Source organism: Parapedobacter sp. (assembly GCF_053550995.1).
The window spans coordinates 1-115,343 of sequence record NZ_JBMQOC010000012.1 but is presented as its reverse complement, the minus strand read 5'-3'; the positions used below and the strand labels follow the sequence as shown (position 1 = coordinate 115,343).

General features: G+C 50.3%; 97 protein-coding genes, 6 tRNA genes, 1 other RNA gene and 2 pseudogenes (1 of these 106 running past the window's edge). 46 read left to right on the top strand and 60 right to left on the bottom strand.

Going from position 1 to position 115,343, the window contains the following annotated elements; translation table 11 throughout:
- From ACO1NT_RS01795 to ACO1NT_RS01730, 14 genes are all read right to left on the bottom strand, one after another.
- On the bottom strand, positions 1–1,593 hold the 5' portion of the coding sequence (locus ACO1NT_RS01795; RefSeq protein ID WP_449046652.1) for a DUF1963 domain-containing protein. It extends 333 nt beyond the left edge of the window; 1,593 of the gene's 1,926 nt are visible here — the first part of the coding sequence; the start codon lies at positions 1,591–1,593; its stop codon lies off the left edge, out of view.
- A 10-nt stretch (positions 1,594–1,603) separates the two neighbouring features.
- Positions 1,604–2,830 carry a zinc-dependent peptidase gene (locus tag ACO1NT_RS01790; RefSeq protein ID WP_449046651.1) on the bottom strand — a complete coding sequence of 409 codons (1,227 nt, stop codon included), beginning with the start codon at positions 2,828–2,830 and terminating at the stop codon, positions 1,604–1,606.
- Between the two features lie 129 nt (positions 2,831–2,959).
- Positions 2,960–3,286: a hypothetical protein gene (locus tag ACO1NT_RS01785; RefSeq protein WP_449046649.1), complete on the bottom strand. Its 327-nt coding sequence runs from the start codon at positions 3,284–3,286 to the stop codon at positions 2,960–2,962.
- Between the two features lie 147 nt (positions 3,287–3,433).
- Positions 3,434–3,994 carry a hypothetical protein gene (locus ACO1NT_RS01780; protein ID WP_449046648.1) on the bottom strand — a complete coding sequence of 187 codons (561 nt, stop codon included), beginning with the start codon at positions 3,992–3,994 and terminating at the stop codon, positions 3,434–3,436.
- 31 nt (positions 3,995–4,025) lie between these two features.
- Positions 4,026–4,745: a hypothetical protein gene (locus tag ACO1NT_RS01775; RefSeq protein WP_449046646.1), complete on the bottom strand. Its 720-nt coding sequence runs from the start codon at positions 4,743–4,745 to the stop codon at positions 4,026–4,028.
- Between the two features lie 343 nt (positions 4,746–5,088).
- Positions 5,089–6,189 carry a Fic family protein gene (locus tag ACO1NT_RS01770; RefSeq protein ID WP_449046645.1) on the bottom strand — a complete coding sequence of 367 codons (1,101 nt, stop codon included), beginning with the start codon at positions 6,187–6,189 and terminating at the stop codon, positions 5,089–5,091.
- A gap of 168 nt (positions 6,190–6,357) precedes the next feature.
- Positions 6,358–6,702: a DUF3024 domain-containing protein gene (locus ACO1NT_RS01765; RefSeq protein WP_449046643.1), complete on the bottom strand. Its 345-nt coding sequence runs from the start codon at positions 6,700–6,702 to the stop codon at positions 6,358–6,360.
- A 12-nt stretch (positions 6,703–6,714) separates the two neighbouring features.
- Positions 6,715–7,014 carry a Fic family protein gene (locus ACO1NT_RS01760; RefSeq protein ID WP_449046642.1) on the bottom strand — a complete coding sequence of 100 codons (300 nt, stop codon included), beginning with the start codon at positions 7,012–7,014 and terminating at the stop codon, positions 6,715–6,717.
- Entirely contained in the window at positions 7,011–7,226 is a 216-nt protein-coding gene (locus ACO1NT_RS01755; protein ID WP_449046641.1) for a hypothetical protein, read from the bottom strand. The genes ACO1NT_RS01760 and ACO1NT_RS01755 overlap by 4 nt, the downstream gene beginning before the upstream one ends.
- 162 nt (positions 7,227–7,388) lie before the next feature.
- Complete coding sequence (gene mnmE, locus ACO1NT_RS01750; RefSeq protein WP_449046640.1) at positions 7,389–8,750, bottom strand: tRNA uridine-5-carboxymethylaminomethyl(34) synthesis GTPase MnmE; 1,362 nt, start codon at positions 8,748–8,750, stop codon at positions 7,389–7,391.
- A 21-nt stretch (positions 8,751–8,771) separates the two neighbouring features.
- A complete protein-coding gene (locus tag ACO1NT_RS01745; protein ID WP_449046657.1) occupies positions 8,772–10,040 on the bottom strand; it encodes a glucose-1-phosphate adenylyltransferase in 1,269 nt (422 codons plus the stop codon).
- A 6-nt stretch (positions 10,041–10,046) separates the two neighbouring features.
- The gene (locus ACO1NT_RS01740) at positions 10,047–11,495 is read right to left on the bottom strand and encodes a glycogen synthase (RefSeq protein WP_449046639.1); all 1,449 of its coding nucleotides are present in this window, start codon (positions 11,493–11,495) and stop codon (positions 10,047–10,049) included.
- 8 nt (positions 11,496–11,503) lie between these two features.
- Positions 11,504–13,534: a 1,4-alpha-glucan branching protein GlgB gene (gene glgB / locus ACO1NT_RS01735; protein WP_449046638.1), complete on the bottom strand. Its 2,031-nt coding sequence runs from the start codon at positions 13,532–13,534 to the stop codon at positions 11,504–11,506.
- Between the two features lie 17 nt (positions 13,535–13,551).
- Positions 13,552–16,008 carry a glycoside hydrolase family 31 protein gene (locus ACO1NT_RS01730; protein WP_449046636.1) on the bottom strand — a complete coding sequence of 819 codons (2,457 nt, stop codon included), beginning with the start codon at positions 16,006–16,008 and terminating at the stop codon, positions 13,552–13,554.
- A gap of 666 nt (positions 16,009–16,674) precedes the next feature.
- Between ACO1NT_RS01730 and hisG the strand changes: the two genes are divergently transcribed.
- The 9 genes from hisG (at position 16,675) to rpsJ (ending at position 24,793) form a co-directional block, all read left to right on the top strand.
- Positions 16,675–17,526: an ATP phosphoribosyltransferase gene (gene hisG / locus ACO1NT_RS01725; protein WP_449046634.1), complete on the top strand. Its 852-nt coding sequence runs from the start codon at positions 16,675–16,677 to the stop codon at positions 17,524–17,526.
- Positions 17,527–17,533: 7 nt separating this feature from the next.
- Positions 17,534–18,820 (top strand): histidinol dehydrogenase, encoded by a 1,287-nt coding sequence (gene hisD / locus ACO1NT_RS01720; protein ID WP_449046633.1) that lies wholly within the window; start codon positions 17,534–17,536, stop codon positions 18,818–18,820.
- Between the two features lie 212 nt (positions 18,821–19,032).
- On the top strand, positions 19,033–19,935 hold the full coding sequence (locus tag ACO1NT_RS01715) for a hypothetical protein (protein WP_449046632.1): 903 nt from the start codon (positions 19,033–19,035) through the stop codon (positions 19,933–19,935).
- A gap of 47 nt (positions 19,936–19,982) precedes the next feature.
- Positions 19,983–20,350: a transfer-messenger RNA gene (ssrA, locus tag ACO1NT_RS01710) on the top strand.
- Between the two features lie 133 nt (positions 20,351–20,483).
- Positions 20,484–21,182, top strand: coding sequence for a hypothetical protein (locus ACO1NT_RS01705; protein ID WP_449046631.1), 699 nt, complete (start codon positions 20,484–20,486; stop codon positions 21,180–21,182).
- A gap of 119 nt (positions 21,183–21,301) precedes the next feature.
- Positions 21,302–21,688, top strand: coding sequence for a 30S ribosomal protein S12 (rpsL, locus tag ACO1NT_RS01700; protein ID WP_257657656.1), 387 nt, complete (start codon positions 21,302–21,304; stop codon positions 21,686–21,688).
- A gap of 19 nt (positions 21,689–21,707) precedes the next feature.
- Positions 21,708–22,175 (top strand): 30S ribosomal protein S7, encoded by a 468-nt coding sequence (gene rpsG, locus ACO1NT_RS01695; RefSeq protein WP_449046630.1) that lies wholly within the window; start codon positions 21,708–21,710, stop codon positions 22,173–22,175.
- A gap of 131 nt (positions 22,176–22,306) precedes the next feature.
- Positions 22,307–24,421, top strand: a complete 2,115-nt coding sequence (gene fusA / locus ACO1NT_RS01690) for an elongation factor G (RefSeq protein ID WP_449046628.1) — start codon at positions 22,307–22,309, stop codon at positions 24,419–24,421.
- 66 nt (positions 24,422–24,487) lie between these two features.
- The gene (gene rpsJ / locus ACO1NT_RS01685) at positions 24,488–24,793 is read left to right on the top strand and encodes a 30S ribosomal protein S10 (protein ID WP_090632042.1); all 306 of its coding nucleotides are present in this window, start codon (positions 24,488–24,490) and stop codon (positions 24,791–24,793) included.
- 74 nt (positions 24,794–24,867) lie between these two features.
- On the opposite strand, the gene ACO1NT_RS01680 is transcribed toward rpsJ, so the two are convergent.
- Positions 24,868–25,515: a porin family protein gene (locus ACO1NT_RS01680; RefSeq protein ID WP_449046627.1), complete on the bottom strand. Its 648-nt coding sequence runs from the start codon at positions 25,513–25,515 to the stop codon at positions 24,868–24,870.
- Positions 25,516–25,777: 262 nt separating this feature from the next.
- Between ACO1NT_RS01680 and ACO1NT_RS01675 the strand changes: the two genes are divergently transcribed.
- Both ACO1NT_RS01675 and ACO1NT_RS01670 read left to right on the top strand, forming a co-directional pair.
- Positions 25,778–25,848 (top strand) — tRNA-Cys (locus tag ACO1NT_RS01675).
- A 26-nt stretch (positions 25,849–25,874) separates the two neighbouring features.
- Entirely contained in the window at positions 25,875–26,057 is a 183-nt protein-coding gene (locus ACO1NT_RS01670; RefSeq protein WP_449046626.1) for a spore protein, read from the top strand.
- A gap of 23 nt (positions 26,058–26,080) precedes the next feature.
- Here the strand turns inward: ACO1NT_RS01670 and ACO1NT_RS01665 are convergent, their stop codons facing one another.
- Positions 26,081–26,818: a copper homeostasis protein CutC gene (locus tag ACO1NT_RS01665; RefSeq protein ID WP_449046624.1), complete on the bottom strand. Its 738-nt coding sequence runs from the start codon at positions 26,816–26,818 to the stop codon at positions 26,081–26,083.
- A gap of 105 nt (positions 26,819–26,923) precedes the next feature.
- Between ACO1NT_RS01665 and ACO1NT_RS01660 the strand changes: the two genes are divergently transcribed.
- Both ACO1NT_RS01660 and ACO1NT_RS01655 read left to right on the top strand, forming a co-directional pair.
- Positions 26,924–28,447, top strand: coding sequence for a phytoene desaturase family protein (locus ACO1NT_RS01660; protein ID WP_449046623.1), 1,524 nt, complete (start codon positions 26,924–26,926; stop codon positions 28,445–28,447).
- Positions 28,431–29,330: a cupin-like domain-containing protein gene (locus tag ACO1NT_RS01655; RefSeq protein WP_449046622.1), complete on the top strand. Its 900-nt coding sequence runs from the start codon at positions 28,431–28,433 to the stop codon at positions 29,328–29,330. The genes ACO1NT_RS01660 and ACO1NT_RS01655 overlap by 17 nt, the downstream gene beginning before the upstream one ends.
- Before the next feature lie 25 nt (positions 29,331–29,355).
- Here ACO1NT_RS01655 and ACO1NT_RS01650 read toward each other — a convergent pair whose 3' ends face one another.
- Positions 29,356–30,384, bottom strand: coding sequence for a N(4)-(beta-N-acetylglucosaminyl)-L-asparaginase (locus ACO1NT_RS01650; RefSeq protein WP_449046620.1), 1,029 nt, complete (start codon positions 30,382–30,384; stop codon positions 29,356–29,358).
- A 203-nt stretch (positions 30,385–30,587) separates the two neighbouring features.
- Here ACO1NT_RS01650 and ACO1NT_RS01645 point away from each other — a divergent pair, with 203 nt between their 5' ends.
- On the top strand, positions 30,588–31,844 hold the full coding sequence (locus ACO1NT_RS01645) for an NlpC/P60 family protein (protein ID WP_449046619.1): 1,257 nt from the start codon (positions 30,588–30,590) through the stop codon (positions 31,842–31,844).
- Positions 31,845–31,846: 2 nt separating this feature from the next.
- On the top strand, positions 31,847–32,905 hold the full coding sequence (locus ACO1NT_RS01640; RefSeq protein ID WP_449046618.1) for a dipeptide epimerase: 1,059 nt from the start codon (positions 31,847–31,849) through the stop codon (positions 32,903–32,905).
- An 18-nt stretch (positions 32,906–32,923) separates the two neighbouring features.
- Here ACO1NT_RS01640 and ACO1NT_RS01635 read toward each other — a convergent pair whose 3' ends face one another.
- The 4 genes from ACO1NT_RS01635 to ACO1NT_RS01620 all read right to left on the bottom strand — a co-directional run bounded on the left by ACO1NT_RS01635 (position 32,924) and on the right by ACO1NT_RS01620 (position 37,788).
- Positions 32,924–34,315: a putative oxidoreductase C-terminal domain-containing protein gene (locus ACO1NT_RS01635; RefSeq protein WP_449046617.1), complete on the bottom strand. Its 1,392-nt coding sequence runs from the start codon at positions 34,313–34,315 to the stop codon at positions 32,924–32,926.
- A 158-nt stretch (positions 34,316–34,473) separates the two neighbouring features.
- Positions 34,474–35,895, bottom strand: coding sequence for a Gfo/Idh/MocA family protein (locus tag ACO1NT_RS01630; protein ID WP_449046616.1), 1,422 nt, complete (start codon positions 35,893–35,895; stop codon positions 34,474–34,476).
- 33 nt (positions 35,896–35,928) lie between these two features.
- Positions 35,929–36,684 carry a ThuA domain-containing protein gene (locus ACO1NT_RS01625; protein ID WP_449046615.1) on the bottom strand — a complete coding sequence of 252 codons (756 nt, stop codon included), beginning with the start codon at positions 36,682–36,684 and terminating at the stop codon, positions 35,929–35,931.
- Positions 36,685–36,816: 132 nt separating this feature from the next.
- The gene (locus ACO1NT_RS01620) at positions 36,817–37,788 is read right to left on the bottom strand and encodes a DUF6807 domain-containing protein (RefSeq protein WP_449046614.1); all 972 of its coding nucleotides are present in this window, start codon (positions 37,786–37,788) and stop codon (positions 36,817–36,819) included.
- Positions 37,789–38,002: 214 nt separating this feature from the next.
- Here ACO1NT_RS01620 and ACO1NT_RS01615 point away from each other — a divergent pair, with 214 nt between their 5' ends.
- Entirely contained in the window at positions 38,003–39,472 is a 1,470-nt protein-coding gene (locus ACO1NT_RS01615; protein WP_449046612.1) for a serine hydrolase domain-containing protein, read from the top strand.
- 14 nt (positions 39,473–39,486) lie between these two features.
- Here ACO1NT_RS01615 and ACO1NT_RS01610 read toward each other — a convergent pair whose 3' ends face one another.
- The 5 genes from ACO1NT_RS01610 to ACO1NT_RS01590 all read right to left on the bottom strand — a co-directional run bounded on the left by ACO1NT_RS01610 (position 39,487) and on the right by ACO1NT_RS01590 (position 45,591).
- Positions 39,487–40,962: a M14 family zinc carboxypeptidase gene (locus ACO1NT_RS01610; RefSeq protein ID WP_449046610.1), complete on the bottom strand. Its 1,476-nt coding sequence runs from the start codon at positions 40,960–40,962 to the stop codon at positions 39,487–39,489.
- Positions 40,963–40,973: 11 nt separating this feature from the next.
- Positions 40,974–41,990 carry a S66 peptidase family protein gene (locus ACO1NT_RS01605; protein WP_449046608.1) on the bottom strand — a complete coding sequence of 339 codons (1,017 nt, stop codon included), beginning with the start codon at positions 41,988–41,990 and terminating at the stop codon, positions 40,974–40,976.
- 19 nt (positions 41,991–42,009) lie between these two features.
- Positions 42,010–43,344: a dihydroorotase gene (locus ACO1NT_RS01600; protein ID WP_449046606.1), complete on the bottom strand. Its 1,335-nt coding sequence runs from the start codon at positions 43,342–43,344 to the stop codon at positions 42,010–42,012.
- Between the two features lie 70 nt (positions 43,345–43,414).
- On the bottom strand, positions 43,415–44,947 hold the full coding sequence (locus ACO1NT_RS01595) for a glutamate racemase (RefSeq protein ID WP_449046605.1): 1,533 nt from the start codon (positions 44,945–44,947) through the stop codon (positions 43,415–43,417).
- Positions 44,948–45,108: 161 nt separating this feature from the next.
- Positions 45,109–45,591 (bottom strand): hypothetical protein, encoded by a 483-nt coding sequence (locus tag ACO1NT_RS01590; RefSeq protein WP_449046604.1) that lies wholly within the window; start codon positions 45,589–45,591, stop codon positions 45,109–45,111.
- 295 nt (positions 45,592–45,886) lie between these two features.
- Between ACO1NT_RS01590 and ACO1NT_RS01585 the strand changes: the two genes are divergently transcribed.
- On the top strand, positions 45,887–51,958 hold the full coding sequence (locus ACO1NT_RS01585) for an alpha-2-macroglobulin family protein (RefSeq protein ID WP_449046603.1): 6,072 nt from the start codon (positions 45,887–45,889) through the stop codon (positions 51,956–51,958).
- Positions 51,959–51,969: 11 nt separating this feature from the next.
- Complete coding sequence (locus ACO1NT_RS01580) at positions 51,970–52,947, top strand: helix-turn-helix transcriptional regulator (protein WP_449046601.1); 978 nt, start codon at positions 51,970–51,972, stop codon at positions 52,945–52,947.
- On the opposite strand, the gene ACO1NT_RS01575 is transcribed toward ACO1NT_RS01580, so the two are convergent.
- Entirely contained in the window at positions 52,944–53,411 is a 468-nt protein-coding gene (locus ACO1NT_RS01575) for a DinB family protein (protein WP_449046600.1), read from the bottom strand. The two genes, ACO1NT_RS01580 and ACO1NT_RS01575, sit on opposite strands and share 4 nt — an antisense overlap.
- Before the next feature lie 189 nt (positions 53,412–53,600).
- Between ACO1NT_RS01575 and ACO1NT_RS01570 the strand changes: the two genes are divergently transcribed.
- Entirely contained in the window at positions 53,601–55,460 is a 1,860-nt protein-coding gene (locus tag ACO1NT_RS01570; RefSeq protein ID WP_449046599.1) for a DNA topoisomerase IV subunit B, read from the top strand.
- Positions 55,461–55,466: 6 nt separating this feature from the next.
- On the top strand, positions 55,467–56,309 hold the full coding sequence (gene purU, locus ACO1NT_RS01565; protein WP_449046598.1) for a formyltetrahydrofolate deformylase: 843 nt from the start codon (positions 55,467–55,469) through the stop codon (positions 56,307–56,309).
- Here purU and ACO1NT_RS01560 read toward each other — a convergent pair.
- Genes ACO1NT_RS01560 through ACO1NT_RS01545 form a run of 4 tightly spaced genes read right to left on the bottom strand, consistent with a single transcriptional unit; the run spans position 56,278 to position 59,103 of the window.
- On the bottom strand, positions 56,278–56,631 hold the full coding sequence (locus ACO1NT_RS01560; protein ID WP_449046597.1) for a cupin domain-containing protein: 354 nt from the start codon (positions 56,629–56,631) through the stop codon (positions 56,278–56,280). The two genes, purU and ACO1NT_RS01560, sit on opposite strands and share 32 nt — an antisense overlap.
- Before the next feature lie 12 nt (positions 56,632–56,643).
- Entirely contained in the window at positions 56,644–57,543 is a 900-nt protein-coding gene (locus tag ACO1NT_RS01555; protein ID WP_449046596.1) for a class I SAM-dependent methyltransferase, read from the bottom strand.
- 50 nt (positions 57,544–57,593) lie between these two features.
- Entirely contained in the window at positions 57,594–58,346 is a 753-nt protein-coding gene (locus ACO1NT_RS01550) for an ABC transporter ATP-binding protein (RefSeq protein WP_449046594.1), read from the bottom strand.
- Positions 58,347–58,368: 22 nt separating this feature from the next.
- Complete coding sequence (locus tag ACO1NT_RS01545; RefSeq protein WP_449046593.1) at positions 58,369–59,103, bottom strand: MlaE family ABC transporter permease; 735 nt, start codon at positions 59,101–59,103, stop codon at positions 58,369–58,371.
- A 529-nt stretch (positions 59,104–59,632) separates the two neighbouring features.
- Here ACO1NT_RS01545 and ACO1NT_RS01540 point away from each other — a divergent pair.
- The 8 genes from ACO1NT_RS01540 (at position 59,633) to ispG (ending at position 66,561) form a co-directional block, all read left to right on the top strand.
- Positions 59,633–60,274 (top strand): hypothetical protein, encoded by a 642-nt coding sequence (locus ACO1NT_RS01540; protein WP_449046591.1) that lies wholly within the window; start codon positions 59,633–59,635, stop codon positions 60,272–60,274.
- 252 nt (positions 60,275–60,526) lie between these two features.
- Positions 60,527–60,886, top strand: coding sequence for a type I restriction-modification system subunit M N-terminal domain-containing protein (locus ACO1NT_RS01535; protein ID WP_449046656.1), 360 nt, complete (start codon positions 60,527–60,529; stop codon positions 60,884–60,886).
- A complete protein-coding gene (locus ACO1NT_RS01530) occupies positions 60,829–61,158 on the top strand; it encodes an N-6 DNA methylase (RefSeq protein ID WP_449046655.1) in 330 nt (109 codons plus the stop codon). Before ACO1NT_RS01535 ends, ACO1NT_RS01530 begins: the two co-directional genes overlap by 58 nt.
- A gap of 466 nt (positions 61,159–61,624) precedes the next feature.
- Positions 61,625–62,344, top strand: coding sequence for an SDR family NAD(P)-dependent oxidoreductase (locus ACO1NT_RS01525; protein ID WP_449046590.1), 720 nt, complete (start codon positions 61,625–61,627; stop codon positions 62,342–62,344).
- Positions 62,345–62,358: 14 nt separating this feature from the next.
- Positions 62,359–62,973, top strand: a complete 615-nt coding sequence (locus tag ACO1NT_RS01520) for a PspC domain-containing protein (protein WP_449046588.1) — start codon at positions 62,359–62,361, stop codon at positions 62,971–62,973.
- An 11-nt stretch (positions 62,974–62,984) separates the two neighbouring features.
- Positions 62,985–63,938: a LiaI-LiaF-like domain-containing protein gene (locus ACO1NT_RS01515; protein WP_449046587.1), complete on the top strand. Its 954-nt coding sequence runs from the start codon at positions 62,985–62,987 to the stop codon at positions 63,936–63,938.
- Positions 63,931–64,554 carry an RDD family protein gene (locus ACO1NT_RS01510; RefSeq protein WP_449046586.1) on the top strand — a complete coding sequence of 208 codons (624 nt, stop codon included), beginning with the start codon at positions 63,931–63,933 and terminating at the stop codon, positions 64,552–64,554. The genes ACO1NT_RS01515 and ACO1NT_RS01510 overlap by 8 nt, the downstream gene beginning before the upstream one ends.
- Before the next feature lie 30 nt (positions 64,555–64,584).
- Positions 64,585–66,561, top strand: a complete 1,977-nt coding sequence (gene ispG, locus ACO1NT_RS01505; protein ID WP_449046584.1) for a (E)-4-hydroxy-3-methylbut-2-enyl-diphosphate synthase — start codon at positions 64,585–64,587, stop codon at positions 66,559–66,561.
- 21 nt (positions 66,562–66,582) lie between these two features.
- On the opposite strand, the gene ACO1NT_RS01500 is transcribed toward ispG, so the two are convergent.
- The 3 genes from ACO1NT_RS01500 to ACO1NT_RS01490 all read right to left on the bottom strand — a co-directional run bounded on the left by ACO1NT_RS01500 (position 66,583) and on the right by ACO1NT_RS01490 (position 69,728).
- Positions 66,583–67,086 (bottom strand): T9SS type A sorting domain-containing protein, encoded by a 504-nt coding sequence (locus tag ACO1NT_RS01500; protein ID WP_449046583.1) that lies wholly within the window; start codon positions 67,084–67,086, stop codon positions 66,583–66,585.
- 166 nt (positions 67,087–67,252) lie between these two features.
- Positions 67,253–68,947 (bottom strand): amino acid permease, encoded by a 1,695-nt coding sequence (locus tag ACO1NT_RS01495; protein ID WP_449046582.1) that lies wholly within the window; start codon positions 68,945–68,947, stop codon positions 67,253–67,255.
- 106 nt (positions 68,948–69,053) lie between these two features.
- The gene (locus ACO1NT_RS01490) at positions 69,054–69,728 is read right to left on the bottom strand and encodes an ACP phosphodiesterase (protein ID WP_449046581.1); all 675 of its coding nucleotides are present in this window, start codon (positions 69,726–69,728) and stop codon (positions 69,054–69,056) included.
- Between the two features lie 125 nt (positions 69,729–69,853).
- On the opposite strand from ACO1NT_RS01490, the gene tyrS reads away from it, so the two are divergent.
- The gene (gene tyrS / locus ACO1NT_RS01485; protein WP_449046580.1) at positions 69,854–71,137 is read left to right on the top strand and encodes a tyrosine--tRNA ligase; all 1,284 of its coding nucleotides are present in this window, start codon (positions 69,854–69,856) and stop codon (positions 71,135–71,137) included.
- A 33-nt stretch (positions 71,138–71,170) separates the two neighbouring features.
- Here tyrS and ACO1NT_RS01480 read toward each other — a convergent pair whose 3' ends face one another.
- The gene (locus ACO1NT_RS01480; RefSeq protein ID WP_449046579.1) at positions 71,171–71,911 is read right to left on the bottom strand and encodes a DUF4397 domain-containing protein; all 741 of its coding nucleotides are present in this window, start codon (positions 71,909–71,911) and stop codon (positions 71,171–71,173) included.
- 210 nt (positions 71,912–72,121) lie between these two features.
- On the opposite strand from ACO1NT_RS01480, the gene ACO1NT_RS01475 reads away from it, so the two are divergent.
- Both ACO1NT_RS01475 and ACO1NT_RS01470 read left to right on the top strand, forming a co-directional pair.
- A complete protein-coding gene (locus tag ACO1NT_RS01475; protein WP_449046577.1) occupies positions 72,122–74,659 on the top strand; it encodes a DNA translocase FtsK 4TM domain-containing protein in 2,538 nt (845 codons plus the stop codon).
- A 16-nt stretch (positions 74,660–74,675) separates the two neighbouring features.
- Positions 74,676–75,335, top strand: coding sequence for a LolA family protein (locus ACO1NT_RS01470; RefSeq protein WP_449046576.1), 660 nt, complete (start codon positions 74,676–74,678; stop codon positions 75,333–75,335).
- Positions 75,336–75,352: 17 nt separating this feature from the next.
- Here the strand turns inward: ACO1NT_RS01470 and ACO1NT_RS01465 are convergent, their stop codons facing one another.
- Positions 75,353–76,159, bottom strand: coding sequence for a lytic transglycosylase domain-containing protein (locus ACO1NT_RS01465; protein ID WP_449046575.1), 807 nt, complete (start codon positions 76,157–76,159; stop codon positions 75,353–75,355).
- Positions 76,160–76,739: 580 nt separating this feature from the next.
- Here ACO1NT_RS01465 and ACO1NT_RS01460 point away from each other — a divergent pair.
- Positions 76,740–77,462, top strand: a pseudogene (locus ACO1NT_RS01460) (pseudouridine synthase); the annotation flags it as partial.
- 59 nt (positions 77,463–77,521) lie between these two features.
- Positions 77,522–77,989 (top strand): pyrophosphohydrolase domain-containing protein, encoded by a 468-nt coding sequence (locus tag ACO1NT_RS01455; RefSeq protein ID WP_449046574.1) that lies wholly within the window; start codon positions 77,522–77,524, stop codon positions 77,987–77,989.
- Here ACO1NT_RS01455 and ACO1NT_RS01450 read toward each other — a convergent pair.
- From ACO1NT_RS01450 to ACO1NT_RS01380, 15 genes are all read right to left on the bottom strand, one after another.
- Positions 77,950–78,924: a TIGR01212 family radical SAM protein gene (locus ACO1NT_RS01450; protein WP_449046572.1), complete on the bottom strand. Its 975-nt coding sequence runs from the start codon at positions 78,922–78,924 to the stop codon at positions 77,950–77,952. The genes ACO1NT_RS01455 and ACO1NT_RS01450 overlap by 40 nt on opposite strands.
- A 152-nt stretch (positions 78,925–79,076) precedes the next feature.
- Positions 79,077–83,357: a DNA-directed RNA polymerase subunit beta' gene (gene rpoC / locus ACO1NT_RS01445; protein ID WP_449046571.1), complete on the bottom strand. Its 4,281-nt coding sequence runs from the start codon at positions 83,355–83,357 to the stop codon at positions 79,077–79,079.
- 34 nt (positions 83,358–83,391) lie between these two features.
- Positions 83,392–87,201, bottom strand: a complete 3,810-nt coding sequence (gene rpoB / locus ACO1NT_RS01440) for a DNA-directed RNA polymerase subunit beta (RefSeq protein ID WP_449046570.1) — start codon at positions 87,199–87,201, stop codon at positions 83,392–83,394.
- Between the two features lie 180 nt (positions 87,202–87,381).
- On the bottom strand, positions 87,382–87,762 hold the full coding sequence (rplL, locus tag ACO1NT_RS01435; RefSeq protein WP_449046569.1) for a 50S ribosomal protein L7/L12: 381 nt from the start codon (positions 87,760–87,762) through the stop codon (positions 87,382–87,384).
- Between the two features lie 76 nt (positions 87,763–87,838).
- A complete protein-coding gene (gene rplJ / locus ACO1NT_RS01430) occupies positions 87,839–88,357 on the bottom strand; it encodes a 50S ribosomal protein L10 (RefSeq protein ID WP_449046567.1) in 519 nt (172 codons plus the stop codon).
- Between the two features lie 2 nt (positions 88,358–88,359).
- The gene (gene rplA / locus ACO1NT_RS01425; protein ID WP_449046566.1) at positions 88,360–89,058 is read right to left on the bottom strand and encodes a 50S ribosomal protein L1; all 699 of its coding nucleotides are present in this window, start codon (positions 89,056–89,058) and stop codon (positions 88,360–88,362) included.
- Between the two features lie 22 nt (positions 89,059–89,080).
- Positions 89,081–89,524 carry a 50S ribosomal protein L11 gene (rplK, locus tag ACO1NT_RS01420; RefSeq protein ID WP_449046565.1) on the bottom strand — a complete coding sequence of 148 codons (444 nt, stop codon included), beginning with the start codon at positions 89,522–89,524 and terminating at the stop codon, positions 89,081–89,083.
- A 155-nt stretch (positions 89,525–89,679) separates the two neighbouring features.
- Positions 89,680–90,225 carry a transcription termination/antitermination protein NusG gene (gene nusG / locus ACO1NT_RS01415; protein WP_449046564.1) on the bottom strand — a complete coding sequence of 182 codons (546 nt, stop codon included), beginning with the start codon at positions 90,223–90,225 and terminating at the stop codon, positions 89,680–89,682.
- A gap of 17 nt (positions 90,226–90,242) precedes the next feature.
- Entirely contained in the window at positions 90,243–90,437 is a 195-nt protein-coding gene (secE, locus tag ACO1NT_RS01410) for a preprotein translocase subunit SecE (RefSeq protein WP_325636315.1), read from the bottom strand.
- Positions 90,438–90,454: 17 nt separating this feature from the next.
- A tRNA-Trp gene (locus tag ACO1NT_RS01405) sits at positions 90,455–90,525 on the bottom strand.
- Positions 90,526–90,603: 78 nt separating this feature from the next.
- The gene (tuf, locus tag ACO1NT_RS01400; RefSeq protein ID WP_449046563.1) at positions 90,604–91,791 is read right to left on the bottom strand and encodes an elongation factor Tu; all 1,188 of its coding nucleotides are present in this window, start codon (positions 91,789–91,791) and stop codon (positions 90,604–90,606) included.
- Between the two features lie 63 nt (positions 91,792–91,854).
- Positions 91,855–91,926: transfer RNA gene (locus ACO1NT_RS01395), tRNA-Thr, on the bottom strand.
- Between the two features lie 77 nt (positions 91,927–92,003).
- A tRNA-Gly gene (locus tag ACO1NT_RS01390) sits at positions 92,004–92,076 on the bottom strand.
- Between the two features lie 6 nt (positions 92,077–92,082).
- A tRNA-Tyr gene (locus tag ACO1NT_RS01385) sits at positions 92,083–92,163 on the bottom strand.
- An 11-nt stretch (positions 92,164–92,174) separates the two neighbouring features.
- Positions 92,175–92,247: transfer RNA gene (locus tag ACO1NT_RS01380), tRNA-Thr, on the bottom strand.
- A 161-nt stretch (positions 92,248–92,408) separates the two neighbouring features.
- Here ACO1NT_RS01380 and ACO1NT_RS01375 point away from each other — a divergent pair.
- A complete protein-coding gene (locus ACO1NT_RS01375; protein ID WP_449046562.1) occupies positions 92,409–93,566 on the top strand; it encodes a BamA/TamA family outer membrane protein in 1,158 nt (385 codons plus the stop codon).
- A gap of 78 nt (positions 93,567–93,644) precedes the next feature.
- Here ACO1NT_RS01375 and ACO1NT_RS01370 read toward each other — a convergent pair whose 3' ends face one another.
- From ACO1NT_RS01370 to ACO1NT_RS01355, 4 genes are all read right to left on the bottom strand, one after another.
- Positions 93,645–95,156 carry a hypothetical protein gene (locus tag ACO1NT_RS01370; protein WP_449046560.1) on the bottom strand — a complete coding sequence of 504 codons (1,512 nt, stop codon included), beginning with the start codon at positions 95,154–95,156 and terminating at the stop codon, positions 93,645–93,647.
- Between the two features lie 185 nt (positions 95,157–95,341).
- Entirely contained in the window at positions 95,342–96,484 is a 1,143-nt protein-coding gene (locus tag ACO1NT_RS01365; protein ID WP_449046559.1) for a hypothetical protein, read from the bottom strand.
- 56 nt (positions 96,485–96,540) lie between these two features.
- On the bottom strand, positions 96,541–97,125 hold the full coding sequence (locus ACO1NT_RS01360; protein WP_449046558.1) for a hypothetical protein: 585 nt from the start codon (positions 97,123–97,125) through the stop codon (positions 96,541–96,543).
- 183 nt (positions 97,126–97,308) lie between these two features.
- The gene (locus ACO1NT_RS01355; RefSeq protein WP_449046556.1) at positions 97,309–100,005 is read right to left on the bottom strand and encodes a zinc-dependent metalloprotease; all 2,697 of its coding nucleotides are present in this window, start codon (positions 100,003–100,005) and stop codon (positions 97,309–97,311) included.
- Positions 100,006–100,271: 266 nt separating this feature from the next.
- Here ACO1NT_RS01355 and ACO1NT_RS01350 point away from each other — a divergent pair, with 266 nt between their 5' ends.
- A complete protein-coding gene (locus ACO1NT_RS01350; RefSeq protein WP_449046554.1) occupies positions 100,272–101,711 on the top strand; it encodes a 7TM diverse intracellular signaling domain-containing protein in 1,440 nt (479 codons plus the stop codon).
- Positions 101,712–101,745: 34 nt separating this feature from the next.
- On the opposite strand, the gene ACO1NT_RS01345 is transcribed toward ACO1NT_RS01350, so the two are convergent.
- Genes ACO1NT_RS01345 through ACO1NT_RS01330 form a run of 4 tightly spaced genes read right to left on the bottom strand, consistent with a single transcriptional unit; the run spans position 101,746 to position 105,297 of the window.
- Entirely contained in the window at positions 101,746–102,222 is a 477-nt protein-coding gene (locus ACO1NT_RS01345; RefSeq protein ID WP_449046553.1) for a hypothetical protein, read from the bottom strand.
- 40 nt (positions 102,223–102,262) lie between these two features.
- Entirely contained in the window at positions 102,263–103,786 is a 1,524-nt protein-coding gene (locus ACO1NT_RS01340) for a hypothetical protein (protein WP_449046552.1), read from the bottom strand.
- Between the two features lie 7 nt (positions 103,787–103,793).
- Complete coding sequence (locus tag ACO1NT_RS01335) at positions 103,794–104,741, bottom strand: FecR family protein (protein WP_449046551.1); 948 nt, start codon at positions 104,739–104,741, stop codon at positions 103,794–103,796.
- A gap of 1 nt (position 104,742) precedes the next feature.
- Complete coding sequence (locus ACO1NT_RS01330; protein WP_449046550.1) at positions 104,743–105,297, bottom strand: RNA polymerase sigma-70 factor; 555 nt, start codon at positions 105,295–105,297, stop codon at positions 104,743–104,745.
- A 156-nt stretch (positions 105,298–105,453) separates the two neighbouring features.
- Between ACO1NT_RS01330 and ACO1NT_RS01325 the strand changes: the two genes are divergently transcribed.
- A complete protein-coding gene (locus ACO1NT_RS01325) occupies positions 105,454–106,308 on the top strand; it encodes a transglutaminase-like domain-containing protein (RefSeq protein ID WP_449046548.1) in 855 nt (284 codons plus the stop codon).
- Positions 106,309–106,316: 8 nt separating this feature from the next.
- Here the strand turns inward: ACO1NT_RS01325 and ACO1NT_RS01320 are convergent, their stop codons facing one another.
- Positions 106,317–107,396: a hypothetical protein gene (locus ACO1NT_RS01320; RefSeq protein WP_449046547.1), complete on the bottom strand. Its 1,080-nt coding sequence runs from the start codon at positions 107,394–107,396 to the stop codon at positions 106,317–106,319.
- Positions 107,397–107,464: 68 nt separating this feature from the next.
- Between ACO1NT_RS01320 and ACO1NT_RS01315 the strand changes: the two genes are divergently transcribed.
- The 10 genes and pseudogenes from ACO1NT_RS01315 to ACO1NT_RS01270 form a co-directional block, all read left to right on the top strand.
- Complete coding sequence (locus tag ACO1NT_RS01315; protein WP_449046546.1) at positions 107,465–108,118, top strand: epoxyqueuosine reductase QueH; 654 nt, start codon at positions 107,465–107,467, stop codon at positions 108,116–108,118.
- Positions 108,119–108,193: 75 nt separating this feature from the next.
- On the top strand, positions 108,194–108,724 hold the full coding sequence (locus tag ACO1NT_RS01310; protein WP_449046545.1) for a YceD family protein: 531 nt from the start codon (positions 108,194–108,196) through the stop codon (positions 108,722–108,724).
- 91 nt (positions 108,725–108,815) lie between these two features.
- Positions 108,816–109,007 carry a 50S ribosomal protein L32 gene (gene rpmF, locus ACO1NT_RS01305; RefSeq protein ID WP_326328603.1) on the top strand — a complete coding sequence of 64 codons (192 nt, stop codon included), beginning with the start codon at positions 108,816–108,818 and terminating at the stop codon, positions 109,005–109,007.
- Positions 109,008–109,110: 103 nt separating this feature from the next.
- The gene (plsX, locus tag ACO1NT_RS01300) at positions 109,111–110,049 is read left to right on the top strand and encodes a phosphate acyltransferase PlsX (RefSeq protein ID WP_449046543.1); all 939 of its coding nucleotides are present in this window, start codon (positions 109,111–109,113) and stop codon (positions 110,047–110,049) included.
- Positions 110,050–110,057: 8 nt separating this feature from the next.
- Entirely contained in the window at positions 110,058–111,053 is a 996-nt protein-coding gene (locus ACO1NT_RS01295) for a beta-ketoacyl-ACP synthase III (protein WP_449046542.1), read from the top strand.
- A gap of 261 nt (positions 111,054–111,314) precedes the next feature.
- Positions 111,315–111,800 (top strand): acetyl-CoA carboxylase biotin carboxyl carrier protein, encoded by a 486-nt coding sequence (gene accB, locus ACO1NT_RS01290; RefSeq protein ID WP_449046540.1) that lies wholly within the window; start codon positions 111,315–111,317, stop codon positions 111,798–111,800.
- A 51-nt stretch (positions 111,801–111,851) separates the two neighbouring features.
- The gene (accC, locus tag ACO1NT_RS01285) at positions 111,852–113,192 is read left to right on the top strand and encodes an acetyl-CoA carboxylase biotin carboxylase subunit (RefSeq protein WP_449046539.1); all 1,341 of its coding nucleotides are present in this window, start codon (positions 111,852–111,854) and stop codon (positions 113,190–113,192) included.
- Between the two features lie 130 nt (positions 113,193–113,322).
- A complete protein-coding gene (tatC, locus tag ACO1NT_RS01280; RefSeq protein ID WP_449046538.1) occupies positions 113,323–114,225 on the top strand; it encodes a twin-arginine translocase subunit TatC in 903 nt (300 codons plus the stop codon).
- An 8-nt stretch (positions 114,226–114,233) separates the two neighbouring features.
- Positions 114,234–114,674 carry a ribose 5-phosphate isomerase B gene (gene rpiB, locus ACO1NT_RS01275; RefSeq protein WP_449046537.1) on the top strand — a complete coding sequence of 147 codons (441 nt, stop codon included), beginning with the start codon at positions 114,234–114,236 and terminating at the stop codon, positions 114,672–114,674.
- An 82-nt stretch (positions 114,675–114,756) separates the two neighbouring features.
- A pseudogene (locus ACO1NT_RS01270) lies at positions 114,757–115,343 on the top strand (M28 family peptidase); the annotation flags it as partial.

Here is a 115,343-nt window from a genome sequence, read left to right as displayed (position 1 = left end):
TTTTTTCAGACTTTCCAAATATCCGGCATACTTCGGGAAACGCTCTTCGCCATGATGGTACAGATTATAGGTGGAAGGCAAGGAAACGGCATTGGCAAATTTTACGGCCACCGCTTTCCGGTAGTTATCGTCAAAATCAGGGTCGGTAAATTCCGTTTCTTCATTGTACTCATGGCGTTTTAGCCCGCTGAACGCATGGGCATATAATACAATGGTTTTGTCTACATGCTCTTCATCGCTTACAAAAAAATACAGCATGCCTGTCCTAGGCAGGTAGTGCTGGAAAGGAGCGGCTTCTTCACAGTTGATCTGTGCATGGAACAGGTACAGGGCACCGTTTTTGCCTGCCGGGTGGGCCCAGTCTTCCGGCAAATCGGGGGCGCCGCCAACTTTGGATGTGCCCAGCGGAATTTCCTGCAAGTCATCGTCGAGCATCAAATACGTGCCTATACGCGCGGTACCCAGCAGAAAATCTTTGTACGCTTTCACTTCCTCATTCTTATCAATTTCATTGGCCAGTTGCTCGCGCTCCTGGGGATAGCGCGTCAGGTCAAACAAGGATTCATCCATCGGATCGGGGTTTTTGCTGTTGTAAGCCGTATCCATATATAGCTTTTTATACTTGCGGTCCACCCTTACCGACGGTATTTCGGCGAGGCTTTTCGGCAGGCTTCGAAAGCGATTTCCTTCGATATCCAAGGCGCTCAGATGGGGTAAACGGCCAATGCTTTCGGGCAGGGAAGTAAGTTGGTTATTCCTAAAACTGATTTCCCTCAAATTGGTAAGTGAAGTGATTTCCTCCGGTATTTCGATGAGATTTGCCGCTTGGATCGTCAACTCCTCTAAATGGGTGAGCCGACTGATTGTTGGTGAAAGCAATTTCAGTGTACTGCGTTTAAACCCACCGTAAATTTGAACGGTATGCAAGCTGGTAAGCTGGAAAAACGCATCCGGAAGTGTTTCGAATTCTAAATTTGCCTGGCCTCCAATCCACAGACGTTCCAGGTTTTTAAAGGAAAGGACTTTTTCCGGGAAGCTGCTAAACGCACCTTTACCAATACGCAGGTCGTACACTTCCAGCGGATTTCTTTTCAATGCTTCTTCCAATGTCAGCGATTCCCTTTCCGGAAGAAGCGGTTTAGGGTCAAAATGCTTGACGATCTCAATGGGCACAGCCCCTTCATTGCCTTCGTATTCCGGGCGCAATTCGCCTTTGATGTACACCTGGCCTTCCTGCACATCGATGGTGCCATAAAACCGGGCTGTAATGGGAAAGCCATACACTTCGAAGCCGGAAAAACGCTTCCCATACGGGCATTCAATTTTTGTATCGTACCTGCCGCCGGGAATAGCGAGGTCGGAGTAAGTCACCAACCGGATCCAGTCTACCTGGGCAGGTTCCTCCAGCATGCCGTTGTGAAAGGCTTCCGTCAATTCCAGCGCAGGCGTTAACAGGTTGATCCGCAGTTTGCCTTTCCGGACCACCACTTCGGACGTGAGGGCTTTCGGATCACTGTAAACAGTGCCTTCAATGGGGTGGCTGCCGAAGCCTACGTCTATTCCGTTGATCTTAAAAAATTCTTGTAGTATCATTCTTTGATTTTTACCGGTTTAAAATATCCTCCAAATCGTTATTGAGCCGCTTAAACATTTCCGGGATCTTCCATACTTTTTTCCAGGAAGTGATGGTTTCGGGCCCGGGCACGTAGCCGTAGGTTTTTTCCAGAAGCCCAAACAGTTCAGGAGCTTTTTCTTTTATCAAATCGCTGCGATGAAAAAACAGTTCTGTGCTCACGGCCAAAAACTCCAATTTGTTTTTCAGCGCATAAGCGTCTAAAAAATCCATTTGGCCGGCAGTGGCCTGATCAAACTGCTTGCGCCATTGGTTATGCCATTCCCGTTCATCGACCTGATGGAGCAGGGCCGGGGCAGGAATGCCGTTGAAGCCGTCATTATCAAAATCAATGGCGTGGGCTGTTTCGTGAAGAATCACATTCCTTCCTTTTTTATCGTACTGGTTGCTCAAGTAATAAGGCCAGCTGATATAAAGGTGCATTCCCTTGTTGTGTGCCGACAGCGAATCGTTCATTAAGGAAAGAACCTTGTGTATGTTTTCTTTATAGGGAAGGATGTTTGTTTCTATCGATGCCTTCCATTCGGGGTTGCCCGTGGTTTGGCCATAACGGACAAGCCGATCAAAAAGATAGGTGAAGCTTTCTTTCATCCCCTGAATTTCCCCGCTTAATTTTTCCCGGTAGAAATCGGATAGCGGTTCTTTGTCAGCCAATTTTTTCACTTGTTTGAACTGGCGCTCCAGACGGTGCAGCTTTTCGTCATCTTCCCTTTCTTTTGGCCAGACCATCAAAAATACCCGGCTTAGGGTATGTTGCACTTCCGCTACGGCGGGCAGGAAAGTTTTTGGCCCGTCTGAAGTGGCAAGACCGGCAGCATCCGCATGACGGGTAAGAAAGACATGTTCGGCTTCAATGATGACGGAACGCAGGGAACGGGGCACCCCCTTACGGCGCAAATAAAGGATTTTAGCCATCTCAAAGCAGACGGCCAGCCGGATATTTCCCTTTACCGGGCGACCTTCGGTATTGATGATGGGTAGCTCCCGCTCTAACTCAAACAAAAATTCCCGGAAGCCTTTTCGGCGACCGGCGTCTATCAACGGAACATCTTTATCAGCATGCAATGCCTCCAGAAGTGCTTGTTTTTCTACATCGGTGGGCGGGTCGTAATGGACCAGCAGGGACTCCGCCGGAGGCTGATACAAAGCCTCAGGGGAAATTTCTTTCAGTTTTTTATAAACAAATTTGTTGATCATAACCCGTGCCACGTTGCTTTTTTAAAACATGCTCAGAAACTCCTTTTTTTGTGGTTGTATCCGTTCTTCTGCAAAATGTTCCGGTGCAACCACCGTTTAAAAACCACGTTTATAGGATTTCATCGTAATTTAATCAGTCGGCGGATCCAGCAATTCCATTAACGCGGCCACCACTTCGTCTTCCAGCGCCTTGATTTTACGCCGTTTGGCCAGCACATAGATGCCCAGCGGCAGACAAAAAAGGAGGAGTATAAACCCCGTATCCAAACCGCTGCTGGTTGTGATCGTCCCTTTTTCGGGTTTTAATCTCAACCCAATGTTTCCGGTAACGGTAAACCCACTCGTACGTACTTGGAGGGCGCCAAAGTTTGTCGTTATTCTGCGGTGGGGCAATTTGGCACGAATACCTTCAACCAAATGCTCTTTTGAAAAGGGCTTAAAACGTAGTGTTTGCATAGTGTATGTTAGTTGCGTTATTTAATCAATTATCCTCAATGTACTCCCTCTTTTTTCTGGTCAAGATTAAATTCGATCAAAGCGATCTTGCCGCTCAGGCAAAAAAGAAGCCATATGACTGATGCCGCCCTCATGGCTACCTTCATTTTAATCATCGTACTTTTTGCTCGTCTCATCCAGTAGGTGTTGCAGGCATTTGCTTGCCTCACTGAATATTTCGGCATCCATTTCCGACTGTGTGGAAGAGCTTGTAAGCTGGGCCCGTCCGCCTGAAAAGTCGAGTTGGACCATTACGCTGTCATCGCCCCAAAGGAAATCGTAAATCACCGCAGTGCCCTTTTCTTCCCCGCTTTGATAGGCAGCCAGCTGCTGGAGGAAGGAAAGCATCGGAAGTATTTCCAAAAAGTTCTCGCTGAATTGCAGGGCAACGAAGGTCCAGGTCTGTTGTGCATCATTGTAATCCTGCCAGGCGCCCATGCGCTCATCTGCCAGGAAACCATCGACTATTGCCCGGTTGTGGGCATGGGGATAATGCAGTTGATGCTGCGGAACTGTTGCGAGATCTATCGGTGAGTACATTTCCCTGCTTTCCCACCAGGACCGTACATTTTCGTCGATAGACAGGGGTGCCGGCTTGTCCTGGAGAAACAGCTCCAACTTTTCTTTTTTGATTTCGATTTTTATGTAAAGCGAAGATTGTTCTGACATTTTTCTGTTTTTTGGATGTTTACAATATTGATCAACGCACCAGTTCCCGCTCTTCATATTCAATATCCCATTGGAATTCCTTATCGTAAAGTGTGGTGACTGTAATGGTGGTGATAAGTCCCTGTTCACTGCGTTGGTTTTCCATGGATACCATCGAACCTTCCTGCGCCCAGCCAAGAAGTTCCTTATTGGACAAGGTAAGGTCATAAACAATAAACTCGCCTCCAAGCAAAAAATATCGGGCCGGACTGAGCGTCAGGTGCCGGTGCACACCGGCTTCCTCCCCATACGAAAACACAATATCTTCAGTGGGTAATTCCAAAAGCTGACCTTGGTCATCTACCTTGCAGATGACTTCGCCACGGATCGAATAAGTGCCGTTGGAAAATGTTACGGGAATTTCGTCCACCACCTCGTCCGTTTGCGGATCATGCTCCAGTATGCGAGTGATTATATTGTCCATGTACTCAAAACGATAGCTTTCTTCGTCGTTGAGACGATAACGAGTCAGTTGTCCCCATTCGTTGTATGCATACCGGACCGTGTCGGTGTCGATCGCCTGCCTGATTATTCTGTTGTTACCATCGTACCGAAAGTCTATCATCATATACTCATCGTTCGCCTCCCGTACGGTGATCTTCTTCACAAAATATCCGATTTGGGGTTCGGGAAGGTTGTCATCCTTCTTATTGCAAGAAAAAGACAGGATACTTATCAGCATCAAGAATATAGCTTTCGTTAAAAAATTCATGGTTTCCATATACGTTATTAATCTTTCTTTTATTGACCGAGATAGCTTATTTGATACTAAATACTTTTACGATAAGCCCCGATAGGGAGAGGTGGAATGCAAAGATTAGTATAAAAATTTGCGCATGCACAGATTTAGTCATGACAAAAGGTCTACAACTATGGGTATTGTATATACAAAACATATACGAGTTTGCCTCAGTAGGCTTAATGCTTCGCATTCATACAGAAAGGCAAACGATAAGGGCAAGCGGTAGGGAGTCGATTTACTTCCCGATACAATATGTAGTTTATATTGATTTATAATGACTTATGATAAATAGGTACAAATAGGAGCCGAAATACTATAGTGTGAGCAAATAGTTGGTGCTCCGACCCCCGGCTTCGTCCTTGACCAGTATCCCCTTTACGACCAAATCTTGTATATCACGTGTTGCCGTATCCTGCGAACACTTGGCAATCTTTGCCCATTTAGAAGATGTTAGCTTGCCCTCGAAACCGTCCAGTAGTTTATTCAACATCAATCGTTGGCGGTCATTGAACGTTTGTGCTACCGGCATCATCCAAAGTTTAGCTTTGCGCATTACCGAAGCCAGCACCACATCCGAAGCATCGATTGCACGCCCAAGGCATTCGAGAAACCATGTTAACCATTCCGTGATATCCAAATCGCCCGATTGGGTTTTCTCCAGTACCGAATAATAGTGCTTGCGCTCCTGCCGGATTTGGGCCGACATGCTATAAAAACGTTGGGGGCTTCCGTCTGCCCTTGCCAATTGCATATCCGCTATCGCCCTTGATATCCGTCCGTTGCCGTCCTCGAAAGGGTGTATGGTTACAAACCAAAGATGGGCAACCGCGGCTTTTAACATCGGATCGATGGCTGTATCGCTATTGAACCACGTCAAAAAACGCTCCATCTCTACCGGCAACTTCTCGCTATCGGGTGCCTGGAAATGCACTTTCTCCCTGCCCATTGCCCCTGACACCACTTGCATGGGATCATCCTTTGTGTTCTTCCGCCAATCACCGACCACAATACGATACATATTGCTACGACCCGTGGGAAACAAGGCGGCATGCCAGCCAAACAACCGTTCTTCATCCAGCGATTGATCATACCGTTGCGTTGCATCGAGCATCATCTCCACCACACCATCCACATGCCGATCCGAAGGTACCAAGCCAACAATATCCAGCCCAAGGCGACGGGCAATGGAAGACCGTACCTGGTCTATGTCCAACATCTCCCCTTCGATTTCACTTGACTTGACCACATCCTGGGTCAAGGTCTGCAACACCGCTTCCGCTTTCAAGTCGAACCCCAAGTGCTCCATATAGCCCAAGAGTTTCCCTTGTTTAAAGCGTACCGCTGCCAAGAGCGGGCCTATTTCATCCGCATTCCATGTAAAATCAGGCCAATGATGTAATTGATGGATGTACATTCTCCGCAAATTATACGGCAAATATAAGCAATAATCTCCGCATCCCAAAGTTATGCTCCGCAATATATGCGGACATAAAGACACTTATTCTCCGCATCGGATAGCGCACGCAGTGCGTTCGCAATCGGGATTACGCTTCCAACTGAGGTTCCTGTTCGCCTTTTTCCACTATCCAAAAAAACAACCGTACGCGTCATTTTTAATTTCGGTCAACAATTTATGCACGTCAGCATTCTCCGGTAGCGGCTCATAGGCTTCCCACTTGCCTGATCCACGCATCCAATACAATTTCCATATTTTGGAAGATTTAACAAAACGGAGCTTTGCAAAGGGTAGTTCTAAGATTTTCGTCGGATCATTCCATTGTGGCCTAATTTCAAACAACAAAGCTGTTTGTCCATCCCAAGAATAACCAACATCCAATTGCTTACGTGTTTCTTCGTCGGCTGGCCGTAAGGTTTCAACAAAGCTCCTTAATTGAACTTCGATCATTGAAATAGGTGGTTTCTCCATGTTCGCAACGTTTTAATCCTTATTAATCTCTTCTGCCATCCGCTTTCCCAACGCCGTCAATACATAACGTTGTTTGCTGCTTTTGGGCTTATCGGGTATGGTCATTTCCAGCAATCCCCTATCAACTGCGGGTTGAAGATAATTGTATAGAAAAGTAGGACGATGCTTGATTCCGACCAGTGCCATCAATTCTGCACTTGTACGTCCGGTTTGGTCTGCCACCGTCAATAAATTCAACACTTGTTCGGTGACTTGTTCGGTGACTTGTTCGGTGACTTGTTCGGTAAGCACCTCCGAAGCTGGAAAAATCATGCGAATAAAATTCCCCATAAACCGGAAGCTTCCTTGTTCTCTTTTCTTTCGCCAGCAGTCCTTGGGTTTTGATGCAGGTATAATTTCAGGAACTCGAAGTCCCGCAAGTGTATGCGCTTGCCGGATGGGTCGGTGATTGACCCTTTGTAGTATTCGATGTACAAGCTGATGGTTCCGTCTTGTAGTTTCTTTTCTTTGAGTGTAATCTTCATATCATGCTTTCGAGTTGTACAACTCATGTACAACTCCGAAAACCGAAGTTGTACATGAGTTGTACAAATATAGCAACAAAGCCTATAAAAGTCAAAAACAACACATCATAAATAGTTGATTATCAAATAAAAGAAGATAACAGAAAATAAAGAAAAACAAATTTATTTCCCGATGCAGAATTTCGAAAAAATATTATCCAGCAAATCATCCGTGGATACGCTGCCGGTAATCTCACCGAGATGGTGCAGTGCCTGCCTGATATCCATCGCCAGGAAATCGGACGTAACAGGGTTGTCGATCCCTCCAAGTACTTTCTCGAGGGATTCGGCAGTTTTCTGCAATGCTTCCACATGCCGGATATTAGTGACCAGCACGTCGTCGCCATCCAGGTGATGCAGGTTGACTTTCCGCAATAACTCGTCTTTCAGCTCTTCTACCCCCACATTGTTCTTGGCGGAAATAAACAGGGGTTTGATATCGGCCAAAGCTTCCTTGTGCGTCTGCGTGAGGAGGTCGGTTTTATTGACCACCACGACGTACGGAACACCCAGTGCGCCCACCTCCGCTATTTGGCTGTTGATTTCTTCCTTATCGTCCTGTTGCGGATCGGCCAAGTAGATAATAAGCCGGGCCTGCCGCATCTTTTCACGTGTGCGTTCCACCCCTTTTGCCTCGATGATGTCCATGGTATCGCGGATACCGGCGGTATCGATAAAACGGAATGACACCCCATGGATGTTGATTTCATCTTCGATGGTATCGCGCGTTGTCCCGGCGATATCGGACACGATAGCGCGCTCCTCGTTAAGAAGGGTATTGAGCAAGGTCGATTTACCTACATTGGGCTTACCCGCAATCACTACGGGCACCCCATTTTTCAACACGTTACCCTGCTCGAAAGAGGAGATAAGGCGATGGACCACCGTATTGATTTCAAGTATCAGATTTTTGAGTTGCTCCCGGTCAGCGAACTCGACATCTTCTTCGGAAAAATCCAACTCCAGCTCAATGAGTGAGGCAAAATGGATCAGTTGTTCGCGGAGCTGCTTGAGCATCGTGGAAAACCCGCCGCGCATCTGCTGCATGGCCACCTGGTGCGATGCCGCCGAATTGGAGGCGATGAGGTCGGCAACGGCCTCGGCCTGGGAAAGGTCCATCTTGCCGTTTAAGAAAGCCCGTAGTGTAAACTCGCCCGGCTGGGCGGGGCGTGCCCCGGCTTTGACCAGCAGCTGGATAACCCGCTCGATGATGAACCGCGAATTGTGCGTGGAGAGTTCCACACTGTTTTCGCCGGTGTAGGAGTTCGGGCCGATGAACAGCGACACCAGCACCTCGTCCAATACCTCATCACCATCGCGGATGGTTCCGAAATGTAGGGTATGTGAGGGTTGCTGCGCTAGGTCCTTACCCTTGAAAAGCCGGTTGACAAGGGTTATTGCTGCCGGGCCCGACACCCGGATGACGGCAATGGCCCCGTTTCCGGTAGCCGTTGCCAATGCCACAATCGTATCTTCATGAGCCATGCGCGCAAAGATACGGAATAGCTACCCAATCACTGTACCACTCGGTATGATCGCCCGCTTTTTGGTGACCACGATGCCATCGCGTACAACGTGGGTCTCGAAGTCGCCATCGTCCAAGTGGGCTCCACCCACGATACGGACATTATTCCCGACACAGCAGTTCTTATCGATGATGGCATTCTCGATGTAGCAATTCTCTCCGATGCCCGCCAGCGGGATCCCTTGTTCGTGTGCTTGGTCGATTTCATCCAGTGTCTGGTAAAAATCGCAGCCCATCATATAGGTAGCTTTGATTACGGTGCCTGCCCCGATGCGCGACCGTACGCCGATAACCGAGCGTTCGATTTCCTCGGCCGCGATGATACAACCGTCAGCCACTACCACCTTATCCAACCGGGTACCCGATACTTTGGACGGCGGCAGCATACGGGGGCGGGTAAAGATGGTATCCTTATCGAAGAGATTAAACGACGGAATGTCATCCGTGAGGCCGATATTCGCTTCGAAAAACGAGCCGATCGTACCAATATCGGTCCAATACCCCGGATATTGATAGCTGTGTACCCGGCGGCGGCCGATGGATTCGGGCAGAAGCTCCTTGCCAAAATCTACACCGTCGCTCTCTGCCAATAACTGGCGGAGTACTTCTTTATTGAATACGTAAATGCCCATCGAGGCCAGGTACTCCCTCCCCGCAGCTTTCATCTCGCCGCTTACTTCGGATACCCAATCGGGCAGAAGCGAACTGTTTGGTTTCTCGATAAATGAGGTGATGTTCCCCTCATCGTCAGATTTGAGGATACCGAATGAGGTGGCGTCCTTGGCATTCACGGGAATAGTCGCCACGGAAATCTCCGCGCCCGCCTTGATGTGCGACTGGATCATCTCCTGGAAATCAAGCTGATACAGCTGATCACCCGACAGGATGAGCACATGCTCATAATCGTGGTGTTTCAGGTAGCGCATCAGGTGCCGCACCGCATCGGCCGTGCCTTGGTACCAACGCTCTCCGTCATTGGTTTGTTCGGCCGCCAGAATATCGACGAAGCCTTTGCTGAACAGGCTGAAATTGTACGTGTTTTTGATATGGGTATTGAGCGAAGCCGAATTAAACTGGGTAAGCACATAGATACGATGGTAGCCCGAATTGAGGCAATTGGAAATGGGGATATCCACCAAGCGGTATTTGCCGGCGATCGGCACTGCTGGTTTCGAGCGTTTTTCGGTCAACGGATAGAGGCGCGTTCCCTTGCCGCCCCCCAATACTACGGATATTACACTGTGCTTGATCATAATCTATTGGGTTATATTTTTATAAAGATTCATATAGGAAACGGCCGATTTGTCCCACGAGAAATCGAGCGCCATCAATTGCTTCCGCAGCTGCTGCATCCGCTGCCGGTCGGCATACAGTTCCAGCGCCCGGCCGATGGCTCGGGCGGCATCGGCGGCATTGGCATCCGCGAAGGCAATGCCATACCCTTCGGGCTCTCCGATGTCGCGCACCGTATCCTTCAGTCCGCCGGTGCTCCGCACAATGGGTACCGTGCCGTAGCGCATCGCATACAGTTGATTCAGCCCGCAGGGCTCCACGCGCGAAGGCATGATCAGGCAATCTGCCGCCGCATAGATACGATGCGACAACTCTTCCTGGTAGCCGATGTACGCCCCCATCTTGCCGGGATATTGTTCGGCAAGGTACGCAATCGCTGCCTGCACCTGCGGATCACCCGACCCCAGCACCATGATGGATAGCTCGGCATCTTCGCGGCCCAACAGGCGCTCGATGATATCCGGCAGGAGGTCGGCGCCTTTCTCACCGGCGAAGCGGCCAATATAGGCCACGAGTGGCCTCTTCGGGTCAAGGCCATAGGCATCGCACAGGAAGGCTTTGTTTTTACTTTTACCCGCCTGCACCCGGCTCAGCGTATAATGGTGCGGCAGCATCTCATCGCGCGCCGGGTCCCAAACGGCCGTATCGATACCATTGACAATACCGACGCCTTTGTCGCGCTCCATGGCAAAAAGGTGCTCCAAGCCGTTAGCCTGCGTCATGAGTTCGCCGAGATAACCTTCGGACACGGTGGTAAACGCGGTGCAGCATTTGATCAATGCCGCCAACGGGTTGATGGTTTTGTCCCAATCCAGCAACCCCCATTTCCACGTGTCGAAAGGCGGCAGCAAGATGGCCTTGTTCCAATCCATCCAACCCTGGTATTGCCCATTGTGCACGGTGCCTACGGTAGGAACGTTCTTCAGCGCAGCAAACTGCTCGCAATAATACATCAAGAAAGGGATGAGACCGGTATGGTGGTCATGGCAATGCACCACATCCGGCAGCATACCGGCATCGGTGATCCAGTGCAGGAACCCATGTTGGAAGGCCATAAACTGCTCGCTTTCATCCGCATACCCATAGGGCTCATCGCGGTCGAGCAGACCGGGTATTTTAATCAGGTAGAGCTCGAAACCCAACACGTCCTTTTGCTCTTTGAGCACCGTCATCTCCAATGATCGCGACCCTTGGCGGAAGGTACCGGTATACACCACATCAAATGCATGCTGGTGCACAAACGGCTTGTTGTACCACGGCAATACCACCGAGGTGCGCAGGCCCGCCTGCCGCAGGTATTTGGGCAGGGCCCCCACCACATCTCCGAGTCCGCCTACTTTGGCTACCGGATAGCATTCGGCACTCAAATGGATAATGTGCTTACCCGTCCGATGTGTTGTTCGTTTCCCCATCGTGTCCGCTATTTTTTTGTTTCTTTGGCCAGCTTTTTCTTTGGCTTCGCTGTGGGCTTATCGGCCTTTTCGGCTTTGATAAGCGGCGTTTTTTTACTCTGTCGCACCTGCTTGCGGGCAGGAGGCTGTTCGGTGTTTCGCTTTAGTACTAACCCAGCCAACGGTGGCAGGGTAAATAGCGCCGACCAGTCTTTATTCATCCATCGGATGGGCTCGGCCTTCACCGCGGCTTGTTCGGTGCCGCTACCCTGGTAGCGGCTGTCATCCGAGTTCAGCAACACCGCCCACTCGCCCTCGGCAGGAAGGCCGCAGCGGTATGCATACCGTACCACCGGTGTCAGGTTCAGGATGATGAGCAGGTCGTCTTCGGGCTTTACCCCTTTCCGGGCATAGGCGATCACGGAGTTGGACGAATCGCCGGATTCAATCCATTCAAAACCCTCGGGGCTGAAACTATGCTCGTACAGCGCCGGCTCACCCCGGTACAGGTAATTGAGTGACTTGACCAATTCGAAGACGCCCTGGTGGGGGCCGTATTGCATCAGGTGCCAATCGAGCGACTGGTTGCAGTTCCACTCGGTGGTCTGCCCAAATTCGCATCCCATGAAGAGCAATTTAGTGCCCGGGTGGGTATACATGTAAAGGTATAGCGCACGGAGGTTGGCAAACCGTTGCCATTCATCGCCCGGCATCTTCTGGATCATTGCACCTTTGCCATGCACCACTTCGTCATGCGAGAGGGGTAGCATGAAGTTTTCATGGAAGGCATACAACATGCTGAAGGTAACCTGGCCATGGTGATGTTGACGGTATAGCGGGTCGCGGCCGAAGTATTCCAACGTATCATGCATCCAGCCCATCATCCATTTCATGCCGAAGCCGAGACCACCACTGTACACCGGCCGGCTTACACCCGGCCAGGAGGTGGATTCCTCGGCAACGGTCTGAACATCGGGGAAATACCGATATACCGCCTCATTCAGTTCTTTCAGGAAACCGATGGCTTGCAGGTTTTCCCGGCCACCGTATTCGTTGGGTATCCATTCCCCTTCGTTGCGGGAATAATCGAGGTAAAGCATGGAAGCTACCGCATCCACACGCAATCCATCCACATGGTACCGATCCAACCAGAATACGGCGTTGCTGATGAGGAACGAACGTACCTCATTGCGACCGTAATTGAAGATATAGGAACCCCAATCGGGATGGAAGCCTTGGCGTGGATCCTGGTGCTCATACAGGTGCGTTCCGTCAAAACGGTACAGGCCATGCGCATCACCCGGAAAATGGGAGGGCACCCAGTCCAACAGCACGCCGATACCATTGCGGTGCAGCGCTTCAATGAGATACATGAGATCCTGCGGCGCGCCGTAACGTGACGCCGCGGCGAAGTAACCGGTAATCTGGTAGCCCCACGAAGGGTAGTAGGGGTGTTCCATGACGGGCATCAGCTCTACATGGGTAAAACCCGCTTCCTTGATATACGGCACCAGCTTCTCGGCGACATCGCGGTAGCCAAGCAACCGCGCAGCATCATCCGGGCTACGTATCCACGACCCCAGGTGCAACTCATAAACAGCGATGGGCTTATTGAGCCCATTGCGTTCATGCCGGGATTGCATCCATTCCTCATCGCTCCATTCATACCATGTGGTCGATACGATCGATGCGGTCTTTGGCGGCACTTCGCAGGTCAAGGCAAAGGGGTCGCTTTTTTCCAAGGTTTCGCCCTGGTACGACCGGATGTGGTATTTGTACAGTTCGCCCACGCCCACACCGGGAATAAACCCTTCCCAAATACCCGATCCATCCCAACGTACCAGCAACGTATGCGCATAGGGGTTCCAGCCGTTGAAATTACCGACGACCGATACCGATTCGGCATTGGGCGCCCATACCGCAAAATAAGTTCCCCGGTTTCCGTTCCGCAGCAGGGCATGCGCACCGAACTTCTCATAGAGTTTATGATGTTTGCCGGCTTGGAAAAGGCTAACATCGAAATCCGTAAATAACGAATATACTTCTACCGAATGCTGCATAACGTTGGGTTAAATGGTTAAGCAATGACTATACTCCTGAATTCCTTGGGCACGTTGACGGCAAAATGGCCGCCATCAACCTTTTTAAACGCTGCAACCTTATCGTCTACCATCACTTGCTTCACCTCAAACGGTAACGCAACGAGATGCAGATCATACGTTTCGTATTTCTCAGAATACAGTCCGTCGATATGCTGCGCGATGGTCAAGCCTTTGGAGCTACCTTTTACCACGAACTTCTTCTCCAAATAGATATGCTGCTCGTAGGCAAACGTATCGCCGTGGTCTTCATAAAGGTACGAATTTGTTTTCTTATCTGTATGGTATACCCGTAACTTCAGCGATTCGATACGTTTTTCATGCACATATTGCATGACGGGGTACTCGGGCAGGACGGTGCCGGCCTTGACGAAGATCGGCATTTTGTCGATCGGTGTATCCACTTCGTGTTCCTTGCCGCCTTCAAAGCGGGTGCCATCCCAATAGTCGTACCATGTGCCTTGCGGCAGGTACACCTTTTTACGCTGTTGGCCAGGATTCAATACGGGCGATACCAGTAGCTTGTCGCCGAAGCAAAATTCTTCTTCACGCTGGATGTTGCTGTCCAAGTGCTGTTCAACCATCGTTACCGGGCGGAGGATGGGAAATCCATATTTCGTGTGCTCCCAAAACACGGAGTAGATATACCCCAGCAGTTTGTACCGCAGTTCGATAAATTTCCTGTTGAGTGCCTCGCTCTCGGGGCCGAAACTCCACGGTTCCCGCTCGGCGGTATCGCCCGCGGAGTGGGCCCGCATAAAAGGAGAGAACACGCCGAATTGTATCCACCGGGTGAAGAGCTCGGCATCCGGTTCGCCACTGAACCCGCCGATATCCGTGCCACAGAAGGGAAGTCCGGATACCGACAGCCGCTGCAACTGCAGCACACCCAGGCGCAGGTGCTCCCAGGTGGCTATGTTATCGCCCGTCCACACCGAAGCGTAACGCTGTGTGCCCGCATAGGCAGCCCGGGTAATGGTGAATGGCCGCTTTTTTTGGAAAAGCTTCTTGAGGCCATCGTAGGTAGCACGCACCATCTGCATGCCGTATACATTATGTGCTTTGCGGTGCGAGCCCCGGTAGCCATCGAAATTGTGGCGTACATCATTGGGGAAGGTGCCCCGGCCGAACACTGCCGGCTCGTTCATATCGTTCCATACCCCCGCTACCCCGGCTTCGACCAAACCCTTGAAAAGGCCACCCCACCATTCGCGCACCTCTTTATTGGTAAAATCGGGAAACTGGCAGCGCCCCGGCCACACGTAACCTTCCATGAAATAATCGTCGCCCCGCCGGCAAAAGTAGCGGTTCTTCTTCCCTTCTTTGAACACCCAGTAATTATCATCTACCTTGATACCTGGGTCGATGATGACCACCGTTCGGAAACCCTCATCAGCGAGCTCCTTGATCATCTTGGTCGGATCGGGAAAATAGTGTTTGTTCCACGTAAAGCACCGATAGCCATCCATGTAGTCGATATCGAGGTAAATCGCATCACAGGGGATTTTACGGTCACGGAAGTTCTTCGCCAGATCGCGTACCTTGCTTTCGGGATAATAGCTCCAACGGCATTGATGAAAGCCGAGCGCCCATAGCGGGGGCAGGTAGTGTGTGCCGGTGATGCTGTGGTAACGTTTCACGACATCCATCATATGGGGGCCGTGGATATAGTAGTATTGCAGTTCACCCCCTTCTGACCAGAAACTCGTTCGGTCTTGCGCTTCGGCCGCGAAGTCGAAATAGGTTTTGAACGTGTTATCGAAAAAGATACCATAGGCATTACCGTCATGCAAGCCGATATAAAAAGGGATGCTGCGGTATAGTGGATCTTGGTTGAACTGGAACGAGTAGGTATCCGAGTTCCAATTGGTGAAACGGCCGCCCCGCAAGTTGAGGTGGGTGGGTTTGTCGCCCAGCCCGTAAAACGCTTCGTTGGCCATGGCCTCCTTGGTGCTGTACACGTAGTAGCCGCCGAAATCAGGGTTTTCCTCCCAGTGCATGGGCGAGTGGTCCTTGTTATACACCTTCCCTTCCCGGTCTTCGAAAGAAATGAGGAAGTCTGCCTTGTTGATCACGCAGGTCACGGTGTTCGTCTTGACACGGTACACGTGCTGGTCCTCGTCGAAGTTGTACACGGCGACGTGCTGGTCGGTTTTCGGAACAGCGTACGAAAAGTCTTCCAAAAACTGGCCACTGGGGGCAAGCCGGACACGGATGATTTCGTCGCTTACCACCTTGACTTCCACGGTGGCGCTGCCATCGCTGAAATAGTAATTGTTATGCTCTTGATGGAACCCCGCTACGGGGCCCAGGTAGTTCTTCACAATCTCCGGCAAATCCAATACCGGGTTATTCACGTGGTGCATGCCCTCTTCCAACAGTTGGGCCGCACTGTTTGCATCTGTTTCTTGTTGTTTAGTCGAATCCTTCGCCATAAATAATCACCTCTTATTTTTAGCCAAAGTACATTTTTTGGGAAATTAAAACAATTTATCGATTTATAAAATGAGGAAGGCGAATCAACAGGCTAGTTATCAACCATTTGCTTATTCATGCACGTCCAAATGCGCCAGGGCCGGCCCCACTTCCGAGCGGACGCCACTGCATATGGCCAAATGGAGCTACCGCAGACTTATCGATGCTTCAACGTCATCGTCATACCTATGGCGAGCCGAAGCACCTTGGGCACTTGGGTGCATTCCAAGTGCCATGCCTCCGCGGCATAGAGCGGGAAGAACAAAACCCTATCGCGGCCAGCGACGGAAAGCCTCGGGGGCAAAGGCAAAAAAATCCACAACGACAAGAAGGCAGAAAACAATATAAAATTTGCACACCCCACATTTACATCATATATTTGCCCACCAACTTCATGGATTATCAATAGAAGACATGCAGATTGCTTTCATCCATCCGTTCATACACCACCATCGCCACTGCGGCGATATGTAATTTGTATGTTTCTACGTGAAGCAATTTGAAACCCGATGTTTTTATCTCCTAGTATTAATCATTAAAACGCTTTGAAACCTGCATGAAACTATCTGCGAATGTAGTCAATGGCATGTGGGTCTCCGTAAGCGTTTAAAAAACGAAATGATCATATGAACAATCTCAAAATAGCCATACAGAAATCAGGCAGACTCAACGAAAAATCGGTGCAACTGCTGAAAAACTGTGGTCTGGCTTTCGAAAATTACAAGAGCTCATTAATCACTACCGTGGCCAATTTCCCGTTGGAAATCCTCTTCCTCCGCGATGATGATATCCCTGAATATGTGCAGGACGGGATTGCCGACCTCGGCATCGTGGGCGAAAATATAATCGTTGAAACGGAAGCCAACGTGCGTTACCTCCAAAGGCTTGGATTTGGTAAGTGTGGGCTCAAGATTGCTGTCCCCACACACAGCGAGTTCAAGGAATTGGCCGACTTGAATGGGAAAGCCATCGCAACTTCCTACCCGACCATCCTCAAAAAATTCTTGGATGAAAACAACCTATCCACTGATATCCGTACCATTTCCGGATCGGTAGAAATTTCGCCGGCGTTGGAGCTGAGCGATGCCATATTCGATATCGTATCCACCGGAGGCACGCTGCGAAGCAATGGGCTCAAGCCGTTTGCTGATGTGATGACATCTGAGGCTATCCTTATCAGCAAAAATGGCATCGATGGCAACCCTGTGGTCCGTGAACTGATCCAGCGTATCCAATCGGTACTGCGGGCGGCAGAAACGAAATACGTGGTACTCAACGTAGAGCGCAGCAACCTCGATGAGATTATTGCCCTGCTACCGGGCGTGAAAAGCCCGACCATCGTACCGTTGGCCGAAGAAAATTGGGTAGCCGTCCACACCGTTATCTCCGAGCAGGATTTCTGGGACAAAATCAACAAGCTGAAAGCTGCCGGTGCCCAAGGCATCGTGGTGATGCCCGTAGAAAAAGTCATCATGTAACTACGCCATGCTGAAAACGTATCGATACCCATCGCTTGAGGAGCAGGACATCCAGCGCCTGCTCGACCGTAATACCGACCCATCGAACGAGATACAACAGTCGGTCTCCGCCATTATCCACGACGTGCGTACGAACGGCGATCATGCGCTCAGGAACTATGCAGCTAAGTTTGACGCCGTACAACTGGACCGCCTCTACCTCGAAGCCGATGAGATCGCTACATTGGCGGCCTCCATCGGGCGCGAACAGCAGCGCGCCCTGGAAATCGCCTTTGCAAACATCCATCGCTTTCACGAAACACAGCAACGTAAGGAGCGGGCCGTAGAGACCATGCCCGGTGTGAAATGCTGGCGTGAGCCTCGGCCCATCGAGAACGTAGGATTGTACATCCCCGGCGGTTCGGCTGTGCTGCCCAGCACACTGCTCATGCTCGGCATACCCGCCCGTATCGCCGGCTGCAAGGAGATCGTGGTTTGCTCGCCCCCTCAAGCCGACGGCCGCATCAATGGCTATGTAGCATACTGCCTGCAATTGCTCCAGATCGACCGGGTTTACCTCGTAGGGGGAGCCCAGGCCATAGCTGCCATGGCCTATGGCACAGCCAGCGTACCGAAGGTAGATAAGATATTCGGGCCGGGGAACCAATATGTAACGAAAGCAAAAAGCCTCGTACAGGGCCTCACCCCGGTAAGCATCGACATGCCGGCTGGGCCGTCTGAAGTGCTGGTCATCGCAGACCACACCGCCGACCCCTCCTACGTTGCCGCAGACCTGCTTGCCCAGGCCGAACACGGGGTCGACAGCCAAGCTGTATTGGTATGTACAGACCAGCAATTGATCGACAACGTACAGCGTGCCCTTACCGAGCAGCTCGGTAACTTGCCGCGTGCCGCGATTGCGGCGAAAGCCATCGCCAACTCGTACGCAATTTTTTGCGATACGTTGGATGAGGCCATTGCGTTCAGCAACCGGTATGCACCCGAGCACCTGATTGTCGAAACCGACGACTGGCAGCCCCTCCTACGGAAAGTGCTAAATGCCGGTTCTGTATTCGTGGGGCACAACACGCCCGAGAGCGCAGGCGATTACGCTTCAGGCACCAATCACACATTACCCACCAGCGGTTTCGCCCGTTCTTATTCCGGTGTATCGGTCGACTCTTTCATCAAAAAAATCACCTTCCAGCACATTACAGCGGAAGGGTTGAAACGACTGGGTCCCACGGTGGAGGTTTTGGCTGAATTGGAGGGATTACAAGCCCATAAAAATGCTGTTTCCATCCGGCTGAGCTGAGCATCCTGTCGGCAAACATCCACAACGCTGCATTTCTACCCTGCCGGCGAGCAGGCTACTGGACAGTTCTTAAACTACTGTAGCACAGCAACAAACACATCCGCATACAACTATACGGAATAAACTCCCCGTGGGTTGTAGCCATAATCCTACAATGGGTCGAAAGGGAAAAAATCACTTTTGCGACGTTTTTTAAAAAAAGATTGAACGTTATGAAATTGAAAACCCTGATTATTGCATTGGTATCCATTCCCATGTTAAATTATGCAGTGGGCGCTAAACACGAGGAATTTATTCGTCCAGCAAAAGAGACCGTTGAAGTGGCGAAAGCCACAGGCAAACTTATTCTCGTCATCAGCCAGTCCCATGCGGGTACGGCAACGGATATCCTTGAGAACAAGCACACTTCACGATTCCTGGATGAATACTTCGTCATCGAACAGCAGTTGAATCCAGACACCCAAAACCTATACTTGATTTACAATGCACAGGAAGAACGGGTACACCGGGTGGCTGATGAACCCTACCCATACGAATTGGCGGTAAAAATAAAACGTGCCCTTAACCCCGAGACACAATATTATACGCTACTTGCCCGGTTCGACCACGGCGATCGTTCGGTTGCCTTATTGGAAAAACTGATTACCGGCACCTCCGATGCCGGCGATATGGGAAATGCGCCCCGCGTGATGCAAGCTTACCTGGATACGCAAGGGTCGCCGATGACACCGTCGACCATTCGGTTACTGGCGAAGCATACCCACACCAGCAAAGACCCAGGCTTTGCCATCTTGATGGCTGGCATGGATGCCGCAGACGATGTATTGGGCATGGGCAAAACGGCAGAAATACTGGCTTCCATCATTTTCGACGAAGCGTTCGTTCCATACCTCAACAAGAAAAACGTCGATTTAGAAACCCTCATTGAAAGCGTCAAATCTACCTATTCCCATAAGGAACTTGCCTATCTCATCGATGGGATGCCCATCCAATTCATGGAAATGCGTGAAGATTGGGAGGGCCTTAAATCGGCATTACCGATTTACCTGAATGCCCACGGCCACCAATTGAGTGAAGCGATGCGTAATTACTATAGCCGGTTGATTGAAAGCTGATTGTTTTTCCGATAAATTCCGTATCTTTGCCTTTGGTTTCATAACAAGGGTCCGACCGGAATTGACAGGATGGAGACGGTTATGTAAGCATGCAGCGCGTTGTGAGTATGGCGCTTTAATCTCAACTTTCAACTTTATAAATGGCGAAAATAACTACGCCTTAGCTGCCTAATTTAGAATTAGCACAGCTTTTGTCCCGCTTATGCTTGGTTCCGTAGCGTAGCATCAGGGGCATCGAAATACGGAGCTGGTTAGCCTGATGTTGCGGCAGGCCGACGAGATAAAGCAACTACGGAAAACGGTATAGGCAAGCATCCGGCCTTCCCTTTCCCGACAATGAAACGGAAGCTAAGCATGTAGAAAGCGTACGCTGTACCATGGCTGGACGAGAGTTCGAATCTCTCCGGATCCACACAAAGAAATGCAACCTCTCGCCTAAACGCGGGAGGTTTTTGTTTTTTTTGCAGGTATGTTTTACCAAACAATCGTCCGGTTTATCGGTTGGTCTTTACGGAACAGTGGATAGCATATATAATAGATAGATATTTATGAGAAAGTTACGCTTGAGTGGGATCGGTATCGTGTTACTTGTTTTTTCATCATGCCTGAAGAATGAAGGCACCCAGCAAATGATTACGGTATATTCGGACTTCTCCGCGGGCAAGGACGGCTGGCAAGCGGGCTTCTCAGAATATAGTGGCGAGAACGCAGAAATTTATGAGCTGGAAGAGGGACTAGCGCCGTTACCGGCACCACTGGATGGAGGGGTATCGGCATACCGTGTTTCCGGAATGAACCGCAGCGATGATCTTTTCATGTACCTCACCAAACGGGTGCAGGGACTTAAACCCGGCGTTCGATACCATGGGCGGTTTACCGTACGATTGGCATCCAACGCACCTACCGGCGGAGTGGGTGCCGGCGGCGCTCCCGGCGAATCGGTTGGCATCGGTGTCGGCCTGACTGCCGACAAGCCGGTCTCCACGCCCGATGAACAGCACTTTTACCGCATGAACATCGGTAAAATACAACAATGCTGCACAGATGGCACCGACATGGTTGTTATAGGCGATGTGGCAAACGGCACAACGGACGACATATACACCCCGATTGAACGGACCGGTGGGTTTTCTGCCGAAACCGACCATCAGGGGGTACTTTGGCTGGTGGTGGGTACCGACTCAGGCTTTGAGGGTAGAACCACGCTGTATTACACCAGTATCGAGGTGGTGCTCGAAGAAATATGAGTACGGCAGCATTCCGCGCGCACTTTTTTACCGAACCCCTTGATAATCAAAAATAATCTATCTACCTTTGCCGTCCTTAAAATAAGTTTAGGATAAAAGCAAAAATTAAAAAAAGGTAAATGCCTACTATTCAACAATTAGTTAGAAAAGGTAGAGTAGCTCTGGAAGACAAGAGTAAGTCCCCAGCGTTGGACAGCTGTCCACAGCGAAGAGGCGTGTGCACACGCGTGTATACCACTACCCCTAAAAAACCAAACTCAGCAATGCGTAAAGTGGCGCGTGTACGTCTTACCAATGGTAAAGAGGTGAACGCTTACATCCCTGGCGAAGGCCACAACCTGCAGGAACACTCTATCGTGTTAATCCGCGGCGGACGGGTAAAGGATTTACCGGGTGTGCGTTACCACATTATCCGTGGTGCGTTGGATACCTCGGGCGTTGCAGGACGTAACCAACGGCGCTCGAAATACGGCACAAAACGTCCTAAACCAGGACAGGCTAAATAATTAAACGGAGGACAAGAAGATGAGAAAGTCAAAACCAAAAAAACGGATTATTCTGCCTGACCCGAAGTTTAACGAAACGCAGGTAACCCGCTTTGTCAACAACATGATGATCGATGGCAAGAAATCACTTGCCTACAGCATATTCTATAAGTCGATGGATTTGGTGGAAAAGAAAACCAATGAAAATGGCTTGGAAACTTGGAAAAAAGCGTTGAACAACGTAATGCCTGCCGTGGAAGTGAAGTCGCGCCGTGTAGGTGGAGCCAACTTCCAGGTTCCTACGGAAGTCCGTCCGGAACGTAAGGTTGCTTTGGGCATGAAATGGTTGATCAGTTTCGCCCGCAAACGTGGCGAAAAGACCATGTACGAAAAACTGGCCGCCGAGATTATCTCCGCATCCAAAGGCGAAGGTGCTGCCGTCAAGAAAAAGGAAGACACCCACCGGATGGCGGAAGCCAATAAGGCATTCTCGCATTTCCGGTTTTAAGCATTAATAAAGCAGCACCAATGAATTCACACCGATTCTTAGAGGAAGTAATTCAATCCACTAAAATCGGTGTGTTTTTTATGGTGTAAATTCGAACACATCCGCATACAGCGGATCATCTCAGAACAATTATGTCAAGGGATTTAAAATACACAAGAAACATCGGTATTGCCGCGCACATCGATGCCGGTAAAACCACCACTACCGAGCGTATCCTTTTTTACGCCGGGGTTAACCACAAAATCGGCGAGGTGCACGAAGGTGCATCTACGATGGACTGGATGGCTCAAGAGGCCGAACGCGGCATCACCATTACCTCCGCGGCTACCACCGTATTCTGGAACTACCGTGGTAATAAATACAACGTCAACATCATCGATACACCGGGGCACGTGGATTTCACCGTAGAAGTAAACCGTTCCCTCCGCGTACTCGACGGATTGGTGTTTTTGTTCTCTGCCGTAGACGGGGTGGAACCACAATCGGAAACCAACTGGCGCTTGGCCGACAACTACAAAGTATCACGTATTGGTTTCGTCAATAAAATGGACCGCTCAGGTGCTGATTTTCTCAACGTGGTTAAGCAAGTTAAGGAGATGCTTGGTGCGGAAGCTGTTCCGTTGCAATTGCCTATCGGTGCAGAAGACAATTTCAAAGGTGTGGTTGACCTGATCAACAATCGTGGTATTGTCTGGAACGAAGAAGATAAGGGTATGACCTTTACCGAGGTTCCTATTCCGGACGATATGGTAGATGATGTAGCTCAATGGCGCGAGACACTACTGGAGTCTGTAGCGAGCTACGATGAGTCGTTGATGGAGAAATTCTTCGACGACCCCAATTCCATTACCGAACGCGAAGTATTGGACGCCCTGCGCAAGGCGGTACTCGACAATTCGATCGTACCCATGGTCTGCGGATCGTCCTTTAAAAACAAAGGGGTACAAACCATGCTCGACCTCGTAATGGAGTTGTTGCCTTCACCGCTCGACCAAGAAGCTGTAAAAGGCACTGATCCACGTACGGAGCAGGAGATTATACGTAAGCCGGATGTGAAGGAACCCTTCTCGGCATTGGCATTTAAAATTGCAACCGACCCGTTTGTGGGCCGTCTCTGCTTTATCCGGGTATATTCCGGTAATTTGGAAGCGGGTTCCTACGTGTTCAACACACGTTCAGATAATAAGGAACGGATTTCACGGATATTCCAGATGCATGCCAACAAACAAAATCCGATTGCCAATATCGGTGCAGGCGACATCGGTGCCGTGGTTGGCTTTAAAGATATCAAAACCGGCGATACCCTCTGCGATGAGAAAAACCCCATCGTATTGGAGTCGATGAATTTCCCCGAGCCGGTTATCGGTTTGGCCATTGAGCCAAAAACACAGGCCGACGTGGACAAGCTGGGTGTGGCCTTGGGTAAGCTCGCTGAAGAGGACCCGACCTTCCGCGTTCAGTCTGACGAGGAGACCGGCCAAACGGTTATTTCCGGTATGGGCGAACTCCACCTCGATATTCTCATCGATCGGTTGAAGCGTGAATTCAAGGTAGAAGTGAACCAAGGCGCACCCCAGGTAGCCTATAAGGAATCCATTAACGGAACGACCCAGCACCGGGAAACATACAAGAAGCAAACGGGTGGCCGTGGTAAATTCGCCGATATCCAGGTAGTTATTTCTCCCGTGGATGCCGATTACGACCTCACCAAGTCGCCATTGCAATTCGTCAACGAAATTGTGGGTGGTTCTATCCCGAAAGAATATATTCCTTCCGTGCAAAAAGGATTCGAATCGTCGATGACAAACGGCGTGTTGGCCGGATATCCGCTATCTAGCATGAAAGTACGTTTAATTGACGGTTCGTTCCACGCGGTCGACTCCGATTCACTCTCTTTCGAAATCTGCGCCCGTTCGGCATTCCGTGAGGCGCTTCCGAAATGCCAGCCGGTATTGATGGAGCCCATCATGAAGATCGAGGTGCTTACACCGGAAGAGAACATGGCTGATCTAATGGGCGACCTTAACCGCCGCCGCGGACAGTTGCAGGGTGTGGACACCCGCGCAGGTGCCCAGGTCATCAAGGCATTGGTACCGCTTTCCGAAATGTTTGGCTACGTTACGCAATTGCGTACCATCACTTCCGGACGCGCCACCTCGACGATGGAATTCGACCACTACGCAGAGGCACCTCGCAACATCCAGGATGAAGTGATTGCCAAGGCAAAAGGAAAAGTAAACGCTTAATTAATACCATAGGCTGCTTGGTTGTAAATAGCTCTAACGGGCAGCCTTCACTTTTAACTAAATAACATGAGCCAACGAATCAGAATCAAATTGAAATCGTACGATTACAACTTGGTGGATAAATCTGCCGAGAAAATCGTCAAAACGGTAAAGCCCACAGGTGCTGTGGTAAGCGGTCCCATTCCCTTGCCGACAGAAAAGAAAGTATACACGGTTTTGCGTTCACCGCACGTGAACAAAAAGGCGCGTGAACAATTCCAGCTCTGTGCGTATAAGCGACTGTTAGACATCTACAGCTCCAACTCCAAAACGGTAGACGCGCTGATGAAGCTCGAACTGCCCAGCGGTGTCGAAGTTGAAATCAAGGTGTGACGGTTTCATGGTAACAAAAAAGGCCGGTCCCGTTTTGAACGCGACCGGCCTTTTTGTTTTTAGGGCGGGTGTCTTTACAACTGAAAACCTACGCCGAAGGACAACACCCTGTTGGAAAATTTGTTGTCGCTGTTATCGCTTGGCGACAAGTTGGCTAAACCAAGACCATAGCCCGCGTTGATGGTGAACCCACCAGCCAACCGGTAGCCCGCCATAAAGTTCAACCCGAAATCAAAGGCATTCTGGTCCCGGTCATCACCACCGAAATCCATATCGTACTCGTTCTCTCCTCCGACGATATCGCCTACATTCCCCTTAGCTTTCACCTTTCCACTCAGCGAATAAGCGGCGTACGGGCCAGCCCCTAAGAATACGGATCCGGCACCACCCGTGGGAATGTAATAAACGGCATTCACCGGAATTTCCAATGCCATCACGTTCGTGGTAATGCTCCCGTCCATATCATTGCCGTCGTACGAATACTTGGCTCCTTTACCCTGTAAGGAAATCCCCGGTTGAATGGAGAACTGTGGGGCCACAGGCAGATCCGCATATCCGGTCAAATAAAAAGACGGGTTCATTTTCTGGTAGTCTTTCACATCATCCGGCACGTTGCTATACTTCCCGAGATTCACGCCGGCCTTCACACCAAAACTGGTTTCCTGTGCGAAAGCGCCAATTGAGATACCTAAACCAAGTAATACTGATAATAACTTTTTCATTTTTGTTTTCTCCTTTTTCGTTCCAATATGTATTTAAAACCTAGCCTGTGAATTACAAGATATGCGCCACGATTGGCAGCATCGACCTAATCAATTAATTATCAGCCTTGTATTTTCCAAACAAGCCAGTTTACAAAGTGTATGGATTATGGTACACTGACCATCGGCGACGCAAAAGACACGTTATTTCGTCTCAATTATATGGCTATCACCTTTCCTATTCTCAATAATTTATCTTAGCTTTGCAGACCTTTAGCGAAAGGGTCGGGTGGCCGAGTGGCTAGGCAGAGGTCTGCAAAACCTTTTACAGCGGTTCGAATCCGCTTCCGACCTCGTTTTTATGACAAAAGAATAAGAAAATGGGAGTTACACGCTTAAAAAGAAAAGACAGAAGAAATAAGGGCGTGGCCAAGAACGACGTACAGTTTTTGAAACTTGGTCGTAACCTTGAAACGGGCAGCCGTTCCAAAATGCCAGCCAACAGCCAGATTGTCAAGAACAATGCAGTCCTCGACAAACTGGAAACAGCATTGAAAAAATAGCTTACCGTTTGGTTCGGTTTTTTCTAATAACGACTTTTTAGCATATCCGCCAAATGGCGGATTTTTTCTTTTGCAGATACCCAAACGGTATCGCCCATCCCTCCTACCTCACCACCGATATAATCCATCGCGCTTTCCATTTCTACCTTGGCCGAAGTATGGAACGACGAGGCCCCCGTCGATGCAGCGATTTGCAGGATGTTCCCTTCATTGATACCCGAACCTGGCATCACCTCGATCCTGCCATTGGCCTGTCCAACCAGTCGCGCGATGGTTTCGGCACCTTCCGCCGCGGTGTCTTTCAAGCCCGATGTGAGCAGGCGGTCGCAACCCAAACCGATAATGACCTCCAGGGCTTCGAAAGGATCCCGGCAGCGGTCGAATGCCCGGTGAAAGGTCACTTGCATGGGTCGGGCAAGCGCAATCAGTTCAGCCATACGTACGGCATCAACCTGTCCATCCGCCAGCAATATACCGATAACCACCCCATCGCATTTCGCTTCTTTACAAGACATGATATCCGCTTTCATCTCTGAAAACTCGATATCGGTGTACAGGAAATCGCCAGCGCGCGGCCGTATAAGCGTATGCATGCCTATCGACAGCAACGCGCGGGCGGTCCACACCTGCCCCAACGACGGCGTCGTTCCACCCGCCTCCAGGTTCTGGCAAAACTCCACACGGTCGGCGCCCCCCTCCTGCGCATTCAAAGCTGACAATACCGAATTGGCACAAATCTCTAACTGGCAAGTTTTACCCATGGTTCTTTTGATTGTTTTGTTGACCCAAACCTAGCTAAATTAACTCTTATACGCAATCCGGTAAAGCGGAAATCGCATTCAACAAATCCTTATCTTTACCGCAGCATGCGCGAATCGTTTGATATCATCGTCATCGGCAGCGGCCTAGGGGGGCTCGTCTGCGCCACGATTTTGGCCAAAGAAGGGCTCAGCGTTTTGGTATTGGAGAAAAACAAGCAATACGGCGGCAACCTCCAAACATTCGTCCGCAACCGGTGTATTTTCGATACCGGTGTCCATTACATAGGTGGCTTGGCAAAAGGCCAAAACCTTTACCAGTATTTCAACTATCTCGGTATTGCCGACAAGTTACGCCTTCAGCGGATGGATGAAGACGGGTTTGACCGGATTACTTTCGACAACGACCCGAACGAGTACCCTTACGCACAGGGCGGCGCGAACTTTATCGATCAGCTCTGTTATTATTTCCCCCATGAACGACAGGGCATCACGCAGTTTTACGCGCGTATGCAAGCGGTTTGCAAGCAATTCCCACTTTATCACCTCAACGGCAAAGACGCTTACCAATGGAATGAGGGAGTGCTTGGTTTGAAAGCGCAGGAGGTGATAAACAGCTGCACGACCCACCCGAAATTGCGTGCCGTATTAGCCGGTGCGAACCTATTATACGCCGGCGTGGCCGACAAGACCCCTTTCTATGTGCACGCACTCTCCACCAATTCTTACATCGAAAGTGCTTGGCGATGCATAAACGGAGGCGGGCAGATTGCCAAACTGCTCATCAGGGAAATCCACAAACATGGCGGCAAAACCCTCAAGTATAAAGAGGTGTCCCAGTTCCACATAGAAGGCAACCTGTTGCGGTCGTTATCCACTACCGACGGGCATGTGTATCGGGCAGACACATTCATATCCAACATCGACCCGAAGCAGACCCTTCGTCTAATGGGGGATTACCCCATGCGCAAATCATACACCAACCATATTCAGCAGGCGGAAAACACCATTTCATCATTCAGCCTCTATATTGTGCTGAGACCGGGACGGATACCTTATCTCAACCACAATTTCTACCATTTCAAAGACGAGGCCAGTGTATGGGGTAGTATAAATTACCAGGAAGCGGATTGGCCAACGGGATACATGGTATCTATGAACGCGAAAAGTGCACATGAGAAATGGGCGGAGGGGATGACCGTATTTACGTACATGCGATACGAAGAGGTGGCCGAATGGGCTACGACCCACAACACGGTTGCATCGACAGGTTACCGCGGCGAGGACTATGAACAATTCAAACAACGGAAAACGGAAGCCATGCTTGACGAGCTGGAAAAGAAGTTCCCCAACCTACGGCAGCATATCCGCGCAACCTATGCATCCACCCCGCTGACCTACCGCGATTATATTGGCAGTGAAACAGGTGGGATGTACGGTTTCGTAAAAGACGCTAATCAGCCACTCAAAAACAGTCTTCCACCGCGCACCAAGGTCAAAAATCTTTTGCTCACCGGACAAAGCGTCAACATGCACGGCATCCTCGGAGTAACCATCTGCGCGGTGTTGACCTGTTCGGAAATCTTGGGCAGGGACTACCTATTACAGAAAATCAATGAAAAAACGGATTAACCCCCCGATGCATATGGCAGCGCTTAATCTCGAACCCCTGGAACGTATACCGCCACCACCAAAGGCCGCGTTCCTCGAACGGTACCATCACCCACAGCGACCGGTACTCATTGAAAACCTCACGGATGCGTGGAACGGAAAATGGACCTTTGACCACATCAAAGCCCTGGCAGGCGAGCAAACCATCCCATTATATAATAATAAGCCCGCGGAAGGGAAAGAAAGCGTGTATGAACCGGTCATGAAAATGCGGTTTGGCGACTATATCGATCTACTCAAAACCGAGCCCACCGACCTTCGGATCTTCTTCTACACGCTAAAGGACCATTGCCCCCAGTTGCTCGAAGATTTCGAGTATCCCGATATCGGGCTGAAGTTTTTCAAACGGTTACCCGCCCTTTTCTTTGGTGGCGGATTGTCCAAGGTATTCCCCCATTACGACATCGATTTGCCCGATAACCTACACATCCATTTCGAAGGCAACAAGCGTGTGGTGCTTTTCGGGCCCGACCAGAGCAAAAACCTGTACAAGGTGCCGTTCTCCATACATAACATCGACAAGATCGACCTGGACAACCCCGACTTTGAGCGATACCCGGCACTGAAGAACGTAAAGGGGTATGAAGTACATATGAAACACGGCGATGCACTCTATATGCCGAGTGGGTGGTGGCATTACATCACCTACCTCGACGGCGGCTTTTCGATGACGTTGCGCGCGTTGCCGCGCACACCCCGGCGGCTAGCACACATGCTTTACAATGTATTCGTAATGCGACTTGTTGACAATTCCATGCGCAAGATAAGGGGCCAAAAATGGCTCGATTTCAAGGAGCGATGGGCCTATCGAAGAACACAGCGGGCAATCGATAAGCTTGCTTAGCAAATCAGGTCCGTGTATTAACGGATTATCCGAAGGCGTGCTCCCCATCCACCAGCAAGTCTTGCTGCCGTGCATCGCAAACGGCATAAGAGAATCCCTTTTGCAGCGAAAACGCACCATATTCGCCGTTCTTATTCAGTGCTAGGAACCCGACCTGGATTTTCTTTGCTGTTTCGGGTTTCTTTTTGATGATGCGCTCCACCGCTTCACGGCATGCGTCACGCGGTGACAACCCCTGCCGCATCAACTCCACAACCAAAAAGCTGCCCACCGTGCGGATCACCTCTTCGCCCACACCCGTGGCGGTGGCACCCCCCACCTCGTTATCCACATAAAGACCTGCGCCAATAATGGGGCTGTCCCCTACCCGGCCCCGCATTTTGAATGCCATACCGCTGGTAGTACATGCGCCGGAAAGGTTATTACTGCTATCCAACGCCAGCATACCGATCGTATCGTGGTTATACCGGTTGCCTGGTAGCCTATCGGTGGCGAATGATTTATTCTCGATGTTGATGACAGGCTCGTATTTACCTTCCTTAAGCCAAGCTTTCCAAGCCGCCTCGCTTTCGGGTGTGAGGAGTTGCTCCCGTTCAAACCCGCTTTCTAGGGCAAACTGCAAGGCCCCTTCACCAACGAGCATCACATGCGGTGTCTTTTCCATCACCAATCGGGCCACGGAAATCGGATGGCCGATATGTTCCAGGGCGGCGACGGACCCACAATTACCCTTATCATCCATGATGCATGCATCCAGTGTGACATGGCCATCACGGTCGGGATAACCACCTTTGCCAACGGTGAGGTTTGACAAGTCGGCCTCCGGCACGCGCACGCCTGCTTCCACCGCATCCAAAGCGCGTCCGCCTTCTTTCAATATGGACCAAGCAGCCTGGTTAGCCGCCACGCCGAAATCCCATGTCGAGATTACGATGGGTTTGTTGGCTGCACCCTTGGAGGTTTGCCCATCCGCGCAGGCCGTCGCTATCGCGCCTATCGAAAGCACCGAAGCACCGATGGTTCCGGTTTTTATAAAAGTCCTTCTGTCGATCATCTTTTACTTTTTCGTGTGTTGCGTTCCGCTTCAGACCCATGACATGCTATTGCACGGTGCCTGGCCACCGGCGGTCCGGTTTGCCGGTGTGAAGCCGGCTATTTGCATATTCTTGCGGCAATTTTATCGCCTATCACCTTTTTATCATAAAAAATTGTACAATAGCGAATTATCACTTAACTTCGTGTGAAACATATCTGAGAATGAAAACCCACTATACATTTCTGTTGCCACTTTTTTATTGCTTTTCCACCTTAACCGCCCAAGCACAGGTCCGTTTGCAGGATTCTGCCGAATACATCAAAATCACGCACATTGCCGAAGAAATAAAAACCAAATATGCTCCGGACAAACGGACCGCCCTCTTTGAACTGCAACCGCTGGATGATAGCCTGCCGGGCCATTACCAAGTGATTACCACGGAATCGGAAGCCTTGCCTTCTTTCCACCAACGGCTAGCCGAACATCACATTGCTGAAACAAATATAACGATAAATGTATTGCCCGATAGTAGTGTGGGCGAGAATGTTTCGGGTGTGGTTAACCTCTCTGTTGCGAATTTACGGGTGATGCCACGAAACCAAGCCGAATTGGCATCGCAGGTATTGCTCGGAACGATGGTTGATTTGCTTCAGCGCCAACACGGTTATTATCGTGTCCGCACGCCGGAAGGGTACATTGCTTGGGTTGCCACCTCTTCCGTCACCCCCATGACGCCGATGGAGGTGAAACAATGGAAATCGGCCAAGAAAGTGATCGTTACAGCTGATTTCGGGCATTCCTATACGAAGCCCGACCATCAATCGCTGCGCGTTTCGGACTTGGTAATGGGCAATTTACTGACTTTGTTGGACCGGTCGGGCAGCTTTTACCATGTGCAGTATCCCGACGGCCGCCTTGCATATGTTGACAATAAATTGGTCCGTCCGTTTGACGAATGGTTGGGCACACGGAATGTAACCTCCGAAAACGTATTGACCATTGCCAAATCGATGATGGGCGTGCCCTACCTTTGGGGGGGTACCTCCGTAAAAGGCGTTGACTGCAGTGGTTTTACGAAAACAGCCTATTTCATGAATGGCTTGGTCATTCCCCGGGATGCTTCGCAGCAGGTGCTGGTAGGCGAGCCCATCGACATCCTATCGGCCGGTGAGTTGGACACCGAGAAGGCGCTTCGGAACCTACGCCCGGCAGACCTGCTCTTTTTTGCATCGGGCAAAGGACGGTCGCCGGATGCACGCATTACCCACGTTGCTTTGTATTTGGGCGACGGTGAATTTATCCATGCCGCTGGCACCGTACGCATCAACAGCATGCTACCCCATGCTCCCAATTACAGCGATTTCCAATCACGTACTTTAGTCAGCGCACGAAGGTATGTAGGACAAGCAGGCTCCGGTCTTCAGGCGGTTGCTTCAAACCCATTTTACCAGTCGGCCACGGAAGAAAACCACCCATAACGATGCAGGCAATCACACGCAAGTCCGGACGGTTTACCCTTAGATACCGGCCTTATACCCTCGAGCTCCGCCACGTCTTCACCATCGCTGCGGGCTCGCGCAGCACCACCCCCGTTGTGCTCGTCGAGCTGGAATACGACGGGATTATTGGCTACGGTGAAGCGTCCATGCCACCCTATTTGGGTGAATCGCATGAAACCGTACTGCGATTTCTGAACCGAGTGGACCTTTCGGGATTTAACGACCCATTCCATACCGCGGACATCCTGGCTTATGTTGACCAGCTAGCCCCGAAAAACACGGCAGCCAAAGCATCGGTGGATATTGCGTTGCACGATCTGTTAGGGAAAATGATGAACCAACCCTGGCACCGTATATGGGGTTACAATGCCGCCCATACCCCCAACACGTCCTTTACTATTGGCATCGATACCGCGGAAGTCGTCCGGCGGAAAGTACGCGAGGCGGAACCTTATAAAATCCTCAAAGTGAAACTCGGGCTCGATACAGACAAGATGATGATCGAGACCATCCGCGAAGTAACGGACAAGCCACTCTGCGCCGATGTAAATCAAGGGTGGAGACATCGGGAAGAGGGACTCGAAATGGCGCATTGGCTGGCCGATCGTGGTGTTGTATTTCTTGAGCAGCCCATGCCGAAAGAGGAGGTGGACGATAACGCATGGCTTACCGAAAACAGCCCCATACCCACGGTCGCCGACGAAGCCGTGCAGCGCCTCGAAGATGTGCGCGGGGCGTTTGGCGTATACAGCGGCATCAACATCAAGTTGATGAAATGCACCGGTATGCGCGAAGCACACCAAATGGCCGAACTGGCAAAGGCGCTTGGCATGAAGGTGATGCTGGGATGCATGACCGAGACGTCATGTGCCATTTCAGCGGCCGCCCAATTGTCGCCAGTGGTCGATTGGGCCGACCTTGACGGGGCACTCCTGATCAGCAACGATGCATACCGCGGAATGGAAGTGACAGACGGTAAAGTGGTATTGCCGCCAACACCGGGTATTGGTATACGTTTAAATGGGCCAGCGGCCGGTTAGCTCAACGGTGCGGCCCTTTTATGGGGCCGCTACCGTTTCCGCTTCCGTAAGGGCCTTTGTCGTTAAATAATATTTAGCAATCATATTGGGCACCTCCCATTCGGGCATCGTACCCGATTGGAGGAATCCGAGGTACTTTTCGGTCACCTGTGCAAAATGCTCCTCATGGGTGGTCACCAAAGATGGATCCACGCTAATCCGGTACCGGCCGGGGGCTATCTCTTCGAACGCCAATCCCTTGTAAGTGGCACCCAATTGTTCAATGGCGTGGGCAAGGTTTGCCTCAAATGTTTTGACATCCCTTTCGCCAGTCGATTCGACATACAGCACGGGCTTATACTGCTCTTCAGCGCCCTGCTTGATGATGAGGTCGGCATATTTCCCCCGCATGATCGAATAGTGGGTATCGCCTGTGCCCTGCGGGGCCTCGAAGTTCCAAATGACCGACACCTTGGCGTGTACTCCTTTCAGGGTGTAGTTGATTTCGCCATTGGCAAATACGGCCATATTACCATCATCGCCAACCGATTTTTCAAGGAACGCTGGGATGTCTTTCTGTCCCGTCGAACGCTCAAACTGGGCTGGCGACAGTATCGTTGGCCACCGCTTAGCCGATATCAGCTGGATATCCTGTTTATAATCGATGATCTCGCCGGGAAAGCTCTCCCATTGCACCATATCAACCAAATGGGTAGTTACATCAACCAATCCTTCTCCTTGCTGCTGCGTATCGTAAAACCATACGGGGCGCACCAGTGGCTTCCCCGATACTTCTTTAAAGAAATGGTGTACACTCTCTTTGGTAATAGCAGGATCATCCAGCGTACCTTTTTCTAACCCACCGAAAAAACCATCAACCTGCGAAAGTTCCTTTTGTAGCATCGTATTGATTTCGTAGCGTTCGGTCATGATGTCGTAAAGCAAAACATCTTGCTCATCCGCCTTGGCAAAAGCATCCACCAATTTCGAAAAACCTTCGGGATTGATGGCCATGGGTTTATCTGCCAGTACATTCAACCCGGCATCGACCGACCGCGTGATGTAATCGATTTTATCGCGGTTGTTCCCTGCCAATACGACCACGTTGCCTTTCCGGTCTTCCAACATCTTGGCTAGGAAATCAGGTCCCGTGTAGACTACCTCATCCCACCGTGTTGGCGCTTCGCCGCGCGTATTGTATTGATCGATCAATGCGAGGTGGGCCGCTAGCTCGGTGCCTTGGGGCGCATAGACGTGGACGATACTATCCACTTGCGGATACATGCTTTTCTGCACCAACGCCGCGTGGAAATGGCCAGGTGCCACGGTTATCAATTGGACTTCCTTGCGTTGCATATCATCTTTGCGTGGGCCGCATGCCGAAAAGCATACCACAGCCATTAAAACAACCCATGCGATTTGTTTTTCCATCTGATTAAATTTGTTTTTTGCAGTGATAAAACTTGCTCAAATCATTCATAATCTATTATTTATAGCAACTTATGCAGGTCTCATCTATTCTGTTTTTATCTCGGCCTATTACCATAGACAATGGCTAGGTGTTAACAGCTATGAATTATCGACTAAGATTACCCCTTCACATAGGATGTACCATAAGGGAACCGCTGCGGGCGGGAAAGCATCGCGTTGGCCTCCTCGTCGCCAATAAATCGTTCCTTTTTCGCGTCCCACCGAAGTTTGCGGCGCAGCTTCATTGCCGCATGGGCAATTAAGCAGGCCGAACCGGAGCGGTGCGCAATCTCTACATGGCTAATGGTTTGCTTACCGTTACGGATACACTCCAACCAGTTCTGGTGTTGCTCGGGGCTCTCATAGAGTTTGGTTTCATTGTCGCCGATAACGGATTGGAGTATCTTATTGTCGCTTGCCTTGAAAGCCTCGTTCTCTTTGCCATCGGCCGCACCCGGGTCGGTTGCCGTAACGCCTACATTGCCCCGTGACACGAAAATCCACCCTTCCGTCCCTTCAAATCGGACGCCGTTGGGGTTCTTTCCGCTAATCTGCATCACCACATCGTTCGGATATAGCATCTGTACTTCAAAATCACCGTGTACATTCCAAAGGCCACTCGTGGGGAACGTTGCCCAACCTTCGGCTTCCAACGGTCCACTCAACTCGGTTCCGAGCCCCCAATGGGCTATGTCGAGATGATGAGATCCCCAACCCGTAATCATACCTGCGCCGAACTGCTCGCATCGTAACCAACCGGGGCGATCGTAAATATCGGTTTGGGAGTGTACTCTATCGAGTGTATAAGGGACGAGGGGTGTAGACCCCAACCAGCGTTCATAATCGAGATTTTCGGGCACAGGCATCTCGATGGGGTTCCCCCCTGCCGGGTCGCCCGGAAGCCCAACGATGACCCGCTTAATCGTTCCGATACGGCCATTGCGCACCAACTCACATGTCCGTTTGAACTGGGGCCATGGATGCATAGAGCGCTGCTGGCTACCCAGCTGGAAAACCACCCCTTTACGCGCTACCGTATCGGCCATCATCCGCCCTTCCTGGATGGTGAGCGACGTGGGTTTCTGCAAATAAACATGTTTCCCTGCGATAGCGGCCTCCATAGCGGGTTGCGCATGCCAATGATCCGGTGTACTGATGACTACGGCGTCTATCTCTTTATTGGCAATCAGGTCGCGGTAATCGCCATATGTTTTTACATCTACTGGCGACTTCCCACCATTTTTCTCCGCCTGTTGCTGTTCCAACCATTCCTTGCCCGCTGCTGCCCTGTGGCTATCCACATCGGCCACGGCTATGACGCGCACATAATCGTGTTTCAATACCTCGGGCAGATCATGCGATTTCGCAATCCGGCCGAAGCCGATCTGTCCGATTTGGATACGGTTGCTCGGTGCGTTCTTTCCAAATACCGATGCGGGTACGATGGTGGGGAATACAGATGCCGCTGCCAGCACCGCGGCTCCACCGGCCGATTGCTTGATGAACGTCCGCCTATTGAGTTGTTTTTTTTGTTTATCCATGATCTACTGATATTTTGCTTTTATTGAATCCGTTCAACGCTCCCTTACTTCATCTAGCGGGGTTGTTGCATACGCTTTGCTGTAATCTCTTTTTTTAGTTCCCTTCACCACCCATTCAATGCCACCGAGGAGGTGTCTCCGGAATTCCTCATCCATATAGTCTTCCTTGCCGTGTCCCAACGAGGTGTACCATGACCGGCCCCCATCGAACTCATGGCACCAAACTGAAGGGAACACATCACCGAATGTATCAAGGCGACGGGCATTTTCACCGGCCAATGTGGTAGCGTCATTCACCGCCACAACATGCAGGTTTACATTCATTTGCTTAAGGTAGTAAAACTCATCGCCTTTCACGCGCACCCATTTTCGCGGCAGATGCGCCACCGAGGGGTGCTTGGCATCGATGATGTTGACCGTAAATGGCTGGTATTTATCGTGCCAATAGAAGGTCGCCCCCAATAGCTGCTTAAACCATTTCCACTTACGCTCGGTGCCCGATGCCGAATGTATGCCCACGAAACCACCTCCCGCTTGGATATAGCGCATCAGGGCCACGCGTTGTGCATCGGTATCGAAAACATCATTATTCGTATTGGAAAAGACCAATGCGTCGTATTGTTTCAGATTCTCATCCGTAAATACGGATGGGTCTTCGGTGGCGTCGACCGAAAACCCGTGTTGTTCACCCAATGCTTTCAGGGCAATGATGGAGTTCTCGATATTATCATGCACAAACCCCTCGCCGTTTTTGGTATAAACCAACACCTTTACTTTTTTCCAGTTCACCGATTGTGCGCGTAATGCGTGTGCAAAAAACAAGAGTGGCAAGCATAATAGTGCCGCGCGAGTCGTCCGTAATAAAAAACCAAATTTCATCGTTGTTCTATAAGTTTTTGTTTCCATCAAATATCAAGCGGATTAGTGGGCGAAAGACTGCCATAACTGCTCGGCTTCATCGGCCGATAACGAGCCGTCGAAAACAACAAGCCGGTATTGCAAAGTATACGCTTTACCTGCCTCCAGCACCCAGTCCATGTTCTTGGTGGGCGAAAAGTTGAAAAACTGATCTCCCCGGCCACCATTGGCGTCTACCGGCCATATACGCACCGGCTCCGGAAAATTATAATTATCGGGATGGGATAGGAAAAGCACACCGCCCCTACTATCTCCCAATTGGCCGGACATGATGGTCCAACGTTCGAGCGACCCATCGGCATCCTTGCGGGTTTTACCGGTAGATGTAAGTACACCACTGTTCTTGTTGGTCCATTCGGGGGTAGCCCGGAATCCCAATCCGGCGTAACGGTATTCCTTGAGCACCACATCAGCATCGGTTACGGGAACCAGCGTAGACCGGATGTCCATCGCGTAGCGATTTGCATCCAATTGCGAAATTGCGATACGCCAATTTTCCCTCATGATGACGGTCTCCCGGCCGTCGTCGAAGACGACGTGATCGTGCACCGCTTCAAAGCCAGCATGCTTCGTATCTTGGAAAATTTCGGCAAATTCCACAAAGCGCACTGTCCCCTTTTTGTCGCCGATGTTCCACAGATCATACATTTTCCCTTTGTATTCCACATGTGTCCACGGGTTCCACAGGCCATAATGGTGGTAGTGGTCTGCCGGCTGGATATGGGTAAGCACTTTGCCCGAAATGGTCTGCAGGGGATGGATGTATCCGGCACGACCATAGGCGGCATCCACGCCCGGCGGCGGGGGTTTTACGGTGTATCTATACGTAACTAACGGATTCCCCTCCCGATTGCTCAGCACGAGTTCGTCAGCACCTTTTACCGCCGAATACGGCTTGCCGCTATCTACCGTCTGTCCAACAGCACACGAAACCCCACCACCTAGACACAAAAAGCCAACTATTGTTTTCCACATCGACATTGTAATAGATTTATAAATAATTCAACGATAAAGTTATCAAAAATCTGCCTGATTGGGTCATCTGCTTTTTTTTGCCAACGGTCTAAATCCGCTATTCGGTGATTTAGGGGTTGTTCAACCGTTATACTAAAAATCGCTAACTTTGATAAACATTCAATCCTTCATTATGCTAGCCATACAAAAAACTTTAAAAAGCAGTGTATTTTCGATGCTAATAGCCATGTCCGTCACGGGGAGTTATGCGCAAATGGGTGATGCCCCTCGTCGCTTCCACCGGGCTGCCCGCGTTATCGATAGCATTTACGACGCCTTTGCAACCAAACATCATTCTCCGGGCTTGGCATACGCCATTGTGTACCGGGGCGAGATGGTGCATATGGGCACCATGGGTTATATCGATATGGAGCGACAGATTGCCGTAACGCCCCAGTCGGTATTCCGTATCGCATCGATGACCAAAAGTTTCACGGCCGCAGCCATCCTACAGCTGCGCGACGCCGGTAAACTCCGCTTGGATGACCTTGTGACCGCCCATATACCGGAGCTTAAGGCACAACGCTTGCCGACAACGGATTCGCCCCCAATGACCATCCGCCAACTGCTTACCCATACCGCCGGCCTCCCGGAAGACAACCCATGGGGCGATCGGCAGCTTGAAATCGACGATATGGAATTCCTAGCATTGATACGCAACGGCTTCTCCTTTTCCAACGCACCGGGCGTGGCCTACGAATACAGCAATACCGGCTATGCGTTGTTGGGCGAAATCATCAGGAGGGTCTCCGGCCAACGGTTCGATGCGTATATCACCACCCATATCCTTAAGCCGCTCGGTATGGGCAATACTTATTGGGAATATAAGAATGTGCCAGACAGCCTGTTAGCCATTGGCTACCGCTGGGTGGATGAAGAGTGGGTGAAACAACCCATGCTCCATGACGGTGCTTATGGCGCTATGGGCGGATTGATGACCTCCATCACTGACTTCGCCAACTACACAGCACTTCATCTCGGTGCGTGGCCGGCACGCGATGGCGATGACGCTGGGCCGATTCACCGTTCGTCCCTTCGAGAAATGCAACGACCGTGGGCCTTCAACAGCCTATCTACCAGTAGCGGGTGCCCGATAACGTCGGCATATGGCTACGGACTGCGGTGGACGCAAGATTGTGACAACATAACCACGGTTGGCCACAGTGGCGGACTGCCTGGCTTCGGTAGCAATTGGTTGATATTACCCGATTATGGGTTGGGTATCATCTGTTTCAGCAACGTCACTTATGCCCCCACGACAGCAGTGAACACCCAAGTGGCCAAGGAAGTCATCAAATTGACACAACTGTTACCACAGCCCGTGGCCGTGAGCGCGGTGCTGAAGCAGCGACAACAAGAGCTCATGGGTTTTCTCCCGGATTGGGAAGGTGCCGAAGAGAGCGATATTTTTGCCATCAATTTCTTTCTCGACAACTATATCGATAGGCTCCGAGCGGAAAGTACCGCAATATTCGCCAAAGCAGGCAAACTGGGAAAGGTGCATGAAATCGTGGCCGAAAACGGCCTACGTGGTACCTTCCTCGTGGAGGGTGAGCACAGCGACATACGGATACATTTCACGTTGAGTCCCGAGCGTACCCCGCGTATCCAACAGTTTGCCATCCGATTGGTCGATCATCATTGAAAATCGACCCCTCATTATTGTACGTAGTTTTTAAACGTTTCCCGTGGCGTGGTCGAGAGATCGATCAGGTAACCGTTGACCACGGCATACACCGGTTTACCTTCTTTCGCGAGGAAAAAATTAGCTGCCCTACCCAGATGTGGGCTAGCGGCACTGGGTGCTTGCTCCGAAAAGGCCACCAACGGCAATCCATGGAAACGACCCTCGGGCATCTTTGCCAATTGGATCGCACAGTACCCCTGCCTCAACAGTTCCATCGCCTGCGCCAACGACACCTCATCAAGGTGGTCATATACCTTGGGATAAATCTTGCCCGGCATGAAATGGAGGCCTACGGCATCCAATTCGGTATAACCGAAATTTTCACCCAGATCACCCACGTCGCTGATGCTCGACTGTACATAATAGTCACGATCTACCGTACGCTCATTGCGGTTGATGGACAAATCAACGGTATACTCCATCGAATCGCGCGAAACGCTTACGTGCCGTAGAAGAACATCCGATAGTTTGGCATCGCTATACGGAATCGACTTATAGGTTTCGATGTCATATTGCGCATAGCTGCCCTGGGCAATTTCAATAAGCGCATTGAGGATGGCCATAAAATTTAGCTTACGGATGAATTGTTTTTCAGGGTCTCCTTTGTATCCCCCCGACTCGATCAGCACGGTGCGTGTACCCCAGGTTTGGAAGTTGTCGCCGAACGCCCGCGGCGAGTAGGTATCGTCATATTTTGCAACACCCCCCGGCACATAGCCCTGCAACAGCTGGTTGATACCGGCGGCGATCTTCATTGCATCGCCACGCACGTCGTTGACTTCACGCTCGGCATTGTATGCGGGTGCCAGTAGCGCGATGGTGACGGGTGTGGGTGTACCGGGCATATTGTAATAAATATGCATGTCGTGCAGGTTGAACCCATAATCGGGATCCACGGTTTCCGCCGCATTAATCAGTATACGTCCTTCCACGGTGGCTCCCGAACGGGCATCGCGGTTGAGATCCACGTCCATCGCATTGCGGCGTGTGTATACATCCGCACCGTCGGGGTTCAGCATGGGGATAAAATAGAGGCTGGTCTTGCTTTTCAGCAAGTTGCGTATGCTGTCCATACCATCGCCTGATGCTTCGAGGAAGTTAAACAGATCCATCAGGGCCATGGTGGCGGTGGGTTCATTGCCATGCATCTGCGACCATAACATCACCCGCTTAGGGCCGTTGCCATACCGCAGTTGATAGATGGGCTTTTTGAGTACGGAAACACCCAACTTCGTGACCTCGAAAACCTCACTCCCCTGCCGTTTCAGAATAAGCGGCTCGATGTCGGCATGTTTGAAGCGACGGTGCCTGATAGACGCTTCGCGATAGGTTTCATAAGCCTTTGCCAGCATGGCCGTATCCGGCTCATAAATCATCCAGCTTTGGCCTACCCCTTCGCAGGCCGTCGAAATCAAGACAATAGTCAATAAATGGATAACAAGCTTCATGGTAAAATTAACTAGCCTGCGGCAAAAATGTTTTCAACAACGTGGATAGACCCTTTATCCGCGTCTATCCGTACCCTGGCGCCCACGGGCAGGATAAACTGCTCATCCATATGTCCAATCAGTGCACCCTGATAGGCAGGGATGCCCAGCGGCCTGATATAGTCGTCCAATATCTGGTCCAATGTCAACGAGTTGCCTGGATTCGACGCTTCGCAATCGGAGCACCGTCCGAAAACGAACCCTTTGATACGCTGCAGCGCACCCGATAGCGCCAATTGGCTGAACATCCGATCAATGCGGTACGGTTCCTCTCCAATATCTTCCAGAAAGAGGATACTATCGGAAAAATCGGGATAATAGCGGGAGCCCGCTAAGCCGGTCAGCACGGTAAGGTTGCCTCCCAGCAATTTTCCTTCGGCCGTTCCGGGATTCAGCGTTCGAACCGGGCGCTGATTGGCAGCATACACAGGTGGTTTGCCTTCAAAGAAGAGCGCTTCGAATTGATTGAAGACCATGGGTGTCCATCTGCTGTTCGCTACGGCACCATGGAAACTGATCAATCCCGTTTGCGTATGGATAGCCTGATGGAATGCCGTAATGTCGCTGTAACCCATAAAAATCTTCGGATGGCGCGCTATGAGCCCGTAATCCAACTTATCGAGTAGCCTAGCAGCCCCCGAACCACCACGCAAGCACACAATAGCCTTGACCTTAGGATCGGCAAACATGGCATGCAGGTCGGCAATCCGCTCTTCGTCCTTGCCGGCCAGGTATCCATATTTCTTGCCCACATGTTTGCCCCATTGGAGATGGAGACCCAATGCCTCGATGTTCGCTTCAGCGATACCATACCCCTCGTCGTCGACCAGTGCCGACGACGGTGTGATCACGCCCACGGTATCGCCTTTGCGAATAGTAGGTGGAAGGATGGATGGCCGGTAATGGGGTACGAGCGCCGGACCGCTGGTGGACACCGGCAATGCTGCCATGCCCAGGCCCAATGTTTTGATAAAGGTGCGTTTATCCATATTTGCTTTACGAATGGAGCTAGCGATCAAACGATAGCCGTTGGCCGCTGCCTTTTTCCAATAATTTTCCCTCTTCATATACTAACTGCCCCGATACCCAGGTGTGGGTGACCGTTGAGGCAAATGTGTGCCCTTCAAACGGCGACCATCCACACTTCGAGAGGATATTATCCCGGCGTACCGTATACGGTCTTTCGAGGTCGACCAACACGAGGTCGGCCCAATACCCTTCACGGATAAAACCGCGCTCGGCCACTTGGAAGCAGGTCGCCACATCGTGGGCGGTCTTCTGCACCAACTGTTCGAGCGTCAGTCCGCCATCGTGGTACATATCCAGGAGTGCTTGCAGCGCATGCTGCACCAATGGGCCGCCTGAAGGGGCCTTGCTATAGGGTTGTGATTTCTCCGCCAATGTATGCGGTGCATGATCGGTGGCGATAACATCTATTCGTCCATCAAGCACCGCCGCCAATATACCTTGGCGGTCGGCCGCTGTCTTCACAGCCGGGTTCCATTTGATAAAATTACCTTTTTCTGCGTAATCGGCATCGCTGAACCACAAATGGTGGATGCATGCCTCGGCGGTGATCCGTTTGCTGGCAAGTGGCACACCTTTTTCAAATAAGTGGGTCTCTTCCGCTGTGGAAATATGTAGGATGTGGAGCCGCGTACCGTGCTTTTTGGCTAGGTCTACCGCCCGCGAAGAGGAAATATAGCATGCTTCGGCCGACCGGATGAGGGGATGCATATCGGGCGTGAGGTTATCGCCATAGGTACCTTCATACCGAGCCAAATTCTGCCGGATGGTGACTTCATCTTCGCAATGCGTGGCGATGAGTATGGGCGAATTGGCAAAGATGCCTTCGAGCGTATATTCATCGTCCACCAACATGTTGCCTGTGGATGACCCCATGAACACCTTGATACCACATACGCGTTGCGGGTCGGTACGGAGCACTTCATCAATGTTGTCGTTGGCAGCCCCCATATAGAAGGAATAGTTGGCCAGCGACTGCCGCGCGGCGATATCATACTTATCTTGCAGGAGCCCTTGTGTGAGCGTATTGGGAACGGTATTGGGCATTTCCATGAACGACGTAGTGCCACCCGCCACGGCCGCCCGGCTTTCGTGCCAGATATCGGCCTTGTGGGTGAGTCCCGGCTCACGGAAATGCACTTGGTCATCAATCAAGCCCGGCAGCAGATGCAGCCCCTCGGCGTCGATTTCGACAGCTGATTTCTCTTCTAACTGGGGCGCGATTTTTTCGATACGTCCATCGACAATCAATACATCACACGATTTAATCGTTCCTTCATTGACAACGGTTGCTGCCTTTATAATGGTTTTGGACATGTATGGATCTTTTTGCAAACTTACCTAAAGTTGGATGAATAAATAAATACCGCCGGGCATATACCTGGCATCAGCGGATGCGGTTTACCGCAGGTAAGGCTACCGTTTTATCACTCGTATTGCTGAATGTACGGATCAACCCGAATGTCTCGGGGATCTGTTCGCCCATGCGGCCGAGCGTTTCTGCGGGGATATTAGCTTTGCTAAAAGGGACCACTTTAACATATTCCTGGATTTCACCGACATTGCGCCCGTACTTATAAGCGTAGGTGAAATGCCCTTTCCCGTCGGTTTGCACTTCGTTATTGTGCATGTTGGGCACCGCGATATAGAACTCGCTGCTGTCCACGCTTCCGCTCGGATTGAACTGTGCGTTCTGGGCTAGGTAGCTATGCAGTTCCGCGGCTACGTTTTCGGCGGGATCGATCAATTGTATCTCCGGGGCCATCACATGGCGGTACACATATTCACCATCCCGTTGGTAGGCATACAACTCATCTAATGTACGGCGGATATCGCCCGTGAGATATGGATAGTGGGTACAACCGAGCACCAATGCTTTAAGCGGATGTGCACCAGCGGTAGTACGCAGCTGTTCCAGCAAGGACACCAAGTGGTAACGGATGTAATTATCGGCGGAATTGATCTGCAACACATTACAGTCTTCGCCACCTCGGGAGCCACACAACATTTTGTTGCCCGAAAAATCAAACCTGTAACTGTCCATCAACGCTTTTTCGATGGGATACTGGCCATGGTTGAACGACGGCCCCAAATAATCTTCACGGGGCTGGTCGGCAACCGAACTGATAAAGCCCGGTTCACGGTCCACCGCTTCGGCCACCCCGTACCCCCCTTGGTTGTATATCTGGATGTCGCCGCGATAGCCCAGGCGGTCCTTCCATTCCATGATCGTACGCTCGTAGCCCTTCGAAGCAATGGTACCCACAGTGGCGAAGACGCCGATGGCACCATCTTCGTCTTTTTCAAATACGTCCAATACACCGCGTGCGCCGGCATCGATTACCCCAATGACCGGAATATCCAATCCGGATTCCTGGATGAGGGCTTCCACGTCTTCCTTGGCATATGCTGTGGCCGTATTGCACGCAATGACAATGGCCTTTACCCGTTGTTTACCTGTTACAAAGTTAACTGCTGACGCATCGGGATAATATTTCTCCGACAGCAGGAATTGAGCATCTTTCAATACGTGCTCAACCAGCAAATCCGATTTACGCTCGCTATAGTAGTTGCCATAAGGCATATTGGCTTGGTCTGCAAGGTAAATGAACTGCTCTTTACTGAAATCGGGGTGGCCGTCGCCGCCGGTTAGCTGGCTTTCGTTGTCATATGCATCATATCTCACCAAAGCATCCATCACGGTCAAACCACCCGTACCGGAATCGAAGATGCCAATAGGAAGGGTTTCATCTGTGGGGTAATCGTGTACATCCACATAGTAGAAGCTAGTGGTGTCTTCCAATATGGCATGGATCATCGGGTCGAGCGAAGTGGCTGTATCGGCCCGCTTCTCCCCGCTTGTACACGATACAAGGACATACGCAACGGCAATAATGGCTACAACTGGGTTTGCCTTCATGATGGAGTTTGCTTTACACAAACTTAGCCAAAGCTGTTTCGAAATACAACTTTAATTGCAACGTTTTAAAAGAGAAAGGGCACCGAGTAATCACTCGGTGCCCTTATCCAAAAATATACGGGCTTCCTAATAAGCCTGCGTTCGATTCATCAAACTTAGGTTTATAGGGGCATATTAGCCATAAATTGCACATTCAATGCGCCGATGTTTAGCCCCACCATAAACGATGGCATGGTTTGGGCAAATACCCAAGCGTTATTCCTACGGTACACATATCCGCGCCGATACGGGTCATAATAAGTACGATATTTTGGGAAATACACATATTCGCTATGGTGGTGAAAACGTTCGCCATAGTACCAATCATCGTGATCGCGATAGCGGTATTTGTGCTGCTTCGCATACTTGCGGTATTCACGATCGCGTTCTTCATAATATTTGCGATATTCGCGATCGCGCTTTTCCGCATGCTTCCAATATGCTTTCTCCTGCTTATGAAAAGCCTTGGCGTGCTTATGGTACTTCTTGGCGTACTCTTTTCCATGGTTGCCCCGATGGCCATTGCCCCGGCCCTGCGCGTCGGCTTCTAGCGTTGTGCCCGCGACAACTGCGAGGGCAGCGATTCCAATCAATAACTTGTTCATAGCATCAATCTTTTACGTACACATTCAATTTACTACTCGTAAGACAACAGAAGTGATGCCAAAGTTTAATGTCTATATGTAACGCATCGATTACGTAAGCCGACTATGCGACCTCCTGTTCGAGGGTTGCGATCTTGGTGCTTCATTTCGCTGAAAATTATTTCTTGATGCTTTATGGAATCCGACACCCTGTCGCATCCGTACGACAAAATGCGTCTACAGCATGACCGCATTTAAGACGATTTAAGTAAGTTTGCAATAAGCAATCGATTTGAAAAACAAACACGACAGCACAATGATCCGCAGTTTCTTTTCCGTACGGACGACGATTTTAGTCCTCTCCGGCACACTCTTCCTAATGGCTCCCTCCATGGCACAACAGCACCACAAAGGCGACCCCTTCCAAAAAGAATGGACTACCATCGACTCCCTGTCCTTTAACGGGCTACCAAAATCGGCAATGGCCATTGCCCGAAAAATCAAAGCTGCGGCACAACAGCGGGGCGACAATGCCAACACCATCAAGGCCACGTTATTTTTGATCGCCAAAGAGGCATTGACAGCAGAAAATGAGTCGACATTCGCCATTCAGCAAGCCGATTCGATGATCCGGGTTTCTGACGGTCCGGAAAAGGCGTTATGGCAGAGCATCGCTGCCGAACTTTACTGGCAATACTATCAACGTAACCGGTGGACTATACTGGACCGTACGCCCATCCTTGGCGAGCCGCCTGTCGATATCGCCACATGGGATGCTGCCTCATTGATTGCCAAAGCCAGCGACCTGTACCAAGTGTCCATCCTCAATAGTGAAGCCCTTAAAGCTATCCCCGTGGAACGCTACGCACCCATGCTTACAGAGGGAATAAATACACGTCGGCTGCGGCCTACCTTATATGACCTCCTCGCTTTCCGGGCCATCGGCTTCTTCCAGAACGACGAGAAAGATGTGATCAAACCGGCATACCAATTCCAAATCGACGGGAAGCTATGGTTTGAGCCGGCCGCGCGGCTGGCCGAGGTAAAGGTGAACCCAGCCACCCCCGAAGCGCTGCATTTCCGCGCTTTACATACGTACCAACAGTTATTGGCCTTCCACTTGGATGACGAACAGCCCGACGCACTCATCGATGCCGACCTGCAGCGCTTGCAGTTTGTGCACCAATATTCCATCCACCCCGATAAAGACAGCCTCTACCGTGCGGCATTGCAGGCACTTGCTGCGCGCTACGCAGATAGCCCAGCGGGAGCGCAGGCTGCCGTCACGCTGTTCCAATTCGATTTCAACCAATCGCAGGGCAAAGACTCGATAGACCGCCAGCATATGCTTCGACAGCTCGACGCACTCATCGTGCGCTTCCCCGGTTCGGAAGGTGCCCGAAATGCCGAACAGCTCCGCTACATCCTGATGAGCAAATTGCTGCAGGTGCAGACAGAAAGCGTATTGCTGCCGGCGGAAAACAGCAAGGTCCTCATCAACTACCGCAACCTGGACAAAGTTTACCTGCGGATTTATCCTTGGCCAACCGGGCTCACCAATACGCAGCGCGACTTGAACAATAGCACCACGAAAAATAAGCTACTGCGTGGCAAGCCGCTGTCGTCGTGGCACACGGCATTACCGGGCAGCGAAGACCTATATGAACACCGTACGGAAATCAAAGTAGACCCCCTGCCTACGGGTCGCTACCTGCTCGTGGCCTCGGCGACGGCCGACTTTTCGTCGGATAAAACAACCCTGTCGGTTGCACCCATCCAGGTATCGTCATTGAGCCTCCTCACCAACAATCTAGAAAACCAGCATCTGTTGTTTGCGTTGCACCGCAAATCGGGTATGCCCATCCGAGGGGCGAAAGTAACGTTCCTCGACGAGCATTGGGACAACACCTTCAATGCATATAGATACGAAGTAGTGGGCAAAACAACCACCGATGAGGACGGCAAAGCAACCATCCATGTAGAAAACCGCCGGCAGAACATCCGCCGCATTGTCCTTTCTTCACATGGCGATACGCTGCGCACCGACGGTTATTTCGGTTCGTATCGTGCTGAAGACGAAAATGAGGTAACGGCCAGCTTACATACGTTCTTATTTACCGACCGCGCTATCTACCGGCCGGGCCAAACGGTGTATTTCAAGGGGATTGTCGTTGAAAATGCTGCCGACGGGACGACCAACCGGGTGATGGCCGACTATGCCACCGAAGTGACCCTCCTTGATGCCAATGATCAGGAAGTGGCTTCCATGGAGCTCACCACCAACGGATATGGTTCGTTCTCTGGCAAATTCATCGCGCCAGCAAGTGGACTTACCGGCCAAATGCATATCAAAACCGCGAACGGTAACGCGTACTTTGCGGTCGAAGAATATAAACGGCCCAAATTTGAAGTGGTATTCGACACCTTAAAAGCCAACATCGCCCTTAACGAGGAAATCACCCTCAAGGGACATGCCGCCGCCTATGCCGGCAGCAACATCGATGGAGCCGCAGTAAGGTACCGCGTGGTCAGGCATGCACGGTTCCCTTATTTCTGGGCCGCTTACCGCTGGGGGCAGCCGCAGTCGCCGCAAATGGAAATCGCCAATGGCACCGTACAGACCCAGGCCGATGGTTCGTTTGAAGTGACGTTCACCACCATCCCCGACAAGCAAATCGACCCGCACACGTTACCGGTGTTCATGTACAGCGTGTATGCCGATGTAACCGACATCAATGGCGAGACGCAAAGCGGCAGCCAGACAATACAGGCGGGATACCGTTCCTTACTGCTCAACGCCTCCATGCCCCGGCAGCTTGATGCGAGCCAGGAAAATCGGCTGACCATAACTACCCAAAACCTGAATGGTATCCCCACACCGGCCGACGTGGCCATATCCGTTGCACCGCTCACCTTTCCGGGCAAGCTGTACCGCGAACGGATGTGGGAGAAACCCGATCGGTATACCATGACCGAACAGGAGTTCAGGCAGCTCTTCCCAGATGATGAGTATGCCAATGAATCCAATTACATGAGTTGGGCTACGGGCGAAACGAGCTGGTCGACCGCACTCCACACCGCAGAACAGCAGGCAGTGGAGGTCCCCGCCTCGGCCTGGCAAACGAAGGGATGGCATGTAATTACCCTGACCACGGCCGACCCACGGGGCAATGAAATTATCGAGAAAATATATACCTACGCCGCTAAACCGGCAACGGATGCCAAACCGCAACAGCCCTTGTTGGTATGGGCGAATGAAAGCTCGCTGGAACCGGGCGAGGTGTTGGACCTTACCGTGAAAACCGGCTTCGACAGCACTTACGTGTTGGAGACAAATACCGATGTGAAGCCTGAATTCACGACCTTTTCCGAACGTAGACAGATAAACCGTTCCATCGATGAAGACGACCGCGGCGGTCTGGGTTTTACGTGGTTGTATGTACATAACAACCGAGTATACCAGGGCACCCAGCGGGTGGACGTACCCTGGTCGAACCGCGACCTTCAACTGGAATGGGCGACCCACCGCGACAAATTGCAACCGGGGGCTGCCGAGGAATGGCAGTTGACCATCAAAGGTAACAAAAAGGAAACCATCGCGGCTGAGCTACTGGCGGGCCTATACGATGCGTCGCTGGATGCGCTGAGGCTGCATCGCTGGAACTGGAACCCGCTGACGCCCAACCGTTGGTTAGGGAACCCGTGGGGAACCCATTGGACATTCAAGACCGTTACCGGCAACCCGTGGTTGAACAACATCGATGGTGCACGACCTACCGACTACGAAAAGCGGTATGACGAGTTACTCAATTATCCCGCAAAGCAGCTTTTCCGCAATAAAAACATCATGATCCGGGGTCTCGGGGGGGCTGCCCGGGGGGTAGCGGTACGCGAAGAGTCCCTAAGTGCGGCAGCACCCAACGCACAGCAAGATGCAAATCAGCTCAATGAAGTCGTGGTCGTGGGCTACGGGACACAAGAGAAACAGGCCATTGTTGGCTCGGTAGAGACCGCGGGGACCGTGGAGACCGGACAGCCAACCATCTCCCTGCGCACCAACCTGGAAGAAACGGCGTTTTTCTTCCCCCAGCTGCAAACGGATGCCGAGGGCAACGTAACCTTCAAATTCACCATGCCCGAAGCACTCACCGAATGGAGGCTGATGGCTTTCGCCCACACGACCGACTGGAAAACAGGCTTCCTGGAAGGGAAAATCAAAACCCAGAAAGACCTGATCGTGATGCCCAACCTGCCCCGCTTTTTGCGGCAGGGCGACCAGATCCGCTTCAGCGCAAAAGTGAGCAACATCAGCACGGAGACCCTGCGTGGTACGGCCTACATCGAACTGCTGGATGCGACGACAGGACAACGGCTTTCTGCCCTGAACAGTGGCCTGGACGACCAGTCCTTCGCGGTAGCAGAACAGCAAAGTACCGATGTTGCTTGGACATTCGCCGTTCCAGACAGCCTCTTCAACGCCGTGGTGGTACGCATCTCGGCCAAAGCGGGCAACTTTACCGATGGTGAAGAAACCACACTGCCGGTGATTACCAACCGGATGCTGGTGACCGAAACCCTACCCCTGCCCGTACGCGGCAATACCTCCAAAACCTTTACACTGGATAAACTGGCGAACACCACGAGCGATAGCCGCGTAAACCATGCCCTTACGGTGGAGTTTACGGGCAATCCCGCCTGGTATGCCGTGCAGGCACTCCCTTACCTGATGGAGTACCCCTATGAATGTGCAGAACAAACCTTCAACCGGTTCTATGCAAATGCCTTGGCAGCCCACATCGTTGACCAGGCACCACGGGTGAAAGCCATCTTTGAACAATGGAAAACCAGCGATACCACCGCCCTCCTTTCCAACCTGGAGAAAAACCAGGAACTCAAATCCGCGCTTTTGGAAGAGACACCCTGGGTGATGGAAGCAAAGAGTGAACGGGAACAAAAACACCGGATTGCCCAGTTATTTGAAAACCACAAACTGGCGCAGGACCTCCAGCAAAACTTAGCCAAACTGGCGGAAATGCAGCTCAGCGACGGCAGCTTCCCCTGGTTCCGCGGCATGTCTAGCAATCGCTACATCACCCAATACATCGCTACCGGTATCGCACGCCTGCAACAGCTCGGCGTGGAGGCCGCCCACACGGAAATTGCAAACGAAATCCTAGCGCAATCGGTGGATTACGTAGACCGCGAAGTGAAGAACGACCACGACTACCTGGTAAAAAATAAAATGGACCTCAGCAAGCGACACCTACGGTACACCCACGTGCAGTACCTCTATATGCGCAGCCTCGTGCCGGATTTACCGATACGTTCGGACAACCGCACGGCGTACGATTACTTCCTGGGGCAGGCCGCCGACTACTGGAATGCCTTCAACCCGTACCTGAAAGGACAGTTGGCGTTGGCGCTACACCGTGCCGACCATACCGAAAAGGCCGCGGCCATCATGGCTTCGCTACGCGAAACCGCTGTGCATAACGACGAACTGGGCATGTATTGGAAAGCCATGCCACATGGCTATTGGTGGTATGAAGCACCCATCGAAGCACAAGCATTGCTTATCGAGGCGTTTGCCGAAGTGGCAGACGACCAACAAGCGGTGGACGACCTCAAGGTGTGGCTCATCAAGCAGAAACAAACCCTACACTGGAATACCACCAAGGCGACCGCCGACGCCATCTATGCCCTGCTCTTGCAGGGAAGTGACTGGTTAGTGAACGAGCCGGACGTAACGATCACCTTGGGCAACGAAACCATCCGCTCTACCGAAACGGAAACCGAAGCGGGCACTGGCTACTTCAAAAAGCGGTATGAAGGCCCTGCTGTGACCGCCGACATGGGCAACATTGCGGTAAAAGTGGCTAAAGCCGAGAATGAGGGCGTCGCCTGGGGCGCGGTGTACTGGCAATATTTCGAAGACCTGGATAAAATCACGAATGCCGAGACACCATTGAGCTTGCGTAAGCAGCTTTACATCCAGCGGAATACTGACCGCGGCCCGGTGTTGGAAGAAATCAATGCCAATAACCCGCTACAGATAGGCGACAAGGTAACCGTTCGGATCGAGCTGCGCGTAGATCGCGACATGGAATATGTGCACCTCAAAGATATGCGGGCGGCCTGTTTCGAGCCCATCAACGTATTGAGCGGTTACCGCTACCAAGGTGGGCTGGGCTACTACGAAAGCACGCGCGATGTAGCGACCAACTTCTTCTTCGACTACCTGCGCAAAGGGACTTATGTGTTCGAATACCCGGTATTCGTGGCGCAGGCGGGCGACTTCTCCAATGGCATCAGCACCATCCAATGCATGTATGCGCCGGAGTTCAGCAGCCATAGCGAAGGGATAAGGGTGCAAGTGAAACAAAAATAAGAGCGGACACCATGGCTGTTGACACGACCAAACGATTCGACAGGATTGTGAGCATTTACATCCAGCTGCAATCCAAACGCGTGGTAAAAGCACAGGAACTCGCCGACCGGTTCGGCGTAAGCCTGCGCACCATATACCGCGATATACGGAGCCTCGAACAGGCGGGTGTGCCGATATTCGGTGAGGCCGGCGCCGGTTACAGCATCGTAGAAGGTTACCGCTTACCGCCGGTACTCTTTACCCACGAAGAGGCGATGAGTTTTGTGGGTGCGCAGAAGTTGATGGGCAAATTCATGGACCGCCGGCTGCAGGAGCACTACGACACGGCGCTCTATAAGATCAAAGCCGTGCTCCGGATGACGGAGAAGGATTCGCTATCAGCCATCGAATCGAAGATTGTGATGGCGAAACCGGGTTATGATGTTTTCAATAACAACGTACCCCATGCGCTTAGCAACTTGATTGAAAGCATCGCCCAGCGAAGGCAGGTGTTTTTATCATACAAGGGGGTCAACGACGACAAGCCGAAGCAGCGGACCATTGAACCGGTGGGCCTGTTCCACGAAATGAACTTCTGGTACGTATATGCATACTGCCATGCCCGTAAGGATTACCGCCAATTCCGGGCAGACCGCATCATGCAACTCCAGGTGCTGGAAAAACCGTTCGAACGCGAACACCCCTCGCTGGGCGAGTTTATGGAAAAACGGGAACGCACGCGCAACGACGCCCCCAAAAAGACGGTCCGCATCCGTGTGGAGAACCGCTTCGCCGCCTACATGAAGTGGGATCGGCGCTTTTGGGGTTTCGTATCCGAACGTGATTGCGGGACGTATACCGATATGGTGTTCGAAACGCAGGATTTCCAAGAAGGCTTCCCGCGGTGGCTTCTTATGTACGGCGATGGGGTACAGGTGCTCGAGCCCGAGACTGTACGCCATCGCCTAGGTGAACTGATTGATGCGGTAGCCGCCAATTTCCGGAATTAACGCTCCCAGAAAAACGGCGGCTGTATACCCAGTGAGCGCAGGTAAACATACCCTTGCCCGCGGTGGTGTATTTCATTGTCAATGAAATACAGGATGTTCTCAATAATCGGAAAGTTGAACTGCCCGAAAAGGTTGAATGTTTCGTGGAAATCCGTCTCGGGGATGCGGCCGAACAACGCATCGATCTGCGGCGTATCTTCGTCCCATTTCTTCAGCAGCGTCTCCTTGGTGGTGATGCCCTCCAGTCCGGTCTCCGTATAGTCTTCGCCGGCACGGTCAACGATGCCTTGTAGACCCGGCACAGCGATAGACAACAGCTCCTTAGCCAGTTCGCCGAAAGGCCGCATGCCGGCAACGGAAAACGTAAACAGTTCTTTCTCGGGAAACGCTTCGATAACCCGGCGGGTCAAGGCACGGTGCCCTTGCCAATGTTTCAACAACTCGTCTTTGGTGATGATACTCATGATAACGATAATTAATTGTGAATAATTGATAATTCCTTATTGTTCACTGCAAAGAAACGGAGCGATGTTGACAGCGTTTTGTCAATAGGAAAAAACAACTAAAATTTCGTAATATTGCGTGACCTTATTCGGCATGAGTATCAAACGACGCAAGCCTTAGTGAAGTGTCTAATATCTATTGTCTAAAAAATGACCGCATATAACGAAGATAGTATACGTTCGCTCGATTGGAAAGAGCACATCCGGCTCCGGCCCGGGATGTACATCGGCAAGCTGGGCGATGGCTCAGCGTATGACGATGGCATCTATGTATTACTCAAAGAAGTGGTGGATAACTCCATTGATGAGTTCGTGATGGGCGCCGGGAGAACCATCGATATCAATATGAGCGAGCAGAAGATTGCCGTACGCGACTATGGCCGGGGCATCCCCATCGGTTCGGTGGTCGATGTGGTATCAAAAATCAATACCGGTGGAAAATACGACAGCAAGGCCTTCCAGAAATCGGTTGGCCTCAACGGGGTCGGTACAAAGGCCGTCAATGCACTTTCCACGTCGTTCACGGTACAGTCGTACCGCGATGGAAAGACACGGATTGCCGAGTTTAGCAAAGGGGAACTGGTGAGGGATGAAGAAAAGACTACCACCCAGCGAAACGGGACCGCCGTAACCTTTTACCCCGACGACAGCATTTTCAAAAACTACCATTACCGCGCAGAGTTCGTGGAAAACATGATATGGAATTATGTTTTCCTCAACTCCGGATTGACCATCAATTTCAACGGCCAGAAATTCGTTTCTGAAAATGGACTCAAAGATCTGCTCGAACGGAATATCGACTCGGAATCCATGCGGTACCCTATCATCCACCTCAAGGGGGAGGACATCGAAATCGCGATTACCCATGGCCAACAATACGGCGAAGAATATTATTCGTTCGTAAACGGACAGCACACCACCCAAGGCGGCACACACCAAGCGGCTTTCCGCGAAGCGGTGGTGAAGACCGTGCGCGAATTTTACAAGAAGGATTTCGATGCCTCCGACATCCGGGCATCCATCATCGGAGCGGTTGCCATCAAGGTACAGGAGCCTGTATTCGAGTCGCAAACAAAAACCAAACTCGGTTCGCAAAGCATCGGCCCCGAGGGCCCTACGGTACGTACGTTTATCAACGATTTCATCAAGAAGGCGCTCGATGACTTCCTGCACAAGCACGGCGAAACGGCTGACGCTTTATTAAAGCGGATCATGCAATCGGAACGGGAACGGAAAGACATCGCCGGCATCAAAAAACTGGCCAACGAACGTGCCAAAAAGGCCTCCCTGCACAACCGAAAACTGCGTGATTGCAAGGTGCACTACGGCGACAAGCACGAGTTAGCCCAGGAAACCACCCTGTTCATCACCGAGGGTGATTCGGCAAGCGGGTCCATTACCAAATCGCGCAATGTGCAGACACAAGCCGTATTCAGCCTGAAAGGCAAGCCGCTCAATGCGTTCGGGCTCACCAAGAAAGTGGTGTATGAAAATGAGGAATTCAACCTCCTGCAACATGCCCTCAACATCGAAGACGGGCTAGATGGACTCCGTTACAACCATATTGTCATTGCCACCGATGCCGATGTAGACGGCATGCACATCCGCTTGCTGCTGATGACTTTCTTCCTCCAGTTTTTTCCCGATTTGGTGAAAGCCGGGCACGTGTCTATTTTGCAAACGCCCTTATTCCGTGTGCGCAACAAGAAAGAGACCATCTATTGCTACAGCGACGAAGAGCGCCAGCGCGCCATCATGAAATTAGGGGGTAAGCCCGAAATCACACGTTTTAAGGGGCTGGGAGAGATTTCGCCTGACGAATTCGGGCTTTTTATTGGCGAGGATATGCGCTTGGATCCCGTTATCCTTCTAAAGGAACTGAAAATAAAGCAACTGCTGGAATATTACATGGGCAAGAACACGCCAGATAGGCAAAAGCACATTGTGAATAACCTCCGTGTGGAATTGGATATTGCCGAAGAATCGAAAACCGAAGAGCTGGTGGCTTAAAAGATCATGATAAACCAAACCCTTATCCTTATCCAGTGCCACGATGCCGTGGGATTGGTCGGCCGGATTGCCAATACCGTGGCGCGCCATGCCCTGAACATCGTTACCATGCGCGAATATGTGGATGAGGCCGCCGAACGCTTCTATGTTCGGATTGTATGTGCCGGTAAGGCGGAAGATAATGAGCTGCTAACCGCAGACCTCGTCAACGCATTGCCCACCGGGGCAACGGTAACCGTAAATCCGCCACAGCAAAAGCGTCTAGCCATATTGGTTACCAAAGAACACCATTGCCTGGGCGACATCATTGTTCGCTACTTTTTCAATACACTCGGTGCCGAGGTATGCTGCGTGGTGGGCAATTACGACGAATTAAGCGCATTTACGCAGCGCTTTAATATCCCATTTTACCACGTAACCCACGAGGGTAAATCAAAAACGGAATTTGAGCGGGAGATTACGCACCTATTGGATACACATCAACCGGATTACGTTGTGTTGGCTAAATTCATGCGGATACTCTCTGCTGATTTCGTGGGTCATTATGCGGGTCGCATTATCAACATCCACCATTCCTTCCTCCCGGCATTCATCGGAGCCAGCCCGTACAAACAGGCGCACGAACGGGGCGTGAAACTGATCGGCGCAACAGCGCATTTCGTCACGAGCGATCTCGACCAGGGCCCGATCATTGCGCAGGATATCCGCCCGGTAAACCACAGCTATACGGTGAGGGATATGGTGCGTGCGGGTAAAGAAGTGGAAAAATCAGTGTTGAGCAAGGCGCTGCGTCTGGTCATCGAAGATCGGGTAATTATTACCGGGAATAAGACGGTGGTATTTGAGTAACGAAATCTTTCCGCATAGGGTGGAATGAATCGATGAGTGTACCCGCTTCCAAGCACCGGCAGCCGTGTGTACTATTTGACGGGATGATGCACGTATCGCCCTGAACCATCACCTTTGTGTGTTTGCCAATGGTGTATTCAAACACGCCCGACTCGACATAACTGATCTGCGTATGCGGGTGCTGATGGGCCGCACCGATACTTCCCGTTTCGAATCGGACCTTCACGACCATCAGGTCGTCGTTGTACGACATAACGTTGCGGCTCACCCCTTCCCCCAAGTCTTCCCAACCGTGTATATTATCGCTATTAAACAATACCATAATCCAATCCTATCATTTTCCCGATTTCAGGAATTTACCGAATACGCCCAATGGCAGCTTGCTCCCTGCCGTCGCTTGTAGGTACAATTCGCCGGTTTCGAGGTTTTGGACACTTGGCAGCGCACCCTTGATCAGGTTTTCGACGATCACGGAAGAGAACCCCAACGAATATGTGTTCAAAATCAAAAAGTGCTCCTGTGGGTCTAGTAGCTGCACCACATCACGCATCATCTCGGCAATGTGGTCTTCCAATTTCCATTTCTCGCCCTTCGGCCCATGGCCGTAAGCGGGCGGATCGAGGATAATACCGTGGTACGTATTGCCGCGTTTCAACTCGCGCTTTACGAATTTAAGGGCGTCTTCCACCACCCAGCGCGTATCCGAAAGGCCCGACAGCTCCTGGTTTTCGTTGGCCCACGTAACCACCTGCTTGATCGAATCGACATGGGTGGTATCGGCACCGGCTGCGCGGGCAACCAACGAAGCACCTCCGGTATAAGCAAAAAGGTTGAGCACCTTGGGCCGCGGTGTGCGGAAGGTTTTTACCGCGGCCGAAATATAATCCCAATTGACCGCCTGTTCGGGGAAAACGCCCACATGTTTGAAAGAGGTAAGACCAAGACGTAACTTAATGGCAGTATCGCTGTTCTGATATTGGATATGCCAACGGTCTGGCAGTTTAGGGTTCTTTTTAATCCAATCGCCACTTGTAGCCGAGCGGCCTTTGAATCGGATATCGTGCCGCTTCATCCACTCCGCTTCTGCAAGCCCTTTTGCCCATACGGCCTGTGGCTCCGGCCGGATCAGGATGCGGTCGCCAAACCGTTCCAATTTTTCAAAATCACCACAATCGATGAGTTCGTAATCTTCCCAATGCTCTGGGGTACGGAGTTGGATGCTGTTCGCTGTCAAAGTAAGGCTTTTTTTTTGGCAAAGATAGCGATTAAATTGAACGGGTTCGATCAAAACCGTTCTTTTGCAGCTTTCATAAACGGACTGGCAAATACGAAGTTGTTCAGTTCTTCCACATCTGAATGGGCAATCTCCTTATTTGATCCTTCCCACCATTTCTGTCCTTTGTATAAGAAGATAATGTGGTCACCGATGCCCATCACCGAATTCATATCGTGGGTTACCACTACCGTAGTACATTGGTATTCCTCGGTCAGTTCCGAAATCAATTCGTCGATGACAATGGCTGTTTCCGGATCGAGGCCCGAGTTTGGCTCATCAACAAAAAGGTATTTTGGACTCATGCTGATGGCACGGGCAATACCGACCCGCTTTTTCATCCCGCCCGAAAGCTCAGCAGGATACAGTTTGTTCCGCCCCGCAAGATTCACGCGTTCCAAGCAAAAGTTGGCCCGGTCGATCTTTTCGCTTCGGCTCATATCCGTAAACATTTCCAACGGAAAAATGATGTTTTGCTCGACGGTCATCGAATCAAAAAGCGCCGAATTCTGGAACAGCATGCCGATTTCCTTGCGGATGGGTATGCGGTCTTCAAAATCCATCCGGGTAAAATCCTCGCCTTGGTAGAGCACCTTACCCTGTTCGGGACGGTGCAACCCCACCATGCATTTCAGCAACGTGCTCTTGCCCGAACCTGATCCGCCGATAATCAAACTGATCTTACCGGGCTCGAACTGGGCATCTATGCCCCGCAGTACGTGGTTATCACCGAAAGATTTATGGATGTTTTGAACTTCAATCATATGTTGCTGTGGGTAAAAAGGGTTAAAGCATGAGGGCCGTAATGATATAGTCGGCCACTAAAATGGCAATACAACTGATGACCACACCGCGGGTGCTGGCCTGGCCCACTTCAAGCGCCCCGCCCCGCACATAAAACCCTTTGAATGCCGACACCGAGGTGATGATAAACCCGAAAACAAACGCCTTCACCAACGCTACCGCCACCGTATAGCCAATGAAACCATCGGTAATACCGTTGATGTAATCGGCCGGCGTTACCGCCCCCGAGATTGCCCCTCCGGCAAGCCCCCCTACCAACGCCAGGAAAATGGACATGATAACCAACACCGGAATCATGGTGATGCCCGCCAGTATTTTGGGAAGGATAAGGTACCCCGGCGCATTGATGCCCATGATTTCCAAGGCATCGATTTGTTCGGTGACCCGCATGGACCCGATCTGCGACGAAATGGATGAGCCCACCTTACCCGCCAATACCAGCGCGGTAATGGTCGGGCTTAACTCCAAGATGCTCGAATCGCGGTTGATCTGCCCAATAACCGAGGTGGGAATCAAATCAGACACCAACTGGAAGGCGATCTGCATGGTCATTACGGCACCGATGAAGGTAGAAATGATGGCAATGAGCCCCAAAGAACCCACCCCGATTTCGTTCATTTCATGGATGATTTCCTTCCAGTATATCCGCCATTTCTCCGGTCGCCGGAAGACCGCTTTCAAGAGCAGAAGATATTGTCCGAAGTAAGTGAAAAACATAAATCGCTATCTAACTATTCAATTAGCGTTAAAGATACAGGTTTTGCAGTTACAACGAAAATCCGTGCCGTATTGTTTGTTCGATAAGGATACCATATCGAAACAAAATGATCGCATCCGTGGCGGAAATTGGCGGAAAATCCCGCCAATTTCTGCCAATTTCCGCCAATAGTCTTTCCATACGGCTTGCCCATCCTAATTTGCCCTTATGATTAAATCGGGGCGAACGATACGGGGCCGACGCGGTAACCCGCTAAAAAAAGACAGTACTGTCCGTTGTTGTCCGCAGACTGTCCGTAGTTGTCCGCGCATTTTATTAACCGTTTCTTTCTCTTCAATTTGGTCGTAGAAACAAAAAATTTCAGTTATGGTAATCACACAACACCCCAGCCGGGCAGGACCCATAAACCAGCGGATAGGCAATGGATGGCCAAGGGGGCCAACGTTGCCGATAGACGAAACAAAGGAGCATAACCGATGGTAAGGAACCATCACATCGAAAACAAGTTAACATAAAAACAAAAAGAAAATGAGAACACCGAAATTAATTACCAACTACGACTATCTCAGCGATGCCGACCTTGCTTCGTTAGCTACACGCACGGTCGATGCCTTACAGACAAACACGCATTTCCCCGATCTCCATCCACCGATTGCCGAATATGAACCGGTGGCACTGGACTATGTCGCCAAGCAAGCCATCACCGCCAACGGCCGCGCCAGCGGGGTACAGAAGGAAGAGAAAGATGAAGCCCGGAATGTCCTGATCGTGATGATGCGTCGGGTCGCGAGCTACATCAACAACTTCACGCAAACCAGTTCCGTGCAGCTAAGTTCCGGCTTCTATCCGGTACTACCGCCCAAGGCTGGGCAAATACCGCCAGCATCTACCTGGGCGCGGTTGGCAGATTCCAACCGCCCCGGCGAACTACGGCTCCTGTTCGAGGCTGTCAGGGCAGCCTACCAGTATGAAATGCAGTTGGCCTCCGAGTTGGACACGACGGGACAACCCGTGTGGCAAGACCTGGATCCCGCACCTCGGGCGCTCGGCAATTTTTACGGGCCGGTGGAAGATGGCGTGGTCTACTATTTCCGCGTCCGCTCGCGCAATAAAAAAGGCGTAAGTGAGTGGAGCCCGACGGCCTCCCTGCGTGCCCGCGTGACCGTGTGACATCCAAACAGAAAAAGGCGGTATAACTTGAGCGATGTGCCGCCGTGCACTGCCGCCCCCTTTCGGGGCGGTATTGTTGTTAATGGTTTCGTAGAACGGCAACTTTGTTCATATATTTACCCAATCATGAGCCTGTAAAAGATTCATAATACAATCTGATTAGAGATCGAGTTTTTTTTGATAAACAAAAATTGCTGTATATAAATGACCAAAGAACAAGAACGCGACGAACTACACCGCACCATATAGCAGATAGCCAATGACTTAAGGGGAAGCGTGGATGGGTGGGATTTCAAGTCCTATGTGTTAGGAATTCTTTTTTACCGGTTTATATCCGAAAACCTAGCGGTGCATATCAATAAGGGAGAAAGGGAAACGGGGAATGCCGATTTTAACTTTGCACAATTGTCGGACGAGGAAGCTGAGTTTGGGCGTAAAGACACCGTAGCCGAAAAAGGCTTCTTTATTCTTCCGTCCGAGTTGTTTACGAACGTACGGAAGAATGCGGCAAGCAATCCGAACCTCAACGTTGGGACGATGAACCTTTTGATGCGATTGTATCCAACCCGCCCTATTCCATCAAATGGGAAGGCGACGCCAATCCGCTCTTGATCAATGACCCCCGGTTCTCGCCAGCCGGTGTTTTGGCCCCTAAATCCAAAGCCGATTTAGCCTTTACCATGCACATGCTGTCTTGGCTGGCCACTTCAGGAACAGCCGCCATTGTTGAGTTTCCTGGTGTTTTATATCGCGGTGGTGCTGAACAGAAAATCCGGAAATATCTCATCGACAACAACTTCGTTGGAACGATATCATCTGATGTCAAAGCAAGGCCATCCCACACCGACACTGGATCGTCTCTCCGTACCACAACAACGCCTTAAACCCAGACAACAAGCTGTGGATTCACTCCAACATCATATCGACTTGACTAAATACGAGGTTGAGCAGACGCCATACAGTTCCAAATCGATCCGGTCCTGCCTTGCCTCATCCCAAGGTTGTAATGAGACAACACAAAGTTGTGCCGATTAGAGACAGCCTTGTGTTGCTACGAGACGATACAGCCTCGACCAGACCTGATATCGTGCCTACTTGAGACAGCATCATGCCGATAAGAGACGATATCGTCTCGACTTGACCGGGTATCGTTTTGGCTCCACGTAGGCCTGTGCTGCGTGAAGACGAATCTATCTTCACACACGACGCTATTGTGTTGACCCGTGACAGGTTTGTATCTGCAAATCACGACCCTGTGTGGGCATAACACAACCTTGTGCGTCGTTGTACCAATAACTCAGACAAAAGACCTAAATTTGAAAAACAACTAGGAGAACACAAAAGATATATATGCTACATTTAAAACAGCGAACAGCACTCATTACCGGCGCAACGAAAGGGATGGGGCTGGCCATTACCAACAAATTAGCCGCCTTGGGGTGTAATCTGCTGCTTACCGCCCGGAACAAGGAAGAGCTTGAAATGTTGAAAGCAACACTCGAAAACCAACACGCGGGCATTACTGTTCAATACAACGCCTGCGATGTTGCCGATGCCCAGCAACTCGATGGGTTGATCAGCTGGCTGGCCGAAACGGTTCCGGGACCGGATATCCTCATAAACAACGTCGGCATATTTAAACCCGTATCTGTGTTGGATGAAACCGACGAGGATTTCCAGCAGCAATTGCAGGTCAATTATATCACACCCCATCTCCTATCACGCGCTGTAGGCCGGCACATGCGAAAAAACCGCCGCGGACACATCTTCAATATCAGTTCCATCGCAAGCCGCGAGCCGGTATCCGCAGCAGGTACCTACACTGTAACAAAATTTGCGGTTAGGGGTCTAACCCAAGTATTGCGGGAGGAACTGCGGTCGCACGACGTGAAGGTGACCGAGATCATCCCAGGGTCAACACTGACTTCCTCATGGGAAGGCACCGAAATCCCTGCCGACCGGTTTATCCTGCCGGCAGACATTGCCGAGGCTATTGTAACCTGCCTCCGGATGAGCGACGGAGCCAACATGGAGGAAATCGTGATAAAACCCCGATACGGTAATATTTAAAAAAGGAGGAATCCATGGACAAGAAACTTCAACGCATCCCCTACGAGGGCGCCGTAGCAGGCGTCTGTGCGGGCTTGGGGGCATATTTCGGCATAGATAAAACTTGGGTACGGATCGCATTCATCATCAGCGTCTTTTTCTCGGGTTATATGGGTATCGGGCTATTAGGGCCCATCGTCTATATCGTACTTTGGATCGTGCTTCCCATCAAATCGTTTGTCATGCCGAGCGATCCTTTTCATGTAGACTACCGCACGCAACCAACCCCACCGGCCGACGATATCGGCGGTTACGCTCCCCATACCTGGGATAAGGGTGGGGCGTTCAACATGCGCAATAAAAAAGTGAGCAAAGACCGATATGTGGCCGGATTGATTTTGGTGGCATTGGGTATCTTTTTTTTATTGCACCAGCTGGATATTTTTTATTGGCGCGACTTCGCCCGGTTCTGGCCCGTGCTGATCATCGTGTTGGGATTGGCTACCATCTTCGGGGCGTTCAAGCCCCGGAAGCAAAAGCCGTTTTTCGTGAATGAGACTAAAGAGCCGGCGTCCGGGGCGCAAGCACCCGAGGGCAAACCGGACGACCCCGCCGACAATACGGGCGCCGATCATGGTTACACCAAATAACTGAACATGTTATGAACAAAGAAAAATTAAGCTGGGGCCTCATCCTACTGTTCGTGGGCGGCGTCTTATTATTGGATAACCTAGACGTTATCGATTTTTACTGGCGGTCGGTGTTTAGCATGTGGCCCGTTATCCTCATCATCATCGGCGTGAACCTGTTGGTACCCAAAAAAGGTATCGGCAATGCCATATCCATTGTTGTTACCGTCGCCGCGCTAGCGTTTCTTGCGTTCCGCGGCACATTTCCCCCGCATGGCAATTGGTGGATGTTTGACCATAACGACTGGAAATCGGAAAGACGTATCTCGTCGCCCAGTAGAGAAGCCGGGGAACTATCGAATGGTGTATTTACCCATGCCTATGACAATTCCATTACCACCGCAAACCTCCACATCAAAGGGGGGGCAGTCGAATACGAAATCAAAGGGTTGACAGATGAGCTGTTCCATGCGGAAGCAACGAGCACCATCGGTGGGCACCAATTGGAAACGACAACCAATGGCTCCAATGCCGACCTGACATTCAGCATGCGCGACACCAAAAAAGGCGACTGGAATATGCGCGACGGGGAAAACCGGGCCGAAATCCGTTTGAATCGTAATCCCGAGTGGCGTATCTCACTCGATATGGGAGCCGGCGCGGCAGAGTTTGACCTCACCCCTTATAAAGTGGCGAGCCTCAGTTTCAATGGCGGCGCGGCATCGTTCGAAGCGAAATTAGGCACGCCACTGGAAGAAACCATCATAACGGCCGAGTCGGGCGTAGCCAGTGTGGAAATAGAGATACCCCGCGCTGCTGCATGCAAAATCATCATCAAATCGGGACTGTCGTCCAAGGATTTCCCCGGTTTCACCAAGCAAGCCGACGGTTCCTATACCACAGAAGGTTATGAGGGTGCAAGCAACCGGTTCCTCATTAACCTGAAAGGTGGATTGAGCTCGTTTGCCGTGAAGCGTTATGACTAAGGGCACACTTCCCGACCGGTTCGATGTGGTTATCGGCGGAAAGCCCCAAGGGCCCTTTTCCCTGGATGAATTACGCCGCATGGACCTCAGTCCGACAGACTTCGTTAAACCATCGGGGTATCCCGAATTTAAAGAAGTACGGGAATTTGCCGAACTAAGTGGCTTACTAAATATCGCGTATCAGACCACACGCCCCCAGTATTTCGCCACATTGGATGTACGCTTGCTTGCAACGGCAATTGACTATTTCATCGCGGGCTGTGTATATGCAGCACTAGCCGCCATCTACCTTGCGGGCACGTCAAATGCGAAAGAGAGCATCCCGGCCTTGCTTATCGGACTGGCCATCGTACCCGTGACGAAATTCATCTTAAGCACGGCCATGGAAGGGTCGAAAAAGCAAGCCTCGATCGGCAAGATGCTTATCGGCATAAAGGTCACCGACGAGCAGGGTAGGCCCATTGGCTATGGAAAGGCCTTAGGGCGGAATGCAGCCAAATTAGTTGGTATAGCAACCTTGGGTATCGGGTTCCTCACCGGCTTCTTCGACCGGCGCCAGCAATGCCTCCACGACAAGATTGCGGGAACACTTGTTATCAAGGATCGGTTGATTTGATCACCCATTATCCCTAACTTTGTGGCACGCATGGATACGAAAACCGGAAACACGCTCCCCGGGGGCTACTGTAACTCACTAACGGAATACGCTAGGTGGCGAACCCGTGAAGTTTCTATAGGTGATATACCGATGGGTGGCGACAATCCGATACGCATCCAGAGCATGACTACCGTAGACACCATGGACACCATCGGATCGGTGGAACAGACCATCCGGATGGTGGAGGCTGGCTGCGAATATGTACGCATAACTGCTCCCAGCATCAAGGAAGCTAATAACCTAGCCGAAATAAAGAAAGAGTTGCGCAAACGCGGCTACCATGTACCGCTTGTTGCCGATATCCACTTTACCCCCAATGCCGCCGAGATAGCCGCCCGGATCGTTGAAAAAGTACGTATCAATCCTGGAAATTATGCCGATAAGAAGAAGTTCGACCAGCTGAATTATACAGCGTCGGCCTATCAGTCCGAGTTGGAACGTATTTATACGAAGTTTGCCCCGCTAGTGAAAATATGCAAGGAATACGGCACGGCCATGCGGATTGGCACAAACCACGGTTCGCTTTCGGACCGCATCATGAGCCACTACGGCGACACACCGGAGGGAATGGTCGAGTCAGCCATGGAGTTCATCCGAATTTGTGAAGACCTCGATTACCATCGTATTGTGGTCTCGATGAAGTCGAGCAACCCACAAGTGATGGTACGCGCATACCGCCTACTGGTGGAGACGATGGTGTCCGAAGGGATGAACTACCCGCTACACCTTGGCGTTACCGAAGCCGGCGATGGTGAAGATGGCCGCATCAAATCGGCCGTAGGCATCGGGACACTGCTGGAAGATGGTTTGGGCGATACAGTGCGGGTGTCCCTTACGGAAGAGCCTGAACTTGAAGCGCCGGTGGCCATAGCCCTCGTAAATCGATATAAATCGCGACAGAAGGAATATAAAGGGAACGCCCCCGCATGCAAACCGACTGCCTATGTATCCAATGAAGTGAATGTATTTATCGGCGGTACCCAAGTGCCGCGGGTCGTGGTGGATATCTCGGGGAAAAATCTGAAAGACCCACACACCCTCACCGACGTGGGGTATAAATATGATCCTTGGCTCGACAAATACCACATGGGCGAACAGTCGGTGGATTTCGTCTATCTTGGCAGCACACTTCCCTCCTTCGCCATGCCGGGCAATCTGAAGCAATTGTATGATTACCCAACCTGGCGGAATATCCAAGACAAGTCCAACATCCACCCGTTGTTTTCACTAAGCCAGTTTCTGGAAGCAACCGAAAGGGATGCCCACCTAAATTTGGTGAGGATACGGTATGCCGATATAGGAACGCCTGCATTTGAGGCATTGCCGTTGGACAAGACCATTATTTTCGTGGTAGAAACCGATGTATCACATGGGATGGCCGACCAGCGGCAATTTTTTGGTGCACTTTCCGAGCTGGGTCTCGACAATCCGGTCATTATCCGACGACATTACCCCGCCGCAGATTTTACGGGTCTCCTGGGCGACTTGACGGATCCGGAAGAACCGTTGTCAAAACTGCAAGTATACGCGGCCACCGACATGGGTGCCCTACTGGTAGACGGCATGGGCAGCGGGATATGGATAGACTCACCTGCCACTCCCGTCGATAAACTGGTATCGGCATCATTTGCCATCCTGCAAGCAACCCGTTCGCGCATTTCCAAAACGGAATATATTTGCTGCCCCAGCTGTGGCCGCACACTGTTTGACTTGCAGGAGACCACCCAAATGATACGGAGCAGGACCAACCATCTCAAAGGGCTTAAGATTGGGATTATGGGGTGTATTGTGAACGGCCCGGGCGAAATGGCTGACGCCGACTATGGTTACGTGGGTGCGGGTCCGGGGAAAATCACCCTCTACCGCGGCAAGGAGGTGGTTAAACGCAATGTGGGTACCACCGATGCGTTAGACGAACTTATTGAAATCATTAAGGGAGATGGCCGGTGGATTGACCCGGAATAACGAAAAACCACCCATAACGAGTTAAAGCACGGAAATTCGCTTCACGACGGTCTCCGTACCCGCCGATACGCGGATAAAATAAAATCCATTCGTGAGTTTATTGTTGGTTTCAAACACATGGCTTTGGGGGCCAGCGTCCAGTTCCTGGTTAAGAAGCGTCATCACCTCGTTACCCAGCGCATCCATTACTTTGATGGAAACCGTGCTTTGCTTGTCTAATCGATAAGAAAGGCTGATTTGATCCACAATGGGATTGGGGAAAACCTTTACGCTGCTCAACAGCTTATCGTTGACAACGTTGTTTGCTTTGAATGGGAAGAAACTCTTGAATGATGAAAAGAATGACCGTTGGGTACGTTTCTCGACAGAAGGAGAAGCCAATTGCGTTACTTTAGCGTCAGTACCCTTCGCCACACGACTCGTATCTATCGCAACCGCTCGTTCCTGGGCAGCATCCGCGCTCCCCACGAGAATCATCGTGCTTAACGTCAATACCGAAATAGTGCGGTGTAAAAACTTTCTCATAGGGTCTCAATCATTCGATTTACGGTGTCATGCTTTGGTTCCAATTTAAGTTCTCTAAATCACAATCCATGCCCTTACCTCATACAAAGATAGGTCATCGTGCCCGATGCACCTAGACAAATATAGGCTTTTTTCTTAATTTAACAATTTTTAACACGATATTACGTTATATCCCCTCGGCAGGCACGTCATTAAGTTTGGAATGCCGATAACCATAGCCGAAATAAACCACCAAGCCAATGGCTAACCATACAAGGAAAATAAACCAATTGCTAGCTCCCAACTGTGACATGAGGTAAAGGTTTACCAAAATACCTGCCACCGGCAAGAGCGAAAACCGATGGCGATAGCCCATCACGCAAAGGACCACCCATACCAACCAAAAGATAATGATGAGCAGTTTATGCTCAAAGATTTCGGCAACGGACATGTTGCGCCATTCGGCAATGGTATCCTGTCCGAAATGATAAACACCGTAGACGGCGACCAACAGCGCCGCAGTGATAAGGTAGCGCCCGTTGATATAAGGCACCTTAAATTTAGATTGCTTGGAGATGCCCGAATAGTCCATATACAGCACACCGGAACAAACCAGTATAAATGCGAAAAACGTACCGACGCTGGTAAGGTCGACAAAGAAATCCATCTTGAAAAACAACGCCGGTAGGGCTACCATAAAGCCCGTCACCACCGTGGCGAACGATGGTGTCCTGTATTTGGGATGGATGGTTGCAAACCGCTTCCAAAGCAACCCGTCGCGGCTCATCGTCATCCATATGCGCGGCTGGGCAAGCTGGAAGACCAAGAGCGCACTTGTAATGGCTACCACCGACGTTACCGACACGATCCCCGCCATATAATCTACGCCCACATACTCGAAAACAAACGATAGCGGGTCTTTTACGTTCAGTTCGGTATAGTTAACCATCCCTGTCAGTACCAGCGTGATCAAAATGTACAGTACCGCGCAGATCAGTAGGCATAATATCATCGCCCTCGGCAAATCGCGCTGTGGGTTACGGCATTCTTCCGCTGTGGTGGAAACGGAATCGAAGCCAATAAAGGCAAAAAACACAGCGGCCACGCCGCTAAGCACACCCTCTACCCCATTGGGTGCGAACGGCACCCAGTTTTCGGGCTTCACGAAGAAAGCGCCGCCAAAAATAACGAACAGGATCACGCCGATCTTAATCGCCACCATGACATTGCTTGCCGTCCGCGATTCCTTGATACCGACATAAACCAGCCAAGTGACCAAAAAAGTAATCAATCCGGCTGGTAGATCAAATATGATGGGGATGTCACCCAGCCGAGGGGCTTGCTCGTATGCCATCGCAGCCGTCGTGTCGGCCGCCGAAAGCGCCGCCGCCCCCTGTTCCTGCAACCGCGCGTAAGCTTCCGACGCGTAAGCGGGAGCCATGGTCATCCATCCAGGAAGGTGGATACCGAACCCACCGAGCATGCTGACAAAATATTGCGACCACGAGATGGCCACCACCATATTAGATACGGCATACTCGAGGATAAGTGCCCAACCGATAATCCAGGCAAACAATTCACCGAAAGCCACGTAGGCGTACGTATAGGCACTTCCGGAAACCGGTACCGTACTGGCAAACTGGGCGTAAGAAAGCGCCGTAAACACACACGCAATCGCCACGAAAACAAATAGTAAAGACACGGCCGGACCGCCATTGAAGCTGGCTAAACCGATGGTGCTGAATATGCCCGCACCAACGATCGCTGCCACGCCAAGCGACACCAAGTCACGCACGCCCAATACCTTCGCCAAACCGCCTGTTTTGGCTGATGCGCTGAGGATCTGTTCTACGGTTTTTTTGCGAAAAAGTTTGTGTGCCATACCGCTAATTGTTGGTTTAGATTGACTACCAACGGTTCAAACATAAAAAAAATATTCTATCGCATCCATGTCGGCGATATTATTTTGCGCATAAATCGATTCGATACTAGGGGAGATGTGCTTCTAGATCGTCAAAAATAGCACGGAAAACGGAATCCAATTCGGCCGCATACTGCGCAAATATAGCCGTCATGCGCTCTTGTTGGCAAACAGACAATTGAACTTCCCAAAGCCGGCGGCAGATATTGATGACCGCATAGGTAATCTGATCAAAATGCCGATAGTTCCCGATATACTGTGCCCGCATGAAGCTGTTGAAATAGGTAAAGAAAAATGCGGTATCCTCCACGTTGCACAACCGCAGGAAGCGTGCTACCATATCCCGGTCGACCGCTGCCAGGCATTCGTAAAAATCCGACTCATGTACCGCTCGGTGCTGGAGAAGCAGATGGTCAAGCAACAGCTCCAAGGCAATGTGCGACAGGAATGAAGGCCTGATAGGTGTGTCTGCAACCGTGGGGGCCAATAACGACTTCAACTCATGGGTATGGGTATAGAAAAAGGGGGCGTTATGGAAATAGCGGTCGGCCTCTACATGACGGACCCAGCCCCGATAAATAGCTGAAAGCTTTGGATTACCATCAAAACGGTTTTCGTATTTATGTGGCAACACGTTTATATCCTTGTCCGCATTCTTAATCAAATCAGGAAGCACGCATCCGAGCACCAACTCCGGATTGCGACTATATCGTTCGAAATAATAATGTGAGAGGAAATTCATGCGGCCCACTTTATGTCACATTCAACACTTATTGCGCCAAGGTAACTAATTTACCTGAAAATTTACGGCGCATTCTGCTATCTTTGCCGTCATATTGATGACAGCACTGAATAGTTAAGATAGCAATGGGTTTCGTTGAAGAATTACGTTGGCGGGGTATGCTGCATGATATCATCCCCGGGACTGAAGAACAATTACTCAAAGAAAAAACAGCAGGATATATCGGTTTCGACCCCACAGGCGACTCCTTGCATGTGGGTCACCTGACCCAATTGATGACACTTATCCATTTCCAACGGGCGGGCCATCGGCCGGTAGCCCTGGTTGGGGGAGCGACGGGTATGGTGGGCGATCCGTCGGGGAAATCGGCAGAACGCAACCTGTTGGATGAAGAAACGTTGGCTCACAATGTAGCTTGCCTGAAAAAACAATTGGCCAAATTCCTGGACTTCTCCGAAGGGGACCAAGGTGCCACGATGGTTAATAATTACGATTGGTTCAAGGGGTTTGGTTTCCTGGATTTTATCCGTGAGGTCGGCAAGCACATCACGGTAAACTACATGATGGCCAAAGATTCGGTAAAGAAACGGCTTGAAGGCGAAAATGGCCTGTCGTTTACGGAATTCTCGTACCAATTGATACAAGGTTATGATTTCTTCTACCTATGGAAAAACCATGGTTGTGCCCTCCAAATGGGTGGGTCCGACCAATGGGGCAACATCGTCACGGGTACGGAGCTTATCCGCCGGAAAGAAAGTGGTACAGCGTACGGGCTTACCACACAACTCATCAAGAAAGCGGATGGCAACAAATTTGGGAAAACAGAAAGTGGGGCGGTATGGCTAGATCCCGAAAAGACCTCACCATACAAGTATTATCAGTTTTGGCTTAATGCCAGTGATGAAGACGCTAAAAACTGGATAAAAATTTTTACGCTGAAGTCTAAGGCAGAAATAGACGCGCTTATCGCAGAACACGATTCGGCCCCACACTTACGAACAGTCCAAAAAGCATTAGCCAAAGACATCACCATCCGTACCCATTCCGTATCGGATTATGAAACTGCGTTAAAGACGTCCGATTTCCTGTTTGGCAATGGCTCGCTCGAATTCCTGGAAGGCCTATCGCATACCACGGTACAGGATGTATTTGATGGTGTGCCGCAGTTCCATGTCTCCAGAGGGTCATTGGACGAAGGCATACCCATTTTGGATTTATTATCCGTTGACAGCACCGTTTTCCCCTCAAAGGGTGAGGCACGCAAAATGATACAGGGTGGTGGTGTATCCATCAACAAATGCAAGATCAATGATATTGCACAAGTGTTCCATACAGACGATCTGGTAAACGATAGGTACTTGATTGTGCAACGGGGGAAGAAAAATTATTTTCTATTGATTGCAGAATAAGCCCCTTCGGGCTACGAGGTTAAAATCGTTGGGCTAATGGGTAAGGACACCGTGGCCGAAATCTAATGCAGCATCGCCGTTGTTTTCAATTAAACCGCGCACCCACACTGTGTAAATCAATCCGGCCTGGGGTTCAAAGCCGAACGTATGTAACACGTCTTCGCTATTGTGCCTGATAAAATTGACCGTGTAAGCAATCCCGCTATCGACAATAGCGAAATCGGTAACGTCCTTGAACACCTTGTTATCGACACGCAATGGATCATCCCCGGTTCCGGCGTTGACCTCGAAATCCAATGCCGGAGCATCTGGACTTAAGTGAATGAAACGGATCTTCGCTTTTCCCGATGCCGGACTTCTAAGGTCATCTTCTGTATATAGCACCTCTATATCATCGTACCCCACCACATAGAGCGAATAAAACCTGCCCGGAATAAAGTTCACCGTTTCCTGGACAAGCGGCATCGCGTTGGGGTAATCTACAGGGTCAACGATACTCACCACCCTGTTGTTTGGCCAGGCATTTTTATAAGGGAGGGTATCCGTATAGGCGAATACCTCGTCCTGCCCTTCGCTATCGTCGAAATTAAGCTGGTTCCTATCCAGAAAAACATCCAATTGGACCGAGCCGGGCACGGCATTCAATGCCCGTACCGCCGAAACCTGGTATACTTGGTTATCGTCTTTAAGGCAGCCGCCCCATAGCGCCCCTGTGGCGATTGCCATCATGGCCAGAAGCCACCTGCCTATCCGTGCTTTTCCAAATTGCCTCATTTAATTCAAATCTTTTCAATGAATCCCTTCGACCAGCGTTTCTAGAACGCCTCTCGAAAAAATAACGAGCCAACCGGCCTAGGTGCTACACGGGCGTAAAAAAATCGGAATGCGTATAGCTGCTGTTCGGCTGCCATGACGCAACGCGCGTTACGGTCGATAATCGGCAAAAAATACGTAAGTTTGTCTCCAACAAAACGTGTGTTTTAGATGTCTGGAAAAGCGAATTCATTCAAAAAAAATGTTCGAAACGACACGGAGGGCCAATCTACCCGCCGGAAAAAACGTGTATCGAAATCGCCAAGCACGAGGTCTATCGGCGTTTTTGGCAGCAAAGCCATAAAAATATTAGGGTTATTTTTACTTATCCTCTCGGTATATTGCCTTATCGCATTCATATCTTATTTATTCACCTGGAAGGAAGATCAAAGCTACGTCTCGGCAGCGAACGGTGGCTGGGACACGCTGTTCAAAACCCGTGAGGAACTGGCCCTAGCCGGCATAGAAAACCCTGTTGTGCAGAACTGGATGGGTAAAGTGGGGGCACTCCTAGCGCACCAGTTTATTTACAAGTGGTTTGGCGTGGCTTCATTCCTATTCATTGGCATATTATTCGTTATCGGCTACCGACTATTGTTCAAGGTGAGAATCATTTCTACATGGAAAGTATTGGTATATGCTTTACTTTCATTGATTTTCGTTTCCATTACCCTCGGCTTTGTCCATGGCTTCGTCAGCGAATACCCACATTTTCTAGAGGGTGAATTTGGCTTTTGGTCCAATAAACTGCTCGCGGCGCAAATTGGCACCGCGGGGGTTGCCGGCTTACTGATTTTCACCATTTTCACGGTACTTATCATTCTATTTAACTTTGATTTCAAATGGGCCTCGCGCCGTGGTAGTACGCACGTGCAGCCAGACGGCCCAACCGTCGACACAAATTCCTTGCGGAATGAAGAACGTTATACACGGGAATCGGAATACCGGGTAGACCCCGTCGAATTCAGTCTCAATCGCGCTAGGGAGGCTGAACAGCAGAACGAGCGGTTACAACAAAACGTCAGTACGCCAAAACCGCAGCCAGCCGAAGATGAACCGACCCCCGATTTCACGGTGGAAGAACCATTGGAAAAACCGGAAGCCAAAAATGAACTGAAAACGCCGGCTCTGACGGTGGCCGCCATTAAAGAAGAAAAGCCCAGCACGGCTGACGAACTGGTCGAAAAGGTGGGGCAATACGACCCCAAACTCGATCTATCAGGCTACCAATACCCCACCCTCGACTTACTCCGCGACTACGGGTCGGGTAAGATTACGGTAAACAATAATGAACTCGAAGCTAATAAGGATAAGATTGTAGACACATTAGGCAACTACAACATCGAAATATCAAAAATCAAAGCGACCATTGGCCCCACGGTCACGCTATATGAAATCATCCCGAAACCTGGTGTGCGTATTTCCAAGATAAAGAATCTTGAAGATGATATTGCCCTAAGTTTGGCAGCGTTGGGAATCCGCATCATTGCTCCTATGCCCGGCAAGGGAACAATAGGCATCGAAGTACCCAATAGCCACCCGGAAATGGTATCCATGCGATCCGTATTGGCCACAGAGAAATTCCAACATACGGATATGGACCTCCCCATCGCCCTGGGCCGCACCATATCAAATGAGGTATATATTGCCGACCTCACGAAAATGCCCCACTTGCTCGTGGCCGGCGCCACCGGCCAAGGGAAGTCGGTCGGTATCAATGCCATTCTCACTTCATTGCTCTATAAGAAGCACCCGGCGGAACTTAAATTCGTGCTGGTCGACCCGAAAAAAGTAGAGCTTTCCTTGTTCAGGAAAATAGAACGCCATTTCCTTGCGAAGCTACCCGGTGAGGAAGATGCCATCATTACCGATACCAAAAAAGTAATCAACACGCTCAATTCGCTGTGCATTGAAATGGACTCCCGGTACGATTTGCTAAAAAACGGGCAGGTAAGGAACTTGAAGGAATACAATAAGAAATTTGTAAATCGGCGACTTAACCCCGAAGAGGGGCACCGATTCTTGCCTTTTATCGTATTGATTGTCGACGAATTTGCAGACCTGATGATGACAGCTGGCAAGGAAGTGGAAACGCCCATAGCAAGGCTGGCGCAATTGGCGCGGGCCGTAGGTATACACTTGGTCATTGCCACGCAACGCCCCTCCGTAAACATCATCACCGGTACCATAAAAGCCAACTTCCCAGCGCGCTTGGCCTTCCGTGTGCTTTCAAAAGTTGATTCGCGCACCATCCTCGATTCGGGGGGGGCAGACCAGCTCATTGGGCGGGGTGACATGCTGCTTTCGACCGGAAGCGACCTGACACGGATACAATGTGCTTTTGTGGACACACCCGAAGTGGAGGAAATATCAGACTTCATTGGCAATCAACGCGGTTATCCTTCTGCCTTCCTCCTACCCGAGTATGTGGGTGAAGATGGTGAGAGCGGTATAGAGGACTTTGATATGGCCGATCGTGATGCCATGTTCGAAGAGGCAGCCCGTCTGGTGGTGCTCCATCAGCAAGGGTCTACCTCACTTATTCAGCGTAAACTCAAGCTGGGCTATAACCGCGCCGGCCGGATCATCGATCAATTGGAGGCTGCTGGCATTGTTGGACCGTTTGAGGGAAGTAAGGCTCGGGAAGTGCTATTCCCCGATGAATATTCATTGGAACAGTTTTTGGATGGATTGAAGAAAGAAGGTTAGTATAAATTGTTTTCGAATGAAAAAGCCCATTTATATAGCCGCCACGTTGGCGGTTCTCATCATAAGCGCGGCACTGCCGGGGCACACACAAACCGATGCAGCCGCAAAATCCCTGCTCGACAAGGTGAGCAAAACCTACGAAGCGTATAAAACCATCCAAGCGGATTTCTCGCTCACCATTAAACAGCCACAGCAAGCACCGCATGCGGAAACGGGGAAGATTGCAATGGATAAATCAGCGGGCAAATATTACATCACCACCGGCAATCAAGACATCATCAGTGATGGAAAAACACAATGGATGGTACTTAAGGATGTTGGGGAAGTTCAGGTTACCGAGGTATCCCCTACTTCCGATGCGGTTTCACCGACCAATATCTTTTCTTTTTATAAAGAAGGATATAAATATGTATCGGCTGCCGACGAGCGCACCGGCAGCAGGCAACTCGCCGTTGTTGAGCTGACACCCGAAGATGCCAACGCACCTTATTTCAAAATCAAACTGCGAGTAGACGAACGCACCTACCAAATCCATGATGTAACCGTGTTTGACAAAGGTGGCAATCAGTTCGTGTATACGTTGAAGAATACCAAAGCCAACCCACAGCTCGCAGATAACCGCTTTGTTTTCAAACAAACGGATTATCCCGATATGGAAATCGTGGATCTTCGATAACTTCCGTGGGAAACGCCTTAGAGTTTGTTTTTTGGGGAATCCTGGGAGGAGGCGTCTGCCAAACGCACCCCGCTGCGGCGATAACCGTGAAGATTCGGATGCTCGATAATTTCCTTCACGGAGATGAGCTTATAGACGTAACTTCCCGTTTCCTTGTTCAGTTTTAACCGGAAGTAGTTGTCTTCCCGTTGCCTTTTGATAGCCCGTAGAAGGTTACCTTCGCCGATATTGAATGCAGCGGCTACCAGGGTCCAACTGTTAAATTCTCGGTACAATGCCTTGAGGTATTTCGCGGCCGCTACCGTCGATTTTTCAATATTCTGCCGTTCGTCGATGGCACTATCCACGCGCAGTCCAAACGACCTGGCCGTAGCAGGCATAAACTGCCAATAGCCAGAGGCACCACGATGCGATGTCGTACCACTGGTGAAACCACTTTCGACCAATGGCACATATTTGAAATCTTCTGGAACACCATAAGCACGCAGGATAGCGGCTACCCGGGGCAATGCATGCACCGCTTTGCGATGTAATCCGTGGGATCGGCGCTTAGCGTATGAATATTCGCGGAGGTAACGCATCATCTTCTCTTCTATACGCTGATCGCCCAAAGGCACGTTTTCGTCGGCAAAAGACAGCGATGCGAAATAAGGCGTGTTTCGGATGGCACTGATATCTGCCGCATCCACTATTCGATGCGATAACGAATAATCAGACCATGCTTCTGTGTGCCGCTCGTCGGCCGATGCTTCATAAGTGTACAGCTTGGAGAGCGACACCACTACTAAAACCGCACCGAAACAGAGCAGTTGTTTTTTTATCATTCAAACCCTTTTCTGCAATTTAACGGTCATTAAACGACACGATAAGTTGCTTGATCCAAAAAGCTGGCGACAAAAGTAAAAATTATCAAGTTAATATACAAACAGTTATAAAATAATCTGTTGTAATTTAACAGAATTTAACGTATCTTTTCCAGTTCTTTATCCGTAAAATTGTGTCGTACGTCGTTTAACCCGTATTTTTTGACTACTTTTGCAGCTTACATTTTTTACGGTAAAAATCATGCCATTTAGTAACAAAAGGAACAGTCGTGATGACAACTCCAATCGCCGGCGCAAGTCAACCTCCGACTACTCACAAGCGAAAGGCCGCAAGTTCCGTAGCCCTGACGCTTCAGGTAACGAGAAAAGAGGAAGCAATACCGGCGCCGGGAAGCCTGGCGAACGGTGGAAGGATGCCGGTGCGGGCAGCGGTCGCGACAACCCCCATAAACGTGAAGGACAGCGACCGTCTTATAAATCGGGGCAACATACGTATGGCAGCAAGCCGTATGATCCTTCCAAGAAGCGGCGCGAGCGGACAGACGTTCGCACAAAGCAATACACCGGTACCGAGCCCAAAGACGATGGCCTCATACGGCTCAACCGATACATAGCCAATGCGGGCATTTGCTCCAGGCGGAAGGCCGATGAATTAATAGAAGCGGGTGTGATAACGGTAAATGGCCAAGTCGTTACCGAACTGGGTAGTAAAGTAGACCCTGCGAAAGACGAAGTACGGTACAATGGCGAACGCCTGCGCAGGGAGAAAATGGTTTATGTGCTATTGAACAAACCCAAAGACTACATCACCACAACAGACGATCCGCAGGAAAGACGTACCGTGATGCAGTTGGTGGCTAAAGCCACCCGCGAGCGGATTTATCCGGTGGGTAGGCTCGACCGCAATACCACCGGCTTACTTTTGCTGACCAATGATGGCAATTTGGCAGAGAAGCTTTCCCATCCACGTAATAACATTGCTAAGATATATAACGTGGAGTTAGATAAAAACCTGACCCAGGGCGACCTGAATAAAATTGGATTCGGTTTGGAACTGGAAGATGGTTTCGTAAAACCCGATGCTGTTAGCTACGTACAGGGTGGTAGCAAGCGTGAAGTGGGCATTCAGATCCATAGCGGCAAAAACAGGATCGTTAGGCGCATTTTCGAACATCTTGGCTATGATGTTATCCGACTGGACCGGGTAGTTTACGCAAACCTTACCAAGAAGGATTTACCCCGTGGGCGGTGGCGCTACCTCGAGGAAAAGGAGATCATCCAACTCAAACACTTTATTAAGTGATTCTAGATTGACGATTGTTTTTAACTACGACTTTTAATTTACGACAAACGACGAACATCATGACAGACCCCAAATCCTTAACGTCCGTAGCAGCTTTCCATAAGACATTCAAGCACCCGGTACTCCCTGAGCCGACTATCCCAGATGAAAAACGTTGTCAATTGCGGGTGGCCTTACTTGCTGAAGAGCTGAACGAACTAGAGGAGGCGATCGCGGCTCGAGACCTCACAGAGGTGGCCGACGCATTATGCGATCTGCAATACGTATTATCGGGGGCTGTACTGGAATTTGGATTGGCCGACAAGTTCGGTGAGTTGTTTGACGAAGTGCAGCGGTCGAACATGAGCAAAGCCTGCAAAACAATACAGGAAGCCGAAGAGACCGTCGCACATTACCAAAATAAAGGAGTATCTTGTTTTTATGAAGAAGCGGATGGCCATTACCTCGTTTACCGAACGGAAGACCGGAAAACGCTTAAATCAATCTACTATTCCCCAGCCGATCTGAACGGGATATTGGGTTCGTAATTACTACCTTGGTAAGCTGCGCGGCGCTCCAACTCTTTGTCGATATAGGTCTGGATGGCTGATTTGCCTTTCCCCCAATTCGGGGCGATCAAAAGTTCTTGGTCCGCTAGGCCAAATAGCCGCTGCACAACGACATCGGGACGCAGCAAAGGGATGAACTCACAGAGAAAATCGGTGTATTCTTCCAAGCTGAATACGTGGAATGGTTCGCGCTTGTAATGCACGCCCATAATGGATCCTTCCACAATATGGAGGTGGTGGAGTTTCACGAATTTAATCTGTGGAAATCGATTGATTTCGTCGGCATACCGCAGCATCATCTCGCGGCTTTCCCAAGGAAATCCAAAAATGGTATGCACACATATATCCAACGGACTCCTTTTTACGAGCTCAAGGGCGGTTTCCAGCTCTTGATGGGTACATCCCCTATTGATTCTATTTAACGTCTCGTCATAAATGGACTCCATGCCCATCTCCAAATCCACGTCATAGCGGTCGGTATAGCTTTCGAGTAAAGCGACCTTTTCGAAATCGATGCAATCCGGTCGTGTGCCTACAGACAAACCGACTACATTTTCGGGCGCAACGCTAAGTGCCTCGTCATACATCGCTTTGAGGTAATGAACAGGAGCATAGGTGTTGGTGTTAGGCTGAAAATAGATAATAAATTTCTCCGCGCCATAACCGTTCACCGCGCGCTGGATACCCTCCTCCACTTGTTCACGGATGGTGGGCAGCTTCCGCGCCGAATCGGGCGTAAACGAATCGACGTTACAATATGTACAGCCACCATACCCTTTACTGCCGTCGCGATTCGGACAAGTGAATTGTCCGTCTACGATAATTTTGAATACCCGCTTGCCTTTGTACTTGGCCCGCAAGTAGGCGCCATAATGATTATAAGGCTTCTGCCCGATATCGAGGAGTGTTCCCATGATGAGTGCAAAGATACGTGATAGATTTTAGATATGAGATATCAGGCCTTAGACCTTAGCACAGCGCGTAAGCATAAAAAAACCGCCGGATATTAGCCCGGCGGTTTTGATGAATTTTATTGATCACAGATCATTGATCGGCTAATCACAGACTAGTCTTCCTCTTTGGAAGCCAGTAATTGATCGTACTCCTCTTGAGACCCTACGATGATCCCCTCGTAGTCGCGTAAGCCCGTCCCTGACGGGATCAAGTGACCGACGATGACGTTCTCTTTCAAGCCGAGGAGATTGTCGCGTTTGCCAGCGATAGAAGCTTCGTTGAGCACCTTGGTCGTCTCCTGGAAAGACGCAGCCGAAATGAATGACTTCGTTCCCAACGATGCCCGGGTAATCCCTTGCAACAAGGGGCTCGACGTGGCAGGTATCGCGTCGCGTACTTCCACCAATTTCAAATCGCGCCGTTTCAATCCGGAATTGACATCCCGCAACTTACGCATGGACACAATTTGCCCCGGCTTCAATTCCTCGGAATCACCTTCATCTACAACCACTTTCTTGTCATAAATTGCGTCATTCTCTTCAACGAAATCCCACCTGTTTACGGCCTCACGTTCCAAGAACCGTGTATCACCCGGATCTGCAATTTCCACTTTCTGCATCATCTGGTGCACGATGGTCTCAAAATGTTTGTCGTTGATTTTTACACCTTGCAGGCGATAGACTTCTTGTATACCGTTAACAAGGTATTCTTGAACCGCCGATGGCCCCTTGATTGCCAAAATATCGGCAGGAGAAATCGATCCGTCCGACAGTGGCATGCCGGCCCTTACAAAGTCGTTATCCTGGACCAGGATATGCTTCGACAGGGGCACCAGGTACTTCTTGATCTGTCCATCACGCGACTCGATTGATATTTCACGGTTACCGCGTTTCACGCCGCCCAATGTTACCACACCATCGATTTCGGTCACCACCGCAGGGTTGGATGGGTTACGGGCTTCAAATAGTTCGGTAACACGTGGCAAACCACCCGTGATATCGCGTGTCTTACCTGTAGAACGCGGAATCTTGGCGAGAATCACCCCTTCTTTTACGGCAACACCGTCATTTACCGAAACGTGTGCTCCCACGGGGATGTTATATGTACGAATAACCGCACCTTTCCCATCCAGGATCTTAATGGCTGGGTTCTTGGTTTTATCGCGCGTGTCGATAATTACCTTTTCACGGTGTCCGGTTTGTTCATCGGATTCCTCACGGAAGGTAACCCCTTCGATAATGGATTCAAACTCTACCTTACCACCGAATTCGGAGATAATCACCGCGTTGTACGGATCCCAAGAACAAACACGTTGCCCCTTTGCCACAGTATCACCAGCGTTCACGTAAAGGAACGAACCGTAGGGGATATTATTAGTCATCAGGACTTTCTTCGATTCGGGATCGATGATCCTGAATTCGCCGGAACGGCCGATAACCACCTGATCGGGACCTTCCTCGCCCACGTGTGGAACCGACCGGATATTTTCCAATTCAACAATACCGTCAAACTTGGCAAATATCTGCGACTCCGCCGCGATGTTAGATGCCGTACCACCCACGTGGAATGTACGGAGCGTAAGCTGGGTCCCGGGCTCACCGATAGACTGGGCAGCAATTACGCCAACAGCCTCGCCTTTCTGTACGCGCTTACCGGTGGCAAGGTTCCGTCCATAACACAAGGAGCAGACACCACGTCGGCTTTCACAGGTCAATACCGAGCGGATTTCCAAACCTTCTACAGAAGAATGCTCGATTCTCGCAGCAACCTCTTCATCGATATCCTGGTCTGCGGCAACCAGCAAGTCGCCTGTGACCGGATCGTGCACATCGTGTAACGATACCCGACCAAGTATACGGTCATATAACGGTTCGATAATATCTTCATTATCTTTCAATGCCGTGGTATAAACCCCTCTCAAGCCGCCGCAGTCTTCATCAACTACAATCATATCCTGAGCCACGTCGTGCAAGCGCCGGGTAAGGTAGCCCGCATCGGCCGTTTTCAACGCCGTATCCGCAAGACCTTTACGTGCACCGTGTGTAGAAATAAAGTATTCAAGTACGGATAGTCCTTCTTTGAAGTTTGAGAGAATCGGGTTTTCGATAATCTCTCCTCCCGATGAACCTGATTTCTGTGGTTTCGCCATCAACCCCCGCATACCGCAAAGCTGGCGGATCTGCTCTTTGGAACCACGGGCACCAGAATCCAGCATCATATACACCGAGTTGAACCCTTGGTTGTCGGTCGACAGGATCTCCATTACGTTGGCCGTCAACCGGTTGTTGATACGGGTCCAGATATCAATGATTTGGTTATACCGTTCGTTGTTGGTGATGAAGCCCATGTTATAGTTATTCATCACCTCTTCAACCTCCTTCGTTGCCTGTTCAATCAGGTCAACTTTTGCATCGGGGATATTCAAATCCTGCAAGTTGAACGAGAGTCCACCTTTGAACGCCATTTGGAAACCAAGTTCCTTGATGTCGTCCAGGAACTTCGCCGCGCGTGCCATACCGGTGATTTTCACCACCTTACCAATCGTATCACGGAGTGACTTTTTGGTCAACAGTTCATTCACATAACCGATTTCCTCCGGAACGACCTGGTTGAACAACACACGCCCAACGGTTGTTTCGATGACGCGCTCCTCGATATTACCGTCGGCACCCTTTACCTTGGTCTTGACCTTGATAAAAGCATGCAAATCGATTTGCTTTTCGTTATGCGCAATAATCACTTCCTCTGCCGAATAGAAGGTCATCCCTTCCCCTTTGATTACGCGGGTTTCATCTGTTTTACGACCCTTGGTCATGTAATAAAGCCCCAATACCATGTCTTGCGACGGAACCGTAATCGGCGTACCGTTCGCTGGATTGAGAATGTTGTGTGATGCAAGCATCAATATCTGCGCTTCCAGTATGGCCGCATTACCCAATGGCAAGTGCACCGCCATCTGGTCACCGTCAAAGTCGGCGTTGAATGCCGTACATACCAAGGGGTGTAGTTGAATGGCTTTCCCTTCCACCAATGTCGGCTGGAAAGCTTGGATACCCAAACGGTGCAGTGTCGGTGCCCGGTTAAGTAGTACAGGGTGTCCTTTCAATACATTTTCAAGAATATCCCAAACTACGGGATCCTTCCTGTCTACAATCTTTTTCGCCGACTTTACCGTTTTCACGATACCCCGCTCAATCATCTTGCGGATAACGAACGGTTTGTATAATTCGGCAGCCATGTCTTTAGGCAGACCGCACTCGTGCAATTTCAAGTTGGGTCCAACCACAATGACCGAACGTGCGGAATAATCCACGCGCTTACCCAACAAGTTTTGGCGGAAGCGGCCCTGTTTTCCTTTAAGGATGTCGGAAAGCGACTTCAATGCCCGGTTTCCTTCTGTCTTCACGGCATTCACTTTCCGTGAGTTGTCGAACAGGGAATCCACTGCTTCTTGCAGCATCCGCTTCTCGTTACGGAGAATCACTTCCGGCGCCTTGATTTCCATCAAGCGCTTTAACCGGTTATTACGGATGATGACCCGGCGGTATAGATCATTGAGATCGGAAGTCGCAAAACGGCCACCTTCCAAAGGCACTAATGGGCGCAGCTCGGGCGGAATAATGGGTACGATTTTAACGATCATCCACTCCGGCCGGTTTTCTATCCGGTCGCGCGAACCGCGGAATGCTTCAACCACTTGCAGACGCTTCAACGCTTCGTTTTTACGCTGTTGCGATGTTTCATTGGCCGCTTGATGACGCAAATCATACGAGAGCTGATCGAGGTTAAGGCGTTTCAACAGTTCCTCGAGGGCCTCAGCACCCATTTTAGCGATGAACTTCTGTGGATCGGTGTCGTCCAAGAACTGGTTTTCTTTCGGCAAGGTATCCAGAATATCCAAGTATTCCTCTTCCGTGAGGAAATCCATATACTGGATGCCATCCTCTTCCTTTACCCCCGACTGGATAACCACGTACCGCTCGTAGTAAATAATCATATCGAGCTTCTTCGTGGGCAGTCCCAGCAAGTAACCAATCTTATTGGGCAAGGAGCGGAAATACCAGATATGGGCCACGGGCACAACCAAACTGATATGGCCCATACGCTCGCGGCGCACTTTCTTTTCGGTCACTTCCACACCACAGCGGTCGCAAACGATTCCCTTGTACCGGATACGCTTATACTTACCGCAATGGCATTCATAATCCTTTACCGGCCCAAAAATACGTTCGCAAAACAAACCATCACGTTCGGGCTTATACGTCCGGTAATTGATTGTTTCCGGTTTAACCACCTCACCGCTTGATCGCTCGAGGATGGTCTCGGGCGACGACAAGCTGATCGTAATGGAGGTGAAGTTACTTTTTATCTTATTATCCTTTTTGTAAGACATACTTTCGTTTCTAAAGTTAACGCGCTATGCTTGATTAATCCAGCGTGATATCCAAACCTAAACCTCTCAATTCGTGTACGAGTACGTTGAACGACTCCGGCACGGACGGGGTTGGTAGGTTGTTGCCTTTGACGATGGCTTCATACGTCTTAGCCCGGCCCACCACATCGTCGGATTTGACGGTTAGGATTTCCTGGAGGATATTGGATGCACCGAATGCTTCCAGTGCCCATACTTCCATTTCGCCGAAACGCTGTCCGCCAAACTGGGCTTTACCACCCAACGGTTGCTGCGTAATGAGCGAGTATGGACCGATCGAACGTGCGTGCATCTTATCGTCCACCATGTGTCCCAGTTTCAACATATAGATGATACCTACCGTTGTCGGTTGGTCAAAGCGCTCTCCGGTTAACCCATTGTAGAGGTAAGTCCGTCCGGATTCGGGAAGTTCGGCCTTTTTCACCCATTCTTCTACCTCTTCGGTAGAGGCTCCGTCAAAGATCGGTGTTGCAAATTTGACACCCAGCTTCTTGCCAGCCCAGCCCAATACGGTCTCGTAAATCTGGCCGAGGTTCATCCGTGAAGGTACCCCCAACGGATTCAAGACGATATCAACCGGTGTACCATCCTCGAGGAACGGCATGTCCTCATCGCGCACAATCCGTGCAACGATACCCTTGTTTCCGTGACGGCCGGCCATCTTATCACCCACCTTGAGCTTACGCTTCTTAGCAATGAATACCTTGGCCATCTGCACGATGCCCGAAGGCAGCTCATCGCCGACGCTGATCGCAAACTTATCACGCTTGTAAGCACCCAATTCCTCATTCAACTTGATGTTGTAGAAATGGAGCGTTTGCTTGATCAGTTCATTCTTGTCCTCATCGGTGGTCCATCCTGTCGGATTGATATTTGCGTACTCGAGCTCGGTAAGGATACGTTGTGTAAACTTCGATCCCTTGGGCACCAACAGTTCCTTATAAACGTTGTAGACGCCCTGTGAGGTCTTACCGTTCACAATGGTAAACAGTTTTTCTATCAACTTATCCTTCAGTACCTTCAACGCCTTCGTATGTTGCGTATCCAGTTGGTCGAGTGCTTTTTTCTCTTCTTCCTTAGCCACTTTCTTCGCACGGGAGAACAACTTGGTATCAATGACCACACCATTAATGGATGGTGGGGTTTTCAAGGATGCGTCTTTCACATCACCCGCCTTGTCGCCAAAAATGGCACGGAGCAACTTCTCTTCGGGAGATGGATCGGATTCGCCCTTTGGCGTGATCTTACCGATAAGAATATCACCGTCGCGCACTTCAGCACCCACACGGATAATACCGTTCTCATCCAGATCCTTTGTCGCTTCCTCAGAAACGTTCGGGATATCCGCGGTAAGTTCTTCTTCACCACGTTTCGTATCCCGCACCTCCAGTTCGAACTCCTCGATATGCAAGGACGTGAAGATATCTTGGCTCACTACACGTTCCGAAATCACGATCGCATCCTCGAAGTTGAATCCTTGCCATGGCATAAACGCCACCTTCAGATTGCGTCCCAGCGCAAGTTCACCGTTTTGGGTCGCATACCCCTCACACAGCACCTGTCCCTTCTCTACCTGCTGTCCTTTTTTAACAATCGGCTTCAGGTTAATGCAGGTACTCTGGTTGGTCTTCTTGAACTTGATTAAGCGATAGGTCTTCACGTCATCGTCAAACGACACCAATCGGTCATCATCGGTACGTTCATACCGGATTTTGATCTCATTGGCATCCACATATTCCACCACGCCTTTCGCTTCCGCGTTGATCAATGTACGGGAGTCGCGTGCTACGCGGCCTTCCAAACCCGTACCTACCACGGGAGCTTCCGGACGTAACAATGGCACCGCCTGACGTTGCATGTTGGAGCCCATCAGGGCACGGTTTGCATCGTCGTGCTCCAAGAATGGAATCAACGACGCCGCGATTGACGTGATCTGGTTAGGTGCAATATCCATCAAGTCCAGCTTTTCCGGCTCAATAACCGGGAAATCGCCTTCATACCTAGCTTTTACTTTCGGGGTAATGAAATTCCCCTTATCGTCGTATTCGGCATTCGCTTGTGCAATGGTTTTACCATCCTCATCCTCCGCCGAAAGGTAGATGACCGGTTCCTCAACCACCACCCGTCCGTCATCAACCCGTCGATAGGGCGTTTCAATGAAGCCGAGATTATTGATCTTCGCGTGCACGCAGAGCGATGAAATCAAACCGATATTCGGTCCCTCTGGGGTTTCGATGGTACACAGCCGACCGTAGTGTGTATAGTGTACGTCGCGCACCTCAAAGCCGGCACGCTCGCGCGAAAGCCCTCCAGGCCCTAAAGCCGATAACCGACGTTTGTGCGTAATCTCCGCCAAAGGATTCGTTTGGTCCATGAACTGCGACAGTTGGTTGGTACCGAAGAACGAATTAATCACAGAAGACAGCGTACGTGCATTGATCAAATCCGTAGGCGTGAACACCTCGTTGTCGCGGATGTTCATCCGCTCACGGATGGTGCGGGCCATACGTGAAAGTCCCACGCCGAACTGCGAGTACAATTGCTCCCCTACCGTACGTACCCGACGGTTGGACAAGTGGTCGATGTCATCGACTTCCGCCTTGGAGTTGATCAGGTTGATCAAGTATTTCACAATGGCGATGATATCTTCGCGCGTAAGCACCTTGGTCTCATCCGGGGTATCCAATTGCAACTTACGATTGATACGGTACCGGCCCACGTCACCAAGGTCGTAACGTTTATCAGAAAAGAACAAGCGTTCGATAATGCCACGGGCCGTCTCCTCATCAGGTGGTTCCGCATTACGCAACTGCCTGTAGATGTGTTCCACGGCTTCTTTCTCTGAATTGGACGTATCTTTTTGCAGGGTATTGTAAATGATCGAGTAATCGGCATTGTTGGCCGTATCTTCCTTGGTGAGGATGATGGACTTCACGCCCGCATCGATAATCAGTTCGATGTGGTCATCTTCCAATACGGTTTCCCGCTCAAGCACGACCTCGTTACGGTCGATGGAAACCACTTCACCGGTATCCTCATCCACGAAGTCCTCAATCCATTTCTTCAGTACCCTAGCCGCCAGTGTACGGCCTACATATTTCTTAAGTCCCGACTTGCTCACCTTCACCTCGTCGGCCAGTTCGAACAATTCCAAAATATCCTTGTCCGAATCGTAGCCAATGGCACGTAAAAGGGTCGTAACCGGGAATTTCTTCTTACGGTCTATATAAGCATACATGACGTTGTTCACGTCTGTAGCAAACTCAATCCATGAGCCCTTGAACGGGATGACACGGGCAGAGTATAATTTCGTACCGTTGGTATGCCGGCTCTGGCCGAAAAACACACCTGGCGAACGGTGCAATTGCGATACGATAACCCGCTCGGCGCCGTTTATAACGAACGTGCCTTTCGGGGTCATATAGGGAATGGTTCCTAAATAAACGTCCTGCACGATGGTCTCGAAATCCTCATGCTCTTCGTCATTGCACGAAAGACGTAACTTCGCCTTGAGGGGCACGCTATAGGTCAGCCCACGTTCGATACATTCCTGTATACCGTAACGTGGTGGATCAATGAAATAATCCAAAAACTCAAGCACGAAGATGTTCCTTGAATCAGAAATGGGGAAGTTTTCGGAAAACACCTTAAACAACCCTTCCTGGTGGCGGTTGTCAGAAGTCGTTTCTAGTTGAAAAAACTCCCTGAAAGATTCCAATTGCACATCCAGAAAATCAGGGTAATCGATTACCTTTCTGCTGCTTGCAAAATTTACTCTTTCGTTTTGAATATTTTTGTTTGCCAAGGGAATAAGATTTTAGTTTAACTATTTAAACTGCACTTTTGATGCTGATTTTGCCTCGATAAGGCACCCATACAGCCCGGGTGTGGTATTGATACTATGGGGAAAAGTCATAAACAGGAATAGACTCTGACGAAATATACGTCAGAGTCTACCCCATTCAGGCGTGTTGTATGCACTGAATTAGTTGAGCTCAACAACAGCTCCTGCTTCTTCGAGTTGCTTTTTCAAAGCTTCAGCTTCGTCTTTAGCTACACCAGTTTTGATTTCTTTCGGCGCACCATCAACCAAATCTTTTGCTTCTTTCAGGCCAAGACCGGTCAATTCCTTAACCAATTTAACCACAGCTAATTTCTGACCGCCAGCTTCTTTCAAAATCACATCGAAAGATGATTTTTCCTCTGCTGCAGCAGGCGCATCGCCGCCAGCAGCCGGACCAGCAACAGCTACTGCCGCTGCAGCAGGCTCAATGCCGTACTCGTCTTTCAAGATTTGAGCTAACTCGTTAACTTCCTTTACTGTCAAGTTTACCAACTGCTCAGCAAACGCTTTTAAATCTGCCATTTTATTTTTAATTTTTGAATTTACTTTTTAAAAAACAATTAACCATCCTTCGGGCATTCTGATTGGAGGGACCCGATTAACCTCTTTCTTGTAACGTTTTAACCAAACCGGCCAACGTACCACCACCGGATTGAAGTGCGGATAACACATTCTTGGCAGGTGATTGCAGCAACCCAATGACATCACCGATGAGCTCATTCTTAGATTTGAGCTTGCTCAACGCATCTACCTGATTGTCGCCGATAAATACCGACGCATCGATATAGGCACCTTTCAAAACCGGCTTATCGCCTTCTTTGCGAAGTTCCTTGATCAACTTGGCCGGCGCGCTACCTGTTTCGGAAAACAACATAGTCGATGACCCTTTCAAAACACCCAACAATTCTTCCGAATCAACTCCGGCTTCTACGAGTGCTTTCTGGATCAACGTGTTCTTCACCACTTGGATAGCGATACCTCTATCAAAGCATTTGCGGCGGATCCCGTTAACTTTTGCTACAGTCAAATCAGCCGTGTCGGTAATGTAAAAATTGCCGTACGATTTAATCTGCTCAGTTAAAGCTTTAACAATTTCTTGTTTCTCTTCTCTTTTCATGATTAAATTCCCGCTACTGATTTCGTTTCAATTTGAACACCTGGACTCATCGTGGAAGAAAGGTAAATACTCTTGAAATAAGTACCTTTAGCCGCAGACGGTTTCAATTTAGAGATGGTCTGCAATACTTCCAAGGCATTATCATAAATCTTCTCCGGCGAAAAAGATACTTTACCTACAGAGGTATGGATAATTCCCGTCTTGTCCACCTTGAAATCAATCTTCCCTGCCTTCACATCGGTTACGGCTTTACCGATATCCGTTGTTACCGTACCTGTTTTCGGATTAGGCATCAGGTTCCGTGGACCGAGGATGCGGCCCAACCTACCTACTTTTGCCATGACGCTCGGCATGGTAATAATGATATCGATGTCGGTCCATCCGCCTTCGATCTTGCTGATGTAATCATCCAATCCGACATGGTCTGCTCCCGCAGCCTTGGCTTCCTCTTCCTTATCGGGGGTACAGAGAACCAATACACGGACCGTTTTGCCCGTACCATGTGGCAGAGTGGCGATACCACGCACCATTTGATTTGCCTTACGGGGATCCACGCCAAGGCGCACATCAATATCCACCGACGCATCAAACTTTACGTTGGTCATATCCTTTACCAAGGCTGCCGCCTCTTCCAAAGTATATGCTTTACCAACTTCAATCTTGGATAGTGCCGCTTTCTGATTTTTTGTTAATCTTGCCACTTTCTTAAACTGATTTCGTTAATTAATTATTCCAGGGCGCGCTGCCACTCACGGTAATACCCATACTACGTGCCGTTCCGGCAACCATACGCATCGCCGATTCTACCGTGAATGCGTTCAAATCAGTCATCTTATCTTTGGCAATGGTTTCTACTTGTTCCCAAGTAACCGTACCTACCTTTTTCCGGTTAGGTTCGCCCGATCCCTTCTTTACACCCGAAACCTCCACTAACTGGACGGCAACGGGAGGGGTCTTGATGATAAAATCGAATGACTTGTCGCTATATACGGTAATTACGACGGGCAATACCTTGCCTGGCTTGTCTTGCGTACGGGCATTGAATTGCTTGCAAAACTCCATGATATTCACCCCTTTTGCACCCAAAGCGGGCCCAACTGGGGGAGATGGATTCGCAGCGCCACCCTTCACTTGTAATTTTACTAACGCACTGACTTCTTTTGCCATTTCTCGATCTTAAATTTAATTAATAAATGTTTGTTAGTAAGTTGGAAGCATTTAACGTAACATTTAGATTCTGAAGTGCTTATCGTTGCAAAACACATTCGCACCCCAAAACGGAGTGCAAAGGTACAACTTTTTTATTATATTATCAGGTTTTTTTATTCTTTCTCTACCTGTATATAATTCAATTCAAGTGGAGTCTTACGGCCGAACACCTTTACCATCACCTTCAATTTCTTCTTCTCCTCGTTCACTTCTTCGATTTCACCGGTAAATCCATTGAACGGCCCGTCGTTGACTTTTACCAACTCGCCTACGTAGAACGGCACACTCATCAGCTCACCCTGCTCGGACATTTCATCCACCTTACCCAAGATACGGTTGATTTCCGCCGGACGCAATGGGATTGGGTTCCCTGACTTATCACCTAAAAAACCCACGACACTGTTGATGTTCTTGATTACGTGTTCAAGCTCACCGTCCAATGCGATTTCAATTAACACGTATCCCGGATAGAAATTGCGCTCTTTAGCAACCTTCTTACCATCGCGCATTTGGTAATACTTTTCCATCGGAATCAGCACTTGGGGCACAAGATGACTAATACCCAAGCGATTCACCTCAGCTTCAATATATTGCTTTACCTTTTTCTCCTTACCACTTACGGCCCGTACAACATACCATTTCAGTGCTTGATCTGCCATTTCTTCTTTCCCGACAATTAAGACCCAATATTATAGAACAATTCCAGCACGTTACTCGATGCTTTATCCATCCCGAAAATGAGCAACGCTATAATGATGGATGCAACCAATACGACCACGGCCGAATTCTGCAGTTGCCCCCAAGTGGGCCAAGTGACCTTTTGGGTCATCTCGATATAGGAGTCTTTTATAAATTCAAGTACGTTCGCCATGTTCTGTCGATAATTAGCACGGGCACCAGGATTCGAACCCAGATCAAAGGTTTTGGAGACCTCTATTCTACCATTGAACTATGCCCGTGTTTTTTAGACACGATTAGCTAATCAGCACATTACTGATTAGCTAATCGGCTGGATAAATCCCATCCCAAGGATGGATCTATTTAAGGATTTCAGTTACCTGTCCGGCACCTACCGTCCTACCACCTTCACGGATAGCAAAACGAAGGCCTTTTTCCATCGCGATAGCGTTGATCAATTTTACAGTGATCGTTACGTTATCACCAGGCATAACCATTTCTACGCCATCAGGCAATGCAATCTCTCCGGTTACGTCTGTGGTACGGAAGTAGAATTGCGGACGGTATTTGTTGAAGAACGGCGTGTGACGGCCACCTTCTGCTTTTGACAATACGTAAACTTCCGCCTTGAACTCGGTGTGCGGAGTTACTGAACCTGGCTTACAGATTACCATACCACGGCGGATATCGGTTTTCTCAATACCACGCAACAGCAGGCCCACGTTATCACCGGCTTCACCGTAATCCAGAATTTTACGGAACATCTCCACCCCTGTTACGGTAGATTTCAAGTTCTCGGCACCCATACCAAGGATTTCAACCGGGTCACCCGTATTGATCACACCGCGCTCGATACGGCCTGTTGCTACAGTACCGCGTCCGGTGATAGAGAATACGTCCTCGATTGGCATCAGGAACGGAAGGTCTGTCAACCGTGGAGGAATCGGAATGTAGTTATCTACCGCATCCATCAATTCCATGATTTTTTCAACCCACTGCGGTTCACCGTTCAAACCACCAAGGGCAGAACCACGGATTACCGGGATATCGTCGCCAGGATACTCGTAAAAAGAAAGCAACTCACGGATTTCCATTTCAACCAAATCCAACAGCTCAGGGTCATCCACCAAGTCCACTTTATTCATGAACACGACCAATGCAGGAACACCTACTTGGCGGGCCAACAGGATGTGCTCACGCGTTTGGGGCATCGGGCCGTCTGTAGCGGCTACCACGATAATGGCACCGTCCATTTGGGCAGCACCCGTAACCATGTTCTTCACATAGTCGGCGTGACCCGGGCAGTCAACGTGTGCATAGTGGCGGTTTTCGGTTTGGTATTCAACGTGTGATGTATTAATAGTGATACCACGCTCTTTTTCTTCCGGAGCGGAGTCAATCGAATCAAATGAACGGGCTTCAGAAAACCCCTTTTCCGCCAATACCTTTGTAATTGCAGCGGTAGTGGTTGTCTTACCGTGGTCAACGTGACCGATCGTACCAATGTTTAAGTGCGGCTTACTGCGGTCAAATTTCTCTTTTGCCATGTTTATGCGAATTAGTAATTTAAAATTTTAATGTATAAATGTTAACCTTATGTTACCCTTACGAGCCAATGATGGGACTTGAACCCATGACCTCTTCCTTACCAAGGAAGTGCTCTACCGCTGAGCTACATCGGCTTTTGTGTTTACAATCAAAGCCCGCCAATTCACCACCTGGGTGGGCTGACGGAGCATGAATGCCTAAACACCTAATGAGCGGAAGACGGGCCTCGAACCCGCAACCTATAGCTTGGAAGGCTATCGCTCTACCAATTGAGCTACTTCCGCTTTGCGTGGGGGGAGAAGGATTCGAACCTTCGAAGCCGAAGCAACGGATTTACAGTCCGTCCCATTTGACCGCTCTGGAATCCCCCCAGTTTTTCTTGAGCCCCCTGCCGGGATCGAACCAGCGACCTACTGATTACAAGTCAGTTGCTCTACCAGCTGAGCTAAGGAGGCAAAACCTCAAAAAACACCCCTTTTCTTAGGGACTGCAAAGATATACAAACTTGGTTTAATACAAAAATTATTTACAAAAATCTAAAATGGCCCGAGCGCATTGTTCTAGCGCGGTACCACATTCCGCTGCTTATCCGTATCTTCGCCGCATAAATTACGCTATGAATGTCGTCGTACGCTGCTGTTTCCTCGTTCTAGTCCTAGCCGGTGCCACGCTTCCTGCCGTCTCGCAGGAACAGAAAGGCTTTTGGGAGCACCCCCTTATCAAGCGCTTCATCTCACCCGAAAAAGATACATCCAGATCGGCGGGATTTGTAGCGTTACCCGCGTTGGGATATGCGCAGGAAACCGGATTGGAATTTGGCTTGGCGGGTGTTTATAATTTCTACATGAACAAAACGGACACGGCCATCCGAACCTCCAACGTCACCTTCATCGGCACGTTCACCACGCGGCGGCAAACCAACCTCAAATTGGAATCCGATATCTGGACCACCGGGAATCGTCACCATTACATCAGCGAACTGCGTTTTCGTAATTTCCCGTTCAATTTTTACGGACTGGGAAACGAAACGGCGGCGCAGGATGAAGACGTGGTACTCATGCAACTGATTCGGGTGCGGCTGGAGGGCGAGCGCGAACTGGCGCCCGACTATTACGGTGGACTCAACGTTGCCTATGAACGGTATCATTTTTCCGATAGGGAAAGCGGTGGAATCTTTGACACCCTGCAACCGTACGGATACGACGGCGGATACCATTTCATACTGGGCGTCTCCCAACTCTATGACACCCGAAACAGAAACACGTATACCACGCGGGGCCATTATGCCCGTGTCAAATATGCCTATTCACCAGGATTCGGCGGCGGTAGCAATTTCCGGGGCAGCCTGGTCGACGTCGATCTCCGCACATTCGTTCCCCTCACCCGTGCACTCACCTTGGGCTTGAACGCCCATTACAAAACAACATTCGGGCACCGGGTGCCCTTTTACGTCTACCCCGAGTTGGGGGGCGACATGATGATGCGCGGCTATTACTCCGGCCGCTATCGCGACCGAAGCCTACTCGCGGCACAGGGCGAATTGCGTTACCGCTTCCATCCACGATTGGGCGTGGCCGGATTCGCCGGTACCGGTTCCACTTATCACCGTGGCCTATCCAATACCCGTTTCGTCCCCTCTTTTGGCGGGGGCATCCGCTATTTTTTCGATCTAGAGCACCAAAGTAGCGTCCGGCTTGAATACGGCTTCGGCGAGAAACGCCCGGGCGAGAAGCGACAAGGTGGGTTTTACCTCGCCCTTAGCGAAGCGTTCTAGTACGCTTTAGTTCGTCTTCCAACGGCGGAAATAGCCGTTCATGACGTTAGCATTTCACCGAACGATCGAAAAAAGGCATCAAAACTCCTGCTCCAAAGTTTCGCTCCATGCGTTATCGAATACAACGGAAAAGCCATTGATGGTGCCGGTGTCGCCGAGCAGCTTACCCGTAAGCCGCAATCGGACATTGTTCCGTAGTTCTTGCGCTATGGTTACCGTGTTGAGTGCCACATCACCCTCCCCGTAAGCTGTCAATTCATAATTGACATTCCCGCCAACATCGAGCAATCCGAAAAACTGGTGCAAGCTAATCTTATAGTCTTCCAGGCTATTAAAATCACTGAACACGATCCGCTCGGCTTCGGATTCTTCCCTTGTCGCCGGCACACCGAATGGCGCGTACAGGAAGTCGTCATGCAATCGGATGATTTCAATTTTTTTGATGCGTTGGAGGTTGGCATCTGAGTCCGTAAAATCGAACTCGACCAAACTGTAACATCGGTTCAGCATCACTGTTTCTTCTACCCCGGCCTCGCCCACGACCACGCCCGCCAACAACGCGGCATAGGTAACCGCCCGATAGTCATCGAAATGCTGCCCAAAATAAAACTCATTTGCATTCGTCAGATTTTCCGGCAATAACATGCCCTTTCCCGACCGGTAAGCCACGAACAACACGTCATAATCCCCATCTTGCAGCTGGACATCGAGTGTGCCGCCATCGCCCAATGCGCTCATCGGGAGCTGCTGTTTCTGCACCACACTACCATCTTCGGATGAGAAAATATAGTAATGCAGGGTACTGGGCGTAGTCAAATCGCCGCTTGTTGCGTTGTACACGCCGGAAAGGCGGATGTTGTCAAACCTTACCGTACCTGTAGCCTCATTATAGTCACTACCATCACCGCGATCACCGGGTAAAAATTCGAACTTCAGTCGTAACGTCACGGCCCCAAGAACCTGTGGATAGCCGCTCAAATCGAACGAGTAACGATCCCTTGAAGTTGCACCAAAGGGGTTCGTAGCGCCAAGCATTTCAAAAGTGGCGCCGCCATCAACGGAAAAAGACAGGGAAAAATCCTTGGGGCCGGTCGCAGAGCTACTGATATCAAGGTCGAACGTCGTAACCGATTCAATATTAGCCATAGGCAGGTCTATTTCCATAGATTGTACGCCTTTTATATTGAGCGCTTTTCCCGCTTCAATCGGATCCAACCCGAACCCATTAACATAACCGGGTTCGGAACCGCTCCCAACGAAGGTAATCCCTGCTCCAGCCTCATCCACGGCTTTATCCGGCTCCAGATCTTCGTTGTTAAACGACCAATAATACAGGTACTGCGGTTCCATACTAGGCTCGATATTCAGCAATGCTTGCGTTCCCCTCCCCATTCCATCAAGTGCCAGCCGGGCATTACCTCGGGAGCCGTCCATCGGCATGGTCTCTGCCTCAAAACCCGTCAGTTTAAACGTTACATTCCTTGTTTCCTCTGTTGGCAGCGGAGGGATATCCCGCTTGCATCCGAAAAAGAAACCGGTTAACAACACAAAGCATAGCGAATAACACGGAAGATGTCTGAAAAATTTCATTGGTATATTGATTTATTGGTTAAAAAAATAGATGTTAGGGCTTAAAATAGCATATCGGATTAAAAATCCCAAGGAAAACAGCCAATTATCAAACAATCGTTACAGCCTCGTAAAAAAGAATAACAATTATGAAAAGCAATAGCACACTAAATTAGCTATTGCCATATGCGAAACATTCTATAGCACTACATCCCCTGTTCAATCAAACGAGCCACCTGCACCAACCGGATAATATCGCTGCAATCCTGCTGCGTAACTTCCGTGTCATGGCATGGTTCATCCGACAAACTTTGAGCAAGCCAATTAGCTAACAGGCGCTTCCATTCATAAAGCCGATGTTGCCCAAAGAAGTAATCCACGTATGCAATCGGGTCGGCAATCTGCGCAGCGGAAAGATCAGCTACGTATTTCTTGTTCACCCCGCAAACATTCAGCTCCGGAAAACCCATCCGGTTCCACAACCATGCCGTCTCGACCATGCGCTGGATCGTCTCCTTAATATACAACAGGTTTCCGGGATCTTTGTGGTTCTTCCAATGATCCGTTTTAGTGATCAATTCATACCACTTCCGGATGGCTTTCGGGAATTTCACTTCATCGATATACCAAAACACACCGCTTAATCCTTTGAAAATAAGCTCGATATCTTCTTCGGATAAACCATCGGGATGATCGGCGTCAGAAGCGAACAACTGATAGTAGTTAAGTTTTTCCGCGTCAAGCTGCGGAGTCGGGGCGTTAACCAGCTCGAATGCGGCGTCAACAATCGTCATCATATACCAATAGTCGTGCACATCCGTTGAAGATTCTATACAATAGAAATCAACCGTTAGGTTAGGCATATAGGAACTATTGAGAGCTACATCGAGCCAGACCCGCTCGATGTCGTCTTTTAGCAACAAACCATGCCGTTTCTTAAAAATCACCCTCGCCACATCGGCACACGGTATCGACCTGCCTTTGTCTTTGGCCGGTGTCCTAACGAAAAGCTTGTTAAAAGTGCGTTGTCGGTACTGTTCCCTTAAGTAGTGCCCCTGAAGGCCAACGCCTTTTTGTTGGGTCCCTATTTCGCATGTCGTAGTCAGCCATACAAAATCCATCAGTTTAGTTACCTCTTTGGCTTTCTGATATAAGTTTAACGGAGCGCCGTGCTGCCGCCATCCGTGTTTCTCGAATACGGCAAACAGCAAGTCGCGGAGATGTTGCTTAAACTGGTCGGCCGACTTACCGACAAGGAATTCCTTTAATCCGGTTATTGGATCGCTGATTTCCATACTGTTCAACGCATTCACGTTGTAGTTTTCCCTCGCAAAAATTTTGTAGTCCATGGTTGAAAAAGTTTAAGGTTAAAAATTGAGTAAAGAGCAAATGCAATTCAAGAAATCTAGCTATGTTCAGCCACCTCACCACTGGCTTTTGGGTAACGTTCCTTTAGCTTCATGATCTCATATACAAGGAAAAAGGCCTCCGCTAGCTTTTCAAAATAGGCCATCACTTTGAACGGCTTATCGACATCATTGAAGAGCCCCTCGTCGCCCTCTTTATAAGCGTAGATCAGTAAATCATCGATAAACTCATGCCATTCGCTAAGACTACGAAAGGCAAAAAAATCACCCAGAAACACGCGGATATCATTCATCTCCTCGCGATTCAAACACCGATAATTGTTCTCATAGCTCCGTACATTTCCAGGTTTCAAATCTAGTTTGCTGCAATGCAAGACAAACAGTATCTCAACGACTTTGATAACCTGAATTTGGTTATATGCATAACTTTTATGGATGCCATCAAAGAATTCTTCACGATAGGAATAAGCGGTTTTCACGAGATCAAGGATATCTCGATTTAAGTAATACAACTCGGTTTCGTGCTCACAAAGTTCATTGATGTAAGTGAACGGGTTTTCAATCTCCTCAGCACGCAGGTGCCGGAAACGCGTTTGGCTTAATGAAAGTTGGTTGTCTTGCATGGTTAAAAAGATTTAAGTTTAACATTCATTCAACGAATCAAAGATACTATCTTTTGATAAATATGTAATCAAAAAAGCTAATTTTTTTATCACAAAACACACAACAACCTAATTGCCAGACAAAAAAAATCCTGCCCACGCCTTACGGCACGGGCAGGATTTTATGGAAAGGATAAATCGACCTTATACTTTATCCACCGACAACGCCTGTTCAATCATAAACAGTAAGCTTTGGCGGTGAGCAGCTGTCTGTGCGTCCGCTCCAGCAGCTCCGGCCAATTTGGTTTTAAGATCGTTCAACGTAGCCAACGCGCCGGCTTTGCTTGCGTAATCGTAGCCCCCTTTGGCTTCCAGTATGCCAATCAATGCTTTGACATAGTCCGTTTGCAGATTCTGCCGAATCAAGTTGACATTACCGCCCAAATCAGCCTCAAAGATATTCGCCGTCAAGTCCTTCATCACCTCAGTGACTGAATACGTGTTCCCATAAAGGCTACTGTTGCTGATACGCGCGAGGGTAGTAGGGTGCAAGATGTGCGAAAGTGTGCTTACTTGCAAGGATCTAAATGTATTCTGCGGCTTATAGTCTTCCGTACTGCTGAAGAAATTGAACCCTCGGCGCTGCCGCTGCAAATAGGGGAACAATGCATAGTCCGTTTCAAACGCATCGGGGGCATACACATATTTGCCCAGCAATGCCATCGCCTTCTTCTGGATATCCAGCGGCACGGGCGTATACGGCTGGGCGTCCGTTTCCTGCCCTACAAAACTACGGTCTACATATACCCCGCCGATGTAACGACTGATGGCCGATGCCATGCTAGCCCGTTGGCTATTCAGCTGGCCATAACGTTGCAACAGCTCCTGGTACCCCTGGTTGGGTCGGCTGAACCGCTCCTTCAGTTTAGGCATCATGTCGTTGACCAACAAGAAACGTTCTTCGCCATACGCCATCATGTCGCTAGAATGGTCGTTTATCATCACGCGCGGATCGATGGCCTTGCCCGGGCTGCGCATATCGTCGGCATCATTGCCGAAAGCCAGCTGTGGGTCGGTGCTTCGACTCAAAATTTTGTCCAATCCCTTCGTTTCCTCCGCTGTTGAAAAAGGCGTATAGCCATATTCAATCGCCCAAATATCATAAGGGCCGGCTTTGGTGGTATAATAATCGCCCTGCTTGCTGCGGTCGCGGCTCACGTTAATGGCCGGATAATCCATCACGGACCCTTGCAGACCGATTTTACGTGTCAATTTGGTGTCATGCAACTGCTCCGGGCTCAACATCTGGCTGGCCCGCATGTTGTGGTTCAAGCCGAGGGTATGGCCCATCTCGTGCATGATCAGATAATACAGGAATTGTTTATGCATCTCTTTCACGGCCTCCGACTTGCCGGCCCCGTCCGATCCGGCATCCAAGGTTTCCACCGCCACGATACCAGCCTGGAACTGCATGCTCAGCTCATTGGCGAGGTTGCATAGCGCCATGCGATTCACCTGCGAATGGTGCACGTATTCGGTTTGCGCCGCTGCCTGCTCGGGGTGTTCCCAAGGCAGCGATGCCATGGCCGCATTCCCCCCATTGAACAGGTCATCCATCACCGGCGTGCCGGCGCCCGACCGCCATTCGACGGTGATATCGGCGCCAAGGATCTGCCCGGTAAGGGGGTTGTAAAAGCTGGGGCCGATAGCGCCATAGCTCGGACTAGCCGAGGACTTCCAACGGATCACGTTATATGCGATATCCGCAGGATCCCAATCTACATCATCGGGCATCTGTTTCATCACAATGGCATTCTTGAAACCTGCCGCTTCAAACGCCTCGTTCCATTTCTCCCCCGCTTCCTTGATGATGGGCCGGTATTCCAACGGTGTCGTATTCTCTATCCAGAAAACAATCGGCTCCACCGGTTCGCTCAATTTCGCATTCGGATTTTTCTTTTCCAGGTACCAGCGGCTGATGAAATCGCGGTAAGGCGTGGGCGATATCGATGTCAGGTCGTCCACCTCAGCGCCGAAATAACCCACACGCGGGTCGTCCCGCCGCGGGCGGTAATTGTTTTGGGGAACTTCCAGGAAAGAATGCTGCATCCTAACCGTCACATACCTTGCATCGGTAATGTCCTTGCCCCCGCCATTCATCGGCGCGGGGTTGTCATATGTCAACCGTACCACTACGTCCGTATTATGCGGAAACGAACGCACGGTATCATAGCTCGATTTACCCGTACTGAGGCTTCCGAGATTAAACATTGCCGTGGGAGGGGTACCGGGGGGCATTACCGGCTTTACCGCATCCAGCTTATTGCTGATGAACAAACCATCGATGGGGATGAGGTAACCCGTACTATCCGAAGCCGCAATCTTTTCCGAATGGAAAATGGTCTCCGCCACATCCGCATTGGCCGCCTTACTAACGGGGTTGGTAGGGTCATAATAAAAGGCGGTATTCTTACGCAGGAACTCGATCTTATCATGGTTTTTGCGGATGCTGAACAGCCACGTATCACGAATCATGTTTTCGTTAAGGAACAACGACGTAGGCCCCCCCATCGAAAAGCTTTGGTAAATAAAATCTTTGTCCAATTGCTCCTTCGTCACGTATAACTGCAAACTGGCAGTAGCCGTATCCCGGTACAGAGTAAAGAGTCCATCGATTTTCTTGCTCGATTTCACCTTATCCTCCACACTGGGTTTTTCATCTTTCTTTTTCTTCGCCGAATCCGCTACCGCCTTCGCGGTACTGTCCGGTGGTGTCACCTTCGTGGTGTCGGGCTGTTTTTTGAGAAGGGTATCCTGCAGCGGATACCATCCGACATGTCCTGATGCGGGCACGCCCAAAAAAAGGCTACCCACAACGGTTACTAACAATGTGTACTTCATACGATTTTGGTTAAAAATATTCATTCATGCGCTAATTACCACGGTTACGGTCAAAGCGTTTCATACTAAGACGCTAAGCTACCGAATTAGTTGCACACGAACATCGTAAATTATTGCCTCATCATCCGCAACTTTTATGTTACACGGTGAAAATCGGCTCTTCAACGAATCATCGAATGGGCATATCGCACATCGGGGTATATTGACATATGGTCAACTTATCTTATTTTTGCTCGGTCCAGCATAATAAAACCCACGGTCGCTTAATGATGAAAAGAATTATTTGCCTATCCCTCCTCACTTGTCTTTCCATACTCGCTTTGCCCATGTCTTTTGCGAACACCGAATTAACCGACGTTCCGGCCGCCGTCATGGACGAACTGCACCCCACAACAGCGGCCGACATCGGCACCTACGACATTCCGCACGTCCCCAAGGGATATACCTGGATGCAGGGTCACATCCCCACAGATTTGGTGGGCACACCTGTTGTCTTCCAGATTCCATCGCCCCGGATATACAATTACCATTTCTACGTTTTACAAGATGGTAAGCTTAAGGAAATTCCACGAAATACCGATAGCCGATCGAGGTATTTCAAAAGCCGGTTTCCGCAATATGCATGGATACCCAGCGATTCGACCTATTATATAGCCATTGGCCACCACCAGCCGCAGACCTTGCAGGTTGAAATCCAAGAACACGACCAATTTCTGAGCAGCGAATCGTTCCGGTTATTCCGTATTGGATTATATTATGGCTTGGCACTCATGTCTGTCGTCTTTAACCTTGTCTTTTACCTTGTTTTTAAAGATAAGCGTTTCATCACCTACTGTCTTTTGCTATTCACCACTTTCGTCTCCTTCTTTTATGAAGATGGCATGTTCTATTATTTCTCGGACGGACAGTGGACAATGGATTACCTAACGGTGTGGAACAGCAGTTTTACCGCTATCGTCGCGCTACTGTTCACCTATTATTTTCTGGGTCTGGAGGCTGTATTGCTACCGTACAGGAAATGGTTTTACATGGCCGCCTCCCTCCTGCTGTCGGGTGCTTTGGGTTACACCATAACGCAGCAAAACATACTCTTACATATCGTTGTGGTTACCTGTTTTCTTTTCGCGCTGACATGCCTCTTTTTAGCGGTAAGGCGGTTCAAACAAGATGTATACGCCCGCTTTTTAACGTTGGCCTTCTCGCTGGTCGTCTTCACCGGCATACTATACGTCCTTTATTCACGTCTAGATCCGTTAAAGTACACCTGGTTTGATATCAACACCTTCCGATTGGTTAGCGCATTGGAAATCATCAGTATCAGCTTCGCCATCATCTTCAAGGTAAAGGCATTACAACAAGAAAACGAACGGTACCGTGAGGAACTGAACAACTACCTGAAAGCATTGGAGGTCGACGCCGCCAATCCATGCGCACCGGAAAGCGGCTATCCCGCAGGTATGCCTTTGGTTGCCACAAAGGATGAATTGGCCGACGAGTTGCGCATAAACCACGACCTTACCGATCGGGAAACCGATGTGCTGCGCTGCATTTGGGATGGATTGACGAACAAGGAAATTTCGGAACGGCTATTCATCACGGTGAGCACAACAAAATACCACATTGGCAATTTATACATGAAGTTGGATGTGAAGAACCGAAACCAAGTGCAAGTTCTCGGAAAAGCGCAATGGGTGCGCACGCAATAGCGGGTTCATTACCATCAACGCATCGGGCCAATCATCAATACCTGATCTTAAAATCCTCCCGGGCTTGCCCGGAGTGGAAGAACACCAAACCCGCTCGGAATAAATCGATGGTTACCGTGACATCGGGCTTGGCCTTTATGGCTTGCCACAATGCTTTTGCTTTGGCAGTCCGATAGCACCCGGACACTACCAACACACTTGTGTGGCGGAGGTGCGGCCACAATGCCCTTAGTTCTGCAACGGGATCGCCCAATGCAACGCAGTCAATAAAGACAAAATCGAGGGGAGATACCGGCACCGACGCGTTATGTGTATATACCGTAGCCGGTTGGAACCGATCGATGAGCCGCCCCACTAACCGCTTTACCTTGTCTCGCGGCTCGCCCGGCACGCGCTTGGCGTAAACCACCTCATCTACCAGCCGATATACAAATGGTGAATGGGTACCATGACGTGAATGCGCCGACAAAAAATGCCCCAACTTATCAAGATAGTAACGCAGAAGACTCATGGATGCAAAAATAACATAAACTATCCATGTGCCCCGCTCGCTACCAACAGTAAGAGAGCCCCCCGTACAAGCCCACGCGCAACGCTTTCCCGCGGCCACCGTCGGCACTCCGATGGAGGTAGGTCATCGTCGGTCCCACCGCCATACCCCAATGGTCGCCCATACGGAGTCGCGGCAACAGCCGTAGCGACTGTCTTGACGTGCTGTTCTTTCGGAAGCCTGTCCGCATCACGTTAACTATTTCTGCATCCAGTCCGAACATGGGCGTCGTTACGAGATGCCCTCCCAGGCCGGTCTCCAATCCATACCGCTGCGGGCCACCATCAAATCCATAGCCGGCACCCACCAACCCATATAGTATCCGCCCGCCCGAGCGGAACGTCAATAGCGCCATATCCAGCCCACTGAACCCTAGCCCTATGCTCCGACTCCCGTTTTTCACCAGGTTGACCAAGCCGATCGGATAATCACTGCTATCGGCAACGTTGACCAAGCCAGCCAACTGGACACCCCGAACATCGGCCGCAACATTAAATATGCCCGATAACTGCATGCCGGTTACATCTCCCGAACGATTGCTCACACCTCCCACTTGAATACCCGACACTTCGCCGACCACGACATTGGATATGCCGGCTACCTGCACACCTTTTACTTGACCACCTACCAGGTTGAATAGGCCAGCGGTCTGAAAATAGCGGACATTCCGCTGGTTGAGGTTAAAGATCCCCCCCACTTCAACACCATTCACCCCTGCCGTGTGCCCGCCGATAATATTCAACGAAACCCGGTTGACGACTTGGCTATTGAATAACCCTTGCGAGCTTATCCTCGGCGTGAGGGATATTTGATAAGCATTGTATGCGAAGAAGCCATTGAGGTTAATCCGTTGTATCCGCTGCTTGGAGCTGGTAAAGAACCGCCCCAGTACCGTGCCTTCCAAGCCTTTACCATCAGTTTCCGGAAAGAACCAGTACCGTCGCGTCGTCGGTTTAGAACCGACTTCCACGGGCAGCAACAGCGCTACGGTGGTATCGCGGTAGTTTTCCTTGCTCACCGTGAGCCATATCGTTTCATTGGGCCGCCGAAACGACAGCCGGAAATCGCCCTCCGGCCCGGAGAGCGTGGAAACAAGCACATTACGTTCATAGATGCTGGCTTGGCTAATCACGGCGCCATTACCGGCGTCCCTTACCTGCCCCTCCACCACCAATGGCCTCCCCCGCCGTTGTTCAACACGGACCATGAGGTCTATCAGCCGGGGTGCATAGCGGATAATGATGTACCCCGGGCTTTCCTTGAATACATAGTCTTCTCCAAACAACCGCTCGAGAAAACCAACCAGCGTCCCACTATAACGGGGTATATTCACCTGTCTATCGGCGTCCACCGCGTCGCTGTTGTATGAAAAATAAAACGCTTGCCGCTTACCGATTGAGTCCAGCAAGTCGCCCACACGTTGGGCACCCGTATGGTCAATGGTGATTTCGCGGGCTAGGTAGGGTTGCGCCACGCAGGTAACCCCCATGAGCATCATACCGGCAACCATGAGACCATACCGCATCGCCGACCTAATTGAGTACGATTTGATCTCCTTGCCTCGTCGCGGTTACCCCCAAGGTCTCCGTGATGATATGCAGCGTCTCCTCCAACGTACCGTGATGCAGCGTCGTCGTCATCGGCAGGTCGCGGATCGTATGGTTTCCAAAGACGATTTTCACGTGGTAGGTTTCCTCCAGCATCCCGGCAATACGCCATAGCGGCGTATGATCGAGCACACCGATTACCCGGTGCTCTTCAAAGTGCTGTGTCGCTGTATTGATCGTCACCGCTTGCCGGGCTTCCAATTCTACCGCCTTATCGAGGCCGGCTACTTTAACCTTCCCCGATTCGACGGTAACCGTTGTTTCATCGCCGTTTCGTGCCACATGGAACGACGTACCCAGCACCGTCACGGTCACTTTGCCCGACTGGATCACAAACGGCTTTTCCGGGTCAGCCGCCACCTCGAAAAATACCGACCCACGACGGAGTTCGACCGCCCGCTTCTGCCGGAATAGCCCTTGGGAAAAACGCAATGATGCATACTTACTAAGCGTGATGACCGAACCATCCGCCAGTGTGTCGGTATTGACCGTACCTCCTGCCTCGTGTACCGCTCCCGAAAAACGATAACCGGTTTGGCCTGTCTCCATAAGGTAATAGCTTCCAAAAGCAGCCACCAATGCAATGGTTAGCACCGCCGCCATACGCAACCATCCCATCTTTCGGATGAACGATTTAACGGGTACTTGCGACGCTGTGATGGTATCCCTGCGCGCCACAAAACGTTCCCATGCCCCTTGCTCATCGACCCTGCTTTCCGCGGCGAGCGACCGGCTGGCACCCCAAATGAGCTGGAGTCGGGAATAATAGCGCCCATTATCGGGATGTGCCGCAATCCATTGGCGTACCGTCTTGGCCTCCAATTCGTTGGTCTCGTTCAGTAGGTATTTTGTTAACAATACATCATCCATCATATCATAGATTAGGCAATAAGATAATCAATAGTGGCAGGAAGTCTGCCAGCCTAAGCCGTAGCAGTTTCAGCGCCTTCCCCATATGGGCCTCCACGGTTTTCACCGAAATGCCCAACCTTTCGGCAATCTCGTGATACCGCAATTCTTCGAAACGGCTGAGTTGGAATACGGTACGGCACTTCTCGGGCAACCGCAGCAACGCGGCATGCAGGTGCCGCCTCAGCTCGCTGTCGGCTACCACTTCGTCAGCTTGTCGCTGCTGTTGTTCCGCCATCGCCTCCGCCATATATTTACGTTGCACTTTCTTATGCTTTAGGTAATTCAAACTTTCGTGGTACACCGATTTATAGAGGTATGCCCGCAATGAGGTGTGGATCGCCATCCGTTCCCGGTTTTCCCACAATTTCAAAAATACCGTCTGCACGATTTCCTCAGCCATCAGTTCATCCCGAAGCACCGTGTATGCATAGGCATGCAACGCTTTGAAATGATGTTTGAATGCCTCTTCAAAGGCTGTGTCCGGACCGGGATATACCACTGTTTCGCTTTTGGCCAAAGTTACTTCCATTTATGAACATGGACAACCTTACCGCAACATACCCCTAATATGGCCAAAGAAATTTCCACAATACCGGCAACACGGTATAAGAATCATGTCATATTCAACAAATTATATTGCATATCATCGCTATTATCGCTAAGTTTGTCTTAGATGAACGAGAAAGAAATAGATTCATTGATTAAACTGTTGGACGACCCGGATGCCGAGGTGTTCCAACATGTTGAACAGAAGCTGATCACAATGGGTCCCGAGGTAATCGACCGGCTGGAAACGGTATGGGGCCAATCATTCGATGTAATGCTGCAATCCCGCATCGAGAACCTTATCCACAAAATCCAGTTTGAAGATGTATTGCAAGAATTGGAATTATGGAAGCTGAGCGGCTCTTTCGATTTGCTCCAAGGGTTGATCATTGTCAACAAATACCAGTATCCGGATGTGGATGAACAAAAGATCATCAACCAGATCGAAGCCATAAAGCGCGATGCTTGGCTGGACATGATATACAGCATGAGCGCGGTTGAGAAAGTACGCCTCCTCAATAACATCCTATATAACGCACACGGCTTTTCGGGCAATACAAGCAACTACCACGATCCTCAAAACTCCTACGTGGGGCAGGTATTGGAAACACACAAGGGCAACCCAATCCTATTGGCCTGCATTTACAGCATCGTAGCCCAGAAATTGGACATCCCTATATATGGAGTCAATTTGCCGAAGCATTTCATTTTGGCATATACCGAAGACCATACACCCGTAGAGAGCAAAGACGGCATCCTGTTTTACATCAATGCGTTCAATAGGGGGCAGATATTCGGAAGGCATGATGTCGTGGCATTCCTCAAGCAGCTCAACCTCGCGCCCAATGACAATTTCGTATTGCCATGCAGCAATGTAGACATCATCACAAGGGTATTGCGCAACCTGACGACCTCATATTCGCAGGCCGGCAATGCAACAAAGACCGAGGAAATAAACCGGATGCTGGATCTATTGGCGTAGGCAATCGGCTATCGCGCTTCTGCTTCTCCCCGCACATCGAGGTAAATACCAAACGGACGGCGTATATTGGCAGGCACGTCTAATGAAACCTTTCCTTCGGGGGCAACATTTCCGTTTGCCGATAGCGGAAACCTTGAAATGGTACGTTCGTCACGGTCGGCAACGAAGATGGTACGTCTGCCGGCCTCTCCCCTGGGGTCTATGGCAACATCTACCGGCCCGGTTAACCCCGTTAACGCACCGCTGATGGTGCGGGTAGGTGAAACGGTGGACGATGGCTTTGCCAAATGGGCTTTGATGCCCTCGATGATATATACTTTGCCGCTAGCCGACCGATTTCCGTCTTGCACCATACCATAATCGGCCGCAACCAATAAATCCAAGGAGTCAACGAAAGCTATCCCCCGGATAGCATTGGCACCCTCGATACGTATGGTTGACAGCGCCTGGAAGTCAGGGGCAAGCGAATCGATTTGCGAAAGATGGCCATACAGCGCGACCCCGCCACTGTTTCCCCCCGAATTTGAAACCAGTAAACTGTCGTTCCAAAGCAATACACTCCAGGGCCGCATATCAGCATCTAACCGTAATACCCGGTCTGGATTGGTAAACCCATTGCGATTCATCGGTTGGTAGAAGCCGTAAATCGTTGTCGCACTTGCCACGTAAAGCAGTTGCGTGGGTTGATGGTACGCAATTCCGCGCATCTGTTTCAGCAATCCATTGCCAATGCTGCCCGAGTTACCCAAGGTACCGAGGTTACCTACATTCATTATGCGAATGGTCGTATCGTTATAGCCCGCCTGAAACAGTCGGCTGACGAACGGACTGAAATGGATACCGGCGCCCCCCATGGCTTCCGAATCGTGGTTCAATGCCACATACATCTCCGATGTGTCCGCAGGATCGATCAGTACGACGTTGTTGATATCATCCCTGGCGGCATCGTACTGATAATCCTCAATCGAGACATATAATCGGGCAATCGGCCGTTTGGGATACGCCGGTTCATCATCGTTGCGCATGCAACCGGCAATAGCCAGCAATGCCCCAAGTGCTATCCATCGAAAACCAAGCGATTTCTTCATCCAGCGGAGTTTTGTGCAAAGGTAAAGAAAATTCACTAATTTTGCCGTTCAACTAGCGTGGTTAGGAAATGGATAACAAGGGATTCAAACGTGAAAAATTGGAGTTGCCCGATGGCAACCACAAATTACTGCTGCACTCGTGCTGTGCTCCCTGCTCTGGCGAGGTGATGGAGGCATTGATTGCGTCAGACATCGACTTCACCATCTACTTTTACAACCCCAACATCCATCCGCGCAAAGAATACGACTTGCGTAAGGATGAAAACATCCGTTTTGCGGAGCAGCATGACATCCCCTTCGTCGACGCCGACTACGACGTGGACGACTGGTTTGCCCGTGCAAAAGGAATGGAGCATGAGCCGGAACGCGGTATCCGCTGCACCATGTGCTTTGACATGCGTTTCGAACGCACCGCACTGTATGCGCATGAAAATGGGTTTCCCGTAATCACCAGTTCGTTGGGTATTTCGCGTTGGAAGAATTTCGAGCAGATCAACGACTGCGGCATACGTGCCGCCAGCCATTATCCGGGCATCAAATATTGGACGTTCAATTGGCGCAAGAAAGGAGGCTCATCGCGCATGCTGGAAATCAGCAAGCGGGAGCAATTCTATATGCAAGAATATTGCGGATGCGCTTACTCCCTGCGGGATACTAACCATTGGCGCCTAGAGAACGGCCGCGAACGCATTGAAATAGGAAAGCATTATTACGGAGCGTAAAGGCGGTCTATTAACGACAAAAAACTTTCATATCTTATAATTTATATATACCTTTGCGGGCTCAATTGTGGGGTGGTGAATTATTTGAAGCAATACCGGATTCCCTTTACGGGGCTGAGCTTGGGCACGCACGACTTTGCGTTTGACATTGACAAAGCGTTCTTTGATTGCTACGATTATTCCATCGTAAAAGATGGCAACTTGAATGTCCGTGTAAAACTGGTCAAGCAGGAAACAATGATGATCCTGCAATTCCACATCACGGGTACATTGATGCTGGTGTGCGATGTGTGCTTGACCCCTTTCCCGGCGAAAACCGATGTCGAGGAAAGGCTCATTGTCAAATTCACGGATGAAGGAGCTGCCGAAACATCGGAAGAAATCATTGTGTTGGCCAGGCATGAGCACGAGTTGGATATCGCAGGGGTACTGTACGAATACATCAACTTAGCTGTGCCGCACTACATCAAGTGCAGCGAACAAGGCGACGGCCTTACCTGCGATGAAACCGTGTTGGCCAAGTTGGAAGACTTGACACCGGCACAAAAGGAAGAGAAGCAAGCGGATCCCCGTTGGGATGCGCTCAAGAAAATTAAATATAATTGATGGTTATCAATTCGTCGGTTTTGCCGAATCGGCAAAATTGACCAAGAAGGATTAACGAACAAGCAAATAAACAACATAAGTACTATACGAGATGGCACATCCAAAACGTAAGATCTCCAAATCGCGGAGAGACAAAAGAAGGACACATTATAAAGCAGAACGCCCCACCTTGGTAACCTGCAAGGAAACAGGTGCTGTACACCTACCCCACCGGGCATATTTGGTTGATGGCAACCTTTATTATAATGGTAAATTGATCGTCGAGAACACTGCTTCCGCCTAAATTGATCTTTCAAAAAAATCGAACATCCCATAACGCGTAACTGATTTTTTATGCGTTACTTTGGGGTGTTTTTGCGTATTATCGGATTCAGCGACAATAACGAATGAAGATTGGTTTAGATATATTGGGTGGCGATTTTGCCCCGGAAGCAACCGTACAGGGTGCTATTTTAGCTGCCAAACAGCTTTCGGAAGATCAAAAAATCGTACTCATAGGCGACCAAGATATTGCTAAGCAACACATCGAACAAGCAGGGGGAAATCCTGCTTTTTTTGAATACGTACATGCCCCCGATCAAATCGGCATGGGCGAACATCCCACCAAAGCCATTGCCCAAAAACCCAATTCGAGCATCAGCCGCGGGTTTCAACTGCTGAAAGAGGGCTCCATCGATTCCTTTGCTTCGGCCGGTAATACCGGTGCTATGCTGGTTGGGGCAGTATTGAGTGTCAAAACCGTGCCCGGTGTCATTCGCCCGGCCATCGCCACCAACGTGCCGAAAATCAAAAGTGGTTTCGGTATCCTCCTCGATGTGGGCGCCAATGCAGACTGCAAACCAGAAATGCTGCCGCAGTTCGGATTACTGGGCAGTCTTTTTTCCGAGCATGTGTATGGCATCGCAAATCCTACCGTTGGCTTGGTCAATATCGGCGAAGAAGAGGAAAAAGGGAATGCACTTACCCTGTCGGCTTATCCTCTCTTGAAAGAAAACAGCCACATCAATTTTGTCGGCAACGTAGAAGGTCGCGAGCTCTTTGACGAAAAAGCCGATGTGATGGTGTGCGATGGATTCGTTGGCAATATCGTGCTCAAACTAGCGGAGTCATTTTATGTGTTAACGCGGAAGAAAGGATTCAAGGATTCTTTTTTCGATCGTTTCAACTACGAGCAGTACGGTGGTAGTCCCATCCTCGGGGTCAATGCACCCGTCATCATCGGGCACGGCATCTCCAGCCCCGAAGCCATAAAAAACATGGTGCTGCTCTCTAAAAACATGATCGACTCCGACATCATTGAACGAATAAAACAGGCTTTCAATTAATTTGCTATATGTCAAAAATTCATGCTGCCGTAACGGCCGTACACGGGTACGTACCTGATTATATCCTTACCAACCAGGAACTCGAAACCATGGTTGATACGAACGACGAATGGATTACCACGCGTACGGGTATAAAGGAACGGCGTATCCTGAAAGGTGAAGGAAAGGCGACGTCCGACATGGCCGTGCCGGCGGTAAACGGCTTATTGGAAAAACGGGGCATCGGTGCCGAGGAAATCGACCTAATCATTTTTTGTACGGTAACGCCGGATATGCCCTTCCCCGCCACGGCCAACATCCTGGCCGATAAAGTGGGTGCCGTAAATGCCTGGGGCTTTGATTTGCAAGCGGCTTGTTCAGGCTTTATTTACGGACTTACCACCGGTGCACAGTTTATCGAAGCGGGCACGCACAAAAAAGTATTAGTGGTGGGTGGCGACAAAATGTCGTCTATCATCAATTATAAAGACCGCACCACCTGTATCATTTTCGGCGATGGCTGCGGTGCCGTTCTTCTCGAACCGAATGAAGAAGGTTTGGGCGTGATGGACTCCATCCTCAAGAGCGATGGGTCGGGCTGCCCGTATCTCAACATCAAGGCAGGCGGTTCTCTCCTACCCGCTTCACACGCCACGGTGGATGCCGACCTGCACTTTGCTTACCAAGAGGGCCGCACGGTCTTCAAATTTGCGGTGACCAACATGGCCGATGTAGCCGCTGAAATCATGGATCGCAATAACCTTACCGCCGATGATGTGGCCTGGCTGGTTCCCCATCAGGCCAACAAGCGCATCATCGATGCCACGGCAGACCGTATGGGACTGAGCGAAGAAAAGGTGATGGTCAACATCCAACGCTATGGAAACACGACTGCCGGCACCATCCCTCTCTGCCTTTGGGAATGGGAAAGCCAGCTGAAAAAAGGCGACAACCTCATACTTGCTGCCTTTGGCGGTGGGTTTACCTGGGGCTCCGTATACCTGAAATGGGCCTATGGCGATTAGCACGCAATAAATACCGATTTTATTTGTTATATAATAAATTAGCTAATATTTTTGATTCTTTATTTTAGGGCACCTTTAGAAACATAGCATCGTCATGAGAGCAAGCGAAGGATTCAAGAACAAGGCGGATGGAAAAATAGTCCAAAAGCGTAGCAGCGCTACGGTGCGGAATGATTTTTTCAGCCAACGCGGTAATTGAATGATGCAGCTGCTCGGAATAGATGGTGTGTTTATAATGGTGGCCATTAAACCTACTAAACAATGAGCATGGATATCAAACAGATTCAAGACCTGATTAAGTTTGTTGCTAAATCGGGGGTGAATGAAGTGGCTATTGAAGAGGAGGATTTCAAGATCACCATAAAAACGAACCAAGCCCCTACTTACGTTACGGCAACCGTACCTGCATCGGCACCGGCACCGCTACCCGCAGCAACACCGGCCCCCGCCGCTACGGCGCCCGAAGCGCCGAAACCAGCTGCACCCAAGGCGGAAGACACGTCGAACTACGTGACCATCAAGTCGCCTATGATCGGCACCTTCTACCGGTCGCCATCGCCAGACAAACCGGTATTTGTAAACGTTGGCGATGACATCAGTGCCGGCAAGGTCGTCTGCATCATTGAAGCCATGAAGCTTTTCAATGAAATCGAATCGGAAGTATCGGGCAAAATCGTTAAGATTTTGGTAGATGACGCCCAACCGGTAGAGTACGACCAGCCGTTATTTTTGGTTGAACCGAAATAATTTGTGCACCGCAAACGATGAACACATACTACCGAAGATAGCTAAGCATTCATGTTCAAAAAAATACTAATAGCAAACCGGGGGGAGATTGCTTTGCGCATCATCCGCACCTGCCGTGAAATGGGCATCAAAAGCGTAGCGGTATATTCCACTGCCGATCGCGACAGCCTGCATGTACGTTTTGCCGACGAGGCTGTATGCATCGGCCCTCCGCCAAGCAAAGATTCGTACCTCAATATACCCAACATCATTTCAGCTGCAGAGCTCACCAATGCCGATGCGATCCATCCGGGCTATGGTTTTCTCTCCGAAAACGCCCGTTTTTCATCTATCTGTAACCAATACGGCATCAAATTTATAGGTGCCACGGCCGAGCAGATCGAACAGATGGGTGATAAGGCTTCTGCCAAGGAAACCATGAAGAATGCGGGCGTACCCACCATCCCCGGATCGGACGGACTGGTAAGCGATGTGAAAGAAGGCATCGCGATAGCCAATGAAATCGGCTACCCGGTTATCCTCAAGGCCACTGCGGGTGGCGGCGGCCGGGGAATGCGCATCGTCTGGAAAGACGAAGAGTTTGAGCCGGCGTGGGATTCGGCACGCCAGGAGGCCGGGGCTGCTTTCGGCAACGATGGCATCTACCTCGAGAAATTCGTGGAAGATCCCCGCCACATCGAAATCCAGGTGGTGGGCGACCAATTCGGCACCGTATGCCACCTTTCCGAGCGCGATTGCTCCATCCAACGGCGCCACCAGAAACTCATCGAAGAGGCCCCTTCTCCGTTCATTACGCCCGAGCTCCGCCGGGCCATGGGCGAGGCAGCCATCAAAGGGGCCCAGGCGGTCAACTACGAGGGTGCGGGCACGATTGAGTTCCTTGTAGACAAGCACCGCAATTTCTATTTCATGGAAATGAATACCCGTATCCAGGTGGAACACCCCGTTACGGAAGAGGTCATCAACTTCGACCTCATCAAGGAGCAAATCAAGGTGGCAGCGGGTATCCCCATCTCGGGCAATAGTTATGAGCCCACGATGCATGCTATCGAGTGCCGTATCAATGCCGAAGACCCATTCCATGGCTTCCGGCCCTCTCCCGGCAAAATCACCAACTTCCACTCGCCGGGTGGCCATGGCGTGCGGGTAGATACCCACGCCTATTCAGGCTACGTCATCCCACCCAATTACGACTCCATGATCGCCAAGCTCATCTGCGTGGCGCAAACCCGCGAGGAGGCCATCTGTACCATGGAGCGCGCACTGAGTGAGTTTATCATCGAAGGGATCAAGACAACCATCCCGCTGCACTTGCGGTTGATGCGCGACCCAAATTTCAGGGCCGGCAACTTTACTACCAAGTTTATGGAGACCTTCGATCTGAGTGAATAAATAAATGTAACATCATCCCTTCAAAAATACCATTCTTATCAAATAGAATGGTATTTTTGCTTTTCATCACCGTAAATCTTTTTTATGATGATGGAGTTAACGCAACAACCCGTGCACGTTTCATAATAACATGAGCAAATTATCCGGCAAAAAACTCGTAGAGACCATTAAACAAAAAGGCAAGAACCTCGAAGCCGAGATGTCATTCTTTGACCACCTGGAAGTATTACGCTGGCACCTGATCCGGTCGGCCATTGCCATCATGGTCTTTATGATCGTCGCATTCTCGTTTTACGATTTCATTTTCGACGACATTATCATGGGGCCAAAGAACGCCGATTTCTGGACCTATCGATTGATGTGCCGAATCGCCGACTGGGTCAATGCGCCCGATTTCTGCGTGACGGAAGTACCCGGCACCATCATCAACACACAGATGGCAGGGCAGTTTATCCTCCAGATCAATTCATCATTGATTATCGCCGTGATGCTGGGCTTTCCCTACCTCTTGTATGAGGTATGGCTGTTCATCAAACCCGCACTGACCGATATCGAGCGGAAATCGGCCAGTGGCTTCGTTCTTTACGCCAGTCTCCTGTTCATCCTAGGGATCTTATTTGGTTACTACGTGGTCGTTCCGCTGGCCATGAACTTCTTGGCCAACTACTCCATTAGCGGCGACATCGCGAACACCATCACCGTGCAGAACTACCTTTCGTTCGTAGCCACGCTCACGTTGGGATGCGGTATTATCTTTGAGCTACCCATCATCATCTTCATCCTTTCGAAGCTGGGCATCATGACGCCGCAGTTCATGCGGAAATCGCGCCAATATGCCGTGGTGGTTATTTTGATAACAGCGGCCATCATCACGCCGACTCCCGACATCATTACGATGCTGACCGTTAGCTTCCCGATGTTTTTACTCTATGAGTTGAGTATTGTCGTCGCTTCGCGGGTGTATAAGAAACGGATGAAAGCTGAGGCCGAGTTTTACAACGAGGACGAAAAACAAGCGGAAGAAAAGAAATAGTATCCATCATGACGACACCACTCACCATCGCCATTGGCGGAGACCATGCCGGTTTTACCTACAAAACCGAGTTGATAGACTTCCTGACACAGGCGGGCTACACTGTCAAGGACTTTGGCGCCCATAGCACTGATTCGGTGGATTATCCCGACTTCGCCCATCCCGTGGCAGCGGCCGTGGAATGCGGTGAATTCGACCGGGGCATACTGATATGCGGCAGCGCCAACGGTGTGGCCATCACGGCCAATAAGCACCAGGGGATTCGTGCCGCCATCTGCTGGCAGGAAGAATTGGCGGCCTTGGCGCGGCAGCACAACAATGCCAATATGGTGTGTATCCCTGCCCGATTCATCGACGTGGAACTGGCGAAAGCTATCATCAACAAGTTTCTTACCACCGATTTTGAAGGCGGCAGGCATGCCAACCGTGTGAATAAAATGTCGTGTTAATGGTTAATTGTCAATGGTTTGTTGTCTATTGTTTAGTGTCTAATGTCTCATATCTGATGTCTCACATCTCATAAAAAACACCATGAAGCAATTATTATCGTTATTCCTCATCCCAGTCTTTTACGGATGCATTATGGCCCAAGACCCGGTGCAGCTGAAATATGCCGCCGAGATCACCCCTGAAACGGCCCGGGCACACCTCTCCATCCTCGCTTCGGCCGAATTCGAAGGCCGTGGTACCGGTGAACCGGGAGGTGAAAAAGCGGCGGAATACATCGCCAACGAGTTCAAACGGCTGGGGTTGGCCGGCCCGGTAGACGGTTCGTACTTCCAGTCCGTCAAATTGACGCGCACACAGTTCAGCGTCAGCGAATTTACGATCAACGGCAAGTCATTTACCAACGGCGAGGATTTTTATTTCGTGGGCGGCGGACCTGAAACCACCGTCAACACCAAAGATATTGTCTTCATCGGCTACGGCATTAGCGAGGCGGCGTATGACGACCTGGAGGGAATCGACATCGACGGCAAAGTCGTGTTGGTGATCAGCGAGGGCGAGCCCAAAGATGCCGCGGGGAACTCATTGATTACCGGTACCGATACCCCTTCGGAATGGGTAACCTCGCGCACCAAGCGCTTGCAAAACCTCACATCGAGAAACCCAAAACT

Coding starts and splice junctions, on each gene's coding strand:
- accC (WP_449046539.1), top strand. CDS start 111,852: ATGTTCAAAAAAATACTAATAGCAAACCGGGGGGAGATTGCTTTGCGC.
- rpsG (WP_449046630.1), top strand. CDS start 21,708: ATGAGAAAGTCAAAACCAAAAAAACGGATTATTCTGCCTGACCCGAAG.
- fusA (WP_449046628.1), top strand. CDS start 22,307: ATGTCAAGGGATTTAAAATACACAAGAAACATCGGTATTGCCGCGCAC.
- ACO1NT_RS01785 (WP_449046649.1), bottom strand. CDS start 3,286: ATGCAAACACTACGTTTTAAGCCCTTTTCAAAAGAGCATTTGGTTGAA.
- rpsL (WP_257657656.1), top strand. CDS start 21,302: ATGCCTACTATTCAACAATTAGTTAGAAAAGGTAGAGTAGCTCTGGAA.
- nusG (WP_449046564.1), bottom strand. CDS start 90,225: ATGGCAGATCAAGCACTGAAATGGTATGTTGTACGGGCCGTAAGTGGT.
- ACO1NT_RS01610 (WP_449046610.1), bottom strand. CDS start 40,962: ATGAAGCTTGTTATCCATTTATTGACTATTGTCTTGATTTCGACGGCC.
- ispG (WP_449046584.1), top strand. CDS start 64,585: ATGGATACGAAAACCGGAAACACGCTCCCCGGGGGCTACTGTAACTCA.
- ACO1NT_RS01575 (WP_449046600.1), bottom strand. CDS start 53,411: ATGAGTATCATCACCAAAGACGAGTTGTTGAAACATTGGCAAGGGCAC.
- ACO1NT_RS01475 (WP_449046577.1), top strand. CDS start 72,122: ATGTCTGGAAAAGCGAATTCATTCAAAAAAAATGTTCGAAACGACACG.
- ACO1NT_RS01315 (WP_449046546.1), top strand. CDS start 107,465: ATGGATAACAAGGGATTCAAACGTGAAAAATTGGAGTTGCCCGATGGC.
- ACO1NT_RS01600 (WP_449046606.1), bottom strand. CDS start 43,344: ATGTCCAAAACCATTATAAAGGCAGCAACCGTTGTCAATGAAGGAACG.
- ACO1NT_RS01590 (WP_449046604.1), bottom strand. CDS start 45,591: ATGAACAAGTTATTGATTGGAATCGCTGCCCTCGCAGTTGTCGCGGGC.
- hisG (WP_449046634.1), top strand. CDS start 16,675: ATGAACAATCTCAAAATAGCCATACAGAAATCAGGCAGACTCAACGAA.
- ACO1NT_RS01765 (WP_449046643.1), bottom strand. CDS start 6,702: ATGGAGAAACCACCTATTTCAATGATCGAAGTTCAATTAAGGAGCTTT.
- ACO1NT_RS01705 (WP_449046631.1), top strand. CDS start 20,484: ATGAGAAAGTTACGCTTGAGTGGGATCGGTATCGTGTTACTTGTTTTT.
- rplK (WP_449046565.1), bottom strand. CDS start 89,524: ATGGCAAAAGAAGTCAGTGCGTTAGTAAAATTACAAGTGAAGGGTGGC.
- ACO1NT_RS01480 (WP_449046579.1), bottom strand. CDS start 71,911: ATGAGGCAATTTGGAAAAGCACGGATAGGCAGGTGGCTTCTGGCCATG.
- ACO1NT_RS01730 (WP_449046636.1), bottom strand. CDS start 16,008: ATGGCGAAGGATTCGACTAAACAACAAGAAACAGATGCAAACAGTGCG.
- ACO1NT_RS01520 (WP_449046588.1), top strand. CDS start 62,359: ATGGACAAGAAACTTCAACGCATCCCCTACGAGGGCGCCGTAGCAGGC.
- ACO1NT_RS01470 (WP_449046576.1), top strand. CDS start 74,676: ATGAAAAAGCCCATTTATATAGCCGCCACGTTGGCGGTTCTCATCATA.
- rplJ (WP_449046567.1), bottom strand. CDS start 88,357: ATGAAAAGAGAAGAGAAACAAGAAATTGTTAAAGCTTTAACTGAGCAG.
- ACO1NT_RS01595 (WP_449046605.1), bottom strand. CDS start 44,947: ATGAAGGCAAACCCAGTTGTAGCCATTATTGCCGTTGCGTATGTCCTT.
- secE (WP_325636315.1), bottom strand. CDS start 90,437: ATGGCGAACGTACTTGAATTTATAAAAGACTCCTATATCGAGATGACC.
- ACO1NT_RS01370 (WP_449046560.1), bottom strand. CDS start 95,156: ATGAAATTTTTCAGACATCTTCCGTGTTATTCGCTATGCTTTGTGTTG.
- ACO1NT_RS01335 (WP_449046551.1), bottom strand. CDS start 104,741: ATGATGGATGATGTATTGTTAACAAAATACCTACTGAACGAGACCAAC.
- ACO1NT_RS01660 (WP_449046623.1), top strand. CDS start 26,924: ATGCGCGAATCGTTTGATATCATCGTCATCGGCAGCGGCCTAGGGGGG.
- rpmF (WP_326328603.1), top strand. CDS start 108,816: ATGGCACATCCAAAACGTAAGATCTCCAAATCGCGGAGAGACAAAAGA.
- ACO1NT_RS01500 (WP_449046583.1), bottom strand. CDS start 67,086: ATGAGAAAGTTTTTACACCGCACTATTTCGGTATTGACGTTAAGCACG.
- ACO1NT_RS01665 (WP_449046624.1), bottom strand. CDS start 26,818: ATGGGTAAAACTTGCCAGTTAGAGATTTGTGCCAATTCGGTATTGTCA.
- ACO1NT_RS01350 (WP_449046554.1), top strand. CDS start 100,272: ATGATGAAAAGAATTATTTGCCTATCCCTCCTCACTTGTCTTTCCATA.
- ACO1NT_RS01325 (WP_449046548.1), top strand. CDS start 105,454: ATGAACGAGAAAGAAATAGATTCATTGATTAAACTGTTGGACGACCCG.
- ACO1NT_RS01760 (WP_449046642.1), bottom strand. CDS start 7,014: ATGATTTTTCCAGCTTCGGAGGTGCTTACCGAACAAGTCACCGAACAA.
- ACO1NT_RS01655 (WP_449046622.1), top strand. CDS start 28,431: ATGAAAAAACGGATTAACCCCCCGATGCATATGGCAGCGCTTAATCTC.
- ACO1NT_RS01740 (WP_449046639.1), bottom strand. CDS start 11,495: ATGGGGAAACGAACAACACATCGGACGGGTAAGCACATTATCCATTTG.
- ACO1NT_RS01375 (WP_449046562.1), top strand. CDS start 92,409: ATGAATGTCGTCGTACGCTGCTGTTTCCTCGTTCTAGTCCTAGCCGGT.
- ACO1NT_RS01770 (WP_449046645.1), bottom strand. CDS start 6,189: ATGTACATCCATCAATTACATCATTGGCCTGATTTTACATGGAATGCG.
- ACO1NT_RS01580 (WP_449046601.1), top strand. CDS start 51,970: ATGGCTGTTGACACGACCAAACGATTCGACAGGATTGTGAGCATTTAC.
- ACO1NT_RS01345 (WP_449046553.1), bottom strand. CDS start 102,222: ATGAGTCTTCTGCGTTACTATCTTGATAAGTTGGGGCATTTTTTGTCG.
- ACO1NT_RS01790 (WP_449046651.1), bottom strand. CDS start 2,830: ATGATCAACAAATTTGTTTATAAAAAACTGAAAGAAATTTCCCCTGAG.
- hisD (WP_449046633.1), top strand. CDS start 17,534: ATGCTGAAAACGTATCGATACCCATCGCTTGAGGAGCAGGACATCCAG.
- ACO1NT_RS01670 (WP_449046626.1), top strand. CDS start 25,875: ATGGGAGTTACACGCTTAAAAAGAAAAGACAGAAGAAATAAGGGCGTG.
- ACO1NT_RS01645 (WP_449046619.1), top strand. CDS start 30,588: ATGAAAACCCACTATACATTTCTGTTGCCACTTTTTTATTGCTTTTCC.
- ACO1NT_RS01545 (WP_449046593.1), bottom strand. CDS start 59,103: ATGTTTTTCACTTACTTCGGACAATATCTTCTGCTCTTGAAAGCGGTC.
- ACO1NT_RS01620 (WP_449046614.1), bottom strand. CDS start 37,788: ATGTGGAAAACAATAGTTGGCTTTTTGTGTCTAGGTGGTGGGGTTTCG.
- purU (WP_449046598.1), top strand. CDS start 55,467: ATGATAAACCAAACCCTTATCCTTATCCAGTGCCACGATGCCGTGGGA.
- tyrS (WP_449046580.1), top strand. CDS start 69,854: ATGGGTTTCGTTGAAGAATTACGTTGGCGGGGTATGCTGCATGATATC.
- ACO1NT_RS01320 (WP_449046547.1), bottom strand. CDS start 107,396: ATGAAGAAATCGCTTGGTTTTCGATGGATAGCACTTGGGGCATTGCTG.
- tatC (WP_449046538.1), top strand. CDS start 113,323: ATGAGCAAATTATCCGGCAAAAAACTCGTAGAGACCATTAAACAAAAA.
- ACO1NT_RS01615 (WP_449046612.1), top strand. CDS start 38,003: ATGCTAATAGCCATGTCCGTCACGGGGAGTTATGCGCAAATGGGTGAT.
- ACO1NT_RS01640 (WP_449046618.1), top strand. CDS start 31,847: ATGCAGGCAATCACACGCAAGTCCGGACGGTTTACCCTTAGATACCGG.
- ACO1NT_RS01570 (WP_449046599.1), top strand. CDS start 53,601: ATGACCGCATATAACGAAGATAGTATACGTTCGCTCGATTGGAAAGAG.
- ACO1NT_RS01295 (WP_449046542.1), top strand. CDS start 110,058: ATGTCAAAAATTCATGCTGCCGTAACGGCCGTACACGGGTACGTACCT.
- ACO1NT_RS01780 (WP_449046648.1), bottom strand. CDS start 3,994: ATGTCAGAACAATCTTCGCTTTACATAAAAATCGAAATCAAAAAAGAA.
- ACO1NT_RS01755 (WP_449046641.1), bottom strand. CDS start 7,226: ATGAAGATTACACTCAAAGAAAAGAAACTACAAGACGGAACCATCAGC.
- ACO1NT_RS01515 (WP_449046587.1), top strand. CDS start 62,985: ATGAACAAAGAAAAATTAAGCTGGGGCCTCATCCTACTGTTCGTGGGC.
- ACO1NT_RS01605 (WP_449046608.1), bottom strand. CDS start 41,990: ATGGATAAACGCACCTTTATCAAAACATTGGGCCTGGGCATGGCAGCA.
- ACO1NT_RS01455 (WP_449046574.1), top strand. CDS start 77,522: ATGACAGACCCCAAATCCTTAACGTCCGTAGCAGCTTTCCATAAGACA.
- ACO1NT_RS01585 (WP_449046603.1), top strand. CDS start 45,887: ATGATCCGCAGTTTCTTTTCCGTACGGACGACGATTTTAGTCCTCTCC.
- ACO1NT_RS01525 (WP_449046590.1), top strand. CDS start 61,625: ATGCTACATTTAAAACAGCGAACAGCACTCATTACCGGCGCAACGAAA.
- ACO1NT_RS01355 (WP_449046556.1), bottom strand. CDS start 100,005: ATGAAGTACACATTGTTAGTAACCGTTGTGGGTAGCCTTTTTTTGGGC.
- rpsJ (WP_090632042.1), top strand. CDS start 24,488: ATGAGCCAACGAATCAGAATCAAATTGAAATCGTACGATTACAACTTG.
- tuf (WP_449046563.1), bottom strand. CDS start 91,791: ATGGCAAAAGAGAAATTTGACCGCAGTAAGCCGCACTTAAACATTGGT.
- ACO1NT_RS01450 (WP_449046572.1), bottom strand. CDS start 78,924: ATGGGAACACTCCTCGATATCGGGCAGAAGCCTTATAATCATTATGGC.
- ACO1NT_RS01630 (WP_449046616.1), bottom strand. CDS start 35,895: ATGGATAAACAAAAAAAACAACTCAATAGGCGGACGTTCATCAAGCAA.
- ACO1NT_RS01540 (WP_449046591.1), top strand. CDS start 59,633: ATGAGAACACCGAAATTAATTACCAACTACGACTATCTCAGCGATGCC.
- plsX (WP_449046543.1), top strand. CDS start 109,111: ATGAAGATTGGTTTAGATATATTGGGTGGCGATTTTGCCCCGGAAGCA.
- ACO1NT_RS01635 (WP_449046617.1), bottom strand. CDS start 34,315: ATGGAAAAACAAATCGCATGGGTTGTTTTAATGGCTGTGGTATGCTTT.
- ACO1NT_RS01490 (WP_449046581.1), bottom strand. CDS start 69,728: ATGAATTTCCTCTCACATTATTATTTCGAACGATATAGTCGCAATCCG.
- ACO1NT_RS01680 (WP_449046627.1), bottom strand. CDS start 25,515: ATGAAAAAGTTATTATCAGTATTACTTGGTTTAGGTATCTCAATTGGC.
- ACO1NT_RS01365 (WP_449046559.1), bottom strand. CDS start 96,484: ATGGACTACAAAATTTTTGCGAGGGAAAACTACAACGTGAATGCGTTG.
- rpiB (WP_449046537.1), top strand. CDS start 114,234: ATGACGACACCACTCACCATCGCCATTGGCGGAGACCATGCCGGTTTT.
- ACO1NT_RS01715 (WP_449046632.1), top strand. CDS start 19,033: ATGAAATTGAAAACCCTGATTATTGCATTGGTATCCATTCCCATGTTA.
- ACO1NT_RS01495 (WP_449046582.1), bottom strand. CDS start 68,947: ATGGCACACAAACTTTTTCGCAAAAAAACCGTAGAACAGATCCTCAGC.
- ACO1NT_RS01775 (WP_449046646.1), bottom strand. CDS start 4,745: ATGAATTTTTTAACGAAAGCTATATTCTTGATGCTGATAAGTATCCTG.
- mnmE (WP_449046640.1), bottom strand. CDS start 8,750: ATGGCTCATGAAGATACGATTGTGGCATTGGCAACGGCTACCGGAAAC.
- ACO1NT_RS01360 (WP_449046558.1), bottom strand. CDS start 97,125: ATGCAAGACAACCAACTTTCATTAAGCCAAACGCGTTTCCGGCACCTG.
- ACO1NT_RS01550 (WP_449046594.1), bottom strand. CDS start 58,346: ATGATTGAAGTTCAAAACATCCATAAATCTTTCGGTGATAACCACGTA.
- ACO1NT_RS01560 (WP_449046597.1), bottom strand. CDS start 56,631: ATGGTATTGTTTAATAGCGATAATATACACGGTTGGGAAGACTTGGGG.
- ACO1NT_RS01510 (WP_449046586.1), top strand. CDS start 63,931: ATGACTAAGGGCACACTTCCCGACCGGTTCGATGTGGTTATCGGCGGA.
- accB (WP_449046540.1), top strand. CDS start 111,315: ATGAGCATGGATATCAAACAGATTCAAGACCTGATTAAGTTTGTTGCT.
- ACO1NT_RS01650 (WP_449046620.1), bottom strand. CDS start 30,384: ATGATCGACAGAAGGACTTTTATAAAAACCGGAACCATCGGTGCTTCG.
- ACO1NT_RS01340 (WP_449046552.1), bottom strand. CDS start 103,786: ATGCGGTATGGTCTCATGGTTGCCGGTATGATGCTCATGGGGGTTACC.
- rpoC (WP_449046571.1), bottom strand. CDS start 83,357: ATGTCTTACAAAAAGGATAATAAGATAAAAAGTAACTTCACCTCCATT.
- rplL (WP_449046569.1), bottom strand. CDS start 87,762: ATGGCAGATTTAAAAGCGTTTGCTGAGCAGTTGGTAAACTTGACAGTA.
- glgB (WP_449046638.1), bottom strand. CDS start 13,534: ATGCAGCATTCGGTAGAAGTATATTCGTTATTTACGGATTTCGATGTT.
- ACO1NT_RS01465 (WP_449046575.1), bottom strand. CDS start 76,159: ATGATAAAAAAACAACTGCTCTGTTTCGGTGCGGTTTTAGTAGTGGTG.